This window comes from Tractidigestivibacter sp. (assembly GCF_057241865.1).
The window spans coordinates 1-90309 of record NZ_DBHHPX010000009.1 but is presented as its reverse complement, the minus strand read 5'-3'; the positions used below and the strand labels follow the sequence as shown (position 1 = coordinate 90309).

General features: G+C 62.7%; 75 protein-coding genes, 1 pseudogene and 2 riboswitches. Of the genes and pseudogenes, 52 read left to right on the top strand and 24 right to left on the bottom strand.

Features of this window, described 5'->3' with window-relative positions:
* Nucleotides 1–55: 55 nt before the first annotated feature.
* Nucleotides 56–1213: pseudogene (locus tag ACO59D_RS04710) on the top strand (IS1634 family transposase); the annotation flags it as partial.
* 191 nt (nt 1214–1404) lie between these two features.
* On the opposite strand, the gene ACO59D_RS04705 reads toward ACO59D_RS04710, so the two are convergent.
* On the bottom strand, nt 1405–2139 hold the full coding sequence (locus tag ACO59D_RS04705; protein ID WP_485125975.1) for a GntR family transcriptional regulator: 735 nt from the start codon (nt 2137–2139) through the stop codon (nt 1405–1407).
* Nucleotides 2140–2308: 169 nt separating this feature from the next.
* On the opposite strand from ACO59D_RS04705, the gene ACO59D_RS04700 reads away from it, so the two are divergent.
* The 6 genes from ACO59D_RS04700 to ACO59D_RS04675 all read left to right on the top strand — a co-directional run bounded on the left by ACO59D_RS04700 (nt 2309) and on the right by ACO59D_RS04675 (nt 7375).
* Nucleotides 2309–3340, top strand: coding sequence for a PfkB family carbohydrate kinase (locus ACO59D_RS04700; RefSeq protein ID WP_485125974.1), 1032 nt, complete (start codon nt 2309–2311; stop codon nt 3338–3340).
* A 23-nt stretch (nt 3341–3363) separates the two neighbouring features.
* The gene (gene eda, locus ACO59D_RS04695) at nt 3364–4002 is read left to right on the top strand and encodes a bifunctional 4-hydroxy-2-oxoglutarate aldolase/2-dehydro-3-deoxy-phosphogluconate aldolase (protein ID WP_130812363.1); all 639 of its coding nucleotides are present in this window, start codon (nt 3364–3366) and stop codon (nt 4000–4002) included.
* Between the two features lie 98 nt (nt 4003–4100).
* Nucleotides 4101–4388: a type II toxin-antitoxin system Phd/YefM family antitoxin gene (locus ACO59D_RS04690; protein ID WP_485125973.1), complete on the top strand. Its 288-nt coding sequence runs from the start codon at nt 4101–4103 to the stop codon at nt 4386–4388.
* A 59-nt stretch (nt 4389–4447) separates the two neighbouring features.
* On the top strand, nt 4448–4690 hold the full coding sequence (locus ACO59D_RS04685) for a hypothetical protein (RefSeq protein ID WP_485125972.1): 243 nt from the start codon (nt 4448–4450) through the stop codon (nt 4688–4690).
* A 35-nt stretch (nt 4691–4725) separates the two neighbouring features.
* Complete coding sequence (locus tag ACO59D_RS04680) at nt 4726–5640, top strand: RluA family pseudouridine synthase (RefSeq protein WP_485125971.1); 915 nt, start codon at nt 4726–4728, stop codon at nt 5638–5640.
* Nucleotides 5641–5782: 142 nt separating this feature from the next.
* Complete coding sequence (locus tag ACO59D_RS04675; protein WP_485125970.1) at nt 5783–7375, top strand: 4Fe-4S dicluster domain-containing protein; 1593 nt, start codon at nt 5783–5785, stop codon at nt 7373–7375.
* 192 nt (nt 7376–7567) lie between these two features.
* Here ACO59D_RS04675 and ACO59D_RS04670 read toward each other — a convergent pair whose 3' ends face one another.
* The gene (locus ACO59D_RS04670; protein ID WP_130812359.1) at nt 7568–7876 is read right to left on the bottom strand and encodes a CDP-alcohol phosphatidyltransferase; all 309 of its coding nucleotides are present in this window, start codon (nt 7874–7876) and stop codon (nt 7568–7570) included.
* A gap of 248 nt (nt 7877–8124) precedes the next feature.
* Between ACO59D_RS04670 and ACO59D_RS04665 the strand changes: the two genes are divergently transcribed.
* Nucleotides 8125–8499: a hypothetical protein gene (locus tag ACO59D_RS04665; RefSeq protein WP_485125969.1), complete on the top strand. Its 375-nt coding sequence runs from the start codon at nt 8125–8127 to the stop codon at nt 8497–8499.
* Nucleotides 8500–8587: 88 nt separating this feature from the next.
* Here the strand turns inward: ACO59D_RS04665 and ACO59D_RS04660 are convergent, their stop codons facing one another.
* A complete protein-coding gene (locus tag ACO59D_RS04660; RefSeq protein ID WP_485125968.1) occupies nt 8588–9574 on the bottom strand; it encodes a D-isomer specific 2-hydroxyacid dehydrogenase family protein in 987 nt (328 codons plus the stop codon).
* A gap of 667 nt (nt 9575–10241) precedes the next feature.
* Here ACO59D_RS04660 and htpG point away from each other — a divergent pair.
* On the top strand, nt 10242–12212 hold the full coding sequence (gene htpG / locus ACO59D_RS04655; protein ID WP_485125967.1) for a molecular chaperone HtpG: 1971 nt from the start codon (nt 10242–10244) through the stop codon (nt 12210–12212).
* Between the two features lie 19 nt (nt 12213–12231).
* Here htpG and ACO59D_RS04650 read toward each other — a convergent pair whose 3' ends face one another.
* The 8 genes from ACO59D_RS04650 to pdxS all read right to left on the bottom strand — a co-directional run bounded on the left by ACO59D_RS04650 (nt 12232) and on the right by pdxS (nt 19886).
* Nucleotides 12232–13242, bottom strand: a complete 1011-nt coding sequence (locus ACO59D_RS04650; RefSeq protein WP_485125966.1) for a LysR family transcriptional regulator — start codon at nt 13240–13242, stop codon at nt 12232–12234.
* Between the two features lies 1 nt (nt 13243).
* Entirely contained in the window at nt 13244–14227 is a 984-nt protein-coding gene (locus ACO59D_RS04645; protein ID WP_485125965.1) for a 3'-5' exonuclease, read from the bottom strand.
* Between the two features lie 459 nt (nt 14228–14686).
* The gene (locus ACO59D_RS04640) at nt 14687–15517 is read right to left on the bottom strand and encodes a class II glutamine amidotransferase (protein ID WP_485125964.1); all 831 of its coding nucleotides are present in this window, start codon (nt 15515–15517) and stop codon (nt 14687–14689) included.
* A gap of 103 nt (nt 15518–15620) precedes the next feature.
* Entirely contained in the window at nt 15621–16397 is a 777-nt protein-coding gene (locus ACO59D_RS04635; RefSeq protein WP_485125963.1) for a radical SAM protein, read from the bottom strand.
* A gap of 17 nt (nt 16398–16414) precedes the next feature.
* Nucleotides 16415–17122 carry an MgtC/SapB family protein gene (locus ACO59D_RS04630; RefSeq protein ID WP_485125962.1) on the bottom strand — a complete coding sequence of 236 codons (708 nt, stop codon included), beginning with the start codon at nt 17120–17122 and terminating at the stop codon, nt 16415–16417.
* A gap of 12 nt (nt 17123–17134) precedes the next feature.
* A complete protein-coding gene (locus ACO59D_RS04625) occupies nt 17135–18214 on the bottom strand; it encodes a 6-phosphofructokinase (protein WP_485125961.1) in 1080 nt (359 codons plus the stop codon).
* Nucleotides 18215–18399: 185 nt separating this feature from the next.
* Nucleotides 18400–18969: a pyridoxal 5'-phosphate synthase glutaminase subunit PdxT gene (pdxT, locus tag ACO59D_RS04620; protein ID WP_485125960.1), complete on the bottom strand. Its 570-nt coding sequence runs from the start codon at nt 18967–18969 to the stop codon at nt 18400–18402.
* Complete coding sequence (gene pdxS, locus ACO59D_RS04615; RefSeq protein WP_485125959.1) at nt 18969–19886, bottom strand: pyridoxal 5'-phosphate synthase lyase subunit PdxS; 918 nt, start codon at nt 19884–19886, stop codon at nt 18969–18971. Before pdxS ends, pdxT begins: the two co-directional genes overlap by 1 nt.
* Before the next feature lie 153 nt (nt 19887–20039).
* Between pdxS and pdxR the strand changes: the two genes are divergently transcribed.
* Complete coding sequence (gene pdxR / locus ACO59D_RS04610; protein WP_485125958.1) at nt 20040–21479, top strand: MocR-like pyridoxine biosynthesis transcription factor PdxR; 1440 nt, start codon at nt 20040–20042, stop codon at nt 21477–21479.
* Nucleotides 21480–21877: 398 nt separating this feature from the next.
* On the opposite strand, the gene ACO59D_RS04605 is transcribed toward pdxR, so the two are convergent.
* On the bottom strand, nt 21878–22462 hold the full coding sequence (locus tag ACO59D_RS04605) for a GNAT family N-acetyltransferase (protein WP_130812346.1): 585 nt from the start codon (nt 22460–22462) through the stop codon (nt 21878–21880).
* Nucleotides 22463–22701: 239 nt separating this feature from the next.
* Here ACO59D_RS04605 and ACO59D_RS04600 point away from each other — a divergent pair, with 239 nt between their 5' ends.
* On the top strand, nt 22702–24048 hold the full coding sequence (locus ACO59D_RS04600) for a phenylacetate--CoA ligase family protein (protein WP_130812345.1): 1347 nt from the start codon (nt 22702–22704) through the stop codon (nt 24046–24048).
* Nucleotides 24048–24476 carry an ACT domain-containing protein gene (locus ACO59D_RS04595; protein WP_130812668.1) on the top strand — a complete coding sequence of 143 codons (429 nt, stop codon included), beginning with the start codon at nt 24048–24050 and terminating at the stop codon, nt 24474–24476. The genes ACO59D_RS04600 and ACO59D_RS04595 overlap by 1 nt, the downstream gene beginning before the upstream one ends.
* Before the next feature lie 94 nt (nt 24477–24570).
* On the opposite strand, the gene ACO59D_RS04590 is transcribed toward ACO59D_RS04595, so the two are convergent.
* The gene (locus ACO59D_RS04590; RefSeq protein WP_130812344.1) at nt 24571–25383 is read right to left on the bottom strand and encodes an S-methyl-5'-thioadenosine phosphorylase; all 813 of its coding nucleotides are present in this window, start codon (nt 25381–25383) and stop codon (nt 24571–24573) included.
* Nucleotides 25384–25652: 269 nt separating this feature from the next.
* Between ACO59D_RS04590 and tatA the strand changes: the two genes are divergently transcribed.
* On the top strand, nt 25653–25907 hold the full coding sequence (tatA, locus tag ACO59D_RS04585) for a twin-arginine translocase TatA/TatE family subunit (protein ID WP_485125957.1): 255 nt from the start codon (nt 25653–25655) through the stop codon (nt 25905–25907).
* 52 nt (nt 25908–25959) lie between these two features.
* Here tatA and ACO59D_RS04580 read toward each other — a convergent pair whose 3' ends face one another.
* On the bottom strand, nt 25960–26826 hold the full coding sequence (locus ACO59D_RS04580) for a LysR family transcriptional regulator (protein ID WP_485125956.1): 867 nt from the start codon (nt 26824–26826) through the stop codon (nt 25960–25962).
* Nucleotides 26827–27033: 207 nt separating this feature from the next.
* Between ACO59D_RS04580 and ACO59D_RS04575 the strand changes: the two genes are divergently transcribed.
* The 3 genes from ACO59D_RS04575 (at nt 27034) to ACO59D_RS04565 (ending at nt 28732) form a co-directional block, all read left to right on the top strand.
* The gene (locus ACO59D_RS04575; protein WP_485125955.1) at nt 27034–27498 is read left to right on the top strand and encodes a hypothetical protein; all 465 of its coding nucleotides are present in this window, start codon (nt 27034–27036) and stop codon (nt 27496–27498) included.
* A gap of 161 nt (nt 27499–27659) precedes the next feature.
* Nucleotides 27660–27884 carry a hypothetical protein gene (locus tag ACO59D_RS04570; RefSeq protein WP_130812341.1) on the top strand — a complete coding sequence of 75 codons (225 nt, stop codon included), beginning with the start codon at nt 27660–27662 and terminating at the stop codon, nt 27882–27884.
* A gap of 164 nt (nt 27885–28048) precedes the next feature.
* A complete protein-coding gene (locus ACO59D_RS04565) occupies nt 28049–28732 on the top strand; it encodes an aminotransferase class I/II-fold pyridoxal phosphate-dependent enzyme (RefSeq protein ID WP_485125954.1) in 684 nt (227 codons plus the stop codon).
* On the opposite strand, the gene ACO59D_RS04560 is transcribed toward ACO59D_RS04565, so the two are convergent.
* On the bottom strand, nt 28701–29852 hold the full coding sequence (locus ACO59D_RS04560; RefSeq protein ID WP_485125953.1) for a M20 family metallopeptidase: 1152 nt from the start codon (nt 29850–29852) through the stop codon (nt 28701–28703). The genes ACO59D_RS04565 and ACO59D_RS04560 overlap by 32 nt on opposite strands.
* Nucleotides 29853–29970: 118 nt before the next feature.
* Nucleotides 29971–30140: riboswitch (Lysine riboswitch) on the top strand.
* A 53-nt stretch (nt 30141–30193) separates the two neighbouring features.
* Between ACO59D_RS04560 and ACO59D_RS04555 the strand changes: the two genes are divergently transcribed.
* From ACO59D_RS04555 to ACO59D_RS04515, 9 genes are all read left to right on the top strand, one after another.
* Nucleotides 30194–31483 (top strand): diaminopimelate decarboxylase family protein, encoded by a 1290-nt coding sequence (locus tag ACO59D_RS04555; protein WP_207302713.1) that lies wholly within the window; start codon nt 30194–30196, stop codon nt 31481–31483.
* A gap of 54 nt (nt 31484–31537) precedes the next feature.
* The gene (gene dapA, locus ACO59D_RS04550; protein WP_485125952.1) at nt 31538–32428 is read left to right on the top strand and encodes a 4-hydroxy-tetrahydrodipicolinate synthase; all 891 of its coding nucleotides are present in this window, start codon (nt 31538–31540) and stop codon (nt 32426–32428) included.
* The gene (gene dapB / locus ACO59D_RS04545) at nt 32421–33143 is read left to right on the top strand and encodes a 4-hydroxy-tetrahydrodipicolinate reductase (protein WP_130812337.1); all 723 of its coding nucleotides are present in this window, start codon (nt 32421–32423) and stop codon (nt 33141–33143) included. Before dapA ends, dapB begins: the two co-directional genes overlap by 8 nt.
* Before the next feature lie 54 nt (nt 33144–33197).
* Nucleotides 33198–33899 carry a 2,3,4,5-tetrahydropyridine-2,6-dicarboxylate N-acetyltransferase gene (gene dapD / locus ACO59D_RS04540; protein WP_485125951.1) on the top strand — a complete coding sequence of 234 codons (702 nt, stop codon included), beginning with the start codon at nt 33198–33200 and terminating at the stop codon, nt 33897–33899.
* Between the two features lie 922 nt (nt 33900–34821).
* Nucleotides 34822–36165, top strand: a complete 1344-nt coding sequence (locus tag ACO59D_RS04535; protein WP_485125950.1) for a radical SAM protein — start codon at nt 34822–34824, stop codon at nt 36163–36165.
* Nucleotides 36162–36884 (top strand): ATP-binding cassette domain-containing protein, encoded by a 723-nt coding sequence (locus ACO59D_RS04530; RefSeq protein ID WP_485125949.1) that lies wholly within the window; start codon nt 36162–36164, stop codon nt 36882–36884. Before ACO59D_RS04535 ends, ACO59D_RS04530 begins: the two co-directional genes overlap by 4 nt.
* Complete coding sequence (locus tag ACO59D_RS04525; protein WP_485125948.1) at nt 36877–37551, top strand: hypothetical protein; 675 nt, start codon at nt 36877–36879, stop codon at nt 37549–37551. Before ACO59D_RS04530 ends, ACO59D_RS04525 begins: the two co-directional genes overlap by 8 nt.
* Before the next feature lie 28 nt (nt 37552–37579).
* Entirely contained in the window at nt 37580–38761 is a 1182-nt protein-coding gene (locus ACO59D_RS04520; RefSeq protein WP_485125947.1) for a metallopeptidase TldD-related protein, read from the top strand.
* A gap of 494 nt (nt 38762–39255) precedes the next feature.
* Complete coding sequence (locus ACO59D_RS04515; protein WP_485125946.1) at nt 39256–39948, top strand: metallopeptidase TldD-related protein; 693 nt, start codon at nt 39256–39258, stop codon at nt 39946–39948.
* Between the two features lie 409 nt (nt 39949–40357).
* Here ACO59D_RS04515 and ACO59D_RS04510 read toward each other — a convergent pair whose 3' ends face one another.
* Both ACO59D_RS04510 and thpR read right to left on the bottom strand, forming a co-directional pair.
* The gene (locus ACO59D_RS04510; protein ID WP_485125976.1) at nt 40358–40678 is read right to left on the bottom strand and encodes a transposase; all 321 of its coding nucleotides are present in this window, start codon (nt 40676–40678) and stop codon (nt 40358–40360) included.
* Nucleotides 40679–41027: 349 nt separating this feature from the next.
* A complete protein-coding gene (gene thpR, locus ACO59D_RS04505) occupies nt 41028–41672 on the bottom strand; it encodes an RNA 2',3'-cyclic phosphodiesterase (RefSeq protein WP_485125945.1) in 645 nt (214 codons plus the stop codon).
* A gap of 250 nt (nt 41673–41922) precedes the next feature.
* Nucleotides 41923–41996, top strand: a riboswitch (cyclic di-GMP riboswitch).
* A gap of 228 nt (nt 41997–42224) precedes the next feature.
* Here thpR and ACO59D_RS04500 point away from each other — a divergent pair.
* From ACO59D_RS04500 to ACO59D_RS04400, 21 genes are all read left to right on the top strand, one after another.
* Nucleotides 42225–45830 (top strand): Spy0128 family protein, encoded by a 3606-nt coding sequence (locus ACO59D_RS04500; protein ID WP_485125944.1) that lies wholly within the window; start codon nt 42225–42227, stop codon nt 45828–45830.
* Between the two features lie 130 nt (nt 45831–45960).
* Entirely contained in the window at nt 45961–47445 is a 1485-nt protein-coding gene (locus ACO59D_RS04495; protein WP_485125943.1) for an isopeptide-forming domain-containing fimbrial protein, read from the top strand.
* A gap of 97 nt (nt 47446–47542) precedes the next feature.
* On the top strand, nt 47543–48433 hold the full coding sequence (locus ACO59D_RS04490) for a class C sortase (protein WP_485125942.1): 891 nt from the start codon (nt 47543–47545) through the stop codon (nt 48431–48433).
* A 141-nt stretch (nt 48434–48574) separates the two neighbouring features.
* Complete coding sequence (gene fucO / locus ACO59D_RS04485) at nt 48575–49738, top strand: lactaldehyde reductase (protein ID WP_485125941.1); 1164 nt, start codon at nt 48575–48577, stop codon at nt 49736–49738.
* A 211-nt stretch (nt 49739–49949) separates the two neighbouring features.
* The gene (locus ACO59D_RS04480) at nt 49950–51218 is read left to right on the top strand and encodes an Mbeg1-like protein (RefSeq protein WP_485125940.1); all 1269 of its coding nucleotides are present in this window, start codon (nt 49950–49952) and stop codon (nt 51216–51218) included.
* Nucleotides 51219–51379: 161 nt separating this feature from the next.
* Nucleotides 51380–51742: a YerC/YecD family TrpR-related protein gene (locus ACO59D_RS04475; RefSeq protein WP_130812323.1), complete on the top strand. Its 363-nt coding sequence runs from the start codon at nt 51380–51382 to the stop codon at nt 51740–51742.
* A 2-nt stretch (nt 51743–51744) separates the two neighbouring features.
* Nucleotides 51745–55032, top strand: coding sequence for a PD-(D/E)XK nuclease family protein (locus ACO59D_RS04470; RefSeq protein ID WP_485125939.1), 3288 nt, complete (start codon nt 51745–51747; stop codon nt 55030–55032).
* Nucleotides 55032–58535 (top strand): UvrD-helicase domain-containing protein, encoded by a 3504-nt coding sequence (locus ACO59D_RS04465; protein WP_485125938.1) that lies wholly within the window; start codon nt 55032–55034, stop codon nt 58533–58535. Before ACO59D_RS04470 ends, ACO59D_RS04465 begins: the two co-directional genes overlap by 1 nt.
* A gap of 169 nt (nt 58536–58704) precedes the next feature.
* Entirely contained in the window at nt 58705–62604 is a 3900-nt protein-coding gene (gene dnaE / locus ACO59D_RS04460; RefSeq protein WP_485125937.1) for a DNA polymerase III subunit alpha, read from the top strand.
* Between the two features lie 216 nt (nt 62605–62820).
* On the top strand, nt 62821–63201 hold the full coding sequence (locus ACO59D_RS04455) for a desulfoferrodoxin family protein (protein ID WP_130812319.1): 381 nt from the start codon (nt 62821–62823) through the stop codon (nt 63199–63201).
* A gap of 144 nt (nt 63202–63345) precedes the next feature.
* Complete coding sequence (locus ACO59D_RS04450) at nt 63346–65271, top strand: nitrilase-related carbon-nitrogen hydrolase (RefSeq protein ID WP_485125936.1); 1926 nt, start codon at nt 63346–63348, stop codon at nt 65269–65271.
* Between the two features lie 83 nt (nt 65272–65354).
* Nucleotides 65355–66008 (top strand): crossover junction endodeoxyribonuclease RuvC, encoded by a 654-nt coding sequence (gene ruvC / locus ACO59D_RS04445; protein WP_130812317.1) that lies wholly within the window; start codon nt 65355–65357, stop codon nt 66006–66008.
* The gene (ruvA, locus tag ACO59D_RS04440) at nt 66005–66637 is read left to right on the top strand and encodes a Holliday junction branch migration protein RuvA (RefSeq protein WP_130812316.1); all 633 of its coding nucleotides are present in this window, start codon (nt 66005–66007) and stop codon (nt 66635–66637) included. The genes ruvC and ruvA overlap by 4 nt, the downstream gene beginning before the upstream one ends.
* Nucleotides 66634–67701 carry a Holliday junction branch migration DNA helicase RuvB gene (ruvB, locus tag ACO59D_RS04435; protein ID WP_485125935.1) on the top strand — a complete coding sequence of 356 codons (1068 nt, stop codon included), beginning with the start codon at nt 66634–66636 and terminating at the stop codon, nt 67699–67701. The genes ruvA and ruvB overlap by 4 nt, the downstream gene beginning before the upstream one ends.
* A gap of 115 nt (nt 67702–67816) precedes the next feature.
* Nucleotides 67817–68230 (top strand): hypothetical protein, encoded by a 414-nt coding sequence (locus ACO59D_RS04430; protein ID WP_130812314.1) that lies wholly within the window; start codon nt 67817–67819, stop codon nt 68228–68230.
* Between the two features lie 127 nt (nt 68231–68357).
* Nucleotides 68358–70157, top strand: coding sequence for a phosphotransferase (locus ACO59D_RS04425; protein ID WP_485125934.1), 1800 nt, complete (start codon nt 68358–68360; stop codon nt 70155–70157).
* 149 nt (nt 70158–70306) lie between these two features.
* Entirely contained in the window at nt 70307–71338 is a 1032-nt protein-coding gene (locus tag ACO59D_RS04420) for an extracellular solute-binding protein (protein ID WP_485125933.1), read from the top strand.
* Nucleotides 71339–71343: 5 nt separating this feature from the next.
* Complete coding sequence (locus tag ACO59D_RS04415; RefSeq protein ID WP_485125932.1) at nt 71344–72141, top strand: ABC transporter ATP-binding protein; 798 nt, start codon at nt 71344–71346, stop codon at nt 72139–72141.
* Between the two features lie 9 nt (nt 72142–72150).
* A complete protein-coding gene (locus ACO59D_RS04410) occupies nt 72151–73749 on the top strand; it encodes an ABC transporter permease subunit (protein ID WP_485125931.1) in 1599 nt (532 codons plus the stop codon).
* Nucleotides 73750–73780: 31 nt separating this feature from the next.
* Nucleotides 73781–74668, top strand: a complete 888-nt coding sequence (locus ACO59D_RS04405) for a sugar phosphate nucleotidyltransferase (RefSeq protein ID WP_485125930.1) — start codon at nt 73781–73783, stop codon at nt 74666–74668.
* A 9-nt stretch (nt 74669–74677) separates the two neighbouring features.
* On the top strand, nt 74678–75823 hold the full coding sequence (locus tag ACO59D_RS04400; RefSeq protein WP_485125929.1) for a glycosyltransferase family 4 protein: 1146 nt from the start codon (nt 74678–74680) through the stop codon (nt 75821–75823).
* Here the strand turns inward: ACO59D_RS04400 and ACO59D_RS04395 are convergent.
* Nucleotides 75820–76614 carry a LicD family protein gene (locus ACO59D_RS04395; protein WP_485125928.1) on the bottom strand — a complete coding sequence of 265 codons (795 nt, stop codon included), beginning with the start codon at nt 76612–76614 and terminating at the stop codon, nt 75820–75822. The two genes, ACO59D_RS04400 and ACO59D_RS04395, sit on opposite strands and share 4 nt — an antisense overlap.
* A 248-nt stretch (nt 76615–76862) precedes the next feature.
* Here ACO59D_RS04395 and ACO59D_RS04390 point away from each other — a divergent pair, with 248 nt between their 5' ends.
* Genes ACO59D_RS04390 through ACO59D_RS04375 form a run of 4 tightly spaced genes read left to right on the top strand, consistent with a single transcriptional unit; the run spans nt 76863 to nt 80979 of the window.
* A complete protein-coding gene (locus tag ACO59D_RS04390; protein ID WP_130812307.1) occupies nt 76863–77732 on the top strand; it encodes a glycosyltransferase family 2 protein in 870 nt (289 codons plus the stop codon).
* A 24-nt stretch (nt 77733–77756) separates the two neighbouring features.
* Entirely contained in the window at nt 77757–78773 is a 1017-nt protein-coding gene (locus tag ACO59D_RS04385) for a glycosyltransferase family 2 protein (RefSeq protein ID WP_485125927.1), read from the top strand.
* Nucleotides 78774–78826: 53 nt separating this feature from the next.
* The gene (locus tag ACO59D_RS04380; RefSeq protein WP_485125926.1) at nt 78827–80110 is read left to right on the top strand and encodes a lipopolysaccharide biosynthesis protein; all 1284 of its coding nucleotides are present in this window, start codon (nt 78827–78829) and stop codon (nt 80108–80110) included.
* The gene (locus ACO59D_RS04375) at nt 80110–80979 is read left to right on the top strand and encodes a LicD family protein (protein WP_485125925.1); all 870 of its coding nucleotides are present in this window, start codon (nt 80110–80112) and stop codon (nt 80977–80979) included. Before ACO59D_RS04380 ends, ACO59D_RS04375 begins: the two co-directional genes overlap by 1 nt.
* A gap of 21 nt (nt 80980–81000) precedes the next feature.
* Here ACO59D_RS04375 and ACO59D_RS04370 read toward each other — a convergent pair whose 3' ends face one another.
* The 4 genes from ACO59D_RS04370 to ACO59D_RS04355 all read right to left on the bottom strand — a co-directional run bounded on the left by ACO59D_RS04370 (nt 81001) and on the right by ACO59D_RS04355 (nt 83284).
* The gene (locus ACO59D_RS04370; protein ID WP_485125924.1) at nt 81001–81357 is read right to left on the bottom strand and encodes a DUF2304 family protein; all 357 of its coding nucleotides are present in this window, start codon (nt 81355–81357) and stop codon (nt 81001–81003) included.
* An 8-nt stretch (nt 81358–81365) separates the two neighbouring features.
* On the bottom strand, nt 81366–82046 hold the full coding sequence (locus ACO59D_RS04365) for a glycosyltransferase family 2 protein (RefSeq protein WP_485125923.1): 681 nt from the start codon (nt 82044–82046) through the stop codon (nt 81366–81368).
* A 165-nt stretch (nt 82047–82211) separates the two neighbouring features.
* Nucleotides 82212–82415: a cold-shock protein gene (locus ACO59D_RS04360; RefSeq protein WP_130812301.1), complete on the bottom strand. Its 204-nt coding sequence runs from the start codon at nt 82413–82415 to the stop codon at nt 82212–82214.
* A gap of 182 nt (nt 82416–82597) precedes the next feature.
* Nucleotides 82598–83284, bottom strand: coding sequence for an HAD family hydrolase (locus tag ACO59D_RS04355; RefSeq protein ID WP_485125922.1), 687 nt, complete (start codon nt 83282–83284; stop codon nt 82598–82600).
* Nucleotides 83285–83379: 95 nt separating this feature from the next.
* Here ACO59D_RS04355 and ACO59D_RS04350 point away from each other — a divergent pair, with 95 nt between their 5' ends.
* Entirely contained in the window at nt 83380–85605 is a 2226-nt protein-coding gene (locus ACO59D_RS04350; protein ID WP_485125921.1) for an N-acetylmuramoyl-L-alanine amidase, read from the top strand.
* 86 nt (nt 85606–85691) lie between these two features.
* Here ACO59D_RS04350 and ACO59D_RS04345 read toward each other — a convergent pair whose 3' ends face one another.
* Nucleotides 85692–88031: a tetratricopeptide repeat protein gene (locus ACO59D_RS04345; RefSeq protein ID WP_485125920.1), complete on the bottom strand. Its 2340-nt coding sequence runs from the start codon at nt 88029–88031 to the stop codon at nt 85692–85694.
* A 118-nt stretch (nt 88032–88149) separates the two neighbouring features.
* Entirely contained in the window at nt 88150–89415 is a 1266-nt protein-coding gene (locus ACO59D_RS04340; protein WP_485125919.1) for a DUF1015 domain-containing protein, read from the bottom strand.
* Nucleotides 89416–89565: 150 nt separating this feature from the next.
* Here ACO59D_RS04340 and ACO59D_RS04335 point away from each other — a divergent pair, with 150 nt between their 5' ends.
* Nucleotides 89566–90261 (top strand): HAD family hydrolase, encoded by a 696-nt coding sequence (locus tag ACO59D_RS04335; protein ID WP_485125918.1) that lies wholly within the window; start codon nt 89566–89568, stop codon nt 90259–90261.
* The last annotated feature ends 48 nt before the right edge of the window (nt 90262–90309 follow it).

Genomic DNA, 90309 nt, shown 5'->3' with positions numbered 1-90309 from the left:
CCGAACCGGTGGTTCCCATTGGCCTAACTGGCAGCTTTCAAGTTAGCGCTAACACGTGACGAACTACTTCTTCGAGTGCGACCCGGACGGCGGGGAGGAGGGGCTGAGGAGGAAGGGGGTCTCCAAGGAGCACCGCCCGAACCCGATCGTGCAGATGGGGCTCCTGCAGGACGCGGACGGCGTCCCCATCTCCTTCGACCTCTTCCCCGGCAACACCAACGACTGCCAGACGATGCTGCCCGTCCTCGAGGGGAGGCGCGAGCGGGGCCCCGGCCGCGTCGTCGTGGTCGCGGACAAGGGCATGAACAGCTCCGCCAACATCGCCGGCGTCGTGGCGCGGGGCGACGGCTTCGTCTTCTCGCAGTCGGTCAGGGGCACGAGGTCGGACTCGGGGCTCAGGGCCTGGGCGCTCTCCGACGGGGGCTACGGGGAGGCGGGGGACGGCGAGTTCAGGATAAAGTTGTCCCAGCGCTACAAGCGCGTGCACCTCGGGGACGCCGACACGCTGGACGGCGTGGCCAGGGACGTCGACGTCGAGGTCAAGGTCGTCGCGATGTGGAGCAGGAAGTACGCCGAGAGGGCGAGGCACGAGCGGGAGGCCGTGCTCGAGAGGGCGAGGCAGCTCGTGGAGAGGCCGGGCGCCTACACCCGCGCCACCCACTACGGCGCCGCCCAGTACGTGCGAGGCGTCTCCTTCGACGCCAGGACCGGCGAGGTCGTGGAGGAGGCGGGCGTGAGGCCGGAGCTGGACCAGGAGGCCATAGACCGCGCCGCCGCCCTCGACGGCTACTGCCTGATCGTCACGAGCGAGACCGGCTGGGAGGACTCCCGCATCCTCGACGCCTACCGCGAGCCCTGGAGGATCGAGGAGTCGTTCCGCGTCACCAAGACCGGGGGCCTCAGCTCGAGGCCCGTCTACGTGTGGACGCGGGAGCACATCAGCGCCCACTTCCTGACCTGCTACCTCGCGCTCCTGATCGTGAGGCTCTCCCAGAGGGCGCTGCCCTCCCACCCCAGCGCGGAGGCCCTCCTCGACGACATGCGCGCCCTCGACTGCTCCTACGTCGACGACGGCTGGTGGCTCTTCGACCACAGGACCGACCTCACCGACGAGACCTTCGGCCTGGTCGGCGAGGAGGCCCCGAGGAGGTGGATGCGCACGAGGGACATCAAGGCCCTCTTCTCGAAGGGCAAGGAGATCAGCTGGGGCTAGCGGGACGGACGGTGCGCCGTCTGAAAACTGTCAATGCAAAAGAGGCCGTCTGACCTGGTAGGATGGGTCAAACGGCCTCTCGTTACTGCAAAAGTCGGGATAGTAAACCGGTTTTGTCAACATGGGAGAGCAACGCCCCTAGCCCACGGATGAGTATCGCTTTTTATCGAGAATGGCGTGAGAAACCTGATTTATGAGCGTGTGCCTTGCGCGAAGTAGCCTGGGAAGGCAGCGATGACCTCGTCCCGCTCGTCGAGCATCACGTGGAGGTGGTGGATCGTGACATAGGCCGCCTCCTCGGGGTCCCTCCTGGCGATGGCCTCAATCAGCTCCTGGTGTTCGGCAAGAATCGAGCTCCACCCCATGCCGCGCGCCTGTACGTGCAGCCAGCGGTAACGCTCGAGGTCGATGTTGGTCCCCTCGAGCCATGCCCAGGCCCGCTGCCTCCCCGCAATGCGGTAGAGCATCTCGTGCATGCGGTTGTCGGCACCGAAGAAGGACCGCTGGTCACGAACGTCCATGGCACGCGCCTGGTCGTCGAGAAGTCCCCGCAGGGAGGCGATGTCTTTCTCGCCAGCACGCGAGCAGCACTCCACGACAACGACGCGCTCGGTGTTCGACCGAAGGAAGCGCGCGCACTCGGCGGCCCCGAGGTCGACCAGGGCGACGTACGAGCCGCTCTTTGGGCGGGTTACGACTAGGCCCTCCTGTCGCAGGCGCACGATTGCCTCCCGGACCGGAGTGCGACCAACGCCCAGACGCTCGCGAAGCGCCGTGGGGGAGAGACGCTCCCCGGGGGCAAAGCGGAACTCCATGATGCCACGTCTCAGCGCACTGTAGGCAAGCTCGGCCCGTTGGTCCTGGTCGGTGCTGTCCGGCATCCGTTCCTCCTTGGACTCGATGATGACGGCTAACATGCTACTCATAAACTGGAATGTGAGTTATGTTAGGCTACTGTCACGTGGCTGTCCACTCGTTTGCCGATATTTTGCATCCACTTGCGAAAACACCATGCAACACCTTGACTTCGCTTACGCAAGGCGAGAACATCTCAGGCATAACTAGCATGCTAGATAACTCCAAGGAGGAGCACATATGGATGCGGCATCAAAGGTCCTGACGTTTGGCGAGATCATGATGCGGCTCTCGCCTCCCGATTACCTGCGTCTTGAGCAGGCCACGAGCATGGACGTGCGCTACGGCGGCGCCGAGGCGAACGTCGCGCTCTCTCTGGCATACCAGGGTGACAACGCAGCATACGTCTCCGCCGTGCCGGAAAACCGCATTGGCGACTGCGCGCTGCGCAGCCTTGCGGCCTATGGCGTGGACGTGAGTCGTGTCGTTCGCACGGGCGACCGACTGGGCACCTACTACTTTGAGCTGGGTGCCTCGGTCAGGTCCAACGGCTGCATCTATGACCGCAAGTACTCCGCCATGAACCTGGCTCCCCGCACCGTCTTTGATTGGGATGCAATTCTCGACGGCATCGAGGTGTTCTATGTCTCCGGCGTGACTCCTGCGGTCTCGCCTGAGATGGCCGCTGCCTGCGAGGAGGCCCTCACGGCCTGCCGCGAGCGCGGCATCACCACGATCTGCGACCTCAACTACCGTGGTCGCCTGTGGTCGCCCGAGCGTGCGCGCGAGGTCATGAGGCGTCTCCTGCCCCTTGTTGACATCTGCATCTCGAACGACGAGGATGCCGAGGCCTGCCTGGGCATCTCCCATGGCTCTGGCTCGCTTGCCACCGGCATCGAGGAGCGCGACGCCTACGTGCAGATCGCCGCCGACGTCTGCGAGCGCTACGGCTGCAAGATGGTTGCCTCAATTGTCCGGGACATCCGCTCCGTCGAGGACTCGGACTGGATGTCGCTCATCTACGCCGACGGCCAGGCGCACTTCTCGCCTGTCCACCATGTCCACGTGCTCGAGGGCGTCGCGGCAGGCGACGCGTATGGCGCGGGTCTCATTCACGCGCTGCTCCATGGCTTTGACCTTGACCGTGCGGGTGAGTACGCCATTGCCGCGAGCGTCCTCAAGCTCACCGTGCGTGGGGACTCCAACCTGGTGAGCGTTGGCGAAATCGAGTCCGTTGCAAAGAGCGGTGCCGCCCTGCGCGTGAGTCGCTAGGACGGTTGTCAAAGGGGGATCTCATGGGTTACATGGATGGTTTCTACAAGAGCGTCGAGCAGGTTGGCGTGGTGCCCGTGGTCGTGCTCGACCGTGCTGAGAGCGCGGCCCCGCTGGGGAAGGCGCTCGCCGAGGGCGGGCTTTCGGCTGCAGAGGTGACCTTCCGCACGGCTGCGGCAGCGGACTCGATTCACGCCATCTCGAAGGAGTGCCCAGACGTTCTGGTCGGTGCGGGCACGGTCCTCAACGAGGCCCAGGCCAAGCGTGCCGTCGATGCTGGCGCTCGCTTTGTGGTCTCTCCCGGCTACGACCTGGGCGTCGTTCGCTGGTGCCTCTCGCACGAGGTGCCCGTGATTCCGGCTGGCGTCACGCCCACCGAGGTCACGGCGTTGGTCAACGAGGGCGTTGAGGTCACGAAGTTCTTCCCGGCGGCGCAGTATGGCGGCCTTTCAACCATCCGCGCGCTGGCATCGGTCTTCGTGGGGCACCGCTTCATGCCCACGGGCGGCGTGAACGCCGAGAACCTCAAGGACTTCCTTGCCGACCCCGCCATCATTGCCTGCGGCGGAACCTGGATGTGCAAGCCGGCGATGATTCGCGCGGGCGAGTTCGACCGCATCTGCGAGCTCTCGCGCGAGGCGGCTGCCATGGTTCGCGGGTAGGGTCGCGCCAGTTGATTCCTGTCTGAGCCTCCTCTGTCTGCCGGCTCACATGATATTTGCAGTAAAATGCCTGTGAACCCAGCGAGAGGAGGCTCGGCATGCCGGCAATGACGTCGCTCAGCGAGTTCAGCAGGCATCAGGGCGAGACGATATCCGAGCTTGAGAAGACAGGGGAGCCCCTGTACCTCACCAGAAACGGGAAGTCTGCCGTGGTGGTTATGGACGCGGATGCCTTCGACCGCATGGTCTCTGCCAAGGAAGAGCTTCGCACTCGCGAGATGGCGGTGTACGATGGCCTCATGCAGGGATACCAGGACGTTCTTGATGGAAAGACGGTTCGCGCGCAGGACGCCTTTGCCCGCATTCGTTCCGAGCGCGGCTGGTAGCATCATGCCGAGCGGGGGTTCTACTCACGCAGCACGCCGAGGTCTTTCTTCTCGAAAACGTGACCCTCGAGCGCGTTATGAGAAGGATCGAGGAGACCATCGAGCTTCTCGGCGCCTATCTCTTGGTTGGCAGAGCGTACGACCCGTCGTATCCTGCCGCATGCACTCCCTTTCCATGCAGGTTTCTCCAGGTCTCCGACACACCGTTCACGCTCTGCTATCTCTTTGATGATGAGTTTGGAGTTGTGACGGTCTTTGATATCGAGTGGAGTGCGGGCGACCCGCGCCGCCGCTTTGCGTGAGCAGCGTGCGGGTGCGCTGAGGTTGGAGGAAGTTCGTGCGCTACGAGTTTCTCGGCGAGAAGGACGGCGCGTCGCGGCTTGAGTTTCGCGCGCTTGAGGACTGCGTGTCGCTCGACCTTGCCCTTGCGATGGGTATGTCGCGCCGCTCCGCCTCGCGTGCGTTCCAGCGTGGCGAGCTTGCGTGCGGCGGGGAGGTGCTTGAACCGTCGTCGCGCCTCTTGGCTGGGGATGTGGCAAGCGTTGCCCTCGCATGCTCGGCGCCCGTGCCCGCGCTGCCGGGCGCGTCTCCTGCCACCATCATCTACCAGGACTCCGTTTGTCTTGCTGCCGAGAAGCCTGCGGGCATTTTGGTGCACGGCGACGGCACGGGTGCGCCCACGTTCACAGACCGCGTGAGTGTCTCGCTTGCGCAGCAGGGCCTCGCGGCCCACCCCCAGGCGGTGCAGCGCCTGGACGTCGACACCACGGGCATCGTGCTCTTCTCGCTTACCGAGGCGTTCCAGCCGGCGTTCGACGCCCTCGTAGCCGGCCATGCGATGCGCAAGCGCTACCTCGCCGAGGTAAGCGGCTCCTTCCCGGATGACGTGACCACCATCGACACGCCCATCAGCCGTGACCGTCACGACGCGCGCCGCATGCGCGTGTGCCGTTCCGGCCATGGTCAGCCCGCTCTCACGCGGGTGCGCGTGCTCGCGCGGCGCCGCGGCCGCACGCTTCTTCTCGTCGAGCTGGGCACGGGTCGTCGCCACCAGATTCGCGTGCACCTCTCGTCCGCGGGCTTTCCCATCGTGGGGGATGCGCTCTACGGAGGCCCGCGGGACGCGTGCGGCCTCATGCTGCACGCTCTCGAGGAGGAGTTTGACCACCCCGTGACCGGTGCCCACGTGCTTCTCCGCGCGGAGGCCCCTGAGAGGTTCAGCCCATGGCACTGCACCGTTTTGGGGCCGTGAAGGCAACGTTTGTAAGGTCGACTCGTGCAGCACGGACATGGTTGCGCGATACTGTTGATAAAGGGGACGTCACCTTTGTGGCGACGTAGCGCCGCTTGCGGTGCGACGTGAAAACAGGGACGAGAGGCGAGAGGATCCACTTATGGCCGACACCATGCGTGGCGTATACACCAACCTTACCGAGATCAGGCGCAAGGTCTTCTGCGAGGTAGCGAAGATCGCCTACGAGGGCGGTGACGAAGAGGCAAAGAAGCTCGACGAGCTGCCGTACAAGATCATCCCCGGTGACGTTGCCACCTACCGCGAGAGCGTGTTTCTCGAGCGTGCCATCGTGGGCGAGCGCATCCGTCTGACGCTGGGCCTCCCGCTGCAGGGCGTAGACCGTCCCGAGCAGCTCTCCGACGGCCTTGCCGAGGCGGCCAAGCCCGAGACCTACTATCAGCCGCCCCTCATCAACATCATCAAGTTCGCCTGCAATGCCTGCGAGGACAACGTCTATCGCGTGACCAACATGTGCCAGAGCTGCCTCGCCCACCCCTGCCGTGAGATTTGCCCCAAGGGCGCCATTTCCTTTGTGGACAAGAAGGCCCACATCGACCAGGAGAAGTGCATCCACTGCGGCATGTGCGCCAAGGTCTGCCCCTACCACGCAATCCTTCACAAGGAGCGCCCCTGCGCCTCTGCCTGCGGCATGCACGCCATTGGCTCCGACGAGCATGGTCGCGCACAGATTGACTACGATAAGTGCGTCTCCTGCGGGCAGTGCCTCATCAACTGCCCCTTTGGCGCCATTGCCGACAAGAGCCAGATCTTCCAGGTCATCCAGGCCATCAATGCAGGCGACGAGGTCATTGCTGCCGTGGCGCCGGCCTTTGTCGGCCAGTTTGGCGGCAAGGGCAACGTGGGCAAGCTTCGCGAGGCCTTCCACCAGCTGGGCTTCTCGGGCGTTGAGGAGGTGGCGCTCGGTGCTGACCTCTGCACCATCCAGGAAGCCGAGGACTTCATGAACGAGGTCCCCGAAAAGCTTCCCTTCATGGGTACCTCCTGCTGCCCGGCGTGGTCGGTCATGGCAAAGAAGGAGTTCCCCAAGTACGCAGATTGCATCTCCATGGCCCTCACGCCCATGACGCTTACGGCGAGGATGATTCGCACCCAGCACCCCAACGCCAAGATCGTCTTCGTGGGGCCCTGTGCCGCCAAGAAGCTCGAGGCCATGCGCAAGTCCATCAAGAGCGAGGTGGACTTCGTGCTTACCTTCGAGGAGATGGCGGGCATGATGGAGGCCAAAAAGATCGACTACCTCTCCCTTGCCGATGACAACAAGAGTGACTTTGACGTCGCCTCCGCAGATGGCCGCGGTTTTGCCGTGGCAGGTGGCGTCGCTTCGGCTGTAGTCAACGCCATCCACCGTCGCTATCCCGATTGCGAGGTCAACGTCGCTAACGCCGAGGGCCTTGAGGACTGCCGCAAGATGATGAAGGACGCCGTGCGTGGGAAGTACCCCGGCTACCTGCTCGAGGGCATGGCATGCCCGGGCGGTTGCGTGGCCGGCGCAGGTACGCTGCAGGCAATCAACAAGTCTGCCGCTGCCGTCAAGCGCTACGCCAAGCGCTCACCGCACGAGAACGCCACCGAGAACGCATACCGTGTGCTCATCCCCGCGCTTGCCGAAGAGGGGGGCGTTGACACCGAGGTCGAGGAGACCTTTGAGGCCCAGCGTCCCGTCGAGAAGTGAGACAAGTGTGAGACAAAGGGACAGTCCCTTTGTCTCATGGCGGTCGTGCGTACGCACGTTTGCGTCTCTGGGCCCACGGGCCTCGCCGCATTCCGCCCTCCACAGAAACGGCCCCGCCGGAGCTACATACTTCGGCGGGGCCTCCCTGAGTGAGACAAGGGGACTGTCCCCTTGTCTCTTGTCTCATGCAGGCTACACAGTCTTCTCGTCCTTGACCGAGGCATAGAAGGTTGCCTGGTCAAACACGTCCTTAATGGTCTTGCCATGGACGAAGGGGAGCATGAGGAACTCGTCAACGGTGCTAACAAGCTCGCTGCAGTCCACGAAGTGGTTCTTCGAGTTGCGCCGTGATGTGTCCTGTGCGCGCCATGCCTCATAGTTAACATCTGTGAGGTAGTAGACGGCCGACCCGACCTTCATGTACACCGAATGGTTTCGATGAAGGTAGTCGGCCAAATCGTTGTAGCTGATGTCGAGCGCCTCTGCCGCTTTCTTTCCCATGGCATGTCCTTTCGCCGAACGACCATGACCTACATGCTTTGACTATATCCTGGTTTGAGGAGAGTTAGTCCCGCGTTTGGAGAATGTCCCGTTCTCGTCGGCAAGCGATGAATTCTCCAAACAAACAGCAGTTCGGCGCGGGTGTGTGTAGACCGCCCGCCAGATTGGCGGGTTGACGGCCTTCCACGCCTCGTGAGTGCGCTAGCCTGAGAAAGGCTACACATTCCCGTGGACCTGCGCCTTGTTATGTGGTCGAACGCCTGGTCCTCTCGCAGGGTGGCCTTGCGCATCCTATTGCGTCGTCCGCCGAGTGCGACCCTGTCAGGGCGTCTGCGCTCGGCTGCGTGCGCCTGGCACCCTCGGCGCAGGACCTCCAGCCATGGAGGCTGGTCTACCCGGAAGGGCACATCGGTCTCTACGAGCATCGTACGCTGCCGCCACGCGCCATCGGAGACGTCCAGCTCGTCGACACGGGGATTGCCATGCTCCATCTCGAGGCAGGTCTCGCACGGCATGGCGTGCATGGCACGCGGTCGTTTGACGGCCCAAAGGCGGATGCTCCGGATGCCGTACCAATGGCGCCCAACGGGTCCATGGCGTACGTCTCAACCATCAGCTTTTGAATGTGAGCTGTATCAATTTTTGTAGCACGGGGGCGGTCCAAGGTGACATCAGCCCCCTGCCTTGTGCCTCTGCGCCTTTCGTGCTCGGCTAGCGTCGTACCTCGAAGGGGGTCTTCTCTCCGCGCTCAAAGGCGAGAAGTGCGCTGGCCGCATTGCAAATCATGGCCTCCACATCCTCTGCAGTGTAGAAGGCCATGTGCGGCGAGACAATCACGTTGGGGAACGCCATAAGGACCGCACGGTCGCGGTTGGGAAGCACATCCCTGCTGCGGTCGAGGTAGCAGAGGTCTTCCTCGCGCTCAATGGTGTCGAGTGCGGCCGCGCCAACCTGCCCGGACTCTATGGCCTCGATGAGCGCCTGGGTGTCGACGAGCATGCCGCGCGCCGCGTTCACGATGGTCACGCCGCGCTTCATCTTGGCAAACGAGGCCGCATCGACCATATGGTGGTTCTCGGGCAGTCCCGGCGCATGGAGTGTGATTGCGTCCGACTCGGCGTAGAGGGTGTCAAGGTCGACGTAGGTCGCGAGCTTCGCGACCTCGGGGTTTGGGTGGGGGTCGTAGGCGAGGAGCTTGCAGCCAAAGCCCGCAAGGTGCTTGACGACGGTGGCGCCAATCCGACCTGTCCCCACGATGCCCACCGTGGAAGTCGAGACGTCCTTCCCCAGCTTGCCGCGAAGGCTAAAATCCTGTGCCAGGGACTGGCGCGAGAGAAGCTTGACCTTTCGCTGTGCCATGAGCAGCAGCATGATGGCGTAGTTGGCAACGCCCTCGGGAGGGTAGGGCGCGTTTGCCACCCGCATGCCCAGTTCGTAGGCGTGGGTGACATCGATGTGCTCGTAGCCGATGGTCCTGGTGGCGAGGTTTTTCACGCCCTCCTCATGGAATGTATCGAGAAGCTCCGCTGGCATGGGGTTGGTGATGATGCAGAGCGCGTCGTAGCCCCTGGCCAGCTTAGCGTTATCGAGACTGGGGTACTCGGATGTCCAGCCGTACTCGAATCCCATTTCGCGTGCACACGCGTCAAGATAGCCCAGTTCGTCGTACTTGCGCAGGGCATAAGCAAAGAGCTTCATGCTGCATCTCCTTAGGTTGGTGTTCTCATCCATGGTACGCGGTGGGGTTGCACGTAGTTGGTGCGTGTGGTGATGCGAAACAAGGCTGCCAAAGTGTATGGCCGGGGGGCGCGGAGGCGATTTGGCAAATTTCAGGGGTCCTGCGTACGCACGATTGCGGGTTGCTGCCAGTTGCGCCACTCGGGAGGGCTCTCTGGGCAGAAAAGTAGGGTCATGCGTACGCACGAAGACATCCCCTTGCCACTGCCGTGGCGTTTCTGCAGGTAGCGTGAGGCACCATGTCAGAAAGTCACTCTTGTGCGTACGCACGATGGCGGGTTGCTGCCACTAGGCCTCGCCAAGAAGGGCGTTCGGGCAGAACGCGCGCGTTATGCGTACGCATAGCATCACTCTCTTGCCGAGATCCAACTTCAAGGACGGACGGCGTGTTTGGCCACGCGAGCCGTGCCAGAGGCATGCTGGCCCATCATCGAGGCATTTGCTCCCGCCGAGTAGCGTGATGAGGCCGTGGTGGCGCACCACCATCACCACGGTTCCGTATCCCCAGCGCACTGAGGGAGAAAATCTCAGCGCGTATAAAGCAGATTCTTCTCGCCCATGGGTTTATCACTTCCCTGGCTGGGTAACTAGATAGACGTTAGCCATGTCCCAAACGAAGGAAGCGCGCATGAAGCAGTTCAAGACAGAGTCCAAGAAGCTCTTGGACCTCATGATCAACTCGATTTACACCAACAAGGAGATCTTCCTCCGCGAGCTCATCTCCAACGCCTCGGATGCCATCGACAAGCTCAGCTTCGAGGGTCTCACCAACCCGGACGTCCACGTCGATCAGGACTCGCTTGCCATTCGCCTCTCGTTCGATAAGGACGCCCGCACTATCACGGTAAGCGATAACGGTATCGGCATGACCAAAGACGAGCTGGACAAGAACCTTGGCACCATCGCCCACTCGGGTTCCGAGGCCTTCAAGGAGGCGAACGCCGAGCACCAGGGCCAGGACGTGGACATCATCGGCCAGTTTGGCGTGGGCTTCTACTCGACCTTCATGGTTGCTGACAAGGTCCGCGTCGTGAGCCGAGCCTATGGTGCAGACGAGGCCTTTGCCTGGCAGTCTGACGGCAGGAGCGGCTACACGATTGAGCCCGCCGCCGAGGGTGAGCGCTCGGGCGAGAACGACCACGGCACCGACGTGACGCTCTTCCTTCGCCCCTCCACCGAGGAGGACAACACCGACCGCTTCCTCTCCGAGTGGGGCCTGCGCGACCTTGTGACGCGCTACTCGAACTACGTGCGCCACCCCATCCAGATGATGGTCACCAAGAGCCGCGAGAAGCCAAAGCCCGAGGATGCCGGCGACGACTACAAGCCCGAGTACGAGGACTACCAGGAGCTGGAGACCTTGAACTCCATGACGCCCATCTGGAAGAAGCGCGCAAGCGAGGTCAAGCAGGAGGACTACGACGAGTTCTACAAGTCGACCTTCCACGACTGGGAGAAGCCGCAGCGCACGATAAGCTTCCACGCCGAGGGTGCGCTCTCATATGACGCGCTGCTCTTCATCCCCTCCGAGCGGCCCTTTGACCTCTACAGCAAGGACTACGAGAAGGGACTGGCGCTCTACTCGTCAAACGTCCTCATCCAGGAGAAGTGCGCCGACCTCCTGCCCGACTATTACAACTTCGTGCGCGGCATTGTGGACTCGCCCGACGTGACGCTCAACATCTCCCGTGAGACCCTGCAGCAGAACTCGCAGCTCAGGGCCATTGCACGCCGCATCGAGAAGAAGATTCGCTCCGAACTCGAGGGCATGCGTGACGACGACCGCGAGACCTACGAGAAGTTCTTTGAGAACTTTGGCCGTGGCCTCAAGTTTGGCATCTACAACTCCTATGGCTCCAAGGCAGCGGACCTCGCCGATCTCCTGCTGTTCTGGTCTGCCAAGGAAGGCAAGCAGGTCACGCTCAAAGAGTATGTGGCTGCCATGCCCGCCGAGCAGGACAAGATCTACTATGCGGCCGGCGACTCCCGTGAGCGCCTGGAGAAGATGCCCGTGGTGAGCGCGGCTGTGAGCCACGGTTTTGACGTGCTTCTCTGTACCCAGGACGTTGACGAGTTCATGTTCCAGTTCATGCGGACCTACCATGTTGACGCCGTGGCCGGTGACTCCGAGCATACGGGAACCGAGGCTCGCGACCTCGAGTTTGCCAACGTCTCCTCCGCAGATCTCAACCTTGCGACCGAGGACGAAAAGAAGGCGGCCGACGAGGCAACCACCGAGCACAAAGACCTCATCGACGAACTCAAGGGCGACCTTGGCGACAAGGTCACCGACGTACGCGTGGCCGCGGGTCTGGGCGATGCCCCCGCGACGATTGCCTCCGAGGGTCCGGTGTCGCTCGAGATGGAACGCGTGATCAGCCAGGGACCCGAGGCAGCGTCGGCGCCCAAGGCCCAGCGCGTGCTCAAGCTCAACGCCGCACACCCCGTCTTTGGGAAGCTTGTGGCCGCCCAGGAGGCAGGCGAGAAGGACCGCCTCAAGCTCATGGGATCCATCCTCTACGACCAGGCGCTGCTCGTCGAGGGCCTTCCCATTGACGACCCGGTGGAGTTTGCCAAGAACGTGGCCGAGCTCATGTAGCTGTGTGGCCGCAGCGGCTCTACTCGGTGGGAGCCGTGTACTCCGGCGTGTCCATCGTATCTCTTGCAGAAGCATCGGCAATCGCCCTCGTGACCTCCTTGGAGGGAATGAGGGCGTTCTTGTCAACGCAGTCAAGGATGAGCTGATTGAGCTCGGTGATGTATGCCTGCGCAAGACTCGAGAGCTTGCGCTCGCGGTGCACCACGTAGCCCACGTTCATGACCTCGTCCACGTCGAGCGGGATTGCCACGATGCCGTCGAGCATCTCGTCCGAGCGGACGCCCGTCGAGACAAGAAAGCCGTCGTAGCAGCGCAAGAGGCTCGTCATGGTCGCGCGATCACTCACGGTGATGCGCTGCCTATGGGGAAGCGACGAGAGGGGCTCCTCGGAATAGTAGAGCGATCCCTCGGGGCCCTGCTCAAAGGTATAGCGCGGGTAGCCCTCAAGGTCCTGCATGCCCACACGAGAGAGTCTGGCCAAAGGGTGGCCCTCACGGACAAAGACATGGGGTCGTGCACGGAAGAGCGAGACAAAGCGCAGGTTGGCCTCATCGAGACGGCGTCTCAAGACCCGCTCGTTGTAGGTGGAGAGGTAGAGCACCCCAATGTCGCTTCTAAAGGTGCGTACGTCATCGATCACATCGGCCGTGCGGGTCTCGCGCAGCGTGAAGTCGCAGGACTCGTCATTGCGCTTGGTCACAAACTCGGTGAACGCATTGACCACAAAGGCATAGTGCTGAGAAGAAACGGAGAGCTTGTGGTAGGAATCCTCGCGGTCGCTCGCGTAGTGGCGGATCATGAGGTCGGCCTGCTCGACCACCTGGCGTGCGTAGGCGAGAAGCTCGACGCCCTCCGAGGTGAGCGTAATGCCCTTGTTCGTGCGGTTGAAGACCTTGACGCCCATCTCCTCCTCGAGCTCGCGGATGGAGGTCGAGAGCGCCGACTGCGAGATGTAGTGGCTGTGCGCCACCGAGTTGATCGAACCGCTCTCTGCGACGGCGATGAGGTAGCGGAGCTGCTGCAGACGCATGCTAGTCCTCCTCGCGCTGGCCGGGGAACATCTTGCGCTCCGAGAACTCGGCCTGCACGGTCGCAAGCATGAGGTCCACGTCCTCAAGGCCGAGGTGGCGCTCCTTCTCGTTCTTGCCTAGGGTGCCGCGCCGACGCGCCCAGTTCTCGAGCGTAGCGGGATGGGACTCGCGGGGAAGTAGGCGCACCTCCGGGTCCACGCGACGGCAGATGTCACGCGTGTCGATGGGCACAATCCTTCCGGCCTTGCGCGCCTCGGCGTAGCCGTCGACGTTGAGCATGAACCAGGAGTCCTCGAAGGCGGCATTGTGGGCCATGTACGGGAACGTCGTGAGCGCTGCGAGAATCGCCTTCTGCATCTTGGGGTTCTGTCGTAGGGACGGCTTTCCCTCAAGGTCCTTCCACGTGATGTGGTGGATCTCCGTAAGAGGTACGCCCCTCTCGGCATACATCTCGGGTATGCCGCAGTAGGCAGAGTAGGGATTGGTGGGCTTTGCCGTGGGCGTGAGATTCATGAACTCGAGACCAACGTTGATTACATAGCCGCGGTCTGGCTCGCGGTCTGAGGTCTCGATGTCGATGCCCACCACGGCGCCCCATACCGGCGCGTCGATGTAGGCAATGCCCAAGTCCGTGACGCTTGGGCCCGCGACGCGTGCAATCTCCTCGTCCGAGCGGTGCTGGAGCGCAGCCACGCCATGGATGAGGTCTGCGTCCGAGAGACGCCGCGCGAGGTTGAGGCCCTGCGTGTTGCGCAGGCGCTCGATGCCGTAGCGGTCACAGATGTCACGGTTTCTGTCGGCAAGGCCCCTTACCAGGTCAAACGAGAATGGCTCGCGACCATCGGGTGCCGCCTTCCAGGCGTCGGTAAGAACCTTGATGGCCTCCTCGTTCTTGGAGCGCTCCTGGGTGAGAGAGTCGTCGTCGGTGAGAAAGCCAGGGAAGACGAAGGCGTTTGCCTGTTCGATTGCCTGGGAGAGATCCATGCTTGTCGCTTTCGCTCTTGGCGGGGTGGCCCCCGCGCCGTCTGCCTGATGGTTGAGAACAACCTAGCCTAGCAGAGGCGCGTGTCACGAATGTGGCGCAAGGGCATTTCTCCGCCCAACGCGATGCTGATGGTGTGGGGTGACCAGGCCATTGTCCCTGGTCGCGGGCGAGAAAGTTCTCTCGTGCGTACGCACCATCGAGCCTTTCTGCCACGAGGGCCGCATTTCCCCAGTAGGGCTAGGAAGCGGTGGCGAGAAGTCCTTCTCGTGCGTACGCACAAGCCCCGTCCGCTGCCAGGGCCTCCTTGCCCAACTGGGCAAACGTTGGGGCCATGTCAGAACCTCCGGGTCGTGCGTACGCACGGCTACACTTTTCTGCCCGAAGGATGTCCCAGGGGAGCAGGGGGGAGCGCGAACCCTCGTCACCCTTGTCGCAGGCTCCGCGTGCGCTGCCTCTGCCTACGACGACGCAATGACTTCGGGCCATGCGTCGCCAAACTTCCTACGCAGGTCCAGTATCGCCTCGCAGAACGTGTAGCCGTGCGGCGCGGAGGTGCGCACCAGGCGTCCGCCGCGGTAGGCGATAAGGCGGTTTCTGGGGACCGGCTTCCAGAGGTCTCTCTCGGCCTCTCCCCCAAGCGGCTTGGTCGAGAAGACGATGGCGTCATCCGATAGCTGGCGAAAGTTGAGTGTGTCCTCAGACGTGTTGGTGTGCACGTAGGTGTAGGTGCCATCGTCCATGATGAGGTTCAGGCGGTTGAGGTTCGAGATCTGCGACATGGCGCCCGCAAGCGCATTGAAGGTGCCCTCGAAGTCAAGCGCGCCACCCGCACGCAGGGCAGCCTCGTCGAGGACGTCGAGCAGGAAGAGCATCGTGCGCTCGCTGTCCGTCTCGCCCCGCTCACGACGGTCATAGCCTGCGAGCAGCTCCTCGTTGAAGAGGATGCCGTTGTGGATGAGGGTCCACTCGTGTCCGGATATGTCCGAGCCAAGGAAGGGATGGCAGTTCTCGACGCATTGCTCGCCGCAGGTGGAGAAGCGGATGTGCGCTTCCAGGCGGCAGGCCTCGACAGGGTGCGCCAGAATCTTAGGCAGGAGCGTGGACCTGTAGGCGGGGATGGGCTCGCGCCAGAGCACCACGTCTGCCTCAGGGTCTCCGGGCCTGCCGTTGTCATCTCGCCACGAGAGACCCCAACCGTGGGGATGGTCATGGCTGTGGGTGTAGAACTCTCTCAGGTAGGCATTGGCCAAGACCGGCCTGCTCGAGTTGATCGCGAAGAGCTCGCACATGCTGGGCGTCCGATCTTTCGTGACTTTTCGGGTACGCGGACGATGATAGCGCGTAGAGGGGAGACGTGTGCGTGTCTGTGCGCCGCGGGAGTGGCGTTGCGTCTCAGTACCCAACGGCGCAAGGGAACCCAAGCTCGCGCACGCGCCGCGCAATGGTGTCGAGGGCGTCTCTTGGCGCTTTTGTGAGACCTGCCACTGGCGTATCTCGGTCCACGGTGTAGATGGTCACGCCCCTAGGCTGGATGCGCACGAGCGCCGAGAGCCACGCACCCACGTGCTCCTCGTCCGTGTTGTCAAACGAGCGACCCTCGTAGCTGCCCCGCAGGAAGATCGTCTGGACAATCACGTGGCCCGAGAAGGACGCAAGCGTCTCGATCTGGCGCTCCACGTCATACGGCACCTTGGGGCGGTTGAGCGCCGCGACATAGGCGGGGTCTACGGTGTCCAGCTTGAGGACGTTTCTGTCCACGCGCATGAGCGCGGCGTGGACGGCCGGCCGCCCGGCCTGTGTGCCGCTTGAGAGCACGGTCACGTATGCGTCTGGGGCGTAGCGGTCGCGCAGGGCCAGCGCCACGTAGACGGCTTGGGGAAAGGCGGGGCTCGCGGTGGGCTCGCCGTTCCCGGCAAAGCAGATGTCGTCGAGGTGCTCGCCCCTCTCGGCCATGTCTGCGAGGGTCCTCTCGAGGGCGTCTGTGACCTGGCCAAGGTCAGTGTAGCCGTCGTGCGTGCGGCGCTGCGCATCAAGGCCGTTCTCGCAGTACAGGCAGTCGAAAGTGCAGATCTTGCCCGTGGCAGGCATGAGGTTCACCCCGAGCGAGACCCCAAAGCGCCTGCTTGTGACGGGACCAAAGACGGGGCTCTTGTTGAGAAACGTTGACACGGCGCTAGCCTTCCGGCCTAGATTTCGTCGGCAAAGGTGACGAAGTCAAGGTTTCCGATGGACTCGATAAAGAGGCTCTTGCGTCCCATCGTCGAGAGTTCGACCGAGAAGGTCGCCGCCGTGCCCTTCCTGCCGTCCTGACCACGGATGACCTCAAAGTTCTCGTATGTGCAGTCCCAGGAGTGAAGCTTGCGGAGAAGCTCGCGCACACCCGAGGGCTCATCGAACTCCACGTAGACGTCGAAGGTCTTGGAGGCCTGGCGAATCACATGGTCGAGGCGGTTCAGGCCCTCGAAGGCGAGAAGCACGAAGAAGAGACCGATAAGCGCGCCCTCCGCAAAGCCAATGCCCGCCGCCAGGCCGATGCACGCGCAGGCCCAAAGTCCAGCGGCTGTCGTGAGGCCGCGGACCTCGTTTCTTCCGGTCACGAGGATGGTGCCCACGCCGAGAAACCCCACGCCCGAGATGACCTGCGCGCCAATGCGGTTGATGTCGCCCCCGGCGTCGGGGAACTGGTGGAGCACATACTCGCTTACGATCATCGCCATGGCCGCGCCGATGCACACAAGGACGTGGGTCTTGACGCCCGCGCCCTTGTTGTGGAACTCGCGGTCGATGCCGATTGCCGTGCCCACGAGGGTGGCGAGAAGCAAACGAAGGAAGACGGCATGGGCTCCCCATGCCGCCGTCTCCGTCACAAAGCTCTGCCAGGCCCCGCCAATCATTCGCCCTCGCGTCTACTCGTCGCCAAAGCTGATGCCAAGAAGCCTTGCCTCGCGCACCAGGTCGCAGTTGGGGTCGACGTACTTGAGCTTGCCTGCCACGTCCTCGAGCGGCACCCGGCACATCCTGCCACCTACCTTGGCAATCATATAGCCGTACTTGCCCTCGAGGCAGCCGCACGCCGCCTCTACGCCGCACTGGGTGGCAAAGATCCTGTCTTGGGAGTCCGGCTGGCCGCCGCGCTGCGTGTGGCCCGGTACGGCCACGCGGACCTCGCGGTCGGTCCTGCGGGCAATCTCCTCGGCGATGTCATAGGCAACGGAGGGCTTGACACGCTCGGCCACAAGCTTCTTGTAGTCCTTCTTCTTCATCGCTGCCTGCTCCTTTGAGATGGCACCCTCAGCGCAGACGATGATCGCAAAGCGGCCGCCGTTCTCCTCTCGACGGTCAATGGCCTTGACTACGTTATCCATGTCGTAGGGGATTTCGGGGATGAGAATGACGTCGGCACCGCCGGCGACACCCGCGTAGAGAGGAATCCAGCCCACCTTGTGGCCCATGATCTCGATAACGAAGACGCGACCGTGGGAGCTTGCCGTTGTGTGGATGTCGTCAATGCAACGGGTGGCAACGTCGGTGGCCGAGGTGAAGCCAAAGGTGAGGTCGGTACCCCAGGTGTCGTTGTCGATGGTCTTGGGCAGTGCGATTACGTGTAGCCCCTCCTGGTAGAGGCGGTTGGCCGTCTTGGTGGAGCCGTTGCCGCCCAGCACAAAGAGACAGTCGAGCTTGAGGTTCTTGTAGGTGCGCTTCATGGCGGGAACCTTCACGGTTCCGTCTGCCTCGGGGATGTCCAGGAGCTTGAACGGCGTGCGGCTGGTGCCCAGCACCGTGCCGCCCAGTGAGAGGAGACCGGAGAAGTCGCCTGGGGTCATCTGGATGTAGCGATTGCGGATGAGACCCTGGTAGCCATCGAGGAAGCCATAGATCTCGACGTCCTGCTTGGCGTTGTGCATGATTGTCTTGACGATGGCTCGCATGGTTGCGTTGAGCGCCTGGCAGTCGCCGCCGCTGGTGAGAAGGCCGATCCTCAGCATAATTCATCCTCTCCTGTGGTTCGTCGTCCCTGACGGACGCCTGAGGAAAGTTTCGCACAAGTTGGAACGGCAGGCGGGGCCATCCGCCAACGGGCGCAGGTCCGGTGCGACCGTGACCTTCTCTCCTCGGCGTCCCTTTCCTCCCTTCACGGCAGCCGGCGGATGCCAGGGGTGGGGTGGTGACCCTACAGCGAGAGGAACAGCTGGTGCAGCCTGAGGTCGCGGTCGAGCTCGGGATGAAAGGAAAGCCCCAGCTGTGACCCCTGGCGAACCGCCACCACACTTCCGTCAATCCGAGCAAGCACCTGGACGCCTGCGCCCACCTCTACCACGCGTGGAGCACGGATGAAGGTCATCGGCACGTCTTGCCCAACTCCGGCGACCCTTGCCGCCGTGCGGAAGCTTCCTAGCTGGCGGCCGTACGCATTGCGCTCGACGGTCACGTCCATCGTGGACAGGCGCGGCGTGCCCTTGTCGTCGTGCGCGGCAAGCCGTTGTGCCAACAGAATGAGCCCGGCGCAGGTAGCAAGCACCGGCATGCCGTCTGCGATCCGCTTGCGCAGGGGCTCGAGCATGTCCCGCTCCTCGAGGAGGCGTCCCTGGACCGTGGACTCGCCGCCGGGAAGGACCAGGCGGTCAAACGGGCGTGAGAGATCATCTGCGTCGCGTAGCTCGAAGGACCTCTCGCCCAGCTCCGCAAGATGGGCCTCGTGTTCGACGAAGGCCCCCTGCAGGGCGAGGACCGCCGTTGCCATCACTTGCCCCTCTCGGCCATGAGCAGGTCTATCTCATCCCTGTTGATGCCAACCATGGCTTCGCCAAGGCCCTCGGAGAGCGCCGCAATCTTCTCGGGGTCGTCGAAGCTGGTGACTGCACCCACGATGGCGCGGGCACGCTCGGCGGGGTCGCCACTCTTGAAGATGCCCGACCCCACGAACACGCCCTCGGCGCCCAGCTGCATCATGAGCGCTGCGTCCGCCGGTGTGGCCACGCCGCCTGCAGCAAAGTTGACCACTGGCAGGCGGCCGCTCTCGTGCACAAAGCGCACAAGCTCAAGGGGCACCGCCAGGCGCTTGGCCTCCTCGAAGAGCTCGTCCTCGCGCAGGCTCGCCACGTGGCGCATCTGCGCGTTGATGAGGCGCATGTGGCTCACCGCCTGCACCACGTCGCCGGTGCCGGGTTCGCCCTTGGTGCGGATCATCGACGCGCCCTCGGCAATGCGACGCAGGGCCTCGCCCAGGTCGCGCGCCCCGCAGACGAAGGGCACCGCGAACCGCGTCTTGTCGATGTGGTAGGCATCGTCGGCGGGGGAGAGGACCTCCGACTCGTCGATGTAGTCGATGTTGATGGCCTGGAGTACCTGCGCCTCCACAAAGTGGCCAATGCGGCACTTGGCCATAACGGGGATGGAGACTGCCGCCTGGATGCCCTTGATCATGTGCGGGTCGCTCATGCGGCTCACGCCACCTGCGGCGCGAATGTCGGCCGGGATACGCTCGAGCGCCATGACGGCGCAGGCACCCGCCTCCTCGGCAACACGCGCCTGCTCAGGGGTTGTGACGTCCATGATGACACCGCCCTTGAGCATCTGTGCGAGCTCGCGGTTGAGCTTTGATCGCTCTGGTCCCGGCGTTGGTGCTGCCTTCTGCGTCGCATTCTCGTCCTGTGCCATGCGATGGCCCCCTTGTCGTTGGCGTATTCGTGTGGCTCTGAAGACTAGACGCGTCATGGTCATATTTGAATGTCCAGAATGAGATAAATTGATAGGACCAGATTAAGACCAGTGTTACCGTATTGATAAGGCCACGGATGAGAGGAACACTGCATGCAGGGCATCGACCTTACGGGGCGAGGAGGGCTTCCCCTCTACGAGCATCTCTACCGGTGTATCCGAGACCAGGTGGTAACCGGAGGAATTGCCGCGGGCGAGCGCCTGCCGTCGCGGCGCGCGCTTGCGGAGGGGCTGGGAGTGAGCGTGGTCACGGTGGAAGGTGCCTATGCGCAGCTTGTTGCCGAGGGATACGTGGTTTCTCGCCCCCGGCGGGGCTACTATGCCGCGAGCCTGCCTACGCTGCCGGACTTGACTGCTCCCGCGTCGGCACCCATCCCCACGCGTCAGGTGCCGACGTGCTCATGCAAAGACCAGCAAACCACAGGCAGACCGGCATATGACCTCGCCCTCGGCGCCGAGGTTGCTGCGCCTGGGGCTGCGCGCCTGTGGGAGCGAGCCCTTCGCGACGCGTTGGCTCACGAGCCGGATGACGTCTTGTATCGCACGCCGCCCGCTCGCGGCGTGATGCGTCTTCGGGAGGCGATCGCCGCCCACCTGGCGCGCTCGCGCGGTATGTCGGTGGATCCCAAGCTGGTCGTTGTGGGGGCTGGCGCACAGACGCTCTACGGGCTTGTCGCACAGCTCCTGCGTGAGTCGCATACCGTTGGCGTGGAGGATCCGGGCTACGCGCGGGCGAGCGAGTCCTATAGAGCCCACGGTCTTGACGTATCCTACCTGCCGCTTGATGCGGAGGGACTCTCGTCGCGTGCGCTGCGGGCGTCTGGGGTTGCCGTGGCACATGTGATGCCCTCGCACCAGTTCCCCACGGGGTGTGTGACGAGCATTGCTCGCCGCTACGAGCTTTTGGGATGGGCTGCCGAGAAGGTCGGGCGATACATTGTCGAGGACGACTACGACTGCGAGCTGCGACTTGCCGGTCGGCCCATTCCGTCGCTTGCAAGCATTGATGCCACAGGCGGCGTCATCTACCTCAACACGTTCTCGAAGAGTCTCTCGTCGGCGCTGCGCATCGCCTATCTGGTGCTGCCGTCCGCACTCGATGCCGCCTTTGACGACCGCTTGGGGTTCCTCTCGACAACCGTGCCCGCAATCGACCAGGTGGCGCTGGCACACGCGCTTGAGTCCGGTGCGTACGGGAGGCATGTGGCTCGCTATCGCCGTGAGATGCGCGAGACGAGAGATGCGCTGGTGGAGGGGCTTCTCGGTGGACCGGCGGGCAGCCGCCTGCGCATCGAGGAGGCGGACTCTGGCATCCACTTCGTGCTTGCCGTGGAAGACGACGGTCGCGGGGAGCGCGGCATTGTGTCGGCCGCTCGCGGAGTGGGGGTCTCGTTGGCGCCGCTCTCCTCGTTCGCGCGTGTCCCCGAGCATGCGAAGGGGAGAGACGGATGGGCGCGGTTCGTGGTGCAGTACGATGGCCTCTCCGTGGAGGATGCGCAGGCTGCGGCCAATGCGCTTGGGCCTGTGCTGTAGGGACGCTTGGAGAGGCGGCCGTTCCCAAGCCAAAGGCCTGCGATCCAATTGCGCCCTTCTCCGCGCATGCAATCAGGCCGCAGTTGGGCGGGCTGGCTAGAAAGCCGCATCGTGCGTACGCACGACCATGGAGAGCTGCCAGGGCGGTGACGTTTGCCCAGTTGGACGAGAGAGCCATGGCAACGGGCCGGGGTTGTGCGTACGCATGATGGCGGATTTCTGCCAGCATGGGGCTCTTGGAGGGCGAAATTGGCAGCAAGTCTCGGTCGTGCGTACGCACGATGCCGGACTTCTGCCATTGGGACGGCTGCTTGCCAGTCGGCCTGCACGCCACTCCAGGTCTCTCTGGCCTCGTGCAGGTAAGCCGAGCTTTGGAGAGGGTCCCGAGGAGGCTTCACCTACAGTCCCAGCTCGGCTTTCACCTGGGGAAACGTCCGCCAGATGGGCTGGGCGGCGACGTGCTCTCCGAGGTCGCGCTCCATCCATACGGTGTCGTACCAACGACCAAACTTGTAGCCGCACTTGGGGAAGTGGCCTATCTCGCGGTAGCCAAGTCGCTCGTGAAACGCCACGCTTGCGTTGCCGAGGTGGGCATCCGGCTCGTCGGTCGTGGCGATGCAGGCGTAGAGGTTGAGGATGCCCTGTGCCGAAAGCGCCCGCTCGAGTGCCCGGTAGAGGGCCGAGCCAACGCCGTGCCCGCGCTCCTCGCGTGCCACGTAGACGGAGGTCTCCACGCACCAGCCGTATGCCGCGCGCCCATAGTAGGGACTTGCGTAGGCGTAGCCCAGCACGCCGCCCGCCCCGTCACGAGCCACCAACCAGGGGTGGGTAAGGGTGATGCCCCCGATGCGCACTGCCATCTCCTGCGCATCGGGGGCATCGTATTCAAAGGTGATTGCGGTGTCTTGCACGTAGGGTGCGTAGATGGCTGCCAGGTCTTCTGCGTCTGTGCGGCTAGCCGCCGTGATGCGCAGCTCGCTCATGAGTCCTCCCCGTTGTTACCGGAGCCAACTATAGCCGTACGCGCCACATGCCGCTGCGACGCGCACCGTTGGCCCCGAACCCAAATCTCATGCTACTGGCCGACCCTCGTCGACGCTCTCCTATGATAAAGTGCGCTCACGGATTCAGATTCCTGTGGAAGCGGCTCCTGGATGACAATGGGTGCACGCGTCGGACGTCCCGGATTTCGACGCGCGGTTGGCTCGAAAGGCGGCTTGGCATGGCAAGCGAGCACGATGGCACGACGGTGGCTGGAGATGCGGAGGCGGCAGACCCTACGCGGCTTTCGCACGAGAAGCTCGAGGAGATGCAGCTCGAGGCCGTTCGACGCACGCTGGTCAACTGCTACGAGCACATCCCGTTCTACAAGCGCTCCTTCGACGAGGCAGGCTTCGACCCCTATCGCCTTGTCTCTCTCGATGACCTCGCACATGCGCCCTTTGTGACCAAACAGGACCTTCGCGACGCCGCACCCTATGGCATGCTTGCCGTGCCCCTCTCGGACGTGCGAGAGATCCACATGTCCTCGGGCACCACCGGTGTGGCGACGCTTGGTGCCTATACCCAGCATGACCTTGACTTCTGGTCAGACTGCTTCGCCCGCAGCATCCGCTTTGCGGACGGCGGTGCCACAGACGTGGTACAGGTTGCCTATGGCTATGGCCTCTTCACGGGTGGCTTGGGCGCCCACTACGGCGCGCTTGCCTCGGGCGCCACGGTCATCCCCGCCTCGGCCGGCAACACCGAGCGTCAGATTCGCATCTTGCGCGAGATGGGCACCACAATCCTCTGCTGCACGCCCAGCTACGCGATGCACATCGCTGACACGGCGCTCGAGATGGGGCTCGATCCCACTCGCGACTTCCACCTCAAGGCAGGCATCCACGGCGCCGAGCCCTTCTCGGACAACTTCCGCATCGAGCTGGAGCGCAAGCTCAACTACAGGGCTCTCGACATCTATGGCCTCACCGAGACCATGGGTCCGGGTGTGGCCTGCGAGTGCCTCGAGCAGGACGGCCTGCACCTTGCCGAGGACCACTTCTTCGCCGAGATCATCGATCCTGCTACGGGCAGGCGCCTGCCCGATGGCGAGTGGGGCGAGCTTGTCCTCACCACGCTCGACCGCGAGGCATCGCCCGTCGTGCGCTACCGCACACGCGACATCACGCGCATCCTGCCTGGTGAGTGCCCCTGCGGCTGCACGCACAAGCGCATCGACCGCCTGCACGGCCGCACCGACGACATGCTCATCATCCGTGGTGTGAACGTCTTCCCATCGCAGATCGAGGACGTCATGAAGACCTTCGACCATGTCTCGAGCTGGTACCAGATTGAGGTTGGCACCGACGAGCGATCGCTGGACGTGGTCACGCTCAAGGCGGAAGCCAATCCCGACTTCGACTTTGACCAGACCGGCGCCATTGAGGCCCTGCAGCGTCAAATCTCTGCTCGCCTCAAAACCGACCTCTCCGTTGGCGTCAAGGTTCGCATCGTCGAACCCAAGTCCATCTCGCGCAGCACAGGCAAGGCCAAGCGCGTCATCGACATGAGGAAGGGGATTAAGTGATGATCAAGCAAATCTCAGTCTTTCTCGAGAACGACAAGGGGCGTCTGGCGGCACTCTGCCGCTCTCTCGCGGACGCGGGCGTCAACATGAGTGCCCTCTCGATTGCCGACACCCCCGAGTACGGCTTGGTGCGCATTGTGTGCAATGAGGCCGACAAGGCCAAGGCAGCGCTTGACGCAGCGGGATACCGTGCCCGCTTGACCAAGGTCACGGCCGTGGCTGTGCCCAACCGGCCTGGTGGGCTGGCGGAGCTTCTTGAGACGCTCGACGAGGCGGACATCTCGGTGGAATATGGGTATTGCTTCTCTCACCAGGACGGCAATGCCATCTTTGCCCTAAAGGTGACCGATCCCGCGCAGGCCGCCGAGGCCGTCTTTGCCATCGAGCGGGCTGGCTTCCAGATTCTGGAGGAGGGCGAGCTGGACTAGGCTGGGTTGCCGCGCGGCGTCGGAGGGTCGGTTTCGAGACTTGCTGGGTGCGCCGCCCCGCGTCGCCACCGGGCGGCGCACCCCAACTGTCACCCTAGAGTCGCTCGAAGAGCGCTGCGCTTCCGGTGCAGTCGTCGTCGATATTCTCGGGAAGAGCGGGGACCATGGCCTCGATGAGCTTGCGCAGCAGGTGGAGGTTCTCGCTAAAGACGCGCAGCACGTCGTCGTTGGTGACGGCCGCGTACTTGCCCAGACCCGAATCGTAGTCGGTAACCAGGCTAATGTTCACGTAGTGCATGCCAAGCTCGCGCGCGAGCCACGCCTCGGGGTACTGTGTCATGTTCACCACAGACCAGCCCATCTTCTGGAACCACTCACTCTCTGCCGTGGTCGAGAAGCGCGGGCCCTGGATGGTGACCACAGCGCCTCCGTCGTGCACGGGAATGCCAAGCTCGCGACACTTCTCGACGGCAATCTTGCGCATGGTCTCGCAGTAGGGGCGAGCGGCGGAGAGGTGCTGCACGCCAAGGCCAAGCTCATGTGTGAAGAAGGTGTCGGCACGGCACCTGGTCCTGTCGACGAACTGGTCGCAGATCACAAAGTCGCCGGGGTGGATGTCAAGCGAGAGGGACCCTACCGAGCAGGGTCCAATGACCTGCTTCACGCCAAGCTCGCGCATGCCCCAGAGGTTGGCTCGGTAGTTGACCTCGCCGGGTGCAAAGGTGTGCTTGTGACCATGGCGGGGGAGAAACGCAACCTTGCGTCCGCCGATGGTTCCCACGGTGTAGACATCGGAGGGCTGACCCCAGCGCGTGTCGAGGGAGACCTCCTCGCGGTCGCCCTCGAAGAGGCTGTAGAAACCGGACCCGCCAAAGATGCCAATCTCTGCCTGCGGAAGCTCTGCCATGTGTGGCTCCTTTCGAATGGGGTTCATGTACCCTCGATCATTGTAAGGTGGCCGTGCCGCCGCGTCACGTGCCTCCCTGTCAGCAGTCCGAGCGCCCGTACTGGGCAATCGATATAAACTCTGTATGTCACAGCCCATCAAAATGTATTTTACCTATCCATACTGTCGCCCTACCATCAGGACTGAAAGGTGGCACGTCCCATGACGTGCTGCAAGGGGCCGCAACAAGGCGTTGCCGTCCAAACGTATGTCGTCCAAGGAGGCATGCAATGATTCTCGGACTGGGAGTCCCCGAACTTCTCGTCATCCTCGTGATTGCCCTTGTCATCTTTGGGCCCAAGAACCTTCCCAAGCTCGGCTCTGCCATCGGCAAGACCGTCAAGAACGTGCGCGAGGGCATGGAGGAGGGCGATGGCGGCAGGGCCGTCTCCAAGGCCGAGAGGCCCGGCGAATCCGGGAACGTCGAGGAGGTCGTCGCCGATCCCGATGACGCTGATGTCGAGGGTGCCACAAGCGACAAGTAGCGTTGCCAGCTGGTTCCCCGGCCGGGCGCCCCTTCCTTAGTCCGGCTGGTCCCTATCCCAGGTCGCCGAGAAGAGCCAAGCACCTCTGCGCAAGCGGTGACATGTACCGGTCTGCCTTCCAGACCACCGCCTGCCGCGTGGACAAGCCCTTCTCGGCAATCACCTTTATGAAGCACTCGCCCGTGTCCGTCACGGGCAGGAGCGTCTCGGGAACGAGGGCGACCCCCATCCCATTGCGCGCCCACGTGCAGGCCGTGCGGGGGTCATCGACCGTGCAGCTTGCGAGAAGGTTGGCCTTGGCATCGGCAAAGGCGCCTCGTACCTGTGCCTCGAGGCGTCGCGTGAGTATTACGGGCACATCCGAGAGCTGCGCGCAGGTGACGTCCATCTCCGTCCCCACCTCGAGCGCGGGTGGCATGATGGCAAGCATGCGTTCCGCCCTAGCATAGCGACAGCGCAGGCCGTCGCTTGGGAAGGGCGTGCGCACGACCCCAATGTCCACCACGCCTCCCTCGAGCATCTCGAGCACCTGCGGCGTGTCGCCCTCACGAAGCTCCACCGAGACGTCTGGCACCGTCGCGAGCTCGGCGAGCCTCGACCCGGGGACCGAGCCCACGCACGAGGCGTCGACCCCAAGCGTGAGCACCCCCGCCATGCCCTTGCCCATGCCCTCGACGTCGCGCTTGGTAGCCTGCGCAAGTGCAAGGATGCGTAGGGCTCGCTCGTAGAGGAGCTTGCCGGCATCCGTGAGCGTGGCCGAGCGCGGGCCCCTGCGTACGAGCGTGGTCCCCAACTCGCGCTCGAGCTGGGCGAGCTCGTAGGAGAGCGGCGGCTGCGAGATGTGCAGGCGCCGTGCTGCCGCCGTGATCTGGTGCTCCTCGGCGATGGCGACGAAGTACTCCAGCTGCTTGAGGTTCACACGTGCCTCCCCTGCGATGCCTGCGTGCCGGCCTGCCGGTTGGCATGGCGACCGGCACGGTCAATTCATACGAGAATTGTATGGCGACTCTCCGTCCCATGCATGCACAAGATGGATGCCTGTGACCACGGTAGACGCTCCCGGGTAGAATGTGGGCAAGAGGACCGTCGGAAGCACATGCCAGCACACACGAGGGGCGAGGATCACATGGCCCGCAACAGCGACAGCAGCCCAATCTACGAGGTTCCCGGAGAGGACTTCAACCCAAAGCGAGAGATTGAGGAGGCAATCGCCGCAGGCAAGGAGGCCCTCTCATGCCTTGACCGGGCGGCCAAGTGCCTGGACAGCGCTTCCGGATGGGGCATGCTCGACATCTTTGGTGGGGGCCTCATCTCTGGACTGGTGAAGCACCATCGTATCGACGAGACGCAGGACGCGCTACGTGATGCGCAGTCGTCTCTCGAGGCCTTCTCGCGCGAGCTCTCGGACGTGCACGAGATCTCTGGACTCAAGGTGGACATCAGCCGGGGCTGGACGTTTGCGGACTTCTTCTTTGACGGGGCCATCTCCGACATCGTGGTCCAGAGCAAAATCGAGGACGCGCGCAATCGTGTCGACCATGTGCGCGACACCGTACAAGATGCTCTCGCGCGCCTGGAGAAATTCCGCTAGCGGGACCCCATGGTTTCCAAACGAACCACTTACGCTGGGCTTACTACTTGTTCAAACAAGTTGTAGGCATTCTGTGCATTTGCTGGGCCGCAACATGTCACCCCCATGTGATGGGTATCATAATCACCGGCAATGCTGCCATTACCAGGAGAGGAGGCACTATGAAGATCAGGGACCTGAGCAGGCTTCAGAAGAAGGTTCTCGACGCCTGCATGAACGGCTGGTTCATGAGCGGCGAGTACACCGCAATGTTTGACGATCATCGTCGCAGCTTCGAGGCTGACAGCCCCTTGTGGCTCTACCGCGACATAGAACGCTGGTACGAGAGCCATGCTGCAAACCACGGGGATTCTCACCTGCTCGTCAAGTGCACCAGGGTCGGTTAGGGGCCATGCGCCCCGGCACCCTCGGTGCCATCACGAGGCGGCAATCATCACATTTTCGGCAAGCGGGACCCTGCGGGGTCTTTTTTGTTAGGCTTCGAGAAGCTGTGCCCGCGCGCCGCGTTAGAGCCACATATAGGACAGCGTGGAATCCCAAGGAGACACCCATGCCCCTCTCGCTCAACTCCGCACTTGATGACCTCAGGCTCTCGGGCATCAGGCGCTTCTCGGCGCTGGCCGCGCAAACCCCTGGTTGCGTCTCGCTCACACTGGGCGAGCCCGGAGAGGGCACCCCCGCAGCCGTGTGCGCGCAGGTGGGGATAGATCTTGACCACGGCCTCACGCACTACCCGCCCAACAATGGCTTCGCTTGGCTCCGCGAGGCGATATGCGCGTGGGAGGCCGAGCGAGGTGTGGCCCTCCCGCCTGGCAACGTGATTGTGACCGATGGCGCGACGGAGGCGCTCTATCCCGAGCTGGCAGACAGGACGATCGTGGCCAACAGCTTCTCGAAGCCCTGGGCCATGACCGGCTGGCGGCTTGGCTGGGTGGGTGCTGGCGAGAAGGCCGCAGCCGCCATGGCCAAAGTGCACCAGTACGTCGTCTCGTCGGTGCCTGCTTTTCTGCAGCATGCTACCGTCGAGGCGCTGGCAACCAACACGGTGCCGATGAGTGCGTCCTATCAGGCAAGGCGTGACATCACGGGGGCAGCGCTCGAGCGCATGGGGTTGCCCGTTGTCACGCCCAGGGAGCGTTCTACGCGTTTCCCAGCGTCGAGGGGCTCGGGCGTCTCGCCGGGTTTGTGGGGGCCCTCAGAGGCTAGGCGTCCTTCACCACGTGCGCCATCATGAGCAGGAGCGCGACGGCCACGCCCTGCTCGAGCGAAGCCTTGCGGATCCACTCCTCGCGCGTGTGGGGAAGTCCGCCGTCAATGGTTCCCACGCATACGGCTGGGACGCCCAGCGAAAGCGGCACGTTTGCGTCGGTCGACGAGCTCACGTGGCGGGCGCGCATGCCAAGGACCGCCTGGATCGCCTGGTCGCAGCGGCGCGTGAGCCGGCGCTCGGCGCTCTCGCTCACATCGCCTGCGGCAGGGCGACGCCCAATGACGCCAAGGTGGACCTCCATGTCGTCGCGGGCGTCCGCCTGGGCCACGAGGCCGCGTAGCTTCTCGTCCATCTCTTGGAGGCACGCCTCGCTCGTGGAGCGAAACTCGCACAGGCACGAGGTCTCGCTTGCGATGCTGTTGACTGTGGTACCGCCTTCGATGAGGCCAACGTTGCAGGTGGTGCGGGCGTCCGTGGGACGCGGCAGGTCGTAGAGGGCGCACACAATGCGCGAGAGGCGCTCGATGGCGTTGGGGACGCCCCAGTCCTTCCAGCTGTGCCCGCCCTGCGTGTGGACGCTGATGCGGTAGCGAAGCGACCCTACGGCCTCGGTGACCACCTCGGGAAAGTGGGCGTCGAGCGCCGTGAGCTCTGTTACGGGCGCCGTGGCCTCTCGCATAAGCTGCTTGGTGCCCTTGAGGTTGCCCAGGCCCTCTTCGCCAGAGTTGGCAACCACCACGACGCAGGTGTCGAGCTGTGGGCGGTTCATGAGGAACCACTTGGTGGCCATGAGGAGCGTCACCAGGCAGGCGGTGTCGTCTCCGATGCCCGGGGCGTACATGTTCTCCTCGTCCTCAGTGAGCGGCAGCTCGCCCGTGTCGGGAAACACTATGTCGGTGTGGGCCGAGAAGACCGCGCGTCCGGGTGCCGAACGGTCACCCAGGACACACACGACGTTTCTCGCCTCGTCGATGGCGACGTCGGCTGCGCCCTGCTCTCGTAGCCATGCGGCCACAAACGCCGCGCGGCGTCCCTCGTCGCCCGTGGGTGCCCCGATGCGGCCGATCGCACGCAGAAGGTCGAGCGCCTCCTCGCGCACCCCTCGCGCAAACTCCAGTGCTGTGCAGGTCTCCCTCACGTCCATGTGGACCTCCCGAGCGTGGCATGTGGCCGCGTAGCAAGCGCGTGACCCTAAGCATACTCAAAGCGTGACCATTGTGTTGCCGCATCTTGCGCCGGCATGCCATGGATGCTAGCGTTATCCCCACGATAGAGGAGCGGGCACGATGGTCCTGGTGGAGCCGACGGGCAAGGATTCCAGGAGAGGCGATGCCCGCCGAACTTCCGCGCCAGGCGTGGCGTGGCGGTGGGCTCGGCGGGAATACTGCTGGGACTGTCCGTAGAGAAGATCTGCGGGAGCGCTATCCCCGGCCATGCGACTGCGTGGGTCCCGGCGGCGCCCCTGCAGACGCGTCTGGGGGAGCCATGGGGGAGAAGCAACCGTTTGCCACAAAGGACCAGCTCGAGCGTGCCGCTGCGCAATGGCCCACGCCCTTCTACGTCTACAGCGAGAAGGTCATCCGCGAGCGAGCACGGGCCCTCAAGGCTGCCTTCTCGTGGAATCCGGGCTTCTGTGAGTACTTTGCCGTAAAGGCCACCCCAAATCCCACGGTCATCTCGATTCTCGCCGAAGAGGGCTGTGGCTGCGACTGCGCGACCGGCACAGAGCTTGCGCTCGCCGATGCCTGCGGCGTGCGAGGCGAGCGCATCATGCTCTCCTCGAACGACACGCCCGACGTGGACTACCGCCGAGCCCACGAGCTGGGTGCCATCATCAACCTCGACTCGCTTGACATGGTGGGTTGCCTGGTGCGGGCGCTGGACGGCAAGCTTCCCTCCATGGTCTGCCTGCGCGTGAACCCAGGCGGGAGCTTCGAGGCCTCCAACGGCATCATTGGCGAGCCCGAGGACTCGAAGTTTGGGATGACGGTCGAGCAGGTCATGGAGGCCGCGCGCAGGCTTTCTGCCATGGGCGTGACCGAGTTTGGGCTTCACGCGTTTCTCGCCTCGAACACGCAGGTGGAGGACTACTACCCACGCCTTGCGCGCGTGCTTTTCAAGCTTGCCGTGCGACTCTCGCGCGAGGTTGGGGTGCGCGTGGGGCTCGTGGACCTCTCCGGAGGCATCGGCGTGGACTACCGGCCGGAAGACGTCCCCGTGGATATCGCTGCGGTTGGTGCTGGCGTGCGCGACGTGTACGAGGGGGTCCTTGCCCCCGCGGGCCTGGGTGACGTGTCGCTTGCGGCCGAGCTTGGCCGCTGGATGCTGGCTCCTGCGGGAGGGCTTGTGGCCCGCGTGATGCACGAGAAGGTCACCTACCGCGACTACCTGGGCGTTGACGCCTGCGCCTCCAACCTCATGCGACCTGCCGTCTACGGTGCCTACCACCACATCAGCGTGATGGGGCACGAGGGAGAGCCCGAAACCCATCGCTACAACGTGGTAGGCAGGCTTTGCGAGAACTCAGACCAGTTTGCCAAGGGCCGCATGTTGCCCGAGGTCACAATCGGCGACCTGCTCTTCATTCATGATGCCGGCGCCCACGGGCACTCGATGGGCTACAACTACAACGGCACGCTTCGCTCGGCGGAGCTGCTCTTGCGCGAGGACGGCTCGTTCGATCTCATCCGGCGGGCCGAGACGCCGGCAGACTATTTTGCGACACTCGACTTCCCGGGTTCGCGCTTCTCGGCACTGGCCCATCTGGAAGACTAACGGTTCTTTTACGCGCAGGGCGCCTGGCGGCGCAGGTACGAGAGGGGACGCACAATGGACATGCAGGGACTTACCGGTTCTGTCGTAGCGCTGGTCACGCCGTTTCTGGAGGACGGCTCCATCGACTTCGGGTCGTTGGAGCGCCTGGTCGACTTCCACCTGGAGAACGGGACCGACGGCATCCTGGTCCTGGGGACCACAGGCGAGTCGTCGACGATGACTGACGAGGAGGACCTCGAAGTCGCGAGCACGGTCATCGCCCGCGTGGCGGGTCGCGTGCCCGTCATCGGTGGCGCCGGCTCCAACTCCACGGCCGAGTCGCTGCGCAAGGCAAAGGGCCTCGAGAAGCTTGGTGCTGACGGCCTGCTCCTCATCACGCCGTACTACAACAAGTCCAACGAGGAGGGCATCTACCGCCACTTCACGACGGTCCTCGACCAGGTCGACGTGCCCTGCCTGCTCTATAACATCCCCGGTCGCACGGGCTGCTCCATCTCGGAGGGGAACGTCGCGCGCCTGGCCACGCACCCCAACGCGTGGGGCATCAAGGAGGCCTCGGGAAGCATTTCCTATGCGACGATGGTGGCGCGCTACCTCACGGACGACTTCCGCATGATGAGCGGCAACGATGACATGGTGGTGCCGATTCTCTCCCTGGGTGGCGTGGGCGTTGTCTCGGTGTGGGCAGACGTCGCCCCACATGCGGTGCATGACATGTGCGCAAGGTGGCTCTCTGGCGACACTGCCGGCGCGCTCAAGGTCCAGCTCGAGAACCTCGACCTGATCCATGCGCTCTTTGGGGAGGTCAACCCCATCCCCGTGAAGGCGGCGCTTGCCAAGATGGGGCTCACCGGGCCTACGGTGCGCCTGCCGCTCTGGCAGCTCTCGCCCGAGGCGGATGCTCGCCTCGAGGCTGCCATGAGGGGGGCTGGTCTGCTTGGCTAGCGTAGTTGTGGTTGGTGCCAGAGGGCGCATGGGGTCTTTGATTTGCGCGGCTGTCGAGGCGGACGCGGAGCTCTCGCTTGCGGATGGCTACGACGTGGATAACATCTCCGAGCTGGACTCGGACGCGCCGGCGGCAGACCTCGTGATTGACTTCTCGGCACCCGCCTCCCTTTCCCATGTGGAGGCCTACGTGCGGCGCACGCATGCCGCCCTGGTCTCGGGGACGACGGGCCTTACGGAAGACGACCTCTCGCGCCTGCGGGCTTTGGGGGAGGCAGCGCCCGTCATCTGGAGCGGCAACTACTCGCTCGGCGTGGCGGCGCTACGCCACCTTGCGGGCGAGGCGGCGGCATCGCTTCCCGGCTGGGACGTGGAGATTGTAGAGTGCCACCACAACCGCAAGGTCGACGCCCCCTCGGGCACGGCAAGGATGCTGCTCCAGGCTGTGGACCCCGCAGGCGAGAAGTCCGTGGCTCACGGGCGCGAGGGCATCGTGGGGCCGCGACCCGCCAGCGAGATCGGCATGCACAGCCTGCGCGGCGGCACTGTGGCCGGGACGCACGAGGTGCTCTTCCTCGGCGATGACGAGGAGGTCGTGCTCACGCACCGCGCGACGAGTCGCCAGATCTTCGTGAACGGCGCCATTGCCGCGGCAAGGCGCCTGCGTGCACGCGAGGCCGGCTTCTACGACTTCGACACGCTCATGTTTGGATAGTTGGTTGGGATAGGCTGAGCAACGCGCAGCAAGGCGACTACGAGAGGGGACCCCATGGACGCCCAGGAAATCATCGACTTCATTGCAGGCGCACCAAAGAAGACGCCGGTCAAGGCATACGTCAAGCTTGTCCCCGGGGCGAGTGTGGACTTTGGGCCCAACTCTCACGTCTTTGGAACGGGTGACCTCGTCGTCTTTGGCGATTGGTCCGAGGTGGGGCCCGCCCTCGAGGCGGCAGGCGACGACGTTCTCGACGTCGTCGTCGAGAACGACCGGCGCAACTCCGGCGTACCCTTGCTTGACGTGCGCGGGGTGAACGCTCGCATCGAGCCTGGCGCCATTATCCGCGACCAGGTGGAGATTGGCGACAATGCCGTGGTCATGATGGGTGCGATCGTCAACATTGGCGCGGTCGTCGGCCCGGGCACGATGATCGACATGGGGGCGGTACTGGGTGGGCGCGCGATGGTTGGCGCGCGCTGCCACGTGGGCGCCGGCTGCGTGCTTGCCGGTGTCGTTGAGCCCGCGAGCGCAACGCCCGTCGTGATCGAGGATGACGTGCTTCTCGGTGCCAACTCCGTGGTGATCGAGGGGTGCCGCGTGGGCAAGGGTGCCGTGGTCGCGGCGGGTGCCGTGGTGACTGAGGACGTGCCGGCGGAGGCCGTTGTCGCTGGGTGCCCCGCGCGCGTGATCAAGATGAAAGACGAGAAGACCGAGGCCAAGACCGCATTGGTAGACGCACTGCGCACGCTGTAGCTTTAGCGTGACGGCGCATTTTTGCGCCAGGCGTGGGGTGCGGCAATCGGCCTTCCGGCGTCAATTTGGCACTGCAAGGTGCATCCCACAGGTCTCTCTCGTGATTTCTCACCGTTTAGGTCTTTCGTGGTCGGTTAGCTGCACTTATCCGACAGTTTCTGGCTCTTTGGCGTTTCTAGTGGGTAGCGCATGCCAGCAGACTTTGGATCGAGAAGCCTGGCTTCCCGAGCCTGAGGAAGATGATGGTCCTGAAGTAGGCAGTGTTCCCGAAGCCCCTAGCGGCGCCTCTGGCAGACTGGACGACGGAATCGAGCCCTTTCGGGAAGGCATTGGTGGATCTTCCTCCTCCTTACGCGGACCTTCGCTTCGGAGAGCTTCGACACCATCGCCCACATCGCATGCCGTTCGAAGCGGTGCTCGTTCGGATGGCAGGGATGCTGTGTTCCGGAGGCAGGCTGCTCTCCGGCATGCTCGTCAGGAAGAGGCCCTACTGACGCTCTTCCTTTGAGTGGGCGAGGCCCTCACGGCATGGTTCTGATGCTCTGCCCCATGTTGTGCCCTGACGCAGCCAGCTGAAGACCCATCCTGCCTCACGACCTGTCTGATGATTCGTCTACCGGAACAAATCAACCGCTTGCAGTACCCGAACGCAAAATTATATAAGAGCATGGGTGTATATTCTTTTCAAGCTCCCTAGACTGGTATGGGATGCGTTCAAAGGAGGGGTTTGTTATGAATGCGCGTGAAATGGAAAAGACTGCTAGGCAAGAAATGGAAGCACCTACAATTGCGTTTGGGTCAGAGGAATTTGCAGATGGGCTTGGTGGTTGCGCACTCTATCCAGCTGTAGCGGCTACCATCATTGGAGGGATGGGAACGGGGCCCTTTATTATTGCACTTTGTTCATACGCTGCTGTAGCGCTTGGCTGACACAATCGTGTCTCAATCATTGAACGGTTTTCCTACTTTCAAGGTTGCCGCTTTCATTAAGCGGCAACCTTCATATAACATTCTGTTTGTTGATCTCCCGGCTCGTCGAGTCCCTCTTGTAATCAACAGCTCGGCACTTGAGATTGTCAAATGGCTGGATGGCGCTCACACACAGCGTGAGATTCTTGATGAACTTGCACGCAGGTATTCTACCTCCCATGAAGATCTTAATCGGCTTTGCTGTGAATTCATTGGCAAGCTTGTGAGCCTTGGCGTTGTTGGGTTCAAGCAGCGGCGACGGGAGCGTGACGTTTGTATTCCTGTGCTTGGCACAAGTGAGGTATATACGCCTAACAGTTTTATTCTCGAGCTTACGCACAGTTGCCCATTGCGCTGCATGCACTGTTATCTTGATGCTGCAGATGGGCCGATGATGGATTATCGCTCCGCTGTCTCCCTGGTTGACGAGATCGTGGACGTTATCGGTGTTCAGGGTATACAGCTTACGGGCGGGGAGCCATTGGGTTACCCGTATCTTGTCGAGCTGATTGAGCATCTTGAGCAAAAGCACACGCCGGTATCCATAGCGACCAGTGGGTATGCTTCTGATGCTGTTATGGCACACGTTCTTTCTGCTCTGTCAGGTCCTATGGATCTGGTGCAGGTAAGCATTGATGGATTTGAGGGTTATCACAACAAGATAAGAGGTCGCAAAGATGCGTTTACTAGGGCGCTGGCCTTTATAGATTTGGCTATATGCAAGGGCGTGAAGGTGAGCGTGGCTACGACTCTCATCTCACAAACTGAAGCGGAGATTGCTTCTCTTTGTGAAAGCATGAGAGCGCGACGTGTTTCCGTCCTTAGACTCGGTGCATTATTGCAGGAGGGAAGGGCGACTTCCTCGCGCCTTGGTACCTCATGGAGCGAGGGCAGCATGCGCCCGCTCATCGAGAGACTTAAGAGCAAGTTTGATACAGACGACTTTAGGATAGAGGCCCTTGAAACGCATGACTCGTCGACCATCGACCATGCCTGTGGTGCAGGTATCAAAATGATGGTCATAGACCCAGACTTCAATGCCCGCCCGTGCCCCATGCTCATGTGCAAGCTAGGCAACGTGATTGACGAGCCCCTGATGGCAGTAGTGCGCAAGACAAACACACTTATGAAAGGCGTGTCGACCCCTTGCGAAGCAACATGCGGACAGTGCTCGAACTTCTCTGCCTGCCGAGGATGTATCGCGGCGGCCTTGGCAAACAGGGATTCCACTTCCAATTGCCCATGGTTTGAGATGCAGGAGAAACGCATACAACGACTTTTGGATGTGGTCGCATGAGCGAGGATCCCGATACCGTTATCGACATCAAGGACCTCTCCTTCGCGTATAGGAAACCCAGGGTCGAGGTCTTCTCCGGCTTCTCGCTCTCGCTTGGGGCGGGCGAGGTCACCTGCCTGCTCGGGCACAACGGGGCGGGCAAGTCCACGCTCCTGCGGCTGGTCTATGGGCTGCTGAGGCCGGCGTCCGGCGGGGTCGTCATCAACAAGCGGGTTGTCGGATCCCACAGCCGCATCTTCCTGCTCTCGGGTGACTTCGGCTTCAACGGAGAACTCACGCTCAGGCAGAATCTAAGGTTCCGTTCGCTGCTTTTGGGTGCCCCCGTCGAGGACGGTCTCGTGTGCCGTTTTGGGCTGGAGGGCCAGCTTGGTGTTCCCCTCAAGGCGCTTTCGTCGGGCCTCCTAATGAGGGCCAACCTCGTCTCGGGCCTCGCCTTCGGTCCCACGCTCGTGATGTTCGATGAGCCGACCAACTCCATCGACCCCATGACCTGGGAGCTGCTGGTACGAGAGCTGAAGCTGAGGCGCGAGCGCGGCGCGAGCGCCGTCGTGGTGACGCACGACCTCTCGTTCGCTCGCGAGGTCGCCGACCGACTGGTCGTGCTGCAGGGCGGTCGGGTGGTCGCCGACGAGCATGACCCGAGGTCCCTGAGCGAAGGGGATCTGAGGGCATCTTACCTGCGGCACACGGAGGGTGTGGGGGGCGGTTCTGATGCGTAGGGTCGTCCGGGCGCTCGTGTGGAAGGATCTCTGTCTCGTCAGGACGCGAACGTCCTCGCTGTTCTGGTTGCTGGTCTGTGTGGTCGGGTTCGTGGCGCTGGCGTTTGTCGCGCCGTTCGGGCTGACCGCCCACGTCCTCGGGGACGAGTACGCGCGCATCACGGCCATGGCGATTGCGGGGACGACAGGCTTCGTGGAGTACTACTCCGTCTCCCTGTCGGAGGACAAGCGCGATGGCACGCTGGTCAACGTTATGCTAGGCGGGGTCAGACCAGGTGCGTACTTCCTCTCCAAGGCCGTCGTGCCTACACTCGTCTCCTTGCTGGCCTTCTGCCCCGTTACCGTGGGGTTCTTCCTGACCGTCGGAGCCCTCCAGGGTACCGCGATAGGCGCGGGAACCCTCACTGTGGTAGTATGCTCCGTGCTCTTCCTGCTCATGGGGGTGGGCATGGCCGTGAACCTGTGGTGGCTGCGCGGGTGCTTGGACAGGAGCCCGGCTTGGATGTGCGCATGCGTGGGTGCGAGCTTCCCGCTCGCCCTCATCTTCGACCCGCTCACAGCGCTCCCGCAGTTTGCCTTTGCCTGCGTCGCGGTGGGGCTGGCGTCCTACGTCCTGTGCTTCCTACGCTACGGGCACCTCTACAAGGGGAACGTCCGTGACCTGTAGGCGTGGTGCACACAGGACTCTGAGGCGGGTGGAAGTCAATACGCTGTCCTTTATTCGTGGGCGTCTTACGTTCCTGAGTACCGGCTCCGTGGGTGTGGGCTTCCAGAATGATGGTGGCTACCGATTCAACGAGCGGGTCTGCGCATGTCATGCGGCATCGGATGTCCTTGGCAGCCTGCTGGACAGTCGCACAGCGCTGGAGGAGTTCTTTTGTGGATGCGCGGCAAGGCTGCGACGCCTGAGGATGCAGCTCATTGTCCACTACGAGGAGCACCATGAGCTTGTGCGCTTTTCGGCCTGTGAGGATGTGCGCTTCTATAACTCATTCAAGATAGTCGTTCGAACGGAGTCGGGCAACTGCTTTGTTGAGGAAGTGCCCCTCTCCGAGGGATTACCTGAAACTTTGATGGAGGACATCCGTGATTTCACGAGTACTGTCGTTGGGTCACAGCTCTCCATGGCTACGCTAGTGAGAAGGTCTGCCGCATTCGAACAGCTCGATGAGGCTCTCACGGTCCTGCTGGAGCCAAGGGCCGCTGGCGCGTTCTTCCATGAGATAATCGGCCATATGATTGAGCGCGACACCTATGAACTGGTAAAAGCCCGGCTGTCGCACGCGTCATTCGATCCGAAGATCATCTTCAGGGATGACGTCAGGGACTACGAGCGCGTGTGTGGCCTGAACAAGTTCGACGACGAGGGGACAAAGATAGTGCCCATTACTCTCGTTGCAGACGGCAAACTCTGCAATACGATGGACACTCAGCGATTTAGCGGTGAAGGCGGGCTTTCGGGGTTTGCGCGCGCGGAGTCCATCTTCTACCCGCCGCTGCCAAGGATGCGCATGAGCCTGGTCAGCTCCTCCACGCACATCGAGCGTCCCAGTCTGCCCGTTCGTTATTTTCGTATGGAGAAGTTTCTTAATGGGTCGGTTATGCCTGGCTCCATGAACTTTTGGATACAGGGCTCTGGCGCAATTGTGCAGGAAGGGGTTCGCGTCGCCCTGCTGCCGCATGCAGTTGTGACAGGCAACGTTATCGACGCGCTGGAACGCATTCCCTACATGGGAGATGACGAGCGGGCATTTTTCGCAGACTGCTTCAAGGGCGGGCAGACCGTGAGGGTTGGCTATCGTGCCCCGAGCGTCGTGCTCGAGCCTCTGCGCATCTCTGGCACAGCCTACATGTTGAGGAAGGACGACCGCGAATGAGTAGCGGTACGGCTGAGTTTGAGCGCCGGGTCGCCACAACGCTTGACTATGAGTGCTGCATCAGTGCCGAGGGGATTACAAGGCGTGGAGGCACGCTCTCGCGTGAATCCTGTCTTGACGTGACGGAAAACAGCGTCTGGGTTCGTCAGTGGGCGCGAGAGGAGGCGCCTTTTGAGCTCGACCTGACTGGGTGGACGGTACCTGCCATCCAGCAGCTACGTCCACTCGCTGACAAGTGCGGCGTTCATGCCGCGAGACACGATGAGGCATCCGAGGTGAAGTGTGTGAGTGCTGGCTCGAGGCAGGATTCCTTTGAGCTTGCCGTGCGCCTACAAACGATGTTGGCCTCACGGCATGGCCTCGAGACAAATTGTGCCATCGAGCTTTGGTTCAGGCGGACTCGCATCAGGGAGATGCGTGGAAGTAAGACGATGACAGAGCTTGACAGAAGCGCGCGTCTCATTCGGGCCTCATGCTTTTGTGCAGACCCTCCCATGTACGCAAGCTGTGAGGTCACCTCGGACATGGGGGAGAGCGCGAGTCGTTTGGCGCGTGACCTGGGAAGAGAGGCCCCTCCTGCGGGCAGACCACGCGGCCAGCTGCTTTTTTCTGACACGGCATGGGGTTCGGTATGCGCGTTTGTGCGGGGGGCCTTTTGCGAGGGTGCCATCGAGTCCAACGAACCCCTTGGGTATGGCTCCCTGGGAGAGCAGGTCCTCGGGCATGATGTCAGCATCATAAGGCGCTCCTCATCGTTGGGAGATGTGGATGACGAGGGCTTGCTCATGGAGGACGTGCCTCTGGTAGATTGCGGAATCTTGTGCGCCTACATTCTGCCGCTGCAAAGGAGCTATCAGCTGTCCCTTCCAACTGCTGGCGGGGGAGAGATTGGGCAAGACGGGCGGCTGCAGTTTGAGAAGCAAAGGGTTGAGCTTGTCATTGACCGACCAAGGGCTGTCCTACGCGATACGCCATGCGAGATCCTCTACATCAAGCCCCTCAGCGCTGAGTACCAAGACCTTTCCATGCAGGCGCTTCTTGAGTGCAGGCAGGGCTCCCAGCGGTTTGGCTGCCGAGGCACACTCGACATTCTCCGCCTGCTCGAGGACGTGCGTCCGACTGGCCATCATGCATGGCCATTTGCCTGTGGCGTTGGGATCTTTGAGACAGACCAGCGCCCCTTCTGACTGGAAGCCCATGGAGAGCCTTCGTGGTTTTGGGCAGGCCAACCACGGCTGTTGACTGACTTTCTTGAATGCCTGGGCCTGCCGCACAGGAAAATGCTACATGTGGAATAACTCGTGTGTTTGATGGCCTCTGAGTTGTGGCTTGGGACTGCGGCGGGAATCTTGGACCGCGTATGGTGCAGGAGGTGAAGTGGTCAAACCAAATTGGACCATCGCTTAGGCGTCCTCATGCGCTCTCGTGCTTGAACTCGGCTGGAGGCCTGCATCCCGGTGCGGAATGCATCCTCCTGGCATTGTGATAGGTCAGTGTGCCGATTGTTGGTGTCACGACTCCGTTTGGGAGATGCGGGCTTAGACCCGTCCGAGCGAACGGAGCATCGCCTGGAACCGGTTGCATTCTACACCAGCATCACGCAGCCCTCCCAAGCCTCTCCTCGATAGCGGCCGTGACGTAGGTCCTCGCCTTCTCGATCACGTTGTCGGACACCGGGCCGAGATCGTGCTCCGCCCTGCAGACGCCCTTGAGGGAGGATGCGTCGATGAAGCCCATCTCCAGCCGCTCCTCGTTGACGTCCATCGGCACCGAGCCCACGAGGCGCATCATCGACTCGGCCGACGGGAACACGCCGCCGGCCTTCGTCCTGCGCTTTGTCTTCTCGTTGGTGCGCTCTTGGACGTTGTTGGTGCGCAGCCGGACATGGTGCCCGTGGGGAAAGTCCAGGTAGGCCAGGGCGTCGGTCTAACAGTCCATGATCTGGTTGGCCATGTGCTCGAGCTTGCGCCTCATCATCTCGTTCAGGTGGTCGATCGCGCCGTTGCCTCTGAACGGTAGGTTCTGCATCGCTTCCTTTCCTGTAGAGTGTCCATGGCGGCCGTTGCCTTTCTCTCGAATCCTGCATTCCGCAAAATGTGATTCTAGGCAATGGCCGCTTCCATCTCGAAGCGGCCCGTGACACCATCTTTCGGCACACGACCAATTCCGGACGTTTGCCTACGCTTAAGCGTCGAGGAATCACGAATAGATGATGGCTCCGCAATAAATCGCCGGTTAGCTGCCTTTAACCGTTCGGATTTCGCGGCTATGCTCCGGCCGCTTCGCCGCCGCGGAGCGGCATAGTGAGAATCGGCGTGTAGGTGAGCTTGCCGCCCTCAGGGTGGTGGCTCCACATGAGTGCGACCCCTGCGTGGCGCGTCTCAAGAGGGGGCAGCCCAGAAGAGAGTTCATCGCAAACGCGCTGCAGGTCAGGAGTAATGCCGCATCTTTCGTTTCGCGCCGGATGCGCCCCGCGCACCAGGGTCACGTGCGGCACGAAGGGTTTCTCGCCCACGGGCAATTCCAACCGGGAAAGCTCGCGCATGAGTATCCGCTGCAGACGGAGAAGCCCCACCTCACGAGAGACGCTGCGCCACACAATGCCTCCACTCCGGTGCTCGAAGACGCCAAGCGGCCCAAGCGAGAGGCTCACGGGACCGCATGCATCTGCCGCGACGCCAAGTGCCTCTTTGGCGCGCTGTTCGCCCGAAGTGTCAAGCATCCCAAGGAATGCCAGCGTCAGGTGGATGTTCTCGGTGGGGGTGGGACGTCCGGCGCGAAGCCTGGCAAGCACGCCGTCACGCGTCTGCGCAAGCATTGCCCGCTCGTCTGCTGAGAAGCGCAGCGCAACGAAGAGCCGCTTGGGTGCCTGGGTTGCGCGAGGAAGCCTTAGGGGAGAGCCGTATTCCATGGGGTCTCTAAGATTGTGCTATTTCATTCGATGTGACTATCCTCATGGAGCCTTCCTCGTATGTACGCTGCATGAAGTGAGGCTCATGTGTGAGGCCGAGAGCTCTGCGAATCTTCATTTATGCTCCCCTGGGCTGCCGCTTGATGGATGGGCCCGCGATATGCGGAAAAGTCGGACAGATATCGAAAAAAAGGGTCTTGCAGAACGCAATACGGATAGGTACTATGTCTGAAAACAATATGAAGGACCGAAGTGAAAAAAGCAAAGCCGTCGAAAGGCGGCGGCGCAAAGCTATAGGGCCCTAGCAGACAGCCAGCTGCTTTCCACGCAGAGCTTCCACACGTGGCTTCGTTTTCCTCTGAAAGGCGGAAACTGGATGGACCGGACGGCTATCAGACGCTTTGCAGGCTTGCCTTGCCGCGGCTATGCTCTGCGTAAAATTATTCGGGGGGGGGCGTCCTAGCTGCTCTTCTCCTCGGACTAGCGCTTGCGTGTCCCGTCATTGCGAGGGCGGAGACGCTTCAGACAGTCTCTAACCCAATCGGCTCCACCATGAACGTCTTTGACTACTGGGTTTCCTCCCAGGACGAAGACGACAGCAGGTGGGAGACCATCTGGGGACAGAGTCCCGCAGACCGCGGCATCAATGCTGGCCACAGGCTCAAGTTCCACCGCTATAACAGTGACGTCGGTGCCACCGCTGGGGACCCGAACTACTACCCAAACGGACGCATCGTCACCCAGGGTATCGTCCAGGACACCCTAGGCGCAGACGGGTACCCCGTGCTTTCATCCGCCAATGGCGGGGAATCCCTTGCATATCTCTTCAACCCGAATGTATCGCAGGACGGCAAGGCATCCTACACAGGCGCCACCCACCTCTTCCAGCAGGACGCTGACGGCTACTATTTCTACAACAGCGCCGACAACTGGGCAATGTTCGACAAGGGCTCCAAACGGTTCACGGTCTCCACGCTGCCGGCAGACGCGAGCCACGACCTCGACGGCAGAGACGAGAGCACCTATTACGGCTTCTATCCCTTCGACACGACGATTGCCCCGCAGTACCACAGCACGAGCCACATGGTGAACTGGCGGCCTGGCAACTTCCACAACCACTACTTCGGCGTCACCATGACCACTCCCTTCACGCAGCCCTACGGCGGCGTCGTCGAGAGGGCCGACGGATCTCTGGCACCCATGAAGTTCGAGTTCTCGGGCGATGATGACGTGTGGGTCTACATCGACGGCGTACTCGTGGGAGATCTCGGCGGCATCCACGGCGTGTCGACGCTCGACATCGACTTCAGCACGGGCGAGGTCAAGATCAGCGACGTGGGGACAAGCGGGAGCACGGGCACGTACACCCTGAGGGAGCTCTTCCGGGCAGCGGGGCGCGAGGACTCGGTGGAATGGAGCGGGGACACCTTCGCAGACTACTCCAAGCACTCGATGAACTTCTTCTACTTGGAGCGCGGAAACCAGCTCTCCAACATGAAGATCAAGTACAACCTGGTCGGCGGCGGCTCCATCTCTGCCCAGAAGACGCTCACGTCCGGTGGCTCCAAGGTCAGCCTTCGCCAGGGGCAGTTCCAGTATGAGCTCCGTGGCTACTATGACGGCGATGCGGCGCCTATCATGCCGATCGGCATCCCAAAGCACCGTGTCGCTGCCGATGAGACGGGCTCCGACTACACCTCAGCGACCGTGGGCTGTGCCGAGGACGGGAGCGTCAGCTTTGGCGCCATGCAGCTTGGGGCCCAGAATGCCGGCAAGACCTACCTCTACAGCGTACGCGAGGTGGTGCCAGACGGTGCCACGGACAACGGGGACGGAACCTACACCAAGGACGGTGTCGTGTACGACGGACACGTCCACTACCTCAAGGCCTCGGTCGTCCAGTCCAGCGATGGCAGCTACGGCATTCAGAAGACCTGGTACACGGATGGCGGCTTCTCCGCGGAGGAGGGAAGCGGCGAGAGCTACCACCCCCAGTTCACGAACTCCTATGAGAGCGGCAACAACGTCGACCTCCAGGTGAAGAAGGCGCTCGTCGGAGACACCCTGCAGGATGGCCAGTTCACATTCGTGCTCAGGGACTCGGACGGCAACCAGGTTGGCGTGGCTACGAACGGACCGGATGGCATCGCTCACTTCTCGGTTCCCGGCTTCGTCCCATCGGACTTTGGCTACCAGGACGGCACCATCACACGCACCTACACCATCTCCGAGCAGGTCCCGGATGGGGCCGAGGCCAACGGCGACGGGACCTATACCAAGGACGGCATCGTATACACCTCCGAGCAGGCAAGCGTCATCGTGACGGCCACCTACGACTCGGAGGCCGTGGGTGACCCCATCACCATAACGACGAGCTATGACCAGGGGACGCTTTCGGCGGCATATGACGCCGGTGACCTCGTGGCTAAGGCCTCGGGCATCACGGGCGACGCGACCATCACGGCTGTGACCGAGGGCGCTCCCATGCCCGAAAGAGAGAGCGCAGAGATTGGTGCGGACGGCACGGCGGACTTCGGCAAAGTTGACTTCTCCGCAGCCGCGCCTGGGACCTATACGTACCGCGTGAGTGCTGGAAGCCACATAGCCATACTCGAGGTGACTTCGGGACTGCACGAAACCTCCATCACACCGAAGTTCTCCCAGGGCGATGGCACGCTTTCCGGCATCCTTTCTGCGCAGGTGGAAGGGCTTGGCGGCACAGCTACCGTCACGGCTGCGGCCGGCGCGCCCGTGCCGCAGAAGACATCGGCGCAGGTGGGGGCAGACGGAAGCGTCAGCTTTGGGACGGTCGACTTCTCGTCCGTCGATGCCGGCACCTATGCCTATACCGTCTCGGTTGGCGGCAAGAGTGCCGAGGTGCGCGTGACCGTCTCTAAGGAAACCCATACCGCAGGCGATGTCTCGGGGAGCTATACGCTCACTCATGTGGTCTACGACAGGTATTTCCTTCACGTGACCGTGAACGTGGGAATGCAGTACAACGGTCAGAGACTCGCCCTGTCTCCCTCAGACAACGTGGGGTGGCAGAGAGCGACCGCTGTGGTGACAAACGGCGTGGTGGACTTTGGCTCCGTCGAGTGGTGGGACACCACAAGCGAGTCCCATGACTTCACGATTCGCACCTCGGAGAGCTGGAACTACACCGTTCTCGGGTCGTTCACGGTGGCAGAGCCTTCGCACGGCAGCGGTACCAGCGGAAGCTTCGGGACGCAGGCGACCACGGTGACCACGCTCTCGTCCGAGGCAACACCCTTTGCGGAGGCGACGTCCGATATAACCTCCACCAGCCATGAGGTTGCCGTCGCCGTGGACATCCCCACGATAACCAACCGTTCGGTCGTGCAGGTCCAGGCGACGAAGGTGTGGAATGATGGCGACGCGGATGCATCGCGACACCCAGAGATCACCTTCCATCTCATGCAGTCCGTCGATGGCAGCACACCTGTGAAGGTGGAGGGCCAGGACAGGACCATTGCCGCAGGAGCGACGGGCGACGCGCTCACCGTCGTGTGGAAGAACCTCCCCAAGCGAAACGACGCAGGCCTGGAAATCGCCTACTCCGTCGTCGAGGAGCCTGTCGTCGGCTACTCCTCCGATGTCACGGGTTCCATGGCCGAGGGCTTCACCATCTCCAACACGCCAAGCTACGGCTTCTCACTCCTCAAGAGGGGCGTCTCGGCAGATGGCAAGACCGAGGGAGGCGCCCTCTCAGGCGCAAGGTTCACCGTCAGCTTCATGGACGGCGACTCCCCCCGCTACGTCGCCAAGGACGGCTCAGCTGCGAGCGAGGTGGTCGAGCTGGAGACAGACGAGTCCGGACGCATCCTCGTCCCGAAGAAGCTCGCGCCCAACACCTACACCATAAGGGAGGTGCAGGCCCCGGCTGGCTACCAGCTGCCCAAGGGAGCCATGACCCTCAAGATCAACGGTGACGGTACGGCCGAGTTCACGAGCCTTTCCGGTGCCAAGACCACGATTGGCAGCGTTGGCGGCCAGTTCTCCATCACCGTCACGGATGTGAAGGTGGTCGACAGCCTGCCCCAGACGGGGGGCATGGGAACCCTCCCGCTCTTCCTGGCGGGAATCAGCGCGATAGCTGCCGCAGTCGTGAAGGCTGGCCTCTCCCGGCTCCCGTAGGGCCGTGTGTCGCCATCGGTTGCAGGCTCGCCTCATTCAAGGAAATCCGCCCGGTACGTCCGAGCTTGGATTTTGCAGTACAGCGTTAGGCCTTGAAATGCCCTGCGGGGCAAAGGACAAAGGAGGAAGCATGAGTTACAGAAGGAGCTTGGGGGCATTCTTCAGCGCTGCGGCGCTCATTGCCTCGCTGAGCCCGGCGGTCGCCTTCGCGAAGACCACCGGAACGGGCATCACGGATGTCGATGATGCCACGATCAACGTGACTGGGCTGGAGAAGGGCGACACGGTCACTGCATACCAGGTGTTCGACGCTTATATCGACAGCAACAACGTGCTCAAGTACACGCCGGCTACCGGGTTGCCTGCCGACTATGACACCATCGACGAGCTTGGCGCGCTCACGACGGCCGATGCGCAGAAGGCTGCAGGCGACGCCTACTCGAAGGCCTTCGTAAACGATGGGGCGCACGGCGTTGCCGGTCCGGTGACTGGTAACGCTGGCGAAGACGGCAAGGCTTCGCTTACCCTCGACTCGGGCTACTGGGTGGTCGTCGTCACGTCCACGAGCGGCAAGACGAAGGTCTTCCAGCCTACGACAATCGACGCCAGCCCCGTTGCCGGCACCGATGGCACGTACAAGGCCAAGACGCTCTCGGACCAGGAGATCAAGAACGAGCCAGTCACCGTCAAGAAGGGCGTGGGAGAGAGGTACGAGGAGAAGACCGACGCGTACACGGTGGGCCAGATGGTGCCCTTCAAGGTGACCACCAACGTCCCCAACTACCCGGCAGACTCCAAGGACGCCACATTCACCGTCAGCGACACGCCTTCCGCCGGCCTGGAGATTGACACTGGTTCCATCACGGTGAAGGTCGGGGGCACTGTGGTATGGGAGAACGGCGCAGCCGTGGACGCAAGCGCCTTCAAGGCCGCAACCACAACGCAGGCGACGACTGGCTACACCTTTGACTTCGCCAAGGACTTTGTCCTGGCACACCCTGGTGCCTCTGTCGAGATCACATATAACGCCAAGCTCACCTCTGCGGCCTTCTCGCACGACGAGAATGACGTGACCGGCAACACGGCGAGGGTCACCTTCAACCCCAACCCCTATGACAGCTCCACCGTCACGCCCGACGACAAGACCAAGGTCCAAACCTACGGCTACGTGTTCCCCAAGACCGACAAGGACCAGAACGCCCTCGAGGGTGCGGCCTTCACCCTGTACGACGAGGCCGGCAACGAAATCAAGGACGAGAACGGCAATGCCATCACATCCACTTCCAAGATTGTGAACGGCAAGGCCTACGTCTACTTCGAGGACCTTGGCTCCGGCTCCTACGTGGCCAAGGAGACCACGGTTCCCGCGGGCAAGCAGAAGGCACAGGATGTCAAGTTCACCGTCGACAAGGACACCGCTAAGGCGGACAACCCCGCCACAACCGACATCACGGAGAACAACTACCTGGTCAGCACGAGTAACGTCGTAGACCCCGACCAGCCCATGCTGCCTGTGACCGGCGAGGCGGGCACCGTCGCAATCACCGTCGGTGGCCTCGCGCTTGTCGGGGCCGCATGCGTGGTTGCCTCGCGCGGCCTGAAGCGCTCCAAGTAGGCAGCCGCACATCTTGTTCCACCGTATCGGACATGGATCGAGAGGGCCGGAGGGGGCACCTGCCTCCTCCGGCCCTTCCACGGGGGCCCGACGCAACGTGCGGGCTCTCGTCATTGCCGCGCTGCTCGCCATTGCCGGCATCGCGGCAATCCTCTACCCCTATGCGAGCGACTACCTCGCCCGCAGGGAACAGGAGGCGGTCGGCGAGCGTCAGCAGGATGTCGTCGCCACGGTCTCCGAGCAGGACCTCTCCGCAGAGTGGGAGACCGCCAGAGATTTCAACCAGCGTCAGCTCGAGGGACGCGTGGCCGTGTCGGACCCCTTCGACCCCAACAACGCGACACCTTCCGACGAGGAGTACGCGAAGGTCCTTAACCTTGCGGGCGACGGGGTGATGGGTCAGCTCATCATTCCTTCCATCGGGGTGAACCTCCCCATCTACCATGGGGTCTCGGACGACCAGCTCCTCCGTGGCGTAGGGCATCTACCGACCACCTCGCTGCCGATCGGTGGCGCTTCGACGCACTGCATCCTTGCGGGCCACACCGGCCTTCCCTCCGCCAAGATTCTGGGTGACATAGACAAGCTCAGGGAGGGAGACTGGTTCATCATCCGCGTCCTAGGGGAGGACCACGCCTACCGCGTGACCGGAACCGAGGTTGTGCTTCCCAACGAGACGCAGAGCCTTGTCACACAAGAGGGCAAGGACCTCGTGACGCTCGTCACCTGCACTCCCTACGGCGTGAACACGCACAGGCTCCTCGTGCATGCCGAGCGCTGCGACGCGCCGCAGGAGTGGCTCGACATGCAGGGCCAGGCGAACGACGTCCCCCTTCTCAGCCCTGCCGACGAAGGCGCCCCCATCGTCGTGCTGTCGCTTCTTGGCCTTGGCATAGGTGCGGGCCTTCTCGCCCTGCGCTGGATTGTCACACGCAGGAGGGGGTGCGCACCTTCCTACGTGCCGCGGCATGCCCGCAAGCAGGATTAGGGCCCATCCCCGTGCTTGGATGTGCTGGATCCCTGCGCCGGAGCCCGCTCGAGTCCAAGATGTCCCGCTCCGGGTAGAATGCCCTCAGTCATGTGTACGGCGGCAGGGGAGTCGTCGGCACCCAACGGGAAGGAAGGGCTTATGGTCAATCGCTTCGTCCTCAACACCATCTCGTATCACGGTTCTGGTGCCATCAAGGAGATCCCCGGTGAGCTTTCTCGCCGCGGCCTTACCAAGGTCTTCGTGTGCTCTGACCCCGACCTCGTGAAGTTTGGCGTCACTGCCAAGGTCACCGACCTTCTCGACAAAGCCGGCTTCCCCTATGAGGTCTACTCCGAGATCAAGCCCAACCCCACCATCCAAAACGTCAAGGATGGCGTGGCGGCCATGGCTGACTCCGGTGCAGACTGCATCATCGCCATCGGCGGCGGCTCGTCCATGGACACTGCCAAGGCCATCGGCGTCATCCACGAGAACCCGGAGTTCGCCGACGTGCGCTCGCTCGAGGGGATGGCCGACACGAAGAACCATGCCACCTTCACCATTGCCGTGCCCACTACGGCGGGTACTGCAGCTGAGGTCACGATCAACTACGTGATCACCGATGCCGAGAGGGTCCGCAAGTTCGTGTGCGTCGACACCAATGACATCCCCGAGGTCGCCGTTGTCGACCCGGACATGATGGCTTCGATGCCCGCCGGTCTCACTGCCGCTACCGGCATGGACGCCCTCACCCACGCCATCGAGGGCTACACCACCAAGGGTGCCTGGGAGCTCTCCGACATGTTCCACCTCGAGGCTATCCGCATCATCTCGCACAGCCTGCGTGAGGCCGTGTCCGAGGCAAAGTCCAGGGAGCCGGGCAAGGGCCGTGAGGAGATGGCGCTTGGCCAGTACATCGCCGGCATGGGCTTCTCCAACGTTGGCCTCGGCATCGTCCACTCCATGGCGCACACGCTCTCCGCGCACTACGACGCTCCGCACGGCGTTGCGTGTGCCATGCTTCTACCCGTGTGCATGGAATACAACGCCGACGCCTGCGGTGAGCGCTACCGCCAGATCGGCCGCGTGATGGACGTCGCCGGTTGGGACACCGATCCCATCGATGTCGTGAACAAGAACGTTGTGGCCGCTGTCGCAAGGCTCGGCGAGGACGTTGGCATCCCCAAGACCTGCAAGGGCCTCGTCGAGGCAGACCTCGACCAGCTTGCAGATGACGCTGCGGCTGACGCCTGCTTCCCCGGCACGCCCAAGCCTGCAGACCACGAGACGATCAAGGCCCTGTTCCGCAAGGTCATGGAGTAGCTGGTTGCAATGCGTCCTTCCTGGCCCGGCCGAGGATGCCTTCGGCCGGGCTCTTTTTCCTCGGAGCTCCCGGCCCTTGGCCTTGGGAGCGAGCCTCCTGGAATCTCTGCCGAGCCGTAACTGAGTCGCAGTTTTCTGTCAGCCATAGGCTCGCAGGCTGCCCGTTTCATCCCCTCGGCCTGCCGCTCTGTCTCACGCGAAGGGAACTCCCATGGCGAACATATACGACTACCTCGACCTACGGGGTGACATCACGCTTGCGGAGCGACCGTTCAACGTATGTGACGGCCTGGTCCTCTCGATCCTCTCGTACGTCGACTTCAAGGGAATCGTCCCCGGCGAGGGGGAGGGACCGGTAACTGTCTCGTACGCGTGCGATGCGCTGCTCGACCGTGCAGGCGGCGACGTCTCGCCCTACGTGCGGTCGCTTGCGAAGATTGATGAGCGCTATCTGCGGCTTCTGGGGACTTCCGCGCGCTTTGGGCAGGCGCTCGCCCGCGACTACGCGGACGTCTTCGACCATGACCGCGACCTGCAGTTTGCCGCGCTCACGGTGGAGCTTCCGGGCAAACGGCGCTTCGTTTCCTTTAGGGGGACCGACAACTCGCTCGTTGGCTGGCGCGAGGACTTCATGCTGAGCTTCGAGGTCACGGAGGCACAGCGGCTGGCTGCCGAGTACCTGCTGAGGCAAGCGCGCAAGGCCGATGCCGAGGGCGTAAGGCTCATGGTGGGCGGCCACTCCAAGGGCGGCAACCTCGCGGGCTTCTCGGCAGTGCTTCTGCCCGACGAGCTGCGTCACGTTATCGAGTGCGTCTACTCCAACGACGGTCCGCTCATGGCGCCAGAGGTGGTGCCTCTGAGTTGCCATGACGTGTATGGTGGCCGCAGCGTGCGCATCGTCCCCGCCTACAGCGTGGTGGGCATGCTCTTCGATGACCCCTCGGAACCCAAGACCGTCGTGCGCAGCACCGGCGATGGCGCTCTTCAGCATGACCCCACAACCTGGCAGGTCCATGCGGACCGGATGGACGAGGCAGACGACCTGCTTCCCCAGTGCAAAGTGGTGAACGCCATCTTCGACAAGTGGATGCGCGGGGCCAATCTCGCCGACCGCGAGCTCTTCACGCGGCAGGTCTTCGACGCCTTCGAGGCCGGGGGAGCAACCACCTTTGACGAGGTCGTGGGCAACCCCGCGGGGGCCCAGCGCGTACTGGCGGCATTGAGAGACGCAGACCCGCGCACGAAGGAGCTCATCGGCGAGCTGGTCCAGGTTGCCGCCGGAGAGACGTGGGACGCTGCGGTCGCGTCAGTTGCCAATGCCACACGAGCTGCCCTGAGCGCCGTGGGCGCCATTCTTCCGCAGCACAGGCTTTCTGGCGGGAAGCCCGCGGGCGAGGGAGGCGGGGGAGAGTCCGTCGACGCTGTGCCTCCCGACAAGCCATCGCCAGATTACCCCACGGGTGGTGTCGGGAAGAGCTAGCCCCCTCTCGCTGATGGCCCAATTTGTGTCGCGCCTCCCTTGCATACTCCACGTGACAGATGCTCGTCAGCCCATGCGTCCCCGTGGCACTTTGATGCGCTAAAGTGGTTCCCACGCATGTGACGCTGTAGGTTGGCAAACATCGGTGCGGGAGGTCGTAGATGACGTGGGACAACGCATTTGACGCCGAGGAGCCGCAACGCCTCTGTGAGGCTGTGTGCCTTGTCAGGACGCCGGAGGAGGCCCGCGCCTTTCTCGAAGACCTCCTGAGCCCGCGCGAGCTGTGTGACCTTGCGCAGCGTCTGGAGGTGGCCACGCTCCTACGCTCCGGCAGGTCCTATGTCGACGTCTCAAGTGCTACGGGAGCGTCATCCACCACGGTGAGCCGCGTATCCAAATGCCTAAGGGGCGAGCGGGGAGGCTACCGGCTTGTTCTTGAGCGGCTCGACGGCACAGGCAACGGCGCGGCTCGGGAGAGAGCCGAGAAGGCAGAAGGCGCTGACACGCAGGGGAGACAGGACTAGGGATGCTGCACATCGCGACTACAGTAGAGGAGTTCCTGGCAAGCGCGGAGGTCCGCGCGCGTCTGGAGGAGGGGCTTGCCGCTCGTGGCGCGGCAACCCTTCTTGTCCCGAGCTTCGCAGATCAGCTCGTGGCACAAAAGGAGCTCTCCTCATACCCGACACTCTCCCTTGGCGTGACCGTGACCACTCCTGCCGCATGGACCAAGGAGCGCTGGGAGGTATGGGGCAACGGGACCCATGTGGTCGAGGCCCTCACCAGAACCATTGCCGTCCAGCAGGCAATTTCCCAGGCACCAGAGGGCCGTCGCAGGGGTGTCGCCCTGAACGCCGGAACGGTCAATCTCCTCTCGGCCCTTGTACGCGACGCGTTGCCCTGGCTCCCAATTGATTCTGCGGGAGAGCCGGACGAACTTGCCTGCCATGCGGTCGGCCTCACCGATGCCGAGGTTGGCGTTATGGCGCTTGCCGGGGACTACGCACGCGTCATCCACGAGGCGGGCTACATCGAGCAGTCCGAGGCAATGTCGCAGGTCGTCGATGCCATGGCACGGGGCGTGGCTGGGCCGGGCTGCGTTGTGGCGGCGGGCCTGGGCCAGGAGTCGCGTGCCGTGCGCGAGCTCCTGGTTGACCTTGCCTGCGCGGGTGAGCTTGCCATCGTGGCGCAGTCGGGAAACGATGCGGCGCTGGCTGGGCAGCAGGAAACCGTCGCGCTGGTCGAACGGGGCGTCATTGCGCGTGATGTCGAGGTTGCCCATGAGGGGCCGCAACGCGTGGCCCCTGAGACGCATGCGAGAAGGGTCCCAGAGCTCCAGCGGGTGGTTCGTTCGATCTTTGGCACCGACTCTGACGTTGAACCTACCGGTGCGGTGGAGGTCCTCGCGCCTGCCGGCCCCCTCGCCGAGGCGGAGCTCGTCGCGTCTCGCGTGGTCGAGCTTGCCCAGGCCGGCGCGCACGAGGTGGTCATCGTCGCTGCGGACGCCGAGCGCGCGTGGCGCGAGCTTTCTCCCAAGCTCTTCGCGCGTGGCATAGCCTGCGAGGCAGAGCTGAGCTCCCGCATGGACCAGCTCGAGGCAGGCAGGGCCTTCCTCGAGTTTGCCCAGTCCGTGGCCCAGCTATCCGAGCTTGCGGCATCGTGGCCCGCACCCAAGGACACCCCGGAGGGCGAGCTTGTCATCCTGGGTGACATGGCCTGGTGGCCCCCGTGCAGCCTTGTGGACTTCCTGCGACAGGACATCGCATACGTACCCACCGAGCGCGCCCTCTCCCTCGACAGGGCATGGCGGGGGGACCGCCTGCTCACCCCCGCAGACGTCCTTGCCGCGCTCCAAAACCCCAGGGCCACGAGCGCACCCGTGGCCGCGGCCACGCGTGAGCTCCTCCTGCGTGGGCGCATGGGCTCTGCGGCATCAAGGCTTCTTGCGCCCTACCTGCAGGCCGGCGAGTCCGCCCCGGCAGACCTTGTCCCCGATGAGGCCGGCCTCGAGCTTGCCCCCATCGCCCCAGAGCACAACCGTCTGGCGGACGCCCGAGCCATCGCCATTCTGGAGGGGGTCTTGGCAATCGCGGGCACGCTCAAGGAGCTGGGGGTTACGGCAGATCCCAACGTGCCAGATCACGTTTCCCTCTCCAAGCTGGTAGAGCTCTGCGAGCAGGCCATGTCCCAGACGAGTGTCGTCGTGCGTCCGGGCGCTTGGACAAGAGACGGCGCCTGCCGATGCAGGATATGCGACCGCGCTCGTGCCGCCGGATTGGTGCCCCTCTCGGCAGACGCGCTCATCTCGTGCTCCATGACTTCCACCGAGTGGCCCATCGGCACCGGAGACGATGTTCTCTCGGCACTTCTCGTGCGCCTGAGCATCGAGCCCCAAAGAGACCCTGCGGCCCGCGAGCGCTCGACCTTCTGGCGCATGCTGCGCGTGCCCCGCGAGCGTGTAGTAGTGGAGCGCTGTGGCGTTGACGCCGCGGGCAGTACCTGTTATCCAGCCGTCATGCTCACCGAGCTCCTCTCATGCTATGGGGGAGATGGCACCGGGAAGGACAAGGGCCTTGTGGTGCGCTCGCTGGGTGAGAACCAGGCAGACGCCAACCTGAGCACGGGAGGGCTCGGCATGGCCGCTGCCGGCACCAGCAATCCCTCTCCCGCTGGCATCATCTCCGGCGCCAACGCTGCACTCGTGGTAGTCCCGCCCACAGGCAGGGCCGATCTTGTCGAGGGAAAGCCGCTCCTCTCGGCCTCGCAGATCGAATCGTATCTCGAGTGCCCCTACAAGTGGTTCAGCCTGCGGCGCCTGCACCTGCAGGACTCCGATGCCGGCTTTGGCCCCATGGAGATGGGTACCTTTGCGCACCGCGTGCTCGAGGTCACCCACTTGCGGCTTCTTGCCGAGGCGCGCGAGCGCGTGGGCGTAGCCGAGGGGGAGCATCTCGACCCCTGGGTCATGCTGCCCGGATCCCGCGTGCTCGAGGGCGATCCAGAGGGTCTTGCCCATGCGCACGAGGTGCTTCTCGCCGAGCTTGAGGAGCACCTGCACCACCAGAGCCTACGACAGGGCAAGCGCAGTCGCTACCAGGCATTCGTTCCGCACACCTCCGCAGACGAAGGACAGCTTGCGCAGTTGCGGCGCGACCTTACGAGCGCGCTCGACTACGAGGCGGGCCTCTTTGTGGGCTATGAGCCGCGCTTCTTCGAGTGGGACTTTGGCACGCAGGACGAGCCGGTGGAGTATGCGGGCGCCTGGATCTGCGGCACCATCGACCGCGTGGACATCGACGCCCACCAGCAGGCGGTGGTCATCGACTACAAGCACAAGGCCCCCAGCGGCTTTGCCAGGGAATACGGCGTAACCCCCGTGCATGTGGGGGATGCACCCAGCGGTGGGACGGACGAGCAGCGCGTGGCCCCCTACGGGCTTCCGCGCCGCGTACAGTCACTCATCTACGGTCAGGTAGTGCGCCACATGCACCCGGAGCTCAAGGTGAGGGCGGCGGTGTATTTGGGAACCCGCGGAAGCCATGCCGTGGGCGGGGCCATCCTCGACGACTCGCTCGACCGCGTGCTGGGAAGCCATGCCCCCCTGAGAAGGGACTCCCTTGATGCCTATGCGGTTGGCAGCAGCAATTCCTACGGCATCGAGGACGAGTACGGCATGGAAGCATTTCTCGACGCCACCGAGGCGGCGATTGCCGAGAAGGTCGCGCAGCTCCTCGACGGAGACGTCGAGGCAGACCCGCTTGATGCCGCCGCATGCTCCTACTGCCCGGTGTTGAACTGCGAGAGGAGGCTCTCCTAATGGCAGGCATAGACCTCTCAACCCTGAACGAGCGGCAGCTCCAGATCGTCTCGACGCTCGATCGCCCCGTCTTTGTCGAGGCGGGAGCCGGCTCCGGCAAAACCTTCACCCTCACGCGCAGGATAGCATGGGCCCTCTCGCCCGGCTCCGGCAAGGATGGCGGCCCCTTTGCAGACAGCCTCGACCAGGTTTTGGTCATCACCTTCACCGACGCTGCCGCACGTGAGATCAAGGAGCGCGTCCGCTCGACGCTGCGCCAGGCGGGCATGCGCGAGCAGGCCCTCATGGTGGACTCGGCGTGGATCAGCACCATCCATGGGATGTGTTCGCGCATCCTGAGGCGCCATGCGCTTGACTTGGGGATAGACCCATCGTTCAAGGTCGCAGGCACCAACGAGGCGCTGGCCCTTGTCGAGCAGGCAACGGAGGAGGTCGTGGGATCGGCAAGCCACGACCGTGCCAGTCCGGTGCTCGGGCGCGCGTTCGAGGAATACGGCTACGGTACTCTCAGTGGGTCCAGGCCCTACGGCATGGTGGCCATGGTCTCGGATGTGGTTGGGGCTGCCCACTCCGCCCCGGACGGCTTCGACTCGCTTCTCTCCGTGGGAGAGCCGGACGTCGAGGGCTCGATCTTGCGATTGAGGGAGGCCATCGGCACGATAGGCGCGCAGCCCGGCATCTCGCGCACGGCACGGGATACGGCCATGGGGAGCCTGGGGTCGCTCGACGCGTTCCTCTCGGCCCCTCCGGGCGAGCGCACCCCGGAAGCGGCCCAGACTGCGCTCGGAGGCGTAAAGGTCCCTGACGTGCGGGCAAAGGGGATGAGGGAGTTTGTCCTCGAGGCGCGCCGTGCCCTGGGGGAGGCAAGGCTCGAGGTTGCGCTTGCGGGCAATGCGCCGCTGGCGGATGCCCTTATCGACCTGGCGCGTCGGGTAGACGATCGCGCCCTTGGGCTCAAGCGCGAGAAGTCGGTCCTCGACAACGACGACCTCATCTCTCTGGCCTTGCATGCCGTGCGCGACAACCCCGTTGTGGCCTCCGACTATCGTGGGCGCTTCAGGCTCGTGATGGTCGACGAGTCACAGGACACCGATGCCAGGCAGCTTGAGCTCATCACGCTTCTTTCTGGTGACGGTGCGAGCCATCTCACCACGGTGGGCGACGCCCAGCAGAGCATCTATCGCTTCCGTGGCGCAGACGTGGGAGTGTTCCGCGCGCGTGGCGTGGAGGTCCCGCAGGAAGACCACGTGCGCCTGGACGTCAACTACCGCAGCCACGCAGACGTCCTCTCGTTCGTGGATGCCGTGTGCGGTGGCCCCAGCGGTGTGGTCAATGGCTTCATGCATCTGGAGCCCAATCCCACGCGCGCGGACGGCTACCGCGCCCGCCCCCTGCCGCGCGTGGACGTCGAGGTGACGCTTGCCAAATGGGGTGTGTCGGCGCTTGCCTCCGCAACGTGCGCAGCCCAGATAGCCGATCGTCTCGCTGCCTATGCGGCGGCGGGCCAGAGCCCGTCAGACATGGCACTGCTCCTTGGCGCAACTGGCAATGCAGGGCTCTATATCGATGCCCTTCGCTCGCATGGGCTTGAGTGTGTGGTCACAGGGGGCTCGACCTTCACGAAAACCGACGAGGCCAAGGTCATGGCCGCGCTGCTCCATACCCTGGCCAACCCCCATGACACCCAGTCCGGCCTCTTCCCGCTCCTCGCCTCGCCCATGTTCGAGCTTGACGCCAACGACTTCGTGCAGCTGGGAACGCGCAGGCAAGACATGGTCGACGCTCCCGCCAAGCGAGCCATAGACCGGGGAATCCAGACCTTGGATCTCTATGGCGGGGCCGAGCCATCTCCCAGGCTCAAGGCGGCGCACGATGTTCTCGCCCGTGCCCGGCTGGCGCTGCGCAAGCACCCCGTGGCAGACGTCTGCCTGCAGGTGGTGCGGGAGTCCGGGTGGCTGCGCCGCCTGGAGGCTGCTGGCACAGACGGCCTTGCCCAGGAGGCAAACGTCCTTGCCGCGGTGCGCTACATCCGCGAGCTTACGCAGGACCTGGGCCTTGGTCCGGCGCGTGCCGCCACCGAGTTCGACATCTGGCTCAAGGCCTCCAAGGTACCCCCGGCATCGCTTGCCGGTGGCACGTCCAACCAGGTGCAGATCATGACCGTACACGCATCCAAGGGCCTCGAGTTTCCCGTCGTGGCCATCGCGGAGTGCTGGAGGGGTCCCGGCTCCTCGGGCCCTGTGGTCACGGGATGCGTGGACGAGCGCCGACGCGGCGTTGTCGTGAAGCCCAAGGGGCTCAAAGTGCCCAAGGACCTCACTGCCGGTGAGAACCCCCACAGCATGGCGGAGTGGCTCCTCTCGCTTTCTGAGAAAAGCGTAGAGCAAGAGGCTGCCGAGAAGACCCGCCTGCTCTACGTGGCGCTCACCCGTGCGCGCGAGGCGGTGGTCTTGGGCGTGGGCGTGAAGCTGTCCTCGAGCGGCCCCTCCCCGGAACTCGCCGCAGGCGCCCTCGAGGCGATTCTGGGGACGGCGACCCCAGCCCCGGGCGAGAGCCCCTTCGAGTACGGTGGCAGCGAGCCTGGACGTCTTCGCTGCGTCTCGCTCAAGCCCTGCGAGACGGGCTCGGGGAAGGGCGCCACGCTCGACTCGGCCGGCAGCTTCTTTGACGGCACGCTTGCGACCACGGACGAGGTCACAGGCATAGGTGCCACCGTCGAGGCGCCGGAGCCCCCGGGCTTCTCGCTTGTCTTGCCGGATCCGGACCCCGCGGCTCCCGCCACAGGCATGTGGCGTCCGCGTGCGGGCGTCTTTAGCTACTCGAGCGTACACGAGCAGCTGCCTGGGGACTTCTCTGCTACACGTATGGTTGCGCACGATGGTGAGGGGCCCGCCACCACGGGCACCTCCGCCCTTCCCACGCGCCCCAAACGCGAGGCAGAGCGGGAGGGCGCTCCCGTGGTGGGGGATGCCGACAAGGCCACGGGACTGGGCTCCGCCTTCCACGGGCTTGCCCAGGCAATGGTCGAGACCGGCCGTTTCCCAGAACCTGGGCGCATTGCGGCTGCAAAGCGCCTCTGGCACCTTTCTGAGAGGGCTTCCGCCCGGCTCGACGAGGCCCTTGCGCGCTGGTGGGGCTCGGATGTGCGCCAGGAGGCACTCTCGCATGCGCTCGTGCGTGCGGAGGTTCCCTTCTTCAGGCGCGTGGACTCCGCCTACGGAGGCTACGTCGAGGGCGCCATCGACCTTCTCGCCACAGACCCCGGCTCTGACCATGCATTTCTCGTGGACTACAAGACGGGCGACCGCGGGCTGGGCGCGCAGGCCCTCTCCCAGCGCCACGAGATGCAGGCCAACTTCTACGCGTACGTCCTCATGGGGCTCGGCTTCTCGTCGGTGAGCTGTCGCTTTGCGTGCGTGGAGCTCGAGCGTCCCGACGTGCCCGGCGAGCCCGTGGTCGTGTCCTACGAGTTCGACGAAGGGCATCCCCCACGCATGGGGTAGCGCACCAAGGCGCGAGCTGCCAAACCGAACAGCGTGTGGAGCCTCTGCTTCATTTCTACCTGCAGGAACGTCATAGCTACAGGTCAGATGGGGTATAGGCCAAGGCCTTCCACACGGGGGTTCTGCTATGCTTTGCCCAACAGCTACGCGTCGCCAGCATGGAGAACACATGGCATTCGTTCACCTACACAACCACTCGGACTTCTCGATTCTCGATGGAGCAACGCCCATCCCTAGCATGGTCAAGCGTGCCGTCGACGAGGGGATGCCTGCCGTTGCCCTCACAGACCATGGCTACATGTTTGGCATCCCCAACCTCGACCTGGAGTGCCGCAAGTACAACGACGTCCAAGCCAACATGAAGCAGTGGCGCCACGACGTCGAGTGCTTCGGGAAGGGTTGGGGGCTTGAGGAGCCAGATCCTGACGCAGACGAGGCAGGCTACTTCGACCGCGTCCATGACCAGTGGGCAAGCGACGTTGCGGTGTGGGAGTCATCTGGCCATGACCTAGCCGCGGTCCAGGCAAACCGCCCGCGCCTCAAGGTGAAGCCCATCTTTGGCTGCGAGGCCTACTTCATCGCCGATGACTGCATCGAGCGCGGCACCAAGCAGCGTCGCTACCACCTCATCCTTCTCGCCAAGAACGAGACGGGCTACCACAACCTCGTGAAGTGCATGTCCAAGGCTGCAGGCCACGAGATGATGTACTACCGTCCGCGCACCACGCTCAGCATGCTCAAGGAGTACCACGAGGGTCTCATCTGCCAGAGCGCCTGCGTGCAGGGCATCATTCCCCAGCGTGTCATTGATGGCGACTTTGACGGCGCGCGCAGGTGGGCCGAGACCTTCCACGACATCTTTGGCGATGACTTCTACATCGAGATCCAGGACCACGACCTTACCTTCCGCAACGGCTGGAACGATCGCAAGCTCGACGAATACCTGGTCAAGATGGCACACGAGATGGGCGTCAAGGTGGTCGCCACCAACGACTTTCACTACCTCACGCGCGAGGACGCGTCTACGCAGGACATCCTCTCGTGCATTGGCAAGGCCACAACGCTCGATGACCCCAACCGCATGCGCATGGAGAGCCTTGAGTTCTACATGAAGTCCGAGGAGGAAATGCGCGCACTCTTCTCCTGGTGCCCCGAGGCCTGCGACACCACGCTCGAGATCGCCGACAAGTGCAACTACGAGCTTGACTGGACCCACATGTACCTGCCCGAGTACCCTGGCCTTCGCCCGGGGGAGACCGCAGACGAGCGCTTCCGCGAGGAGTGCGAGAAGGGCCTCGCCAAGCGCTACGGCGATAACTGGCGTGACCTCACGATTGGCGGTTGGAACGTGCGTGACCGCTTCGAGCACGAGTACAAGGTCATCACCGAGAAGGGCTTCGCGAACTACTTCCTCATCGTGCAGGACTACGTCCAGTGGGCCAAGGACAATGGCATCGGCGTGGGCCCGGGTCGCGGTTCGGCGGCCGGCGCCATCGTTGCGTATGCCATGAACATCACGAACTTCGACCCGCTCGAAAACGGCCTCATGTTCGAGAGGTTCCTCTCGACCCAGCGCTCCGAGATGCCCGATATCGATATGGACTTCGACGATGAGCACCTGCAGGACGTTCTGCAGCACGTGCGCGACGTCTACGGCGAGGACCACGTCTGCAAGGTCATCACCTACTCGACCATCAAGGCCAAGCAGGCCATCAACGATGCCAACCGAGTCCTGGGCTTTCCCGTCTACAAGGGCCAGCAGCTCTCGAAGATGCTCTCGAACGACCCAAAGCTCCAGCTTGCCAACGCCCTTCACAAGAACGAGAGGAAGCCCGACCAGTACTCGCCCGACTTCGAGGACGCCTACAACAAGGATTCCGACGCCCGCCGCATCATCGACGCCGCCCTCTCCATCGAGGGCTTCATGCGTGGCGAGGGCGTGCACGCCTGCGCCACGCTCATCGCGCCTACACCCGTAACCGACCACGTTCCCACCAAGCTCGACACTAAGGGCAACGTCACCATCACTCAGTACGAGGGCCACTCCGTCGCGGACATGGGCCTGCTCAAGATGGACTTTCTCGGCCTGCGCACGCTCACGGTCATCAACAAGGCACTTGCCAACATTCGTCACTCATACCCCAACGCCGCAGACATCGACCGCATGCCGCCTGCGGTTCGTGCCTGCATCAAGCCAGGGGCTACCTGCGTCGACATCGACGTGGACAAGGTCGACTTCTCCGACCCCAAGATCTACGAGCTTTTGGGCAAGGGACACACGGCAGGCGTCTTCCAGGTCGAGTCTGCGGGCATGACCGCCACGATCAAGAACATGCAGCCCGACGCATACAAGCAGATCGTCGCCCTTATCGCCCTCTACCGCCCGGGCCCTCTGGGTGCCGGCATGGTCGACAGCTACATCAAGCGCATGCATGGCCAGGAGAGGATCTCGTACTACGACGAACGTCTGAAGCCCATCCTGGAGGAGACCTACGGCACCATGGTCTACCAGGAGCAGGTCATGCAGATTTCGATGAAGATGTCGGGGTTCACGGCTGGCGAGTCTGACTCGCGCATGCGCAAGCCGGTGGCCAAGAAAAAGATCAAGATGCTTACCGACCAAGTCTTCCACTGGGAGGGCAACGGCGCGGACGAGACGATCTACGACCACTGGATGAACGGCGCCGAGGCCAACGGCTACAAGCGCGAGGTGGCGCAGGAAATCTGGGAGAATGTCCTCGAGTTTGCCTCCTATGCCTTCAACAAGTCGCACTCCGCCGGCTATGCCATCCTAGTTATGCAGACCGCCTGGTTGAAAGCCTACTTCCCGCGCGAGTACATGGCGTCGGTCCTCACCTCCTACATGGGCAAGACCGACAAGATCGTGCACTACGTCACGAGCTGCCGTCGCGAGGGCATCCAGATCCTGCCGCCCGACATCAACGAGTCCGGCAAGGACTTCACGGCAACCGCGGAAGGCGTCCGCTTTGGCTTCGCTGGCATCCGTGGCGTGGGCGAAGGCGTGGGCGAGTGCGTCATGGCCGAGCGTGATGCCCATGGCCCCTTCAAGAACCTCCACGACTTCTGCGAGCGCGTGGACGGCTCCCAGGCTAACCGACGCGTGGTCGAGTCCCTCATCAAGGCGGGTGCCTTCGACTCCACGGGATACACCCGCATGCAGCTCATGCACTTCGTCGACAAGAACAACCCCGAGAACATCATCGACGCTGCGGCTCGTCGCCAGAAGGAGCGTGCGGTGGGGCAGTTCTCGATGTTCGACATGTTTGGCGACATAGCGGGCTCGGGCTTCCAGGACGAGGTTCCCGCACCCGATGGCGTGGAATGGGACCGTCACATCAAGCTTGCGCAGGAGCATGACGTCTTGGGCATCTACGTCTCCGACCACCCGTTGCGTCCGTACGCGTACGCGCTGGCCAAGGCACGCGACTACACCATCGCAGACCTCTCGGTCTCCGAGGAGTACACCGACCCTGAGACCGGTGCCACCATGGAGCGCTTCAAGGTTTCCGAGGACAAGCCCATCCACCTTGCCGGCATGGCCACGTCAGTCCAGAAAAAGACCACCAAGAAGGGCGACGCCATGGCCATCGTCACCCTTGAGGACATGGAGGCCGAGACCACGCTGGTGGTATTTCCCAAGGCCTACAAGGAGTGTGCTGCCACACTTGCCGGTGAGGTTGACCCCGAGACCGGCGAGAGAACCGGTGACATCTTTATCAAGGTTACGGGGCGCCTGGAGCGTGGCGACCGCGGAGACCAGCTGATCTGCTCTTCCATCGAGCCGCTCGAGCTTAACGACAAGACCAACCGACCCAAGGTCCTCGAGATAAACATGCCGGCCAACCTTCTCACGCGCGGTCGCATGGACAACCTCGGCGAGATCCTCGGGCGCTATCCTGGTCTCGATCGCGTTGAGCTGCGCGTGGAGAGTGCGTCGGGTGATGTCATGCGCATGGAGCTTCCCACACGCATCGACGCGCACAACATGGTCCTCATGACCGAGATCATCGACCTTGTCGGCAGATCGGGCCACGTGAAGGTGGCGTAACGGCAGCCTCCAGCCTTTGGCCGCAGACGCACCTTGGGCCCTCGGGGCATGCCCGCTCCATGTTGTGCGTGTCTAATATGTAGGTTTAAAAATAACATTTAACGCATGCATGGATTGCCATGCGATTGGAGAAAATACAAGCAGCAGCGGCCCCTAATGTGGTCGCATACACTGGCGTCGACTTTGCAAGACGTCAAGACTAGGAGAGGATGCCATATGGCGGACGTCAAGATCTATCGCTGCAAGCACTGTGGCAATATCGTCGTTAAGGTTGTCGATGGCGGCCCCACGCCCGTGTGCTGCGGCGAGCCCATGGAGGAGCTCGTCGCCAACACCACCGACGCGGCTGTTGAGAAGCACGTTCCCGCCCTGACCGTCGAGGGCGACCGCCTTGTTGTACGCATTGGCTCCGTCGAGCACCCCATGACCGAGGAGCACTACATCGAGTGGCTGATCTTCGCCGATGATGACAAGGTCGTCATCCGCTACCTCAAGCCGGGCGATGCACCCGAGGCTCGTTTCCACCTCGGTGAGAGCAAGAAGGCTACCGTTTATGCGTACTGCAACCTCCATGGCCTTTGGAAGGCCGAGCTCTAGGGCTCATACGTAACCTTCAATCGGCAAGGCTTGTCGTGCCGCCTCGGCAGCGCCGGGGCGGCACGCTTATCTCTGTGCGCTATGAGCAAGCAGAGCGGGGATACAATCAACAGCAGGTTTGTCAGGCAGGGGGAAGGCTTAAGCATGAAAATCGCGGTTGCCCAGATGAGGACCACGGCAGGCGAGCTCGAGCGTACGGCAGAGCGCATGGTTGAACTTGCGAAGCGAGCTGCGGGCGAAGGAGCGCAGCTTGTGGTGTTTCCGGCGGCAGCCCTCCTGGGCACCTGGCCCATTGATCCACCCAGCCAGGAGGGGCTTCTGCTCGACCTTGCAGAGGCCCTGGTTAAGATTTCCGAGGAGGCTCCGTGCCCCTGCATCGTGCCGGTCCTCTCAGATGCCGATGGAGCCCCTGCCCCCGAGGCCATCCTCGTGCACGACGGCGAGCTTACGCCGCTCAAACTCTCGGCGCTTCTACGCTCGTCTGCGGTGCTCCGGGCGGGGCAGCACTCAGATGATGCCCAGGAGGATGTAGACGGGCCCCAGCCAGACCTCCCCGTCTTCGAGCTGGGTGGTGTCCACTTTGGGCTTGCCTTCTCCTTTGATGACCTCAACGACTTCGACGACTATGACTTTGACGTCGATGTGGTGCTCTACCTCGACGGCTATGGGTTTGCCATGGATGACCCGTCGTCTGCCATGGGCGCCTCGGTGGCCGAGGGTCGCTTCATGGATGACGCCGCGGCAACTGGCGCCTGGATTGTGGGCGTAGGGTCGCTCGGAACCTACGGCATGCAGGTGTTTACCGGATCGAGCTTTGTCCTCACGCCCTTGGGCGAGCTTGCTGCGCAGTCGCCTTCCTTCGAGGAGGACTTGCTTATCGCAGATGTTGACCCAGGCCTCGATGAGCCCTTGGAGCATCCGCTTAACCCTGAGGTCTACGACCGCCCGCTCATCGCCTGGAACGCGCTTGCGCAGGGGCTTTCCGAGTCCCTCTCGCAGATGGGCTTTACCCAGGCAGCCGTGCTGGTGGATGGCACGCTTGACTCCTGCGCCGTGGCGACTCTGGCCACCGATGCCCTTGGCCCCACCAACGTCCACGCACTGCTCGTGACCGGCTCCAGCGACGGGCTCGATGCATCTGCGCGCGAGCTTGTCGAGAACCTCAGGCTACCTGTCCGAGAGCTTCCGATGGCTGCCCTCTCGCCCGACCGGGCCCTTGCGCAAGACCTTGCGCAGGCGCATCTTGTCGCGCTGGCGCGTGAGGAGGGCGCCATGCCCCTCTCGAACCTCGACAAGACGGCGCTCGCGCTTGAGGTTGCGCCCGGCTCCCTCATGCCTGCGGGGCTTGCGCCCTTGGGCGACATCTACCGCTATGCCGTGCTCGAGCTTGTGCACATGAGAAACACCATCTCACCGGTCGTCTCGCGCACTGCTCGCCACGCTTTTGAAGTCCCATCCATCCCCGGCATCGAGGGATGCGGGCCTACGCCTGAGTCTCGTCTCGACTTTGTCGACTACGTGCTCGCGAGCAGCCTTGAGTGGGGCCGCCCCCTCTCTGACATTGCCGAGGACGGCGGACATCCCCAGGTGGTTGCGGCCATTCTCGACCGCCTTGCCTCGTGCGAGCCAGCACGCATGGCTTGTGGACCCGTGATCGTCGCATCGTCTCGCACGCTGGAGGACGTCCCGTGGCCGCTTGGCATGGTGTGGCGCGATCACGCTCGAACCAGGGCGGAGCGCACGGGCGAGGGCATCGGTGGCACCATCTCCCTGGGGGATGACCTGGACCAGGCAATTGCGCAGGCCGTGCAGGAGGCCGTGGGCGTACCGGCGGTTCCGGATGCTGAGCCCGACGCTCGTGAGGGGGGAAGCGCTGCCCCCGCCGCACCCCGGGATCGCGAGCGTGATATGCGTGAGGTCCTCAATCTCCTGCGAGACCTCTCGCTCACGGGTGGGCTTGCCGTCGACCAGTCGGAAGCCCGTGGCGGAAGGCATGGCCAGGGAGGTCGGCCCGGACCAGGCGGGATGCCAGCAGACGGCTCAATGTGGAGTCCCTTCTCGGAGAACTAAGCCCGTCTCCTCCGCATGCGCATGGTATGCTAGAATAGAACGAACGTTCTAACAACCGCCATGCGCAGGAGGAGGTACCTCGCGTGATCATCCTGGGAATCGATCCTGGCCTTGCCAACACGGGCTGGGGTGTGGTCGAGACGCGCGGCCCCGTGTGCAGGACACGCGCCTACGGCTGCATCTCAACCTCCTCATCGGAGTCCATCGACCGTCGCCTGGGCAAGATCCACGAGGGCATCTCCCAAGCAATCCAGGCCTATGCCCCAAGCCAGCTTGCCATCGAGAAGATCTTCTTTGGCGAGAACTCGCGCTCCGCGCTTGCAACGGCGCATGCCCGCGGCGCTGCGCTGGTGGCTGCGGCAGAGGCCGGTTTGGAACTTGGCGAGTACACTCCCATGCAGATCAAGCAGGCGGTCGTAGGCACTGGCTCTGCCGACAAGCGGCAGGTCATCTTCATGGTGAGAAATGTCCTGGCCCTTGACCACGACCCCCGTCCAGACCACTGCGCGGATGCCCTTGCTGCAGCCATCTGCCACGCCAACCTCGCGCGTACGCAGCGGCTTACGCGCGAGGGCGCTACGGTGCAGGTCTTTGAGCAGGAGAAGGCCCAGGAGGCACTTGACGCCGTCAGGGCCCGCAGCGTCACGGCAGCAGCCACGGCGGCCCGCCTTGCGGGAGCCCGCGGCGAGGGGTCGCCAATCGGACATGTGAGACAGAGTAGGAGGAACACCCAATGATTGTGCAGCTCACGGGCACCCTTGTCGAGGTGCTTCCCACCCATGTGGTTATCGATGTGGGCGGCGTTGGCTATGAGCTTGGCACCTCTGCAACAACCGCGGCATCGCTGCCGACGGTGGGAGAGGCCGGCGTCACCGTGCTCACGCGCATGCTCGTCAAGGAGAACTCGGTCGAGCTCTACGGCTTTGCCACGCGCGAGGAGCGCGCGGTGTTTGACAGGCTCGTGGCCGTCTCCGGCGTGGGGCCAAAGCTCGCCTTGGCAGTCCTCTCCACGTTTTCTCCGGCAACGCTTGCGACCATCGTCACCCTGCAAGACGAGGAGCGCATGGCGCAGGTCCCGGGGGTCGGTCGCAAGAAGGCGCAGCGCCTCCTCGTCGAGCTGCAGGACGTCTTTGCCAAGGACGCCACGCTTCGCGGCCTGGTGGGCATGAGCGAGCCCTCGCCGCGGCAGCCCAGGGTCCCGGATACGGCCGCATCTGCCTCAGAGGAGGCGACCGCGGCGCTTCTCTCCATGGGCTTCTCAGCACAGGAGGCACAGCTCGCGCTGGATGGGCATGAGGATGCGGGTGCCGTGACGGTCGAGAGGGCCATTCAGTTTGCGCTCAAGAGGCTTGGAGGCAGCCTGTGACGTGGGAGGCACAAGAGGAAGATCTCTTTGGTGGCGTTGCTGGCAAAGGCAACACCCATGGTGGCCCACGTCCGGTGACGGGCGAACTCACGGTCGACGACCTTGATGTCGATCGGAGCCTTCGCCCCACAACGCTCGACGAGTACTGCGGACAGGAGCGGGTCCGCGACAATCTCCGTGTGCTTATCGCCGCTGCCAAGAATCGTCATGAGACACTCGACCACGTGCTCTTCTCGGGCCCTCCGGGGCTTGGCAAGACTACGCTCGCAAATGTCGTCGCCAACGAGATGGGAGCCCGCCTGCGCACCACCTCGGGGCCGGCTATTGCGCGTACGGGAGACCTTGCCGCCATTCTCACCAACTTAGAGGAGGGTGATGTCCTCTTCGTGGATGAGATTCACCGCCTCAACCACCAGGTCGAGGAGGTACTCTATCCAGCCATGGAGGACTTCTTCCTCGATATCGTGATAGGCAAGGGTCCAGCGGCCCGCTCGATACGCCTTGATGTGCCCCACTTCACGCTCGTCGGCGCAACCACGCGCACGGGTCTTCTCACCGGTCCCCTACGTGACCGCTTTGGCATCTCGTATCGGCTGGACTACTACACCGTCGACGAGCTCGAGCGCATCGTGCGGCGCTCGGCCGCCATCCTTGGGGTGGATATTGATCATCAGGGCGCCGCCGAGATTGCCTCGCGCTCGCGTGGCACGCCTCGCCTTGCCAACCGCCTGCTCAAGCGCGTGCGCGACTATGCCCAGGTAAGGGCTGGTGGCGTCATCACGTGGGAGGTCGCTGCCGAGGCGCTCTCGTTCTTCGAGATCGACGAGATGGGCCTCGATTGGATGGACAAGAAGATTCTCACCGCGCTCACGAGCACGTTTAGGGGTCGCCCTGTCGGACTTACGACCATCGCCTCAGCGGTGGGCGAAGACCCATCTACCCTCGAGGACGTCTACGAGCCCTATCTTCTGCAGCGGGGCCTCATCGTGCGCACCCCGCAGGGTCGCCAGGCAACCCCTGCTGCGTTTGAGCACCTCGGTGCGCCCCTGCCCCCTCAGCGCTAGTGTGGGGCAGTGGTGCAGTTCCCACGGTGTCGACGCAGTTTCTCTTTCGAGCCGTGTCCCTGTGTGCGGCGCGGGTATCATGTTCGCGACAGCGAGCGCAGGGAGGAGCACCACCATGCTTGAGAGGGACTACATCACAGAGATCATCTTGCAGTTTGTCAAGGCAGTCACCAGAGCGCTCAGGCTTGCCGTTGAAAAGGGTGACGCGGCGTCCTGCCAGGCAGTGGAGCAGCAGGTGGCCGATCTCATCGATCTCGACGTGCAGACCACCATGGCCCTCTCGCCAGACTCTCTCGTCACGATGCTTCTTCTTTCAGGTATGGGTGACTCACTGGCGGTGTACGTCTGCTATGCGCTCGATCGCCTTTCCCGCGTGTACGGGGCCAATGGCAACAATGACCTTGCTGGTCTTCGACACCTGCAGGCTCAAGCCGTTGCAGAGAGCTTTGACTGCGACCTCGCAACGCCTCCGGCGGAGCTTTCCGACCTCGACGTAGAGCTTTTTGGGACTGCGGAGAAGGACGAATAGCCATCATTCTGAAGGCTGTTTGCCGTTGAGATGTTCGACTTCTCTCAGCGGCATGACATTGATTGAACATTCACCTTACCTTTGGCATACTGAAGCTTAATAAAAGCTTGGGTATGTCGGAGGTCCCATGGCGCTCTCAAGAAGTATGTTCAAGGTCTTTGTCGCTCTCGCGCAGTCTGACGCCCGCATGACGCAGCGTCAGTTGAGCGCCGCCTCGGGGCTCTCCCTGGGAACCGTAAACTCGATTCTGCGTGCTGCCGAGGAGGCGGGGCTTGTCGAGGGCGGCCTCCTCACCATCGATGGTCTCAAGGCACTGGGGCCCTACGAGGTGGGCAACGCCATCATCATGGCCGCGGGCCTCTCCTCTCGTTTTGCTCCCATCTCCTACGAGAGGCCTAAAGGGCTCCTGCGCGTTCGCGGCGAGGTTCTCATAGAGCGCCAGATCCGTCAACTTCAGGAGGCAGGTGTCACTGATATCACCGTTGTGGTTGGCTATAAGAAGGAGTATTTCTTCTACCTTGCAAGCAAGTTTGGCGTGCGCATCAAGGTTAACCCGCAGTACGCCACGAGGAACAACAACTACACCCTCTGGCTCGTGCGCGACCGACTCGACAACACCTACGTGTGCTCGTCGGATGACTACTTTGAAAAGAATCCCTTTGAGCACTACGTCTATGAGGCCTACTATGCCACGCAATACGTGAGTGGCGCGACTGACGAGTGGTGCGTAACGACAGGCCCGGCAGGGCGCATCACTGATGTGACCGTGGGCGGCTCTGACGCTTGGGCAATGCTTGGACATGCATACTTCGACAGGGCGTTCTCCACAGGGTTTGTCCCCCTGCTGGATGACGCCGTGCGCAGGCCCGAGATGGTCGATGCGCTTTGGGAGGAAGTCTTTCGCGCCCATACGGATGAGCTGCGGATGGTTGCGCACCGCTATCCTGGCTCCGGCATCCACGAGTTCGACACCCTCGACCAGGTGAGCAGCTTCGACCCTGCGTTCATCCAGAACGTGGACTCAGGGATCTTCGACAACATCGTCTCGGTGCTGGGTTGCGAGAAGTCTCAGATCCATGGCTTCTATCCGCTCAAGCAGGGCCTCACCAACCTTTCGTGCCACTTCTCGGTGGGTGAGGGCCCCAAGGAGCGGGAGTACGTGTACCGCCACCCTGGCCTGGGGACCGAGAAGATGGTCGACCGTGCTGCCGAGGAGGCAGGGCTCCGTCTTGCGCGCGACCTCGGACTGGACAGCACCTTCATCCACGAGGACCAGCGCCAGGGATGGAAGATCTCTCGCTTTGTTCCCAATGCGCGTGCGCTTGACCCCCATGATCCAGCGCAGCTCAGGCGTGCCATGCAGATGTGCCGCAGGCTCCACGAGAGCGGTGCCACGCTCAACAGAAGCTTCGACTTCGTGGGAGAGGGGCTGGAGTACGAGCGACTTCTTGCAGAGCGCGGGCCCATCGAGATTCCAGGCTACAGTGACCTCAAGGACAAGGTGCTTCGCCTCCGGGACCTCGCCGAGAAGGACGGCTTCCCTCGATGCGTCTCACACAACGACTTCTTCTACCTCAACTTCCTCATCGACGAACGGGGCGAGTACAGCCTCATCGACTGGGAGTACGCTGGCATGTCAGATGAAGCGAGCGACTTTGGCACGTTTGCGGTGTGCTGCGAGCTCTCCGATGCCGAAGCGGAGGAGGCGCTGCGTGGCTACTTTGGCCGCACGCCTACGGCGCGAGAGCGACGTCACTTCTGGAGCTACGTGGTCTTTGCGGGCTGGTGCTGGTACGTGTGGTCTCTCGAGAAGGAAGCCGAGGGCGACAACGTGGGCGAATGGCTTCTCGTCTACTACCACTATGCGCAGGACAACGTAGACCGCGTGCTTGGCTGGTATGAGAGCGAGGGGTGCGAGGCATCGTAGGCGGCTGCGCTCCCGGGTGGCTCAACGCTCACTGCCTGTCCAGTTTTTGCATATGACGTTCATAGTTACTATCTATGCGTGTATTATGAACATAATAGTTTACCTACTCGCAGTTGGTGTGTTCATGACAATCGCATGGTGGTGACAGCATGGCGCGACTCTTGCACGACGACAACGCCTTGCCAGGCGTCTCTCGGAGAGGCTTCTTTGCTCTGGCTGGTGGCGCTGCTGCCTGTCTGGGGCTTGGTGCCGTCGCGGGGGCGGGAGGAACGACTGACAACTCGGTGGTCATCTACTCCTGTGGCGAGGGAATCCGCAACGAGACCCAGATGGCTGCCCTTCGAAAGGCATTTCCCAACTACGATATCCGCATGCACTACATTACGACGGGCAACTGTGCTGCACGCCTTCGCATGGAGGGCTCCTCCTCAGAGGCAGACATCGTGATGGACCTTGAGGGCGGCTACATTAATCAGGTGTCCGATAGCCTCGAGGTCCTGTCCGACTTCGACGAGTCGATCTTCTGCGAGGACCTTCGTGACCCGGAGGACCGCTACTTCCCCTTCTCGCGCGAGAGCGCCTGCATCGCAGCGAATGACGATGTCCTTGCAGAGCGCGGGATTCCTGCTCCCGCCTCTTACCAGGACCTTCTCGACCCCGCGTATGCAGGCGTTGTCTCGATGCCCAATCCCAAGACCTCGGGCACGGGCTACAACTTCTTGAAGAGCCTCGTGAATGCCTGGGGAGAGGACGCGGCCTTCGACTACTTCGATGCGCTTGCCGAGAATGTTTACCAGTTCACGTCCTCGGGGTCCGGTCCCGTGAATGCCCTGGTGCAGGGGGAGGCGGGCGTGGGCCTAGGTATGACCTACCATGCGGTCTCCGAGATAAACGAGGGTGCGCCCCTCTCGGTCCACTTCTTTGCGGAGGGCTCTCCCTGGGACGTGTACGGTTCGGGAATCGTCCAGGGCAGGGGTAGCCGTCAGGCAGTCCATGATGTCTTCGGATGGCTCTGCACCGAGGGCGTGCGCCTTGACAACGAGACCTACGTTCCCGACCAGGTCCTGGTGGGCGTGACACCAGAGATTCCCAACTATCCCAAAGACATCACCTATGCCGATATGACCGGTATCACCGACGTCGACGATAAGATGCGCCTGCTCGAGAGATGGAGCCACTGATAGCCATGGCATACCAGACCACAAGCCAGGGAGGGCACACTTCGCCAAAGCTCTCCGCACAGGGCATCGCAAAGTCGTTCGGCGGCCGAGAGGTGCTCCATGGGGTGAGCTTTGACGTGCGTGCGGGCGAGTTCCTCTCGATCCTTGGCCCCTCGGGCTGCGGCAAGTCAACCATCCTGCGCATTCTCATTGGTCTCGAGCATCCCGATGCTGGTCGCGTGCTTCTTGACGGTGAAGACATCACGAATGCTGCGCCAAGCAAGCGTCACATGGGAATCGTCTTTCAGGACTATGCGCTCTTCGAGAACATGACCGCTTTGGGCAACGTCGAGTACGCCCTTCGCTTCGACCCCGCGCGGCGGGCACAAAGCACCAAGATCGCGCTCGATGCGCTGGGAAGCCTGGGCATGGCGGAATACGCCGGCAAGCCAGTGGCAGGCCTTTCCGGCGGACAGATGCAGCGCGTGTCCATCGCGCGCACGCTTGCCTTAAACCCCGAGGTCATCCTCCTCGACGAGCCCACGAGCGGCCTCGATGCCGATGCGCGTCTGGCGCTGCGCGCGCAGCTCAAGGTCATCCAGCGCGACTATGGCACCACGATGGTCTTCATCACGCATGACCAGGAGGAGGCATTTGCGCTTGCCGACCGCGTCATGGTGATGGGGGAGGGGTCAATCCACCAGCTTGATGAGCCTCTGAGCATCATTGAGGACCCTGCCGACCAGTACGTCCGCGACTTCGTGGTGGCAAACCTTAAGGCAAAGTACGACTCGCTCGCGAGGTTCGCCTCGCCGCTGGAGTAGGAGGTCGCCGTGGCTTGCCAGACGCGCTCGCGTGGCACGCGAACTCTCGAGGTCGCGCTTCTGCTCTTCTTCCTCCTTGCGGTGGTGCTGCCGCTGGTGAGGATGTTCTCGCGTCTCGCCGACCCGGAAGTTCGGGAGGTCTTCGCGACCCCGGCCTTTGCGACCGCCTGCATGAACTCTCTTGTGGTCGCAGGCGTCACCACGGTTATCTCGGTGCTGGTCGCGCTGCTCATGTCGTGGGTGCTCTGCAGGACGGCCATCCGTGGGAAGGGCGTCTTTGCGGTACTTCTCACGGTGCCCATGCTCGTTCCGTCGCTGGCCCATGGCATGAGCCTCGTGTATCTCTTGGGGTCGAACGGCATACTCACGAACCTCCTGCAGGGCTCGTGGTCCATCTACGGATATCCAGGCATCGTGATGGGCTCGTTTCTCTACTCGTTCCCGCCTGCCTTCCTCATGCTCTATGACGTGATGCGCTACGAGGATGCCACGCCCTACCAGGCCGCAGATGTCCTAGGCATCCCCGGGGGCAGCCAGTTTGCCCACATTACGATGCCGTTCTTGAGAAAGCCGCTCGTCTCTGCCGTGTTTGCGACCTTCGCCCTCGTAATCACAGACTATGGTGTGCCCCTTATGGTGGGCGGGAAGGTCATGACGTTGCCTGTGCTCATGTACCAGAACGCTGTGGGGCTTCTCGACCTTGACACCGGTGCGGCCATAGGCTTCGTGCTGCTCATCCCTGCCGTCATCGACTTTCTCGTCGATGTGCTCGCAAGGGATCGCGCCAGCGCGCGCTATGTCTCACGCGGGTTTGACATCAAGCCAAGCGTGGCAAGAGATGCCCTTGGCTATGCTGCCGCTGCCTTCGTGACGCTTGTCCTGCTTGCTCCCATCGCGACCTTCTGCATGGTCGCGTTCGTGACGAAGTATCCGCTTGACCTTGCTCCCACCCTTGCCAACGTGGGGCGCGCGTTTACCATGGGCGCAGGCTCGTACTGGGTGAACTCCCTCTATATTGCCCTTATGGTGTCCATCTTGGGGACGGTTCTTGCCTACCTCGTGGCCTACATCACGGCGCGCGTTGGGGGCATGTCCGCGCGCCTCTTGCATCTGGCGTCGGTAACCACGCTTGCGGTTCCCGGCATTGTTCTGGGCCTCTCCTTTGCCCTGGCGTTTAGTGGCTCTTTTATCTACGGGACTTTCGCCATTCTCATTCTGGTGAACCTGGTGCACTTCATTGCCTCGCCCTACCTCATGGCCTATCACTCTCTCTCCAAGGTAAACAAGAACCTGGAAGCGGTTGGCCAGACCATGGGCGTGGGGCGCATGCGCATCGTCCTGGACGTCCTTGTCCCAGCGACAGCGGATACCATTGCCGAGATGTTCTCGTTCTTCTTTGTCAACTGCATGGTGACCATCTCGGCCGTCTCGTTTCTTGCGACAACGCTTGATATGCCGCTCGCCCTTCTGGTGACCGACCTCGACGCACAGCGCCTCGTGGAATGCTCTGCGTTCGTCTCGGTCCTCATTCTCGTCACGAATGTCATTGAGAAGCTCGTAGTGACCTCCCTAAGGCGTCATCGGCATGCTAAGCTAACGACCGCCTAACGCTCTCCTCACATACGGAGGTAGTTTAACCATGACGCACAGGGAGTTCCTCGTCCTCTCCACCATTGCGACCGCTCCGGCACCGCTTACCCAGCGTGCGATTGCGGCGCAGACCGGGATATCGGTGGGAAGCGTGAACGAGGCAGTCTCTGCCCTCGCGAACCTTGGTCTGGTAGCGGATAGGCATGTAACCGACGAGGGCCTTGAGGCCTTGGAGCTCTTTCGGGTAAAGAGGGCAGTGCTCATTGCTGCGGGGTTTGGCTCCCGCATGGTCCCCATTACGCTCAACACGCCTAAGCCACTGGTACGCGTGGGTGGAAGGCGCATCATCGATACGATTCTCGATGCCGTTTATGCCGCTGGCATCACCGAGGTCTACGTTGTCCGAGGCTATCTGGGCGAGCAGTTCGACCAGCTCCTCTACAAGTATCCCACCATCAAGTTCATCGACAACCCCCTCTACAACGAGGCGAACAACATCTCGAGCATGGTTGCGGCAAAGGACCTGCTCCAGAGTGCGTACGTGTTCGAGTCCGACCTTCTCCTGAGAAACCCTAACCTCATCACTCGCTACCAGGATCGCTCGAACTACCTGGGCATTCCCATGGAGCGCTCGGACGACTGGTGCTTCAACGTCAAAAACGGGGTCATCAGGCACATGGGCATTGGCGGTGAGGGCGGCGTCTGGCAGATGGTCGGCGTCTCGTACTGGACGCCCGAGGACGGGGCAAAGCTTGCCGAGGACATCCCTGCGACGTTTGAGATGCCCGGTGGCAAGGAGCGCTTCTGGGACGAGGCGCCGCTTGCCTACTTTGCAGACAGGTACAAGGTCTACGCTCGCGAGTGCTCCCTCTCGGATGTCACCGAGATTGACTCATTTCGCGAGCTTGAGGCGATAGACCCAGCCTACGACTGCTAGGCCGGGTGCATGTCGCATACCTACGCCATCTTCTCGGCCCAATACCTCCCACACGTGGGAGGTGTGGAGACGTTTACCGCAAACCTCGCCCACCAGCTCGTCTTGGGTGGGAATGGGGTCTGCGTGGCAACGTCCGCACGCGATGATGCGCCCGAGGTCGAGACCCAGGCGGATGGCGTGCGTGTGGTACGGCTCCCCAGCATCCAATTCATGGGAGGAAGGCTTCCGCTCTTGCGCCACGGGTCTCGTGAGCGTGCGCTCCTCTCTGCCATTTCCAGCTTGGGCGTGGACCGCATCCTTGTGAACACGCGTTTCTATGGCATGTCCGTCACAGGCCTTCGCTTCGCGCGCGACCTCAACGTGCCTGCGGTCCTCCTCGACCACGGTTCCGCATGGCTCACCTTTGGCCGTGGCGTGGTACTTGATGCTGCCGTCCATGCTTGGGAGCGCCATATGACCGCCCGTGACGTGAGTCTGGGGGCTACGTTTGCCGGCATCAGCGAGAAGAGCGCTTCATGGCTCTCGACCTTTGGCGTTGAGACGTCGCTGGTCATTCCCAACGCTATCGATGCGGCGGCGTTCCGTGGCAAGTCTTCGGGAAGGGATTTCCGGGCGGAGCTCGCAATCCCCGAGGGAGGGACGCTCGTTGCCTTCGTGGGCAGGCTTGCGCCCGAGAAGGGTCCCGAACGACTCATGGAGGCCGTGTGCCAGCTGGGCGATGGCTACGTTGCGGTCCTGGCAGGCGAGGGGACGCTTCGAGGCCAGCTCGAGCGCGACCTTCCGTCTGGCGCTCGTCTTGTGGGAAGCCTGGGACACGCAGACCTCTCGGCCCTTCTCGCGCAGTCGGACGTCTTCTGCCTCCCCACGCGCTCCGAGGGGTTCTGCACCTCACTTCTCGAGGCAGGCGCCTGGGGTGTGCCCTGTGTGGTGCCGGATGTTGGTGGTGCACGTGAGACCTTGTGCCATACGGGCCATACGTTCGGTGTCATCACGCGCGATCGCGAACCCGCGACCATGGCAGAGGGCATTCGCGCCATCCGCGCCACGTGGACGCAGGAGAGCTCCCGTGCCCTTCGCGCGCACGTCGAGCACGACCTCTCATGGCCGGCAACGGTCAAGGCCCTAGAGGCCGCCTTCGAGCAGGCGGAGCGCTAGAGCCACCGGGCATCCACGTAGTGGGGCTTGCGCTCCCCCTCGGGAGGTGGGGTCATGTAGTCGCCGTACCAGCGCGAGAGGCAGTAGTCGTAGCTGGCCGGCCCCTCGAACCTCTCGTCCTCAAAGTCGTAGGTTGAAGTCTCGAGCATGGATTGAGGCATACGTTCGCTGGGCCCAAAGCTCCAGACGACCTGCCCCAGATCAGACGACCCCTCTTGGTGGGCCTTGCGTGCAATGTCATCCATCTGCCTGGCGATGGTGTAGATATCCTCCTTGGGCATGACTGCCTTCAGGACGCGCTTGCCCAAACGGCTTGCGGCAGAGGCCCCCTCGTTCACGTTCGCCACGAGATAGTCGTACTTGCGCCGCAGCTTGAGGCACCTCTCGAAGGGTTCGTCGGACGGACCGAGGCTGTCGAGGGGGAAGAGGTCGACCCACACGCCCGTACGGCAGTGGCTCTCGTCCAGATAGTGCTCAATGACCTCAGTCCGGGTGTCCACCACCTTGATGAAGGGATAGATGGATGAGCGGTCGCGATACCAGGTCACACGCAGGTACGGCTTTGTGGTGCGCCTTGCAAAGACCTCCGGGAAGCGCTCGTAGTCTTCTCGCGGCATGAGCAGGTCCACATCGTCGTCCCAGGGGATAAATCCGTGGTGACGCACTGCACCTAGGAGCGTGCCTGCATACAGGAGGCACTTCAGCCCCTCGGCATGGCACACGGCGTAAATCTCGCGTGTGATGTCCAGCTCTATCGACTTCATATCCTGCAAGCCAATCGTCTTGCCCATCCGTTGCCTCCATATGTAAGTTCCACATAAGATTTCTGACATGAACCTGTAATTCGTGCACTCGAGAGATTGTACCGACTCTTTATGACCCCTGGTGCGTCAGTCCGTTCTTTTTGGGGTCTTTTCCCTTGGGACCGGCACCACGGCGGTCTGCTTCACCTGGCGTGCGAGAATTACTGGGATGGAATAACGTCCGCACGCGGCGCTGGCCCTGCAGGGCCCCGCATGACCACAACCGGAGCCACCCCATGGCAACTGTCTGCGTCTTCACGCCGACCTACAACCGTGCCTACATACTGCCCAAGCTCTACGAGAGCCTTGTGGCCCAGACCTGCCGCGACTTCTCCTGGCTTGTGGTGGACGACGGCTCGACGGATGATACGGCACAGTTGGTGCGCGAGTGGCAATCGGAGGGCAGGGTGCCAATCACCTATGTCTACCAGGAGAATGGCGGCAAGCAGCGTGCCACCAACGTTGGCATGCAACGTTGCCAAGACGAGCTGTTCTTCGTGGTGGACTCAGACGACCACCTTGTTCCCACTGCCATCGAGCAGATCGTCCGCGTGTGGGACAAGGCGAGAAAAGACTCAACCCTTGCAGGCGTTGTGGCCTTGCGTGGGACAGACGGGAACACCCCGCTCGGAACGCATATGCCGGCTGGTGTGGACCGTACCAAGATGTGGGACCTTCTCCACAAGTATCGCTTCAAGGGAGACACGTCACTCATTCATCGCACGGAGGTCGTGCGTCAGCATCCGTACGAGGTGGCCCCTGGGGAGAAGTTCGTTGCCGAGTCTATGGCCTTCTTCGCCATAGACGATGACTACGACATGCTCACATACGACCACGTGCTTACCATCTGCCATTACCTCCCTGATGGCTATACAAAGAACTTTGTCGCAAACACCAAGAAAAACCCCATCGGTTACATGCGCCACAAGCGCGACAGTGCGAGACGGGCTACGAACCCCTATGACGCCTGCCGCGAGACCACGCTTTATCTTGTCGGATGCATGCTCGCCCGTCATAGGGGAGGCGTTCTGGAGGCACCCAACGTGCCCTTGGCCGTGCTGTGCTACCTGCCAGCAAAGCTTGCGACCGTGACCGTCTTCCGCTAGGCACAAGAGAATCGGTGTGAGGCAATGAGGATTTCGATAGTCATTCCCGTCTACAACTCCCACGAGTATCTCCGCGAATGCGTGGGAAGCATCACGAGGCAGACGTTTCGCGACATCGAGGTTCTGCTCGTCGATGACGGTTCCACAGATGACTCCGGGGCCCTCTGCGACGAGCTTGCCGCGCACGACCCTCGTGTCATTGCCATCCACAAAAAGAATGGCGGCACATCGTCCGCGAGAAATGAGGGAGTCGCACGCGCCACGGGCGACTACCTCACCTTCTGCGACAATGACGACTTCCTGCGCGATGATGGGTGCCTCGCACGCGTGGCGGCATGCCTCAGCGACCGCCCCGTAGACGTCCTCATGCATGACAACTGCATGTACGATGACCCTACCGGCACCATCGTGCCTCCGCGTGAGACCCATCTCGCAGGCGAGGTCGCGAGTCTCGGCAAGGGCGAAGCCATGCTCTCGATCATCTCTCATGGCGTCGTATCGAGGGCCGTGTGGAACAAGGTCGTGCGCACCTCGCTGGTGCGTGATGCCGGGATCGCTTTTCCCGAAGGCATGCGCAACGAGGACACCGACTGGTCTGCAAGTGTCTTCGAGCATGCGCAGAGCGTGGGCTGGCTCGATGACCCGTACTACTGCTACCGTAAGGGCCACGGCTATGCCCAGACTTCCAAACCCGTGACAAGGGCGATGACCGACGACCTCGCGCGCATTGTGGGCAAACACATTGCCACCATTGACGAGCTTGGACTTGCGGGCGTGGAGGCGCGAGCGATAAGGGCATACCTTGCCTACCCCTTCATCGTCTGGATGGGCCAGACGTCATCGATTGGCGGGTGCCGGCGAGACGACAAGGTCTCTCTCGAGATGTGTGCCCATGCACCCTCGCTTCTTGCCGCCCACGAGGATCCATCTGTGACCAGGGCTGCGCTTGCCTATCGCATCCTGGGGTTCTGGGGAACGGCCCGGCTTCTCGGCATTGCCTTCCGGCTGAGTCAGAAGGTAGCGCGCGGGCACCAATCATAACGTGCCCACGCGTTCCTAAGCCATGCGAATCGAATCCCCGATTGGAGAAGTACGTGCCACAAGGTCTCTCGCTTAAGAAGAACATCGCTTGGAACTCCGCCGGATCCATTGTCAGGCTGGGGTGCAACTACCTCATCACCATCGCCGTTGTGCGCCTCTCGCACGGCTTTGATGCGGCGGGCGCCCTCTCGCTCGCCATGTCCGTCTCGAACCTCGTGTCACCGTTCGCGGACTTTCGCCTGCGTACGGTACAGGTGACGGACGTCCATGGCGAGCACAGCTCCGGCGAGTACGTTGGGCTGCGCCTCCTCACGAGCGCCCTTGCCTTTGTGGCGGGCATTGTCTATGCGCTTCTCACGTGCTCGTTCGATGCCGTGCCAGCGATTGTCGCCTACCTTGTCGCATCGCTCGCGGCTAACTTCATCGAAGGCCTGCATGCCATAGACCAGCGGCACCTTCGCATGGACTACATAGGGCGCTCCTATATGATGCAGGGCGCCTCCAACCTTGTGCTCTTCTCAGCAGTGCTGTGGCTTACCGACTCCCTCGAGCTTGCCTGCGTCTCCATGGCCGCCGCCACGCTCGCCATCTGCTTTGCCTATGACATGCCCCGGGCCTCGGGCTTTGAGTCTGTGAAGCCCGTTGTCGATCTGCGCTCTGCCACCCGCACGCTGGCGACGCTCCTCCCGCTTGTCATCGCCCAGGTGTGCTCGAGTGCGGTCCTCACCGTGCCCAAGCAGTACCTTGCGGCGAGCGTGAGCACGGCGGCACTGGGCATCTACTCGTCGGTGGCATCCCCCGCAGCCATCGTCCAGATGGGCGCCTCCTACATCTACAGCCCACTCATGGGCGAGTTTGCCCAGCGCTTCAAGGATGACAAGGCATCTGCCATGAAGCTCTTCAAGCGAACAATCCAAGGCATCGTTGGCATCACGATCGTCTTCTCGGTGCTTATCCTCATCTTTGGTGAGTGGGTCTTGGGCCTGCTCTACGGCAAGGAGATCGTCGAGTACAGCTACCTTTTGGGTCCGGCCGTGCTCTGCACCTTTGTGACTGCCTTTGCCTGGTTCATGAATGACCTGCTCCTCTCGCTTCGAGACTACAAGGCAAGCTTCCTTGGCAACGTTGTCGCCACGGTCGTCTCGCTGCTGGCCACCATCCCCGTTGTGGACCTCTCTGGCATGAATGGCGTGAGCTGGGTGGGCGTTGGCTCCTACCTCATGGCGGTCCTCTCGCTTGCGCTCTTCTTCGTGCGGGACTGCAAGAGGCTCGACCATGGTGAAGAGGTCGGTGCGCCCTCTGAGCAAGACGACGCCGCAAGGGACGAGGAGGACTGATGGACAAGGAAGACGAGACTGCACGAGCGTACCCCGATGGCGCCCTTGGGCGTCTTCAGGAGGCAGAGCGAGACATCCTGCATGTTGTGGATGAGCTCTGCCGCGAGAATGGCCTTGACTACTTCATCGACTCCGGCACCTGCCTGGGGGCAGTGCGTCACGGAGGCTTTATTCCTTGGGACGATGACGCCGACATTGGCATGCCGCTCGAAGACTACCTGCGCTTTCTTGAACTGGCACCCAAGGCATTGCCCAAGGGCTACTCCCTTGCCACGTGCGAGAACACCCCGGGCCTCACGTCGCTGTGGGCCAAGGTCTTTCTCGACGGCACGCGCTTTATTGACGAGGTCTCATATGAGGCGGGTTGTAATCAGGCCATCTTTCTAGATGTGTTTCCGTACTTCCGCGACGAGTCGGATTCTGCGCGCTCGCGCGCCCGAAAGGCGACATGCCTCAGGCTCCAGCGCATGAGCTACCTCCACGGCATCGCCCACCCAAAGATCCCCTCGGACACTCCGATGCGCAATCTCAAGGTCACGGCTTGCGCGCTTCTCCACCACACCATTGCGCATGCATGGAAGCCCCAGGGGCTTTCGGATCAGCTTCTCAAGGCCGCTCGGCCTATGGCTCCATCGGAGCGCTGGTTTAACGCCACCTATCCCCTTGATGGCGTGCATGACACATCGGTGCTCTTTCCCACGAGAGACATCGCCTTTGACGGAATGACCCTCAGGGCGCCGCACGACTGCGATGCCTATTTGAGCACGCTTTATGGCAACTATCTCGAGCTTCCACCCCAGGAGAAACGCTACACGCACCTTCCGTGCGTGCTTGACTTTGGGGATGGCGCTAACGTGATGGGGGAGTAGGGCGAGGCATCCAGCGCAAAGCTACGCCTTGCTCGTGTGGCTGTCCTCGCATTCCTTCCTGTGGAGCGCGAGCTCCTGCGAGAGCTGCTCGACCTTGTCGGTGAGACGCGAGACATCGCAGGCAAGGTTGAAGAGCTTGAGCAGCATAAGTGCAATGACCACGAGAAACACGAAGTTGCTGGGCGAGAGGAAGCCCAGGAGGTCCGAGAAGAAATACGCAATGCGGGGGAAGATTGCCAGAATCAGCAGGAGCACGACGGCGCATACCCAGTAGACGCAGTCGGCAATGCGGATCTTGGACCTCTTCACCTTGCGTATGACAATGGTGAGCGCAAGAAGGGCTCCAACAATAAGAACGATGCGAAGCACAGGGGACATGGCGGGTCCTATCTAAACCACTGGAAGAGAAGGATGGAAAGGCACGTGCGTGCCATATAGGAGACAGATGACATGAAGTGGAGATAGCTCGTGCCGCCCTGGCGCTCGCGCATCTTGGTAGGGACCTCCACGACCTTGGCCCCCCTGCGGATGAGAAGCGCAACGGTATCTGGCTCGGGAGCCAGATCAAAGCCACGGGCAAGCCTCTCGATCATCGCACGGTTGTACATGCGCATCCCAGACGTTGGGTCGGTGATAGTCGTGCCTGTTGTCTGACGGATGAAAGAGGTGATGAGCCTGGCACCCGCACCACGGGCTCCCTCGGCGCCCCCTCCAGCAAGGTTGCGCGAGGCAATGACGATGTCGGCGCCCTCGTCCCTCATGGTCTTGGCCATAAGGGAAATGTACTCGGGCATGTGCTGGCCATCAGAGTCTATCTGCACGGCCGCGTCGTAGCCATGGCGCATGGCGTACTTCATGCCAGCTTTCACTGCAGACGTGAGCCCACAGTTCACGGGCAGATCGATGTGGCTCAAGGCGAGCTCGTCGCAGATGCGCGGCGTTGCATCGCTCGAGCCATCGTTGACGACGAGGTAGTCGACATCTGGGCAGGTCGTGATAAGCTCCTGCACGGTGTTCGCGAGGCATTCCTCTTCGTTGTAGGCGGGCACGATGGCGAGAACTCTCACGGGTCGTCTTTCCTCTCGTCCTGTCAGACTATGCGCGCTGTCCCATGGTATAGCAGCTCGACATCGCATCGGGCTAGCCGCAGCTCTGCTCATAAAAAACTCCCCCGCACAAGGCGGGGGAGCCAAGTCCCACAAGTCCCCACGGGGTATGTCGTGGACTATGGACTAGATCTTGTGGACGTTGGAAGCCTGGAGCTTGCCGTTCTGGCCGGTGGTGATATCGAACTCGACAGCCTGGCCCTCGTCCAGCGTTTTGAAGCCGTCCATCTGGATCTCGGAGTAGTGGACGAACAGGTCGTCACCATCCTCACGAGAGATGAAGCCATAGCCCTTGTCGGGGTTGAACCACTTAACAGTACCCTTTGCCATGTCGTGCCTTTCTTTCTTTGTCCCGCAGGACAAAAAGCTGCGCTCTCGCGCGATACCTTGTGGCCGCAGAAACCACAACTGCTATATTACCTCAATGGTTATGCCGAGGACCCATAAATCCCCAAGTGGTTCCCAAATGTCGCTTCCGGGCCCATATGGCCTCTCCCACAAAGATGTGGTGGCTATTTCCCGTCCCCAAGGGCATCGCGCCAGCTTGAAATGGCACAGTCGGCAGCCTTTGCGACTTCGCGCTCGTTTTGGAGGGGGTTGTCGCTGAGGACGGCGCAGGTGTGCATCCCTGCGCGCCTTGCGGAGCAGACGCCTTGGAGGAGGTCCTCAAAGACCATGCAGTCTTGTGGCTGTGCCGAGATGCGCTGGGCCGCCTCGAGGTAGATGTCGGGCCGGTCTTTGCCGCACCCAACCTCCCCGGCGCAGACCACGGCATCGAAGAGGCTGTAGGCGTCTACGTTTGCCCGCATAGCTGCGAGCACCTCGGGGTCATTCGTGGTGGCGAGGGCTATGGGCACGCCAGTGTTCCTGAGGGCTGCGAGGTATTCCTCGGCGCCCGGCCTCAGGTGCACTCGTGTTGCGTAGAGGGCGCGGCCCATGGAGGTCCACTCTTTGCAGATCTCCTCAACGCTGTCCTTCAAGCCATAGCGTTCGATGCACCAGCGTGCACCGCCCACAAAGCCAAGCGTGGTAAGTATGCGCCCCACGTCAGGTGTGTAGCGAACCCCTCGTGACGCAAGGAAGGCAATGTCGACCTGCCTCCAGAGATCGTGGGTCAGGGCGAGGGTGTCGTCAAAATCAAAGATGGCCGCCGAGAAGCTCGGTGGCCAAAGGGGGTTCGCGTCGCGCATTTGTCTCATGAACGTCTTTTCGCTGATTCTGCTGGAAGCTTTCAGGTATTGAAGCTGATTCTATGTCAAAATGCTGCTTACATGTAGCTCGTCGTTGGAGAATCATGGCTAAAATGAAGCAGCGGTTTATTCGCCTCCTCAGTGGTGTGTCGCTCGTCCTGGGCGTGGTGTTTGCCCTCGTCCTCGTTCCGTCCACCGCCCGGGCGGCTACGACCGCCTACACCACCGCAAGCCCAGATGGCTCGCTCTCTACGTACTCGAACATCTCCCAGGCGCTCTCGGTGGCAAAGCAAACGGGGAGGCCCATCGCCATCGACCCCGGCCACGGCGGGTGGGATCCCGGCGCCACAGCAAACGGCATGAAGGAATCCGACCTCACCTGGAAGATCGCCCAGGCCTGCAAGGACTACCTCGAGTCCAAAGGCGTCACGGTCTACCTCACGCGTGGCCAGTACGAGTATGTCTCCGTGTATGATCGCGTGGAACGTGCCGTCGAGAACAGCTGCTGTGCCATCGTCTCCATCCACATCAACGCAGGTGGCGGCAGGGGAGCCGAGGTAGAGTCCACCAACTCCTCGAGCTACAACCAGGACCTGTACTACGCGGGGCAGTCGCTCTCCGCTCTCGTTCTCTCGGGGCTCAAGTCAAGCGGGCTTTCCATCCATGGCGCGGGAACCATCACGAGGAACTGGGACACCTCGTTCTACGATGACGGCTCCGTCGCAGACTACTACGGCATCACCCGCTATGCGAGAAAGGCTGGCATCCTCGGCGTCATCATCGAGCACGGCTTCATCGACGGCACGTCCGATGCGGCAAAGCTCTCGAACGACGGCTATCTCACGAGCTTCGGCAGGGCCGATGGCGCGGCCATCTACGACCAGTTCTACGGCTCGGACACCTGGTGGAGCGTCTCGGGGATCAACGTCTCGACCGCGGAGGCCTACGTCGGCGAGACCGTGACCTACTCGCCCAAAGTCATGGGCGTTGGCGAGGACCTCACCTACAACTACGTGTGGGCAAAGCCCGACTGGTCCTCGTGGGGCTCGACCGTCAAGGATACGGGTTCGATGACCTCTTCTGCCTCGGGCACGTTCACGCCAACGGAGCCGGGCACGTATTGGCTGTTCATTGACGTGTGCTCCAACGGGACGTCAAAGATTACGCGCATGGTGACCGTCAACGTGAAGAGCGGATACAGCTACAGGGGTGTCAAGGTCACCACCGATACGCCTGTCGCAGGCGCTGCCGTAACTTTCTCGGCCGACGTCGCCGGTTCGACCTCCGGCCTCACGTACAACTACGTCTGGTCCTACGAGGGCTCCTGGGCCGAGGGCGAGTGGGGCTCCACCGTCCTCTCGACCGGCTCCGACACCGCCGAGGCCACGGGCTCCTTCACGCCCGCGAAGGCAGGCGCCTACACGCTCTACGTGGACGTCGTGAGCGCTGACGGCACGAGGGAGACCAGGTCCGCCACCGTCGAGGTGAAGGAAGGCCACGTCTACAACGGCGTCACCGTCTCCACCGCGTCGCCCACGGCCGGCAGCCCCGTGGAGTTCTCGGCCGACGTCGCCGGTTCGACCTCCGGCCTCACGTACAACTACGTCTGGTCCTACGAGGGCTCCTGGGCCGAGGGCGAGTGGGGCTCCACCGTCCTCTCGACCGGCTCCGACACCGCCGAGGCCACGGGCTCCTTCACGCCCGCGAAGGCAGGCGCCTACACGCTCTACGTGGACGTCGTGAGCGCTGACGGCACGAGGGAGACCAGGTCCGCCACCGTCGAGGTGGCGGAGGCCGCTCAGTCCACGCTGATTCTCGGCGATCCCCAGGTTGAGAAGTCGCAGCTCGTGAGCGACCTCAAGGCCGGGCTCAAGACGCGCAACGCCGAGTTCCCCTCCAGCGTGTACGCCGCATACGGCGCCTCGACGGTCGAGGAGTTCGTCGACCGGCTCTGGGATGCCGCGGTCGCCGAGGGCGTCCGTCCGGAGGTCGTCTATGCGCAGGCCATGGTCGAGACCGGCTACCTCAAGTTTGGCGGAGATGTCAAGATCGAGCAGTGCAACTTCTGCGGACTTGGCGCCACGGGCAGCGGCAATTCCGGTGCGGACTTCAGCTCGTACGGCTCCGATGCCGTCTACATCGGGTTCCTCGCCCAGGCGCAGCACCTCCGTGTCTATGCGGGAGAGGAGCCGCTCTCCTCGACGATATACGACCCACGCTATGGCAAGTGGCTCCTTGGCAGGTCGGAGACGGTCGAAGGCCTGAGCGGCACATGGGCGGCCGATCCGGCATATGCCACCAAGATAAAGTCGATCCTCAACAACCTGTAGGCAAGGGACTTGGCGCAACACTAGAGACCGGCTTCGCACACGAGATGCGAAGCCGGCCCTTTTCTTGCGCATCGACTGACCAGTGACTAGCGATCCGGTTCGCCCTCGATTGAGCGAAGCATCCCGTAATACACGTCATCATGCGTCATGAGCCCAAGGATTATCATGAACTCTCTCGCCACAGGGAAGATTTCGGCGTCGAGGGCCGCTTGCATGGCCTCGAACAGGCTGTCGATAACCTGCTCAGTGGGAGCGATCGCAATGTCTCGTGCCGCAAGCGCGGCGCGGACCTGCTCCTCGGTCAGAGGTTCGCCCGCAGTGGTTGCGCCTTGAATCTGCAAGACGATGGTTGAGAGCTGCGATGCCATCTGGGATGCCACACCAGGCATGAACGATATTGCGCGCTGGTAGCAGGCCCGCGCCGCGCGTGTGTCATGACGGTTCCACTCATAGCCTGCCATGCGGAAGTAACCAAGCCCAACGCCTTCGGGATCATGGGCAAGCTCCAAGAGAAGGCCAATCTCGACCATTGCATCGTCGGTGCGTCCCTCGGCATCAAGGCACTGGGCAAGCCGCAGCCTTGCGTGGGTGCTCAGCGGTGCCACCTCAACAGCGCGCCGTGCCCGCTGGGTTGCCATGGGCGCATTTCCCTTGGCTAGCGCTGCCACTGAGGCGATAAGCTGTGCCTCGAGATAGGCATCTGGGACGAGTCTCGTCTCGCGGGAGCCGTCCCAGAGGAGGCGGTTGTAGAGGACACGGTCGACGTAGCTTCCAAATGCGCGCCACTCAACGGTTGGCGTGTCTTCGTATGTGTGGCTCTGCTCAAGGGGCTCAAGCGCTCCGAGGACGCTGGAGAGAGCGCCAGTCGCATCCTTCTGTGCTAGGCGGTCCTTTGCCTCTTTGATGGCAACGGAAAGCTCGTCGCCGCTAATAAACTCATCCTGAATCCTCTGAGGGTCATCCTCGGGGAGCGTCCCGTCGATGAGCTTGCTCATGCAGCGCCGTGCTGCCTCCTGCACGGTGGGGTCATCGCTGCTGCCTGCAAGTTCCATGATTGCACGCACGTTTTCCTGGGTAGACGCAGTGATGCGGCGTCCAATCTGGGACGCAACCTCGACCCTCTTGCTCTCCTCGACAATGCCGAGCTGGCGTACGTGGGTCGCCCCCAGCGCCTTTGCAAAGGGGTCGGGGAGGATGCGCGAAGAGAGTTCGACGGTCTCGTAGCGGCGTACTGGACAGAATCGCTCGTCTTCCAGCGAGAAGTTCTGCCTCACGGGGGAGAGCCGGCCGTCTTTCTCGGCGAGCGCGGCATTGAAGTTGCGATATGTCTCCACAGGATCGAAGCCTCCCGTGAGGGGAATCTGCGAGAAGCCCTCGCGGTCGAAGCGCACGGAGAAATAGCAGTCATGTGACTGCGGGGTGTCGGTGGTGCCGGCAACCCACACCCTCTGTATCTGAGGGCTGCACCTAAACGCGCAGGCAGCAAGCAGTATCCCTACGCGCAGATTGTAGTCCGTGGCGGCACGGCGACGCATCTCGGATGTCGCTGGAACTACCCCCATGCCGTCAATCCACACGTGAGCGGGCATGACCGATGGGGGTGTGAGGTCCACCATAATAGCCACTTCGCCATCGGCGACATTCGCACGGAAATGAGCCTGGAGGCGATAAGGCACCTGGGAGTGCTCGATGCCCGTAGAAATGCCCTTGCGAACAGCCCACTCGCCGTCTGGTCGCTCTTCCCCGCGTGTGGGCAATCCGTCCGCGATGGTGGGAATCTGAGAGGTCACTGACGCTGCGACGCGCTGCCTGAATCTCACGAGCTCGCTCATGGGCACGTCGTCTGCATTATCGAAGAATGCCGAGGCAAGAAGCACGGCGTTGAGTGCCGCTTCGATGCGCAGCACTTTGAGCTTGGCCTCGTAGCCCAGCTCAGCATCGTTGACACGCAGATAGAAGAGGTGGGATGTGGGTGGGCGAACCACACCAACAGACGGCATGGCGACGTCAGCGACGAGAAGGCCTGCATCGTCCAGGGTGTCCGCGAGAAAAACCTCAAGGTTGGACGGTGGCAGCGTGCCATCGCTTGCAGAGGAGGGCACGATGATCGGTCCCGTTGCCTCATCTTTGTCATTACGCTGGCGAGACCGTATGTCTGCGACGATGAGCCCCAGGTCAGAGAGGGGGTCGTCCGAAACCACGAGCCTCTGGGAGAGTACGTCGATGTCGAGGGTCGACGTGACGCGCGCGCGGGCCGCATCGACGGCTGCGGCAAAGCGCGCGCCAAGCCGAGGCCCCATGGCGTCCCCGGGTGGGGACGCACCCGGGGACGCCATGGGCCCGGGCTGCCTCCCAAGGGCGTGCGACAGGGCTTGCGTGAAGTCGTGTGCCCAGTGCGGCCAACGCTCGTTGCCTGTTTCCTCCATGCAGCACCTCCCTGCCGACATGCCTTGGTTTGCATTCTGAATCCACCTTATACCCAAGGCGCAGAAATACCACCCACAAGACAAGTACAATTGAGCCAACACTGCTCGGGGTTGGTGCCTACTCCAAGGGCCTCTCTGCACCCGTGCGGATGGGCCTAATGAAGAGGCCGCTTCTCAGCTTGGGCTCAAACCAGGTTGACTTGGGGGGCATGATGCCCCCCTCGTCTGCCACGGCCATCATGTCACCCACTGGCGTCGCCCTGAGGGCAAACGCGAGGCCGTTCTCGCCTGCGAGCGGCTCGAGGACGCCTGCATCGACGTGCCCTCCCACAAAGCGGATGCGGGGATCGCGGCCAGGGTCGGTTATGCCCAGAATGGGGCCAAGCACCTGGTCTTGGAGGATCGAGACATCAAGCCTGTCCACGGCCGCCTGGGGGACGTCTCCCTCCCAGGCGAGCTCGCGCCAGGAGCCGCCAAGGTAGAGCCCAAAGCGGAGGGCCTCAGTCGGACGTATGGGCTTGTCTGTGGGCCCGCCAACCGCAAAGCCCCTGTCGGCAAGCTCTGCGAGAAGGGCATCGGGCGCAAGTCCGGCGGTGCCTGCCACCACGCGGTCGTAGGGGAGGGTCATGAGCTGGCTTTCGGGGAAGAGCACCGCCAGGAGGCGGTCGCAGGGCTCGGTGCCCGGCGCGCCCATCGTGTCGCCGTGTGACTCGCGGAGTGTCTTGCGCACGCGTGCTGCCGCTGCGGCTCGGTGGTGGCCGTCGGCGATGTAGGAGCGCGGGACAAGCTCGAGCATCGTGCGCAGGGCGTCAACGGCGGCGGGCCTGCTCACGCGCCACACGGTCTCGCGCCATCCTTCGGCATCGGTGAAGTCGTAGAGTGGAGTTGCCGTCGTGCCGGCGCTGACAATGGTCGAGAGCGTGGGGTCGTCGCGGTAGGCGAGAAGTACAGGGCCGGTCTGGCAACCGGTCGCGGCGATGTGATCCGCGCGGTCCTTCTCGTCCACTGGTCGCGTGAATTCGTGACGACGGATGACGCCCGACTCGTAGTCGTCAATCGAGAAGGCTGCGACGATGCCTGTTTGTTCATGGCCGTCTCCGCTCAGGCGGTACAGGTAGTAGCAGGGATCCCCGTCACGGACAAGGCTGCCGTCGCCCACGCGGTCGGCAAGGAGGCTCGCGGCCTTCTCGTAGACGTCAGGGGCATGCATGTCGTGCGAGGGATCGAACGCGGTCTCAGGGCGGTCGATTGCGAGGAAGGAGCGCGGCCTTCTCGCCACAGCCTCGCGGGCCTCCTCTTTGGTGAATACGTCATAGGGCAGTGACACGAAGTCCTGGGCCCTCTCGGGCCGTGGCCTGTAGCACACGAACGGCTCTGCGTGCATGTCGCTCCTTTGTTGCAGTCTTGATACGAATGGGGCGCGAAAGCCCCTACGAGCAGATTCTAGCGCGCAGGCACCCCGGCTTCGGGTACCGTAGACGATTAGAAACTCATATGTGACAGGCATGGCACTTGCAGGCAGGAGAGAACAACGATGGCATTTGGTAGGGCGCGGGCTTCGTTCCCGCGAGGGATGGACGTGAGCGGCCGCAGGCTTGTGGTCTTTGACTTTGACGGCACGCTCTCGGACACCATACAGGGCATCACCACCACGGCGCGCACGGTCCTGCGCAACCATGGCCTCTCTGACGCCGACATGGGTGACCTCAGGCGCATAGTGGGACCTCCCTTTCCCGAGGCCTTTAGCATGGTTTACGGGCTCTCCGAGACAGAAGCGGCGCAGGTCACCGAGGAGTACCGCGCCATCTACAGCACGCTTGGCCCCGAGGCGTTCCCGGCGATCCCTGGCACCATCGAACTCGCGGACTCCCTCCGCGCTGCCGGCAAGGTCCTTGCCGTTGCCTCGTCAAAGCGTGCAAGCCTGCTCGAGCGCGGTATGCGCGAGTCCGGTCTCGCACCCCACTTCGATGTCTTCCTGGGAAAGCTCGACGACGGCGATGACACCAAGCCAAAGACCATTGGTCGCGTTATGGAGCGTATCGGCCTGGGGCCAGAGGATGCAGTGATGGTGGGCGACAGGTTCTACGACGTTGACGCGGCAGCCGAGGTGGGCATGCCCTGCGCGGGGGTCCACTATGCGCGCACCTGTGATGTGGAGGAGCTCTGGGAGGCCGGCGCCGTGGCCGTTGCCGAGACCGTTGACGACCTCGCGCGCGTTCTCCTGGGCTAGACGATATGTAGAGTGATCGGGACCTCACTCTGTAAAGCAGTGGCCATC

Bases quoted from the DNA above. Each gene is read 5' to 3' on its own strand.
- ACO59D_RS04705 (WP_485125975.1), bottom strand. From the start codon at position 2,139: ATGAGTAGCATGTTAGCCGTCATCATCGAGTCCAAGGAGGAACGGATG.
- ACO59D_RS04700 (WP_485125974.1), top strand. From the start codon at position 2,309: ATGGATGCGGCATCAAAGGTCCTGACGTTTGGCGAGATCATGATGCGG.
- eda (WP_130812363.1), top strand. From the start codon at position 3,364: ATGGGTTACATGGATGGTTTCTACAAGAGCGTCGAGCAGGTTGGCGTG.
- ACO59D_RS04690 (WP_485125973.1), top strand. From the start codon at position 4,101: ATGCCGGCAATGACGTCGCTCAGCGAGTTCAGCAGGCATCAGGGCGAG.
- ACO59D_RS04675 (WP_485125970.1), top strand. From the start codon at position 5,783: ATGGCCGACACCATGCGTGGCGTATACACCAACCTTACCGAGATCAGG.
- ACO59D_RS04670 (WP_130812359.1), bottom strand. From the start codon at position 7,876: ATGGGAAAGAAAGCGGCAGAGGCGCTCGACATCAGCTACAACGATTTG.
- ACO59D_RS04660 (WP_485125968.1), bottom strand. From the start codon at position 9,574: ATGAAGCTCTTTGCTTATGCCCTGCGCAAGTACGACGAACTGGGCTAT.
- htpG (WP_485125967.1), top strand. From the start codon at position 10,242: ATGAAGCAGTTCAAGACAGAGTCCAAGAAGCTCTTGGACCTCATGATC.
- ACO59D_RS04650 (WP_485125966.1), bottom strand. From the start codon at position 13,242: ATGCGTCTGCAGCAGCTCCGCTACCTCATCGCCGTCGCAGAGAGCGGT.
- ACO59D_RS04645 (WP_485125965.1), bottom strand. From the start codon at position 14,227: ATGGATCTCTCCCAGGCAATCGAACAGGCAAACGCCTTCGTCTTCCCT.
- ACO59D_RS04640 (WP_485125964.1), bottom strand. From the start codon at position 15,517: ATGTGCGAGCTCTTCGCGATCAACTCGAGCAGGCCGGTCTTGGCCAAT.
- ACO59D_RS04630 (WP_485125962.1), bottom strand. From the start codon at position 17,122: ATGATTGGCGGGGCCTGGCAGAGCTTTGTGACGGAGACGGCGGCATGG.
- ACO59D_RS04625 (WP_485125961.1), bottom strand. From the start codon at position 18,214: ATGCTGAGGATCGGCCTTCTCACCAGCGGCGGCGACTGCCAGGCGCTC.
- pdxT (WP_485125960.1), bottom strand. From the start codon at position 18,969: ATGGCAACGGCGGTCCTCGCCCTGCAGGGGGCCTTCGTCGAACACGAG.
- pdxS (WP_485125959.1), bottom strand. From the start codon at position 19,886: ATGGCACAGGACGAGAATGCGACGCAGAAGGCAGCACCAACGCCGGGA.
- pdxR (WP_485125958.1), top strand. From the start codon at position 20,040: ATGCAGGGCATCGACCTTACGGGGCGAGGAGGGCTTCCCCTCTACGAG.
- ACO59D_RS04605 (WP_130812346.1), bottom strand. From the start codon at position 22,462: ATGAGCGAGCTGCGCATCACGGCGGCTAGCCGCACAGACGCAGAAGAC.
- ACO59D_RS04600 (WP_130812345.1), top strand. From the start codon at position 22,702: ATGGCAAGCGAGCACGATGGCACGACGGTGGCTGGAGATGCGGAGGCG.
- ACO59D_RS04595 (WP_130812668.1), top strand. From the start codon at position 24,048: ATGATCAAGCAAATCTCAGTCTTTCTCGAGAACGACAAGGGGCGTCTG.
- ACO59D_RS04590 (WP_130812344.1), bottom strand. From the start codon at position 25,383: ATGGCAGAGCTTCCGCAGGCAGAGATTGGCATCTTTGGCGGGTCCGGT.
- tatA (WP_485125957.1), top strand. From the start codon at position 25,653: ATGATTCTCGGACTGGGAGTCCCCGAACTTCTCGTCATCCTCGTGATT.
- ACO59D_RS04575 (WP_485125955.1), top strand. From the start codon at position 27,034: ATGGCCCGCAACAGCGACAGCAGCCCAATCTACGAGGTTCCCGGAGAG.
- ACO59D_RS04570 (WP_130812341.1), top strand. From the start codon at position 27,660: ATGAAGATCAGGGACCTGAGCAGGCTTCAGAAGAAGGTTCTCGACGCC.
- ACO59D_RS04565 (WP_485125954.1), top strand. From the start codon at position 28,049: ATGCCCCTCTCGCTCAACTCCGCACTTGATGACCTCAGGCTCTCGGGC.
- ACO59D_RS04560 (WP_485125953.1), bottom strand. From the start codon at position 29,852: ATGGACGTGAGGGAGACCTGCACAGCACTGGAGTTTGCGCGAGGGGTG.
- ACO59D_RS04555 (WP_207302713.1), top strand. From the start codon at position 30,194: ATGGGGGAGAAGCAACCGTTTGCCACAAAGGACCAGCTCGAGCGTGCC.
- dapA (WP_485125952.1), top strand. From the start codon at position 31,538: ATGGACATGCAGGGACTTACCGGTTCTGTCGTAGCGCTGGTCACGCCG.
- dapD (WP_485125951.1), top strand. From the start codon at position 33,198: ATGGACGCCCAGGAAATCATCGACTTCATTGCAGGCGCACCAAAGAAG.
- ACO59D_RS04530 (WP_485125949.1), top strand. From the start codon at position 36,162: ATGAGCGAGGATCCCGATACCGTTATCGACATCAAGGACCTCTCCTTC.
- ACO59D_RS04525 (WP_485125948.1), top strand. From the start codon at position 36,877: ATGCGTAGGGTCGTCCGGGCGCTCGTGTGGAAGGATCTCTGTCTCGTC.
- ACO59D_RS04515 (WP_485125946.1), top strand. From the start codon at position 39,256: ATGTACGCAAGCTGTGAGGTCACCTCGGACATGGGGGAGAGCGCGAGT.
- thpR (WP_485125945.1), bottom strand. From the start codon at position 41,672: ATGGAATACGGCTCTCCCCTAAGGCTTCCTCGCGCAACCCAGGCACCC.
- ACO59D_RS04500 (WP_485125944.1), top strand. From the start codon at position 42,225: ATGAACGTCTTTGACTACTGGGTTTCCTCCCAGGACGAAGACGACAGC.
- ACO59D_RS04495 (WP_485125943.1), top strand. From the start codon at position 45,961: ATGAGTTACAGAAGGAGCTTGGGGGCATTCTTCAGCGCTGCGGCGCTC.
- fucO (WP_485125941.1), top strand. From the start codon at position 48,575: ATGGTCAATCGCTTCGTCCTCAACACCATCTCGTATCACGGTTCTGGT.
- ACO59D_RS04480 (WP_485125940.1), top strand. From the start codon at position 49,950: ATGGCGAACATATACGACTACCTCGACCTACGGGGTGACATCACGCTT.
- ACO59D_RS04475 (WP_130812323.1), top strand. From the start codon at position 51,380: ATGACGTGGGACAACGCATTTGACGCCGAGGAGCCGCAACGCCTCTGT.
- ACO59D_RS04470 (WP_485125939.1), top strand. From the start codon at position 51,745: ATGCTGCACATCGCGACTACAGTAGAGGAGTTCCTGGCAAGCGCGGAG.
- ACO59D_RS04465 (WP_485125938.1), top strand. From the start codon at position 55,032: ATGGCAGGCATAGACCTCTCAACCCTGAACGAGCGGCAGCTCCAGATC.
- dnaE (WP_485125937.1), top strand. From the start codon at position 58,705: ATGGCATTCGTTCACCTACACAACCACTCGGACTTCTCGATTCTCGAT.
- ACO59D_RS04455 (WP_130812319.1), top strand. From the start codon at position 62,821: ATGGCGGACGTCAAGATCTATCGCTGCAAGCACTGTGGCAATATCGTC.
- ACO59D_RS04450 (WP_485125936.1), top strand. From the start codon at position 63,346: ATGAAAATCGCGGTTGCCCAGATGAGGACCACGGCAGGCGAGCTCGAG.
- ruvA (WP_130812316.1), top strand. From the start codon at position 66,005: ATGATTGTGCAGCTCACGGGCACCCTTGTCGAGGTGCTTCCCACCCAT.
- ACO59D_RS04430 (WP_130812314.1), top strand. From the start codon at position 67,817: ATGCTTGAGAGGGACTACATCACAGAGATCATCTTGCAGTTTGTCAAG.
- ACO59D_RS04425 (WP_485125934.1), top strand. From the start codon at position 68,358: ATGGCGCTCTCAAGAAGTATGTTCAAGGTCTTTGTCGCTCTCGCGCAG.
- ACO59D_RS04420 (WP_485125933.1), top strand. From the start codon at position 70,307: ATGGCGCGACTCTTGCACGACGACAACGCCTTGCCAGGCGTCTCTCGG.
- ACO59D_RS04415 (WP_485125932.1), top strand. From the start codon at position 71,344: ATGGCATACCAGACCACAAGCCAGGGAGGGCACACTTCGCCAAAGCTC.
- ACO59D_RS04405 (WP_485125930.1), top strand. From the start codon at position 73,781: ATGACGCACAGGGAGTTCCTCGTCCTCTCCACCATTGCGACCGCTCCG.
- ACO59D_RS04400 (WP_485125929.1), top strand. From the start codon at position 74,678: ATGTCGCATACCTACGCCATCTTCTCGGCCCAATACCTCCCACACGTG.
- ACO59D_RS04395 (WP_485125928.1), bottom strand. From the start codon at position 76,614: ATGGGCAAGACGATTGGCTTGCAGGATATGAAGTCGATAGAGCTGGAC.
- ACO59D_RS04390 (WP_130812307.1), top strand. From the start codon at position 76,863: ATGGCAACTGTCTGCGTCTTCACGCCGACCTACAACCGTGCCTACATA.
- ACO59D_RS04385 (WP_485125927.1), top strand. From the start codon at position 77,757: ATGAGGATTTCGATAGTCATTCCCGTCTACAACTCCCACGAGTATCTC.
- ACO59D_RS04375 (WP_485125925.1), top strand. From the start codon at position 80,110: ATGGACAAGGAAGACGAGACTGCACGAGCGTACCCCGATGGCGCCCTT.
- ACO59D_RS04370 (WP_485125924.1), bottom strand. From the start codon at position 81,357: ATGTCCCCTGTGCTTCGCATCGTTCTTATTGTTGGAGCCCTTCTTGCG.
- ACO59D_RS04360 (WP_130812301.1), bottom strand. From the start codon at position 82,415: ATGGCAAAGGGTACTGTTAAGTGGTTCAACCCCGACAAGGGCTATGGC.
- ACO59D_RS04355 (WP_485125922.1), bottom strand. From the start codon at position 83,284: ATGAGACAAATGCGCGACGCGAACCCCCTTTGGCCACCGAGCTTCTCG.
- ACO59D_RS04350 (WP_485125921.1), top strand. From the start codon at position 83,380: ATGGCTAAAATGAAGCAGCGGTTTATTCGCCTCCTCAGTGGTGTGTCG.
- ACO59D_RS04345 (WP_485125920.1), bottom strand. From the start codon at position 88,031: ATGGAGGAAACAGGCAACGAGCGTTGGCCGCACTGGGCACACGACTTC.
- ACO59D_RS04340 (WP_485125919.1), bottom strand. From the start codon at position 89,415: ATGCACGCAGAGCCGTTCGTGTGCTACAGGCCACGGCCCGAGAGGGCC.
- ACO59D_RS04335 (WP_485125918.1), top strand. From the start codon at position 89,566: ATGGCATTTGGTAGGGCGCGGGCTTCGTTCCCGCGAGGGATGGACGTG.